Raw genomic sequence first — 115,343 nt, 5'->3', positions numbered from 1 at the left:
AGGAGCTGGTTGAGCCGGTCGAGGACGTCCGGCACCGCGTAGCCCTCGCGGGCCAGCAGCCGCAGCCAGGGCCGGGCGAGGCCGATGACGACGGCCGCCTCGGGTCCTTTGCCCTGGACGTCGCCGAGGGCGAAGCACCAGCGTCCGTCGCCGGCCGGGAAGAGGTCGTAGAAGTCGCCGCTCGGTCCGCCCTTGTCGCAGGGCTCGTAGACGAGCGCGCTGCGCATGCCGGGGATCTCGGCGACCGCTCCCGGCAGCAGTCCGCGCTGCAGCACCCGGCTGATGGTGGCCTGTCGGGCGTACTGGCGGGCCGCTCCGATGGCCAGCGCGACGCGGCGCCCGAGGTCTTCGACGAGGCCGGTGATCTCGTCGGGGAAGTGGTCCTGTCCGGCCCGTCCGATGACGAGGGTGCCGAGCGGTCTGCCCCCCGCGATCAGCCGGAACGCGAGGGCCGCTCCGTCCTCCGCCTTCGCGCCCAGGGCATCGGCGGGCCAGGGCATCGGTACGGGTCCGGAGCGTGCCGAGTCGGGCAGGTCGGGCGGGTCCTTCTCCAGCACCCGGCGCAGCTCCTCCATGCGGTTCTCGCTGCCGTGCCAGACGCGGGCGAGGCGGGGTCCGCCGACGACGCCTCCCTCGGCGCGGCCCGGTGCCTCGTCCTCCAGCCACACCGCGCACCAGTCGGCGAGCCGCGGCACGACGAGCTGGCCGGTGAGGGCGGCGACCAGATCCTCGTCGAGCTGTCCGCCGAGCAGGTCGGAGGCCTCGGCGAGGAAGGAGAGGGCTCCGCGGTTGAGCCAGTCCTGGTCCTGCACGCTGCGCCGGGGTGCGGGGGCGAGGATCTGTGCGGCCCGCTGGCCGCGCCGCAGCGCGCGTTCGCCGTCGTAGGCCTCGGCCGCCTCGGCGGTCGGGATCGTCTCGGCGGGCAGCCGGGCCCACACGGTCTTCGTGCCGGTGCGGTAGGTGATGCCCCAGGCGTCGGAGAGCGCGGAGACGAGCCGCAGACCGCGGCCGTACTCGACGGCGTCGTACGTCCGCCCGGCACCGTCGTCGCGCACGACCCGCTCGGGATGATGATCGGAGACCTCTATGACGAGAGCACTCCCCCGACCCCCCTGCGGGGCCACCACCGGCCCCTCACCGACAACACCCGCCACGCTCCCCGGCGCGGAGTCCACCGCCGCACCCGGCACAAGACCGGCCGCGACACCCGGCGCGGGCTCCGGCGCCGCACCCGGCCCACTGACCGCCACGGTTCCCGGCGCGAGGCCGGGTACGGAGGCCGACGTAAGACCCGGCTCAATGTCCGACACGGTTCCCGGCGCGAGGCCCCGCGTGGCGCCGGGGGCCGAACCCGGTTCGGGGTCGGATGTGCGGCCGGCCCCGCCGGACCCCCCGTCCGGCACCGCACCGGCCCCGCCGTCCGGGACCGCACCGGGCACGACCTCCGGTTTCAGGCCCGGCAAGGCGCCGGGCACAGCGCCCGCGGGGCTGCCCGGCACGTTGCCCGGCACGAGAGCCGGTACCGAGGCCGGGGCCGGAGCCGGGGCCGGGGCCGGAGCCGGAGCTGGTACCGGGGCCGGAGCCGGTGTGGCACCCGGAGCCGGTGTGGCACCCGGGGCAGGCGTGGCGCCCGGCGTCGGGATCCGTGCCGTCGTCGGCAAAGGATCCCCACCCCCCGCCGCACACTCCTCCCCGCAGGTGTCGAGGCGGAGCAGCAGTTCCACGTCCGTGCCGGCGTGCACCACCGCGTTCGTGACCAGTTCGCTGACGACCACCATCGCGTCCCCGACGAGCCGGTCGGTGAGCAACTCCGCTCCAGGCAGGCCCAGTTCGGTCCAGCCCGTGAGGGCCCCGCGGACGAACCGGCGGGCCACGCCCGGCGCGAGGGAGTTGCCCGGCAAGGACGTACGGGCCACGGCGTGCGGGCGTACCGTGACCCGAGGAACACGGGACGCGGACTCCCGTTGCGTCGGAATGGCCCCCACTGTGCGTCCCCCTGAGCAGTTCGGACGATACGCCCCAAGCGATGCTCACAGAGTGACAGACTGGCTACGCCCATAAGCGCCGAGTTACCGAAGTGGGCCACCATGAGTGAGAACAGTGCTATGGATGTGATCGGAGACGGACAGATTCGCGCATCGGATCTGCGCCCTCTCCTGGCCGCCATGACGTCCGCCCGGGACGGTGATTTCAGCAAGGTGCCCGAGACGACGGGGCACGACATGGTTGCCGAGCTGGGCATGGTCTTCAACCAGATCCTGGACCGCAGTACGCACTTCAACGCGGAGCTTCAGCGCGTCCGCCGTGAGATCGTGCGCCACGGCCGGCTGGACGAGCGGCTCGCCGCGAGCCCCGGCCAGGGCCACTGGACGACCCGGATCACCGACGTGAACCAGCTGCTCGACGCCCTGGTGGCGCCGGCCGCCAACGCGACCCGCGTCCTGGACGCGGTGGCGGGCGGCGATCTGACCCAGCGCGTCGACCTGCACGACGGCAACCGCCAGCTCCGGGGCGATCTGCGGCGCCTGGGGCGGGCCGTGAACAAGATGGTCGACCAGCTGTCCCTCTTCACCGGCGAGGTCACCCGGGTGGCCCGGGAGGTAGGCACCGACGGCCGCCTCGGCGGTCGCGCCAAGGTGACCGGCCTGTCGGGCAGTTGGCGGGACGTGACCGAGGCGGTCAACACGATGGCGTCCCGGCTGACCGCCCAGGTCCGTGACATCGCCCTGGTGACGACGGCGGTGGCACGCGGCGACCTGACCCGTACGGTGACGGTCGAGGCGACCGGTGAGCTGCTCGAACTGAAGCTGACCGTGAACACGATGGTCGAACAGCTGTCCGCCTTCGCCGACGAGGTCACCCGCGTCGCCCGCGAGGTCGGCACGATGGGCGAGCTGGGCGGCCGGGCCCAGGTCCGCGGTGTCTCCGGGGTCTGGAAGGACCTCACCGACAACGTCAACTTCATGGCCTCGAACCTCACCTCGCAGGTCCGCAACATCGCCCAGGTGACCACGGCCGTGGCCAACGGAGACCTGAGCCAGAAGATCACCGTCGGCGCCCAGGGCGAGATCCTGGAGCTGAAGTCGACGATCAACACCATGGTCGACCAGCTGTCCGCCTTCGCCGACGAGGTCACCCGCGTCGCCCGCGAGGTCGGCACCGAGGGCAACCTCGGCGGCCGGGCCCAGGTGCGCGGCGTCTCCGGCGTCTGGAAGGACCTCACCGACAACGTCAACTTCATGGCGGACAACCTGACGTCGCAGGTCCGCAACATCGCGCTCGTGTCCACCGCCGTGGCCCAGGGCGACCTCGGCAAGAAGATCACGGTGGAGGCGAAGGGCGAGATCCTGGAGCTGAAGTCGACGATCAACACCATGGTCGACCAGCTGTCCGCCTTCGCCGACGAGGTCACCCGCGTCGCCCGCGAGGTCGGCACCGAGGGCAACCTCGGCGGTCAGGCCCAGGTGCGCGGCGTCTCCGGCGTCTGGAAGGACCTCACCGACAACGTCAACTTCATGGCCCTGAACCTCACTTCACAGGTCCGCAACATCGCCCAGGTGACCACGGCCGTCGCCAACGGCGACCTGTCCAAGAAGATCACCGTCGACGCGCGCGGCGAGATCCTGGAGCTGAAGGACACCGTCAACACGATGGTGGAGCAGTTGCGCGCCTTCGCCGACGAGGTGACGAGGGTGGCCCGCGAGGTCGGCACCGACGGGCGGCTCGGCGGGCGCGCCCAGGTCCTCGGCGTCTCCGGGGTGTGGCGGGACCTCACCGACAACGTCAACTACATGGCGGACAACCTGACGTCGCAGGTCCGCAACATCGCGCAGGTCGCCACCGCGGTGGCCCAGGGCGACCTGTCGAAGAAGATCGACGTCGACGCGCGCGGCGAGATCCTGGAACTGAAGTCCACCATCAACACCATGGTGGACACACTGTCGTCGTTCTCCTCCGAGGTGACCCGCGTGGCCCGCGAGGTGGGTTCCGAGGGCCAGCTCGGCGGTCAGGCACGGGTCGAGGGCGTGTACGGCACCTGGAAGCGCCTGACGACGAACGTGAACGAACTGGCGTCGAACCTCACCACCCAGGTCCGCGCGATCGCCGAGGTGGCGTCCGCGGTGGCCCAGGGCGACATGTCCCGCTCCATCACGGTGGAGACCCAGGGCGAGGTCGACGAGCTCAAGGACAACATCAACCTGATGGTGGCCAACCTCCGCGAGACCACCCGCGCCAAGGACTGGCTGGAGTCGAACCTCGCCCGTCTCGCCGCCCTCATGCAGGGCCACCGGGACCTGATGGAGGTCGCGGACCTGATCCTGCGCGAGCTGACGCCGCTCGTGAACGCGCAGTTCGGCGCCTTCTTCCTGGCCGACCCCGAGGAGGACAAGGCCACCCTGCAGACTGCCGTGCCCGCCAAGGGCCTCGCCTTCATCGCCGGATACGGTTCGGCGCAGAGCGCGACGGTCGACACGGGCAGCATGCCGGTGCACGGGCTCGTGCGGCAGGCCGCGCGCGAGAAGAAGCGGATCCTGATGGAGGAGGCCCCGCCGGACTACATCAAGATCAACAGCGGGCTCGGGGAGGCGGCGCCCGCGAGCGTCGTCATCATCCCGATCCTCTTCGAGGACAAGCTGCTCGGTGTCATCGAGCTCGCCTCGTTCTCCCGCTTCTCCGACGTCCACCTGGCGTTCTTCGACCAGTTCGTGAACACCATCGGGGTCGCGATCAACACCATCATCGCCAACTCCCGTACGGAGTCGCTGCTCGGCGAGTCCCAGCGGCTGGCGATCCAGCTGCAGGACCGGTCCGACGAACTCCAGTCGCAGCAGGCCGAGTTGCGCCGCTCGAACGCCGAGCTGGAGGAGAAGGCGGCCCTGCTGGCGACCTCCTCCCAGTACAAGTCGGAGTTCCTGGCGAACATGTCGCACGAGCTGCGCACCCCGCTCAACTCGCTGCTGATCCTCGCCCGGCTGCTCTCCGACAACCCGGACGGTCATCTCTCCGACCAGGAGGTGCAGTTCGCCGCGACGATCCACCGCTCGGGCTCGGACCTCCTGCAACTCATCAACGACATCCTCGACCTGTCGAAGATCGAGGCCGGCCGGATGGACGTACGCCCCAAGAAGCTGCCGCTGATCAAGCTGCTCGACTACGTGCACGCCACGTTCCGCCCGCTCACCCTCGACCGGGGCCTCACCTTCGAGGTCGAGGTGGGCGAGGACGTGCCGCGCGAGATGTTCTCGGACGAGCAGCGGCTGCAGCAGATCCTGCGCAACCTCCTGTCGAACGCGATCAAGTTCACCGCGTCGGGCCGGGTCGAACTGCGCGTCAGCCGCGTGGAGAACCCCGAGCCCCACTTCACCCGGGAGAGCAGCGACAACGTCATCGCGTTCGCGGTCTCCGACACCGGAATCGGCATCGCGGCGGAGAAACTGCCGGTGATCTTCGAGGCGTTCCAGCAGGCCGACGGCACGACGAACCGCAAGTACGGCGGCACGGGCCTCGGTCTGTCCATCAGCCGGGAGATCGCCGGTCTGCTGGGCGGGCGCATCATCGCCGAGAGCGTGCCCGGCGAGGGTTCCACCTTCACCCTGTACGTGCCGGTCGTCAGCCCCGGCCATCTGCCGACCGGACCCGGCATCGAGGACCAGGACCTGGCCCGGGCCCTGCCGGAGCAGTTGTCCACCGAACCCTTCACCGCCCACGACCAGGACGACAGCTGGCCCGCGCCCACCAAACTGGAGGCGTGGAAGACGGGCCGTGCGGGCCAGGTCCTGCCGGGGCGGCGGGTGCTGATCGTCGACGACGACATCCGTAACGTCTTCGCGCTCACCCACGTCCTGGGCCGGGTCGGCATGCCCGTCCTGTACGCGGAGAACGGCCGCGAGGGCATCGAGACCCTGGAGCGCAATCCCGATGTGGGACTCGTACTGATGGACATCATGATGCCGGAGATGGATGGTTACGAGACCATCTCCGTCATCCGCCGCACCCCGCGCTGGGCCGGACTTCCCATCGTCGCCCTCACCGCCAAGGCGATGCCGGGCGACCGTGAGAAGTCCATCGCGCGCGGTGCGAACGACTACGTACCCAAGCCGGTGGACGTCGACCAACTGCTGACCGTCGTCTGTGCCCTCCTGGACCCGGAGGGTACGGACGGTCAGCGGCAGGAAGGCTCCGGCACCACCGTCACCGCCGGAGCCGGCACATCGGAGGAACCCGCCGTCCCACCGACGACCGAATGAGGCAGGCAATCGATCACCATGAGCATTGAGGCATCGACCGACGAGCGCGCCAGCATTCTCCTCGTGGACGACATGGAGGACAATCTGATCGCGCTGGAGGCCGTCCTGGGGTCCCTCAACGAACCGCTCGTACGCGCCCGTTCCGGCGAGGAGGCGATGAAGGCCCTGCTGCGGCAGCGGTTCGCGGTCGTCCTGCTCGACATCCGTATGCCGGGCATGGACGGGTTCGAGACCGCCGCGAACATCAAGCGGCTCGACCAGACGAAGGACGTCCCGATCATCTTCCTGACCGGTACGGACTCCGACGCCGGCTACGCGTTCCGCGGGTACGCGACCGGGGCCGCCGACTATCTCACCAAGCCGTTCGACCCGTGGGTGCTGCGCGCCAAGGTCACCGTCTTCCTCGATCTGCACCGCAAGAACCAGCAGCTGGAGCGGATGCTCGCCCGCGAGCAGGCGCAGTTCGACGAACTCACCCGGCGGCTGCACGCGATCGAGACCACAGTGACGGCCGGCGGCCTGACCGACCTGGCCGAACTGCACCAGCACGTACGCCACATGGAGGACCTGCTGCACGAGATGCAGCGGGGGCGGGGCCTGTGATCCCGCCCCGCACCCGCACCCGCACCCGCAGAAAGAGTGCGCCGGTCACGCCTCGCGCGTGCCCGCGTACATCTCGTCGATCAGGTGCTTGTACTCGCGCTCGACGACCGGGCGCTTCAGCTTGAGGCTCGGGGTCAGTTCGCCGTGCTCGATGTCGAGGTCGCGCGGGAGGAGCTTGAACTTCTTGATGGTCTGCCAGCGCTGCAGACCCTCGTTGAGCGTCCTGACGTGCTCGTCGATCAGTTCGACCGTCGCGGGCGCGGCGACGACCTCGGCGTAGGACCTGCCGCCCAGGCCGTTGTCCGCGGCCCAGGCGAGGATCGACGGCTCGTCGAGGGCGATGAGCGCGGTGCAGAAGTTCCGGTCGGCGCCGTGCACGAGGATGTTGGAGACGTACGGGCAGACCGCCTTGAACTGGCCCTCGACCTCGGCGGGCGCGATGTACTTGCCGCCGGACGTCTTGATGAGGTCCTTCTTGCGGTCGGTGATGCGCAGATAGCCGTCCGGGGACAGCTCGCCGATGTCACCGGTGTGGAACCAGCCGTCGGACTCCAGCACCTCGGCGGTCTTCTCCGGCAGCCCCTGGTAGCCGTCCATGATGCCGGGGCCGCGCAGCAGGATCTCGCCGTCGTCCGCGATGCGCACCTCGGTGCCGGGCAGCGGCTTGCCGACCGTGCCCGTGCGGTACGCCTCGCCGGGGTTCACGAAGGAGGCCGCGGACGACTCCGTGAGTCCGTACCCCTCCAGGATGTGGATGCCGGCGCCCGCGAAGAAGTAGCCGATGTCGGGCGCGAGGGCGGCGCTGCCGGAGACGCAGGCGCGGAGGTTGCCGCCGAAGGCCTCCCGGATCTTGGCGAAGACGAGCGTGTCGGCGACCTTGTGCTTGGCCGAGAGGGCGAAGGGCGCGGAGGCGACGCCGGTACGGCGGAAGTTGTCCTGCGTGGCCTTGGCGTACTCGCGGGAGACCTGGGCCGCCCACTGGAAGATCTTGTACTTGGCGCCGCCGCCGGCCCTCGCCTTGGCCGCGACCCCGTTGTAGACCTTCTCGAAGATCCGCGGCACGGCTGCCATGTACGTCGGCTGCACGACCGGCAGATTCTCGATGATCTTGTCCACGCGGCCGTCGACGGCGGTGACGTGCCCGACCTCGATCTGGCCGGAGGTGAGCACCTTGCCGAAGACATGGGCGAGCGGCAGCCACAGGTACTGGACGTCGTCCTTGCCGACGAGGCCGGTCGCGGCGATGGCCTTCGCCATGTACGACCAGTTGTCGTGCGGCAGCCGTACGCCCTTGGGTCGGCCGGTGGTGCCGGAGGTGTAGATGAGGGTCGCGAGCCGGTCCTTGGTGATCTCCGCGACCTTCTCCTTGATCAGGTCGGGGTTCTTCTCCAGGTACGCGGCACCGCGCTTCTCCAGCTCGGCGAGGCCGATCACCCAGTCGCCCTCGTCGCCGGCGGACTCGACGCCCGCGGAGTCGATCACGATGACATGGCTGAGCTCGGGCAGCTCGGCGCGCTTCTCCCGCGCCTTGGCGAGCTGCTCCGCGTCCTCCGCGACCAGCACCCTGCTCTCGGAGTCGGACAGGATGAACGCCGACTCGTCGGACTTGGTCGAGGGGTACACGGTCGTCGTCGCGGCGCCGGCGCACATGATGCCGAGGTCGACGAGGATCCACTCGACGCGGGTGGAGGAGGCGAGCGCGACGCGCTGCTCCGGCAGCACGCCCAGCTCGATCAGGCCCGCCGCGATCGCGTAGACCCGCTCGGCCGCCTGCGCCCAGCTCAGCGACCTCCACTCGTCGGGCCCCTCACCCGAGGCCGCCGGTACCGGGTAGCGGTACGCCTCGGCGTCCGGCGTGGCCGCCACGCGCTCCAGGAAGAGGGCCGCCACGGACGGCGGACGGTTCTCGATCAGGGTCTGTGTGTCGCTCACGACATCCTCCGGGGCCCGCGACAGTGCGTGACTGGCTCGTAGCGGTTAGCTCAGTAGCGGTCGTTGTTTAACTCGCGAGTAACGTCGAGTGGTGATCAGACTAAAGCCCGTCCGCCCGGCGCGTAAGAGGCGGCGGCCTGTCACTTCCTACGGAGGACGGCCGGAATGAGGCAGTCCGCGAACGCCGTGGGCCCGCCGCGCGACAGCACGACGGGCCCACGTTCTCGGGCTTCACCCGATGGTTGCTGACGGCTACTTCTTCCCCTTGCCGCCACCGCCGCTGTCGTCACTGGAGAGCACGGCGATGAAGGCCTCTTGCGGAACCTCCACAGAGCCCACCATCTTCATCCGCTTCTTGCCCTCCTTCTGCTTCTCAAGGAGCTTCCGCTTACGGGAGATGTCACCGCCGTAGCACTTGGCGAGGACGTCCTTGCGGATGGCGCGGATGGTCTCGCGGGCGATGACCCGGGAGCCGATGGCCGCCTGCACGGGGATCTCGAAGGCCTGGCGCGGGATGAGCTCGCGCAGCTTGGCGACGAGCCGCACCCCGTACGCGTACGCCGCGTCCTTGTGCGTGACGGCCGAGAAGGCGTCGACGCGGTCGCCGTGGAGCAGGATGTCGACCTTGACCAGCGAGGCGTCCTGCTCGCCGGTGGGCTCGTAGTCCAGGGAGGCGTAGCCGCGGGTCTTGGACTTCAGGTTGTCGAAGAAGTCGAAGACGATCTCGGCGAGGGGGAGCGTGTAGCGGATCTCCACGCGGTCCTCGGAGAGGTAGTCCATGCCGAGGAGGGTGCCGCGGCGGGTCTGGCACAACTCCATGATCGAGCCGATGAACTCGCTGGGGGCGAGAATCGTGGCCCGGACGACCGGCTCGAAGACCTTGTCGATCTTGCCCTCGGGGAACTCGCTCGGGTTGGTGACCGTGTGCTCCTTCCCGTCCTCCATGATCACGCGGTAGACCACGTTCGGCGCGGTGGCGATGAGTTCGAGGTTGAACTCGCGCTCCAGGCGCTCCCGGATGACGTCGAGGTGCAGCAACCCCAGAAACCCGACACGGAAGCCGAAACCCAGCGCCGCGGAGGTCTCGGGCTCGTAGACCAGGGCCGCGTCGTTGAGCTGGAGCTTGTCCAGCGCCTCGCGCAGGTCGGGGTAGTCCGAGCCGTCCAGCGGATACAGACCGGAGAAGACCATCGGCTTCGGGTCCTTGTACCCCCCGAGGGCCTCGGTGGCGCCCTTGTCCTTGCTGGTGATCGTGTCGCCGACCTTGGACTGGCGGACGTCCTTCACGCCGGTGATGATGTAGCCCACCTCGCCGACGCCGATGCCGTCGGCCGGCGTCATCTCGGGGGACGAGACGCCGATCTCCAGCAGCTCGTGCGTGGCGCCGGTCGACATCATCTTGATGCGCTCGCGCTTGTTGAGCTGGCCGTCGATGACACGGACGTACGTGACCACGCCGCGGTACGAGTCGTAGACCGAGTCGAAGATCATCGCGCGGGCGGGAGCGTCGGCGACACCGACCGGCGCCGGTACGTCCCTCACCACCCGGTCCAGGAGCGCGTCCACGCCGACGCCGGTCTTCGCCGAGACCTTGAGCACGTCCTCCGGCTGGCAGCCGATGAGATTGGCCAGCTCCTCGGAGAACTTCTCGGGCTGGGCCGCCGGCAGGTCGATCTTGTTCAGCACCGGGACGATGGTGAGGTCGTTCTCCATCGCCAGGTAGAGGTTCGCGAGGGTCTGGGCCTCGATGCCCTGGGCCGCGTCCACGAGGAGGACGGTGCCCTCACAGGCCGCGAGCGACCGCGAGACCTCGTACGTGAAGTCGACGTGCCCGGGGGTGTCGATCATGTTGAGGATGTGGGTGTCGCCCTTGGCGTCCCCGGAGGTCGGGGCCCAGGGCAGCCGCACGGCCTGGGACTTGATCGTGATGCCCCGCTCGCGCTCGATGTCCATGCGGTCGAGGTACTGAGCGCGCATCTGCCGCACGTCGACCACCCCGGTGAGCTGGAGCATCCGGTCGGCGAGCGTGGACTTGCCGTGGTCGATGTGCGCGATGATGCAGAAGTTGCGGAGCAGAGCCGGGTCGGTACGGCTCGGCTCGGGCACATTGTTAGGGATCGCGGGCACGCAGGGTCCTGTCTCTTGAGGCGCCTGTCGCCTCGGGTCGGATCGATACGTAGGCTCCATGGTCCCACGGGCGGCGAGGTGCGACCGGTTTGGGCCGTCAGCGGGGCGACTGCTACTCTGGGCAGCTGTGTCTCCTGCCTTCTCTGCAGGGGACTCGCAGGAAACGCACCACCTTGAAGAAGAGAAATCACCGGCGCCCCGGACGTCCCGTCGTGAGACGTACCGTCTTGTGCGCCTGAACCTGAGAAGGCTCATTCGTGGCGAACATCAAGTCCCAGATCAAGCGGATCAAGACCAACGAGAAGGCTCGGCTGCGCAACAAGGCCGTCAAGTCCTCGCTGAAGACCGCGATCCGCAAGGCCCGCGAGGCCGCTGCCGCGGGTGACGTCGAGAAGGCCACGGCCGCGCAGCGCGAAGCCTCGCGCAAGCTGGACAAGGCCGTCTCCAAGGGCGTCATCCACAAGAACCAGGCCGCCAACAAGAAGTCGGCGCTTGCTTCGAAGGTCGCCTCCCTCAAGGGCTGAACCTCTGCCGAGTACCGGGCCACGGCCCCGCACTCACTTGATTCGAAGTGATTCGAACGCCGGAAGGACCTGAGCGGGCCCTCTCTCATCCGCTCCCGACCGGCACCCGACTCGTACGCGACTGCGTTCGCCACGCGGGTACGAGTCCCCAGCGTGAACCGGGCCCCGGCCGCGCCCTTCCAGGGCGAGGCCGGGGTTTGTGTTTCTGCTTTTCAGCCCGTCCGGCGTTTGAGGACGAGGCCGTTCAGGCCGATGGGGGTCTGGGGGCGCAGCCCCCAAGGGACAGCAACTATCCCCGCCTCATCCGCGCCGCGCGGGCAATCGTGACGACCGCCTTCTCCAGCGCGTACTCGGGGTCATCCCCACCCCCCTTCACCCCCGCATCCGCCTCGGCGACCGCCACCAACGCCACAGCGACCCCGTCCGGCGTCCACCCCCGCATCTGCTGCCGAACCCGGTCGATCTTCCACGGCGGCATCCCCAGCTCCCGCGCCAGATCGGCCGGCCGCCCACCCCGCGCGGAGGACAGCTTCCCGATCGCCCGCACCCCCTGCGCCAGCGCACTGGTGATCAGAACGGGCGCGACCCCCGTCGACAACGACCACCGCAACGCCTCCAGCGCTTCGGCCGCCCGCCCTTCGACCGCCCGGTCCGCCACCGTGAAGCTGGAGGCCTCGGCCCGCCCGGTGTAGTACCGCCCGACGACGGCCTCGTCGATCGTTCCCTCGATGTCCGCGGCGAGCTGCGTCACCGCGGAAGCCAGCTCCCGCAGGTCGCTGCCGATCGAGTCGACGAGCGCCTGGCACGCCTCGGCCGTCGCCGACCGCCCCAGCGCCCTGAACTCGGCGCGCACGAACGACAGCCGGTCCGCCGGCTTCGTCATCTTGGGGCACGCGACCTCCCGCGCCCCCACCTTGCGGGCGGCGTCGAGCAGCCCCTTGCCCTTGGCGCCCCCCGCGTGCAGCAGCACGAGGGTGATCTCCTCGGCCGGAGCGCCCAGGTACGCCTTCACGTCCTTGACCGTGTCCGCCGACAGATCCTGCGCGCCCCGCACCACGACGACCTTGCGCTCGGCGAAGAGCGACGGGCTCGTCAGCTCGGCGAGCGTGCCCGGCTGCAGCTGGTCCGACGTGAGGTCCCGTACGTCGGTGTCCGCGTCGGCGGCGCGCGCGGCGGCCACCACCTCCTGCACGGCACGGTCGAGCAGGAGGTCCTCCTGTCCCACGGCGATCGTGACGGGAGCGAGCGGGTTGTCTTGTGCAGAGTTCCTGGCCATCGCGCCCAGCATCCCACGCACCACCGACAACGGGCCCGCGCCCACCGCGGGGCCGCGCCCCCCACGCGCCCCCTCTACGGCGTCGGCATCCCTACGGCTCCTCGCGCCAGCCGTCCCACTCCCTCACGAACTCGTCCAGTTCCCGCGCGTCCAGCCGCTCGTTCTCGTCGCGCAGCACGAGCAGCCACTGCGCGTCCTCGGCATCGTCCTCACCGGCCAGTGCGTCCCGTACGAGCTGGGGCTCCTCGTCCAGTGCGAACTGCTCACCGAGCGCCTCCGCCGCCTCGTGCGCGGCATCGCGGTCGGGCAGCACCAGTACATGTCTCACGTCGCTCACCCGGCCATTTTCCGGCACTGGGACCACGCCTCGCACCGGGGGCACCCGGCAGCCGGCGACCAGTGGCCCTCGGTCCGGCTCAGCCCTTGGGAACGATCTGTATGTCCAGATCGACCGTGATACTCGTCCCGACCATGGCGATGCCCCGTGCCAGCATCGACTGCCAGCTCATCGTGAAGTCGTCGCGCCGCAACTCGGCACTGGCCCGGCAGGCCGCCCGCACCTCGCCCTCCGTGCCGTTGCCCACCCCCAGATACTCCGTGTCGAGCGTGACCGTCCGCGTCACCCCGTGCAGCGACAGCGCCCCGGCGACCCCCCACCGGCTGCCGCCCCGGTGCGTGAACCGGTCGCTGTAGAACTCCACCGTCGGGAACCGGTCCACGTCCAGGAAGTCCGCCGACTTCAGATGCCCGTCCCGCGCCCTGACGTTGGTGTCGATCGACCCCGCGTCGATGACCACGTGCATCGCCGACTGCTGCACGTTCTCGGCCACCCGTACTATCCCGGCGAAGGTGTTGAATCTCCCCCGCACCCGAGCCATCCCGATATGCCGGGCCGTGAAGCCGATCGAGGAATGGGTCGGCTCGATCTCCCAGTCCCCCGGCGCCGGTAACGCGGGTGGTTGCGCGGGAGGCAGCCGCACGTCGCTGAGCGCGGCCACCTCGTTCGCCGGCACCGTGACGTTCGCCCGGTACGGAGCGTGCCCCTCGGCGGACACGGCGAGGCGGTACTCACCGGCCGGGACCGTCACCAGGAAGGACCCGAACGGATCCAGCTCCCCGCCGACCACTCTGCGCCCCGCGGCATCCGTGACCAGGAACTCCGCGTCCAACACCGGCTGGTTCGCCGGATCCAGCACCCGGCAGCCGAGCACACCGGCGCCCTCCGGCAACGGCACCGGGCCGAGACCGCCCGCCTGCGCCCGGTTCGTACGGTTCCCCAGCCAGCTGCCGACCATCTGCGACCCACCCTCGCGTCAACACACGCTGTGAAAGCACTTGTTGTCGGAGAGGTATTCGACCACCGATGCGACTTTCGAGGCAACAGACGACTACATCGCAGTAAACCAGCGCATGTGCTGGTACTACACACGAGTAGCCCGAATTGGCCGTTCCGTTTCTGTTCCTCCCTCAGCCGCCGCTTTTCCGGACCACCGGGACGCGCTCCAGCACGATCCCGAACCGCTTCCTGTACGCCTCCAGCACCTCCTCGTCCGAGACGAGATCCGCCGTCGTCCTTCCGCCGCCGGGGTCCGTGACCGTGAGGGTGCGCCCGCTGAGCGTGACCCGCCCGCCGTCCTCCGTGACCCGCGAGCAGACCAGTGACCGGGCGAAGTGCGACGCCGGCGAGGTGCTGTGCCACCAGGCCCCGGCCACGAAGTCCCCGAGCACCCGCGGCCGTGTCTCCAGCCGGTACCGGGACCTGCCGTCCCGCACCACCTCCAGGTCCCCGAACTCCCCGGCGCTCCCGCGCACCCCGGCCGGATCCGCCCCGGCCACGATCACCCGGAACGCGCCCGCCGGATCCGTCTGCTCCCCCCGCTCCCCGAAGGCCAGCGGGTAGTGGCTGTGCGCCCCGAACCCGACGTCGGCCAGCCAGTCGCCCCCGTCCACCGTCCGCACCCGCAAAGCCAGATGGTCGTACGGGATCCCGAGCCGCTCCTCCTCCCCGTAGACCCGCCCCGCGAGCAGCGTCACATCGAAGCCCAGCGCCTTGAGCAACGCGCCGAAGGCCCCGTTCAGTTCGTAGCAGAAGCCGCCCCTGCGGGCGCCCACCAGCTTGTCCAGGAGCGGTTTCTCCTCCAGCGCGATCTCCTCACCGAGGTGGATCGACAGGTTCTCGAACGGCACGGTCAGCAGGTGTCGCAACTGCAGTTCACGGAGGACGTCGGCGGTGGGCCAGGCGGGGTGGGTGACGCCGATCCGGCGGAGGTAGGCATCGACCTGTGCGGGTTTCATGCCTTCAGTCTCGCGTGATCAGCAGGTGCTCGTCTCCTCCTCCCACCGTTACCGCCCCGTCCACATCGGTGCGCAGCACCTGCGCGCCCCCTGCTTCCAGTGCTGCCGTCGTGCTGGGTGCCGGATGTCCGTAGGGGTTGTCGGCGCCGCACGAGATGAGCGCGAGGCGTGGCGCCGCCCGTCGTATGAGGTCGGGATCCTGGTTCGCCGAACCGTGATGAGCCACCTTCAGCACATCCACGGACCTCAGGGCCGCCCCGGCCGGTGATCTCAACAGGGCCCGCTGAGCCGGTGGTTCGAGATCCCCGAGCATCAGCATCGTCAGCCCGGCCGACCGGACGAGCAGGGTGACGCTCGCGTCGTTCGGCCCCTCCGGCACCGGTCCCGGCTCCAGCCCCGGTATCGGTATCGGCCCCGGCGCCGGCCCTGCCCCCGGGGCCCGGCTCGGCGGCGGCCACAGCACCTGCCAGTCGAGTCCGCCCGTACGACGCCGCTCCCCCGCCAGCGCCCGTGTCACCGGAATGTGCCGGACCGCGGCCTGCCGGTGGACGAATTCGGCCTGGTCCAGCGGCTCCTCCAGGCCCGTCGTCTCGATCGCGCCCACCGAACGCCCGCGCAGCACACCCGGCAGCCCCGCCACATGATCCGCGTGGAAGTGGGTCAGTACGACGAGAGCGACCCGCGTGATGCCGAGCGCCGTCAGACACCGGTCGACGAGTGCCGGGTCGGGCCCCGCGTCCACCACCACCGCACTGCCGTCGCCCGCCGCGAGCACCATCGCGTCGCCCTGGCCCACGTCGCACATCGCGAACCGCCAGTCCGGCGGCGGCCACCCCGTGATCACCCGGGTGAGAGGCGGCGGCTGCACCAGCACAAGCAGGAGCAGCACTCCGCAGGCGCAGCTCAGCCAGGGATGCCGCAGCAGCCTGCGGCCGACGAACCCGAGGGCGGTCATCGCACCGGCGAGCAGCAGTGCCCCCGTCCAGCTTCCCGGCCAGTCCATGCCTCCGCCCGGCAGAGCCGCACCCGCCCGGGCGATGTCCGCGATCCATCCGGCGGGCCAACTCGCGCACCACGCCAGCGCCTTCGCGACCGGCATCGCCCAGGGAGCCGTGGCCAGCGTCGCGAAACCCAGCACCGTGGCCGGCGCGACCGCGAACTCCACGAGCAGGTTGCACGGCACCGCCACCAGACTGACCCGCGCCGCAAGGACGGCGACGACCGGCGCGCACACCACCTGGGCGGCGCCCGCCGCCGCCAGCGCCTCGGCCGGCCGCGACGGCATCCCGCGCCCACGGAGCACCGCACTCCACCGCGGGGCCAGCGTCAGCAGGGCGCCGGTGGCGAGCACGGAGAGCAGGAAACCGTAACTCCGGGCCAGCCACGGGTCGTACAGCACCAGCACGAGCACCGCCGTGGCCAGCGCCGGGATCAGTGATCTGCGGCGGCCGGTGGCGATGGCCAGCAGTGCGATCGACCCGCAGGCCGCGGCCCGCAGCACGCTCGGGTCCGGACGACACACGATGACGAGGCCGAGCGTGAGCGCGCCGCCGCACAGGGCGGTCGCCCGCAACGGCAGACCGAGCCGGGGCGCCAGCCCCCGGCGCTCGATCCGCTGGGCCCGGCCCGGCGGCCCGATGAGCAGGGCGAGCACGATTGTGAAGTTGGCGCCGCTGACAGCGAGGATGTGTGTGAGATCGGTCGCCCTGAACGCCTCGTCCAGCTCCGGTGTGATCCGGGAGGTGTCCCCGACCACCAGGCCCGGCAGCAGCGCCCGCGCGTCCGGTTCCAGCCCGTCGGTCGCCGCCCGCAGCCTGGCCCGCAACTCCCCGGCGAACCGCTGCGTGGCGGACGGCTGGCCGACCACTTCCGGCGGCCCGCTGCCGCGTACCCGGAGCACCGCCGCGATCCGGTCCCCGCCGCCGAGCGGAGGCGCGACCCGTGCGATCACCCTGAGCCGGGTGGAGGGGAGGAGGGAGAGCCAGGTCGAGCCGGCTCGTTCCCGAGCCGCTCCCTCCGCCCCCTCCGCCCCCTCCGCCCTCGGGCCCGCTTCCGCCCACGGCCGCTTCCTCTGCCGAGCGTCCACGATCAGCAGTACCGGCGTGCGCGTGCGCGTCATCGTCCCGTCCGGCCTCTCGACCCTTCTGACCTCGGCGTCGAGCAGGATCGCCGTCGGCGCGGCGTGATTCCCCCTGATCCGGGGGCGGGTGAGCCGTGGGTCCGAGGTGACCTCCACCTCGGCGGTCACCCGGTCGAACCGTCGCGCCGACTCCGGGATCGGCCCCCTGCGCAGATCCGCGCCGTGCAACCCACCGGAGGCCGCCGAGGCCGCGACACAGAGCAGCACGGCCGCGAGGGACGACTTCGACCAGGACGCCCGCATCGACCGAGACGGCAGCGCGGCGCGCAAGGGGGCGCGGCGCGCGAGCAGGAGACGCCCCGCCGCGGCCACGCAGAGCGCGACCACGCCCGCGACCCACCCCGGCGGTGCGTCCAACGCCACCGCCGCCGTCGCCCACGCCGCCAGCGCCGGTGGGACGAGCCGCAGATCCGTCGGGCCCTCCTGCCGGGGATGCGCGGCACCGAGCGGGCTGTCGGAGTCCACGTGCACGGCCGGCCGATGCGTTACGGTCGGGCCCCTCATGGCCGTACGAGATTCCGCAGATCGGCGAAACGGCGGTCGCCGATTCCGTTCACCTCGCGGAGCTCGTCCACCGAGCGGAAGCCGCCGTGCCGACTGCGGTGGTCGATGATGTGCTGCGCCAGCACAGGGCCGACACCCGGCAGCGTGTCCAGCTGCTCCAGGGTGGCCGTGTTGAGGGCGACCGGAGTGACCGGGGCGGCGGCCCCACCAGGACCCACAACAGCCGAACCCGAACCCCCCGCAACGCCCGCGCCCGGGACTCCCGGTACCCCCGCCGCTCCCGGCCCCGCCGCCGACGGCGCCCCGACCACCACCTGCTCACCGTCCACCAGAAACCGTGCGCGGTTGAGGCCTCCGATGTCCGTGCCCGGGCGCACCCCGCCCGCGGCCTTCAGGGCGTCGGCGACCCGGGAACCGGCCGGCAGCCGATGGACACCCGGCTCCCGCACCTTGCCGCTGACGTCCACCACGAGTGCGGTGGGGGCCGCGCCCTCGGGCGCCCCGGCGGCATCGGCGGCAGCGGCTGCGGAGGTTCCGGCCGCCGTCTTCTGCCCGGCCGCGTTCGCCTCCTCCCCGTACGGAACCGCGGCCCGTACGATCTCCGGGGCCCGCACCGGCTGGGTTCCCCCCGCCCAGAAGTGCTGCGCGGCGAGGGCCGCCGCGACGACCAGCACCACAGCGAGCGCGGCCACGCTCCGGCGCTCAAGGCCGCACCTGGACTGGAGCCACAGCGGCATCCGCTCCCGGACGGCGAGCCCGGCCCGCACCCGCCACGCGGGAGCGGCCCGGACCTCGTCCACGACCTCGCCGGCACCTTCGCCGACACCTTCGTCAGCGGCCTCGTCGGCGTCCTCGAATGCTCCCGCCGCCCCGCCCTCGCCCCCGCCCCCGCCCCAGGGCCCTCCGCCCCGAACCCGACAAGGTACGTAGTCGGTCGCCGGCCGATGCGGGCTCCTCGCACAGCTGCGACTCCTCGCACCCCTGAGCGTCGCCCTCGCCCCATTCCACGGGCGGCCCGTGCCGCAACTCCCCTCGCACCCTGTCCTGTTCCGGCGCGAAGAGGGTCTCCGCGCGCAGGCGCAGCGTCTCCGCCGAGGCCTCGCGGCGTCGTCGGGGCGCGCCGAGGTGGGACCGGCGGCGGTGTCGCGTACGCACGTCGGAGGCCGGGCCGCGGCCCGGTCCGCTGGTGGCTGTCGTGGTCCGTGAAGCTGATCGAAGTGACATGTCACGAGAATCGGGCACGACACCGCATCCGCGATGATCTTGCTCAATTCCCGGGGATTACCACCCGGTTGTGGATAACTCCGCCACTCGCCGGGGTGCCTGCGTGCAGGCATGCAGGCATGCAGGCGCACAGGCCCACAGGCGCACTGGCATGCCGAAGACCACCCCTCACCGGGGCGACACGACCGCCCCCAGCAACCCCGGCCCCGTGTGCGCCCCGATCACCGCTCCGACCTCGCTCACATGCAGGTCGGCCAGCCCTGGAACCCGTACCCTCAGCCGCTCCGCGAGTGCCGAGGCGCGGTCGGGGGCGGCGAGATGGTGGACGGCGATGTCGACCTGGGCGCTCCCCGCCCGGTCGGCCACGATCTCTTCGAGGCGGGCGATCGCCTTGGTGGCGGTGCGCACCTTCTCCCGCAGCTCGATGCGCCCGCCGTCCAGTTCGAGCAGCGGTTTGACGGCCAGCGCGGAGCCGAGCAACGCCTGCGCCGCCCCGATCCGGCCGCCCCGGCGGAGATAGTCGAGGGTGTCGACGTAGAAGTAGGCGTAGGTGCCTGCGGCCCGCTTCTCCGCCGCCGTGACCGCCTCGTCGACCGTGCCGCCCGCCTCCGCGGACTCGGCGGCGGCAAGCGCGCAGAAGCCGAGGGCCATCGCGACCATGCCGGTGTCCACGACACGGACGGGCACGGGAGCCTCGCGGGCGGCGAGGACCGCCGCGTCATAGGTGCCGGAGAACTCGGAGGACAGATGGAGCGAGACGATGCCGGGGGCGCCGGACTCGGCGACGCGGCGGTAGGTCCGGGCGAAGACCTCAGGGCTGGGCCGGGAGGTCGTGACGGACCGCCGCTTCTGCAGGGCCAGGGCCAGGGAGCGGGCCGAGATCTCGGTGCCCTCTTCGAGTGCCTGGTCGCCGAGGACCACGGTCAGGGGCACCGCGGTGATGCCGTGGCGCTCCATCGTCCGGGGCGGCAGGTAGGCCGTTGAATCGGTGACGATCGCGACATGGCGGGACATGAGCTGGAGGTTACCTGTCGGTGGACGTGGAGGGCAGCCCGGCCCCTGGCGCCCCCTGCCGGACCGGCGGTATCAAGTCGTGCTCTCGGGGCGGGGCTTCTTCTCCCAAGGGTAGGCGGCCCGCTGCCTGGGCGCGTCGATCGCCGCCCTGGTGGGCTCCTCGGCCCTGCGCGCATCGGGGTTGTCCGGCCAGGTCTGCTGGTCGGCGGCGGCACTCGGCGCCTCCGGCCACGGCGGCGCCGACGAGGACGGCTCTGCGCCCGGCCGAGAAGACGAACCGGTCGCGGACCCGGTCGCGGACCCGGACCCGGTCGCGGACCCGGACCCGGTGGCGGACCCGGTCGGCGAACCGTTCGTCCCGGTGGGCGACGGCTCCGTCGTCCAGTGCCGTAGCGCGCCCGCCTCCATGTCGATCTGTGTGCTCAGCGACTCCAGGTCGTCGCCGCCGAAACGCTGGGCGCGGTCGCGCGCCGCCCAGCGCAGCGCGTCGGCGGATTTCGTGATCTGCTCGGTGCGCTCCCGCAGCGCGGGCAGCCGCTCGGCGAGGCGCGCCCTGTCCGGTTCGCGCTCCAGCCGCTTCAACTCGCCGTCCAGCTCATGGCCGTGCGCGCTGAGGCGGTCGAAGAGCGCCATCGACTCCTTCAGCGACCCGTCCTCGCCCACGCCCGCCTGCAGCGCCTCCTGGGTGGCCCGCATCGACGTGCGCAGCGAGAGACGCAGCTGGGCGAGCTGCCCCAGGGATCCCGGCTGGGCGAAGGTCTTCGCCTTGAGGGTGGAGTCCTCCACCGTGCGGCGGGCCTGTGCGACGGTGCGGTCCACGCCCCGCTTCGCGGCGCCGACCACCTTCACCGTGGCGTACACGCCCAGTGCCACGAACAGCAAGAAGATCACCGCCACGATGGCGACCACGGCTTCCATGACGGTCCTCTCGGGTGCTGCGTCCAGTGCGTGCGGGCTCTTTCACCGTAAACGGAAAAGGCAGGTTGAGGGTTCCAGCAGAACCCTCAACCTGCCCGTAGGGGAAGACCCCGAGCGGCGCACCGACCCGCGCCGACGACCGCCGCCCGGTCGTCACCTACCTCACACCGATGCTCCGTACCTACGACACCGATGCTCCGTACCTACGCCCTACGCCCTACGCCCTACGCCCTACGCCCTACGCCGGAACGATGTTCACCAGCTTCGGCGCCCGCACGATCACCTTGCGGATGCCCGCCCCGTCCAGCGCCGCGACCACCTTGTCGTCGGCCAGCGCCACCTTCTCCAGCTCCTCGTCCGAGATCGACGGGGAGACCTCCAGGCGCGCCTTGACCTTGCCCTTGATCTGGACGACGCAGGTCACGCTCTCGTCGACGGCGTACGCCGGGTCGGCGACCGGGAAGTCCCGGTGGACGACCGAGTCGGTGTGGCCCAGCTTGCGCCACAGTTCCTCGGCGATGTGCGGGGCCAGCGGCGCGACCAGCAGCACCAGCGACTCGGCCACGGTCCGCGGGAGGGGGCCGCCCGCCTTCGTCAGGTGGTTGTTCAGCTCGGTGACCTTGGCGATGGCGGTGTTGAAGCGCAGGCCCTCCAGGTCCTGGCGCACGCCGTCGATCGCCTTGTGCAGCGCGCGCAGGGTGTCCGCGTCGATGTCGGCGTCCGGGACGTCGACGACGGTGACGTCACCGGTGGTCTCGTCGATCACGTTGCGCCACAGCCGCTGCAGCAGCCGGAACTGGCCCACCACCGCGCGCGTGTCCCACGGCCTCGACACGTCCAGGGGACCCATCGCCATCTCGTACAGGCGCAGGGTGTCCGCCCCGTACTCGGCGCAGATCTCGTCCGGAGTGACCGCGTTCTTCAGGGACTTGCCCATCTTGCCCAGCAGCCGGGAGACCTTCTCGCCCTCGTAGTAGTAGGAGCCGTCGCGCTCCTCCACCTCGGCGGCCGGTACGGCGATGCCACGGCTGTCGCGGTACACGAAGGCCTGGATCATGCCCTGGTTGTACAGCTTGTGGAACGGCTCCGAGGACGAGATGTGCCCCAGGTCGAACAGCACCTTGGACCAGAAGCGCGCGTACAGCAGGTGCAGTACGGCGTGCTCGGCGCCGCCGACGTACAGGTCGACGCCGCCGTGCGGCTGCCCCTCGCGCGGTCCCATCCAGTACTGCTCGATCTCCGGGTCGACCAGCTTCTCGGAGTTGTGCGGGTCCAGGTAGCGCAGCTCGTACCAGCAGGAACCGGCCCAGTTGGGCATGGTGTTGGTCTCGCGGCGGTACGCGCGCGTGCCGCGTCCGTCGCCCAGGTCCAGCTCGACGTTCACCCAGTCCTCGTTGCGGGACAGCGGGGTCTCGGGAGACGTGTTCGCGTCGTCCGGGTCGAAGGTGCGCGGCGAGTAGTCCTCGACCTCCGGCAGTTCCAGGGGCAGCATCGACTCGGGCAGCGGGTGGGCGATGCCGTCCTCGTCGTAGACGATCGGGAAGGGCTCGCCCCAGTAGCGCTGGCGGCTGAACAGCCAGTCGCGCAGCCGGAAGTTGACGGTGCCGCGGCCGACGTCCTTGCCCTCCAGCCATTCGGTGATGCGCGCCTTGGCCTCGGTGACGCCCAGACCGTCCAGCGAGATGTCGCCGTTCGCGGAGTTGATGATCTTCGCGTCGTACGAGCCGAAGGCGTCCTCCCACGTCGACGTGTCGGTGCCGCGGCCGTCGGTGGGCTCGACCACGCAGCGGATCGGCAGCTCGAAGGCGCGCGCGAACTCGAAGTCGCGCTGGTCGCCCGCGGGGACGGCCATGATCGCGCCGGTGCCGTAGCCCATCAGTACGTAGTCGGCGATGAAGACGGGGACCTGCTCGCCGTTGACCGGGTTGGTCGCGTACGAGCCGATGAAGACGCCCGTCTTGTCCTTGGCCTCGGCCTGCCGCTCGACGTCCGACTTGGAGGCGGCCTGCGCGCGGTAGGCGGCGACGGCCTCTGAGGGGGTGGCGTGGCCGCCCGTCCAGACGTCGTGGGTGCCCTCGGGCCAGGCGGCCGGGGTGAACTTCTCGACCAGCGGGTGCTCGGGGGCCAGCACCATGTAGGTGGCGCCGAACAGGGTGTCCGGGCGGGTGGTGAAGACGGAGATGGCGTCGCCGTCGATCGGGAAGTCGACGCGGGCACCCTCGGAGCGGCCGATCCAGTTGCGCTGCTGCAGCTTGATGGCCTCGGGCCAGTCCAGCGCGTCCAGGTCGTCCAGGAGGCGGTCGGCATAAGCAGTGATCCGCATGTTCCACTGGCGCAGCTTGGCCTTGAAGACGGGGAAGTTGCCGCGCTCGGAGCGGCCGTCCGCGGTGACCTCCTCGTTCGCCAGGACGGTGCCCAGGCCGGGGCACCAGTTGACGGGCGCCTCGGAGGCGTACGCCAGGCGGTACTCACCCAGGACGTCGGCGCGCTCCGCGTGAGACAGCTCACTCCAGATACGTCCGCCGGGCAGCGCGCGTTCACCGCTCTCGAACAGCGCGACCAGTTCGGCGATCGGACGGGCCCGGCCGGCCTCGGTGTCGTACCAGGAGTCGAAGATCTGCAGGAAGATCCACTGCGTCCACTTGTGGTACTCCGGGTCGATCGTCGCGAAGGACCGGCGCTTGTCGTGGCCCAGGCCCAGGCGGCGCAGCTGGACCTTCATGTTCGCGATGTTGGCCTCGGTGGACACCCGCGGGTGCGTGCCGGTCTGCACGGCGTACTGCTCGGCGGGCAGGCCGAAAGCGTCGAAGCCCAGCGTGTGCAGGACGTTGTGGCCGGTCATCCGCTGGTACCGGGCGTAGACGTCGGTGGCGATGTAGCCCAGCGGGTGGCCGACGTGCAGCCCCGAACCGGAGGGGTACGGGAACATGTCCATGATGAACTTCTTGGGCCTGGCCACCAGCTCGGGGTCGCCGGCCAGCTCACCCTTGGGGTTGGGTGCCGCGTACGTGTTCTCGGCGTCCCATACGTCCTGCCAGCGTGCCTCGATCTGCTCGGCCATGGCGGCCGTGTAGCGGTGCGGCGCTGCCACCTCGGAGGCAGCGGTGTTCGTCTCGCTCATGATCCTCAAAGCTCCATCGATCGTCTCTGCCAGCGGCTCAGGAAATGAAAAAACCCCTCGCACAGGAGGGGGCGCCGCGCCGATGCCGGTCGCGGATTTCCGACGACCGGGTGTGATCAGCGCGGCTCACTAAGCAGAAGGCGTACGGCACGCATGGCGTCAGGGTACCGCAGCGGCCGAGCGGGGCGCGACGCGCTTTCGGCTACGCTCCGGCACTGAGTGTCGCTCCCCGCGCCGCACCGGCAACCGCCGGACAAAGGTCAGAGGTTACTTCGCGTAAGGGCCGCTAAGGGACATCACACTTCCCTCGCCACCCTTTGATAACAGCGATATAACTCAAACCTCGTACTCATCGGTATGGCTGGACCTAGAGTGCGGCAGCGGGACCGCTTTCCCGAACTTTCGGAGTTGCCCCATGAACTCTCGCCGCAACAACAGCACGCTCTCCCGGCCGAGTCGCTCGGTCCAGGGCGGAGTGATGGCTGCCGTTCTGCTGCTCATACCCGTCAGCGTCGTGGTCGGAGGTGACGCGTTCCGCGACTTCGTCAACTTCGGCGCCGGCGTGCTGTCCCTGGTGGCGCTGACCTGCTCGGTCCTGTGGGGACTCGTCGCCACCGACCGGGTCTTCCTCAACACCCGCCAGCGCCTGACAGCCCAGGCCGTGCACCGGACGACCGCGGTCGGTTCGGTCGGCTTCCTGGTGCTGCACGTCACGGTCAAGCTCGTCCTCGACCACGTCTCCGCGATCGCGGTCTTCGTCCCCTTCGGCCTGGGTGTCACCGGCACCGGCCAGCTCATCGGATTCGGTTCCCTGGCCGGCCTCCTGATGATCTTCACCGCTCTCACCGGCGCGCTGCGCAGCAGGTTCGCGTCCCCCGCGGAGGTCGCCGCCCGCTGGCGCGCGGTGCACATGCTGGCCTACCCCGCCTGGTGCGCGGCCCTGGTCCACGGCCTGTTCGCGGGCCGCGAGGCGAAGCCGGTCTTCGTGATCCTCTACAGCCTCGCCCTGGTCGCCGTCATGGGAGCGCTGGCCCTGCGTGCGGCCCCCCTGTCGTTCAAGCGGAAGTTCGCCAAGCGCGTCCTGACCCTGCTCGACAACGGCAACAACAGGGGCTTCCGCGAGGAGCCCCCGGCGCGCCGTGCCCAGGAGGCCACCCGCGAGGCTCCGCGAGGCGGCGGCCGGCCCGGCTTCCCCGACCAGCCGGTCCCCCAGCAGCGCAACGCCTCCCCCCAGCGCGCCGGCTTCCCGGACACCGGGTCCTTCACCGACACCGGGTCGCTCACCGACACCGGCGGCTTCGCGGCCGCCTACCGGGCCACGTCCAGCCCGCGCGCGCAGGACCCGCTGGCCGTCGACCCGACCCGGCCCATGCAGGTCCCGCTGGACATGCAGCCCACGCAGGCGATGCCCCGCACCGACGACATCACCGGCCCCCGCTGGCCGGCCCCCTCGCCGCCGCTCTACGAGGCCCCGCCGCGCACCGACGGCCCCAACTACGACACGGGCACCTTCACTCCCGTGTCGTACGACACTCCCCCGCCGGGCGCCTCGTACGGCGGGAGTGACTTGTACAACACCGGTGAGACGAACGACCCCCTCGGTACGTACAACCCGAATGACACGTACAACAGCGGTCCCGCCACTGAAACGCTGCCCGGTTCCTACGAGGCACCGAGCAACGGCGAACCCTGGAACGCGCCTTCCGGAGGCTTTTAGTGAACGAGGCCCTTCCCGACGTCCCCGAAGTCCGAGTGGTGGGCCTTCCCCAGCTCACCTCCGGATTCGATCTCGTCGAGAGACTCGACCTGCCCATGCACCTGAAGGTGCACGGGCCGCTTGAGCCCATGGGCGGAGAGCAGCTCGCGCAGCTCTCCGAACGGATCAACCTGAAGGGCCGCGGCGGCGCCGGCTTCCCGTTCCACAAGAAACTCCGGTCGGTCGCCGAGGCGGCGATCCGCCGGGGCGTACGGCCCGTGGTGGTCGTCAACGGCAGCGAGGACGAGCCCGCCTGCCGCAAGGACACGGTGATGATCAACCGTGCCCCGCACCTGATCCTGGACGGTGCCCTGCTGGTCGCCGAAGCCCTGGGCGCGCGCACCCTCGTCATAGGAGTGACACGTGAATCCACCCAGCGGTCGATGGAGGCGGCGCTCTCCGAGCGCGGTCTGACCAACCGGCGCAACGCGACCATCCGCGCGCGGGTGCAGCGCAACCCGGTGCGGATGGTGACCGGAGCGGCCGCCTCGCTGGTCCGCTCCATCGACGGCGGCCCCGCCATCCCGCCGGGCCGCAAGACCAGCGCCTCGCAGAACGGCGTCGGCGGCGCTCCCACACTCCTGTCGAACGCCGAGACCTTCGCCCAGCTGGCGATCGCCGCCCGCATCGGCGCCGAGCGCTACGGGAACACCGGCCTGTACGACGAGCCGGGCACCGTGATGCTCACCGTCTCCGGGGCGGTCGCCCGGCCCATGGTGATCGAGGCCCCGACCGGTGTGCCGCTGCGCTACATCCTGCAGCTGGCCGGTGCCCCGCCCGTCCCGCAGGGGGTGCTGACCGGCGGTTACCACGGCAAGTGGCTGGACTCCGCGACGGTCAACGAGGCGATCGTCTCGCGCAACTCCCTGGACGCGGTGGGCGGCGCCCTCGGCGCCGGCGCGATCCTGCCGATCAGCATGAACACCTGTCCGCTGGGCGAGTCGCTGCGCGTGGCGCAGTGGCTGGCCGAGGAGAGCGCCGGCCAGTGCGGCCCCTGCTACCTCGGACTGCCGGCCGCGGCCCGCGGCATGGAGGACATCCTCAACGGCGGCGGTCCGGCCGCCCTGGAGGCGCTCAAGCAGGTCGCCAATGCCGTGAAGCGGCGCGGCGCGTGCTCGCACCCGGACGGCTCCGCGATGTTCCTCGAGTCGACCATCAAGGCCTTCACCGACGACCTGGCCGCCCATGTCCTCGGCAACGGCTGCGGACGGCCCGTGGAGGGCGTCCTGCCGCTCTTCGAGGGCGGTCAGCAGCCCACCGGCATCCCGGGCGGGCAGCCCGAGGAGGAGCAGGGTCCCAGCCGTCAGAAGATCTACGTCGACTGGACGCTCTGCCGCGGGCACGGCCTGTGCGCGGACATCCTCCCGGAGGTCTTCCAGCTGGGCGCCGACGGCTTCCCGACGGTCGCGCAGGCGGGCGTGCCCCGGTACGCGGAGGCGAAGGCACTGCGGGCGGTACGACGCTGCCCGGCGCTCGCCCTGCGCCTGGAGGAGGACACCCGCGGAGCGGCCCCCCGACAGAACCTGCCCGCCGTGCGCGAGGGCGGCGGGGGCGGCCGTCGCGCGCTCGGCCGCGGTCGCTGACGATCCGGCCCACCGGCGGCCCGGCATCCCGGGCCGCCGCACCGCACACGTCGGTACGCCGCCGCTCAGGGACGTCATGACACGACGAAGCGGGGCCATCCTGATCGGATGGCCCGCTTCGATTGCTGTGGAGCTAAGGAGAATTGAACTCCTGACCTCCTGCATGCCATGCAGGCGCTCTACCAACTGAGCTATAGCCCCTCGCGGTGTCCCACCGGGTCTCCCCGGCGGCGACGCCAACATTACCGGTCCCCCGGCGCACCACCAAATCGTTTCCCGGCCGCGGTCCGGGCCGGGGACACCCCGGCCGGATCAGGCCGTGGCGAAGGAGTAGAAGCGCTTGAGCGTGCAGTGCTCGTCGAGGAGCCGGCCGTAGATCGGCTCACCCTCCAGCTCGCGGTACGTCTCGATGGGGTCGCCTTTTATGATCAGCGCCCGCGCGCATTCCTCGCACCAGTACTGGTAGTCGTGGTTGACCGGTTCCATGTCGCGGACGATCGGCGTACCACTGCCGCACCAATCGCACTTTCGCCTGTGCGCACCCATCGATCAGCTCCAGCTGTGGCCGCAGGCCGTGCACACGTAGGGAACTCCTCCGTTGTCGCCGGGGACTTGAGCGACGAGGGCCGTACAGCGGGAAAGGTCGTCGACCTCCCCGAGGATGCTCGCAGGCATCGCCACTCCCTCCCGTCGGGTCGCGCCCCCTTCCGGCCGTTTGATTCTGCCACGGCCGGAGCAGGACGGTCAGCGACGCCTTCGTACCAGTCCGGACACGGCACCCGCGCCGGTGGTCGCGGCCAGCGCAAACGTGCGGACGAGTAGTGCGTCCGAAGAGATATACGCCTGGGGAGGCCCAAGTGACTCAACACGCGGGGAAGACAGGTCAACGAAAGATCCCGCCCCCTGACGGGGACGGGATCATCTATCTGTGGAGCTAAGGAGAATTGAACTCCTGACCTCCTGCATGCCATGCAGGCGCTCTACCAACTGAGCTATAGCCCCTTGCGCTGTTCCGGCCGCTTTCCCGGCGGCGGAACAAGAGAAACTTTAGCCTGCGACCAGCCGGAAAGTGAAATCCGGTGCCCAGGGGCACCGGGGCCGGACCGCGGGGCGCCGACGGGATCCTCCGGCGGACGCGGGCGGACCCACGCGTGCCGGCCGGAGGTTCTAGTCGTCGTCGCCGAGCACCGGCTCCGGCAGCGTTCCCGCGTTGTGCTCCAGGAGGCGCCAGCCGCGGGCGCCCTCGCCGAGGACGGACCAGCAGCAGTTGGAGAGCCCGCCGAGGCTCTCCCAGTGCTGGGAGTCCAGGCCGAGGAGGCGGCCGATGGTGGTGCGGATGGTGCCGCCGTGGCTGACGACCACGAGCGTGCCGTCGTCGGGCAGCTTCTCGGCGTGCCGGAGCACCACGGGGGCCGCCCGGTCGGCGACCTCGGTCTCCAGTTCGCCGCCGCCCCGGCGCACGGGCTCGCCGCGCTTCCAGGCCGCGTACTCGTCGCCGTGGCGCGCGATGATCTCCTTGTGCGTCAGGCCCTGCCAGACGCCCGCGTAGGTCTCGCGCAGGCCCTCGTCGTGCGTGACGTCGAGGCCGGTGAGCGCCGACAGCTCGGCCGCGGTGTTCGCCGCCCGCCGCAGGTCGGAGGCGACGATCGCGTCGGGCTTGAGGGACGCGAGCAGCCGGGCGGCGCGGCGGGCCTGGCCCACGCCGGTCTCGGTCAGCTCGACGTCCGTGGTGCCCTGGAAGCGGCGCTCCACGTTCCACAGCGTCTGGCCGTGGCGCCACAGGATGACGCGGCGGCCCCGGCCCGCCTTCCGCCCGGCGTCGGACAGCGGCTTGCCGTCCGCCGCCGCACGCTCCGCGCCGGCCGTCATCGCAGTTCTCCGCGCAGCTCCGCGGCGTCCTCCGCGTCCTGGAGCTCGGCGTGCTCGGCGGCCTTGCCGCGGGTGGCCTTGGCGTCGGCGGGCAGGTCCAGCTCGGGGCAGTCCTTCCAGAGCCGCTCCAGGGCGTAGAACACCCGCTCCTCGCTGTGCTGGACGTGCACGACGATGTCGACGTAGTCCAGCAGGATCCAGCGGGCGTCGCGGTCGCCCTCGCGGCGCACCGGCTTCGCGCCGAGCTCCTTGTTCAGGCGCTCCTCGATCTCGTCGACGATCGACTTGACCTGGCGGTCGTTGGGCGCGGAGGCCAGCAGGAAGGCGTCCGTGATCGACAGCACGTCGCTGACGTCGTACGCGATGATGTCGTGCGCGAGCTTGTCGGCAGCCGCCTGCGCGGCGGTGGTGATGAGCTCGACTGAACGGTCGGTAGCGGTCACTACAAGGCTTTCCGTAGACGGTCAGGAACCCCGGGGGGTCATACCCCAAGGGTCTCACGGACCACCGACAGCACCCCACGCGATAAACGGATCACCCCGCGGGCCCGGGGACGCCTCGCCCCACGGGCCCGGCGGGCCGGTCCGCCCGGGGCCTATTCGCCCGTCTTGTAGTCCTGGCCGAGCACCACCGACACGTCCGCGTTCGAGGTGACCTTCCCCTTCTTCACGGAGGTCGTCGGCAGGCCGAGCGTCTTGGCGACCTCCGCCGCGTCCTCCTTCTTGGCGGCGTCGGCGTACGTGACCTCGGACACCGCCTGGGCGACATCGGCCGAACCGGCGTCGACGAAGGTGTAGCCGCCGTTGAGCAGCACGACCCGGGCCTTCTCGGTGGCGTCCGCGTCGGCTGTGGCGTTGCGGATGCCGACCTGGACGGCCGCGCCCTTCTCGGGGCTCCTGGCGGCCCCGCCGAGCACGTCCTTGACCACGCTGTCGCTCGCCTGCGCGCTGAGCCGGCCGTCCGTCTGGACGGGCAGCAGGGCGGTCTTGAAGTCGCCCTCCTTGGCGCGGTCCGCGAGCTTGGCGAGGAACGCGCCCAGGTCCTTGTCGGTGAGCGAGGGGTCGAGGATCTGCGCGAGGGTCTGCACGGTGGTCGTCGCGGCCTGCTCGTCGGACGACAGCTTGCGCAGCACGGCCTGCATGACCTGCCCGAACCGCTGCAGCTGCGCGTTCTGCGACTCCCCGGAGGCCCGGTACGTGGCGTACGCGACGGCCATCTTGCCGCTGAGCGTCTGCTGCTCGCCCTTCTTGACGAGGGGCGCCTCGCCCTTCTTCTTCGCCTCGGGGTCCGGCACGTCCGCGTCGGTGTCGACGTCGATGTTCCCGACGAGTTCGACCAGGTTGTTGAGGTAGGGGGTGTCGAGGCGCCAGGTGCCCTCGATGTCCGTCCCGAGTACGGTGTCCAGCTCGTCGCGCGTCCCCGAGGAGCCGTCGTCGTCGACCGACTTGGAGAGGGTGGTCGCGCCGCCGTCGTCGTCCGTCAGGGCCAGCGAGTTGGGCAGCAGGACCGTGGTGCCCTGCTTCGTGGTGGTGTTGTTGACGAGGAGGGCCGTCGAGGTGCCGCTGCCCTTGGTGTTGTGCAGGTGGACGACGATCACGTCACGCTTCTGGGCGCCCGCGGCGGTGGTCGTGCCGCCCTTCGTGTCCGACGAGGAGCCGGGCAGCTTCCCGGCGAACCAGAGGTAGCCCGCCCCGCCCACCACGACCGTCGCGAGGACGACGACGAGGGCGATCACCCGGCCGCGCGCGCGGCGCTTGGCCTCCTCGCGCCGCTCGGTGCGGTTCTCGGTGAACTTGAGCCAGTCGATGACGTCCTCGGACTGCTCGGGCTGCTCCTCGACGAACGCGAACTGCTCGGTGCGGTAGTCGGGTTGGCCCGCCTGCTCGCCGTCCGGGCGCTCACCGCTCTCCGGGGGCGCCGGGGCCGGGGCGGGGTCCTCGGCGGGGCCGGCCTGCTGCGGGATGTACGCGGTCTGCTCGGCGACCTGCGGCTGCTGCTGCCCGGTGTCGTACGAGACGCCGGGCGCTCCCTGCTGCTGCCCCGTCGCGTACGGGTCGTAGCCGTAGCCCTGCGCGTGCCCCTGCCCGTTCCCGTGCCCCTGGGCGTACCCCTGCTGCTGCCCGTAGCTCTGGCCGTAGTCCTGCTGCCCGTAGTCCTGCGCGGGCGCCTGCCCCGGGACCTGCCCCTGAGTCTGTCCCTGTGCCTGGCCGCCGTAGGGGTCGTACGAGCCGTACTCGCCCTGTTGCGGAGAGTACTGGGGGTGCTGCGGAGACTGCCCCGGCTGCGGCACCTGCTGGTACACGGGCTGCCCGAACTCGTCGTAGCCGACGAGTTCGTACTGGTCGCCTCCGTACCCAGCGTCGTATCGGTCGTTCACCGGTGCCCCTCTCGGCTCACTCGCCGCGGTACAGCTCACGCTTGTCGATGTAGCGCACCACACCGTCCGGCACCAGGTACCAGACCGGGTCACCCTTGGCGACGCGGACCCGGCAGTCCGTGGACGAGATGGCGAGCGCGGGGACCTCGACGAGCGAGACACCGCCCTCGGGCAGACCGGTGTCGGTCAGTATGTGGCCGGGCCGGGTGACCCCGATGAAGTGCGCGAGGGAGAACAGTTCGTCGGCGTCCCGCCAGGTGAGGATCTGGCCGAGCGCGTCGGCGCCGGTGATGAAGAAGAGATCCGTGTCGGGGTTGAGCATGCGCAGGTCGCGCAGCGTGTCCGTGGTGTAGGTGGGACCGCCGCGGTCGATGTCGATGCGGCTCACGGAGAACTGCGGGTTCTCGGCGGTCGAGATGACCGTCATCAGATAGCGGTCCTCGGCGGGCGAGACCTTGCGGTCGGTCTTCTGCCACGGCTGTCCGGTCGGCACGAACACCACCTCGTCGAGGTGGAAGCGCGCGGCGACCTCACTGGCGGCCACGAGGTGTCCGTGGTGGATCGGGTCGAACGTGCCGCCCATGACACCGAGGCGGCGCTTGCCCGGGTTCGACGGTCCGTTACCCGTGCCGGGCCGTGCGTCGTGTGCCACGACGCCCGCCGGACCGGTAGGCATGTCCTGCTCTCCCATGCGTGCAGACCCTACCGGCCCGGACGGCGGGCTCTGTCGCGCGGCCGTCAGCGGTCCCGGTTGAAGCGGGTGGTGATCCACAGCAGCAGCAGGAGGGCGAGAAAGGCTCCACCGCCGACGAACAGGGGGTTCAGGCTCTCGTGGTTGCCGCCGTGCTCCTCGCCCTCGGCGGCGAGTGTGACCAACTGGGCAGCGGCGCTGTGGAAGCTCATCTTCAGCGGGACCTATCCGATGGGGGCGATGTGGGCGGGGTAAAGACTCCGCACATCGTAAGCGGGTGCCCTCTCCTCCATCACTCCGACTCCGCCGTTGGGGAGTTCGGCTCCGCCGGGCCGGGAACCTTCCGCGGGGTCTCAGTCGTCCCGTTTGTAGCCGCGCAACAGGAACCAGGCGGCGAGTCCACATCCGACGACCATCACGATCAGCACGATGCGGAGGAGATTGCCCGCCCCTTGCTGCTGGGCGGCGCTCGCGGCCTCGACGAGCCACGATCCGGGGGAATGCTCCATTGACGTACTACTCCTTGACGTACCGCTCCTTCGCTGTACTGCCCGTCCAAGGTATCTCCGCCTAGGCTGGTCCCCGCCTTGGGGGCACAGAAGGCAACCAAACGCATGGGGGACCACATGCCAGAAGAAAGCCACGAGAACGTACCGAGCAGGCAGCGCAGGCGCTTCGAGGGGATCTCCTCCCGGGCGTACGAGCACCCGGCGGACCGCTCGGCGCTGGTCGCCCTGCGCAAGCTCACCGGCTTCGACACGGTCTTCAAGGCGCTCAGCGGCCTGCTCCCGGAGCGCAGCCTGAGGCTGTTGTTCCTGTCGGACTCGGTGCGCGTCTCGGACGCCCAGTTCGCCCACCTGAACGTGATGCTGCGCGACGCCTGCTACATCCTGGACCTCGACAAGGTCCCGCCGATGTACGTGAACCAGGACCCGCAGCCGAACGCGATGTGCATCGGCCTGGACGAGCCGATCATCGTCGTCACCACCGGGCTCGTCGAGCTGCTCGACGAGGAGGAGATGCGGGCGGTCGTCGGCCACGAGGTGGGCCACGCGCTGTCCGGCCACTCCGTCTACCGCACGATCCTGCTCTTCCTCACCAGCCTCGCCCTGCGCGTGGCGTGGATCCCCCTCGGCAACCTCGCGATCATGGCGATCGTGACCGCCCTGCGCGAGTGGTTCCGCAAGTCGGAGCTGTCCGCGGACCGGGCGGGGCTGCTGGTCGGCCAGGACCTGCGGGCCTCGATGCGCGGCCTGATGAAGATCGCGGGCGGCAACCACCTGCACGAGATGAACGTGGACGCGTTCCTCGCCCAGGCCGAGGAGTACGAGGCCGGCGGCGACCTCCGCGACTCCGTGCTCAAGATCCTGAACGTGATGCCCCGCTCCCACCCCTTCACCACGGTCCGGGCGGCGGAGCTGAAGAAGTGGGCGGAGTCCCGCGACCACCAGCGGATCATGGACGGCCACTATCCGCGGCGTGACGAGGACGGCGGGACCTCGGTCACGGACTCCTTCCGTCAGTCGGCGGCCAGCTACGCCAGCGACATGAAGAACTCCAAGGACCCGCTGATGAAGCTGGTCAGCGACATCGCGGGCGGCGCGGGCGACCTCGGCGGCCGGGTACGCCGAGGCTTCGGCGGCTTCGCCACCGGCAGCAGCACGGCCGGCTCCACGACCAAGGACACCCCGCGCACGGACAACCCGGAGGACACACCCCCACCCGCCAACGCCTGACGCCCCCCTCAACCGGCCCGCACAGACCACCCCCGCACCCCTGCCCACCCAGGGGCGCGGGGAACTGCGCACCTCGCCCCATACGGCCCGCACAGACCACCCCGGCACCCCTCCCACCCCAGGGGCGCGGGGAACTGCGCGCTCAACCCCAACCGCCCGCACAGGCGATCCCCGCACCCCGTCCCACCCCCCAGGGGCGCGGGGAACTGCGCACCTCAGCCCCAACCGCCCGCACAGGCATCCCGGGCCTCTGATCCACCCCGCAAAGCCGCGCGCAGCGCACCCCGCAGCGTCACAGCTTCGGCTGCGCCCCAGCAGCCAACGACCCGCACAGCGCGGTAGCGCTCCCCGTGGCGAACGGATCCGTCCCGGCCGGCCCACCCGCCCGCGCCGTCTCCCCCGCGAGCAGCGGACGCAACTGGTTCGCCGCATCCTCGGCGCAGGCCAGCGGCCCGGCCTGGACGTAGGAGACGAGCAGCTCGGCCTGGTGCATCCGCAGGTCGTCCCGGTCGAACCGGAAGTGCAGCTCACGCCGGACGGTGAACAGCGACGCCTCGGCCTTCTCGTCGGCGCCGCTCGGCCGCAGCGCGTACACGAAGGTGTGGTCGGCGCTGACCTCAAGCGTGTCGGAGTCCGTCTCCGCGGCGGTCAGCGTGCCCTGCACCCGGACCTTCGTGTCGGCCAGCTCCGTCCGCGCCGGATCGAAGCGCACCAGCCACCCGGTGGGCGCGTGCCGCCCGTCCGCGGCCGGGCTCCGGAAGCTCTGGTCGAACTGGTCGAGTTGCTGCGGATCGAGCAGTATCCGCACCGGCCGGCTGGCACCGCCGGTCAGCACGTCCGGGTCGAGCGCGGACTCGACGAGGTAGTCCTTCGCCGTGGTCAGCGCGGTGATGATCTGGCTGTCGGAGAAGTGCGCGGTGCGTCGCGAGGCGGGCAACGTGATGCCGTCGGCGCCTATGCGGAACTGGTCTGCGGGGCTGTGCGCGTACAGCGCCTCCACATCGGCCGAACCGGGCACGCGGCTCTGCGGCGCGAGCGGGATCACCGTCATCCGCAGGGGTTCGGGACGCTTCGCGGCGGGGGTCTGGTAGGGATGGCGCACGCCCATGTAGATCGCCGTGCCGAACGCCACGGCGATCAGGACGACGAGGACCAGCGCCTGCCGGGAGAGACCTCGGCGCATCGGGGGGCGGCGGCGGACGGCCGGGGTGTGGTCGCCGATCCGCTCCTGCGCGGAGAACTCCTGGAGGCGGGCAGCGCGGACGAACGATTCGTCGAAGACGACGGAGCGGTACTCCTCCTCGCCCCCGCCGGGTACACCCTCGGATGTCCCCTCCGGTGGGTCTCCAGGACTGCCCATACTTTCAGAGTAGGTCTCCTGGACCTCAGGTAAACGCCCTGCTACACGACAACTTCTGACAGGTTCTCACCAGTTTCACCGTCAGCTACGGGAGGAGCCGGGCAGGCTGCGGCGACCGCTTTTCAAACCTGCTCCGGCCACGGGCTCACGGCGTGCGGGGCACCGCCGAGGCGGCCGGCGGGGAGTAGTCGGCGGAGGCCGAGGGGCCCACACCGCCGCCCTGTTCGAGGCCGGTGGAGGCGGGCGGCGGGACCTGGTCCCCGCTGCTCGACGAGGCGCCCCGGTAGACCGCGGCGAACGCCAGCGCGACCATGCCGATGCCCATCACGAGGGCGAGCACCCAGGCCACGGGGCGGTGCCAGCGGACCTGCTTGCCGTAGCTGCCGGGGTGGCCGTATCGGCCGTAACGGCCGTCCAGGACGTCCCGGTCGTCGAAGTCGTCAAGATCGGGGTCGTGGCCGAAATCACCCGGCCCGTCGGGTCCGAACCCGTCCTCGTAGAGCTCGTCGTCCCCTCGCAGCCCCCGGGGGCGCGTCCGGCGGGCCTCGGCCTCGGAAGCCTCCGCCCTCGCCTGCGCGGCGGCCAGGAGGCGCTCCACGGCGGTCGGCTCGTGCACCGTCGCCGCCCGCACGAAGGCCTCGTCGAAGACCACGGAGGCGAACTCTTCGTCCGCACCCCCGCGGTCGCGGTCGTCGTCGGGCTCCCAGCCGTCAGGGAACGGCGTGCCCCCCACGTCCTCCGGCACGGATCCAGAGTAGACCGGGGTGGTCAATTTGGGCAGACGGTAAGGAAATTCTCCCGCCTGGCGAGACGGCCGGCGCCGAGGCGGCCCGAAGCGTCCGGCGCCGGACGCGGTCAGCGCCGGATGTGTCCGTCGCCCGTGACGATGTACTTGGTGCTCGTCAGCTCCGGCAGCCCCATGGGCCCCCGCGCGTGCAGCTTCTGCGTGGAGATCCCGATCTCGGCGCCGAAGCCGAACTGGCCGCCGTCCGTGAAGCGCGTGGACGCGTTCACGGCCACCGTCGTCGAGTCGACCAGTTGGGTGAAGCGGCGGGCCGCCTGCTGCGAGGTGGTGACGATCGCCTCGGTGTGCCCGGAGGTCCACAGCCTGATGTGGTCGACGGCCCGCTCCAGCGAGTCGACGACGGCCGCCGCGATGTCGTACGACAGGTACTCGGTCTCCCAGTCCTCGGTCGTCGCCTCGACGACGGTGGCCTTGGAGTCCTTGCCGTACGCGAGGACGCGCTCGTCGCCGTGCACGGTGACCCCGGCCTCCGCGAGGGCGTCGAGCGCGAGCGGCAGGAACCGGGGCGCGATGTCCTGGTGGACGAGGAGCGTCTCGGCGGCGTTGCAGACGCTGGGCCGCTGCGCCTTGGAGTTGATCAGGATGTCGATCGCCATGTCGAGGTCGGCGTGCGCGTCGACGTAGACATGGCAGTTGCCGGTGCCGGTCTCGATGACCGGGACGGTGGACTCCTGGACGACCGTGCGGATCAAGGAGGCGCCGCCGCGCGGGATGAGCACGTCGACGAGGCCCCGGGCACGCATCAGCTCCCGTACGGACTCGCGGTTGTCGCCCGGTACGAGCTGGACGGCGTCGGCGGGCAGGCCCGAGCCGCCGACGGCGTCGCGCAGGACGCGGACGAGGGCGGAGTTGGACTCGTACGCCGAGGACGAGCCGCGCAGCAGCACCGCGTTGCCGGACTTCAGGCACAGGGCTGCCGCGTCGACCGTCACGTTCGGGCGGGCCTCGTAGATGATGCCGACGACGCCGAGCGGGACGCGGACCTGGCGCAGGTCGATGCCGTTCGGGAGGGTCGAGCCGCGGACGACCTCGCCGACCGGGTCGGGCAGCGCCACCACGTCGCGTACGTCGGAGGCGATCGCGCGGATCCGTTCGGGGGTGAGCGTGAGCCGGTCGATGACGGTCTCGCTGGTGCCGGCCGCGCGGGCGCGCTCGATGTCCTTGGCGTTGGCCTCGACGACGTCGCTCGTACGGACTTCGAGGGCGTCCGCGATCGCGAGCAGCGCGTCGTCCTTCTCGGCGCGCGGCAGCGGGGCGAGGTCGGCGGCGGCGCCCTTGGCGCGGTAGGCGGCCTGGGTGACCGGGGACATCGAGTCGTACGGCGAGAGCGTGGTCATAACCCGCAGGGTAGTGCGCCCGCGAGAGCTGTTCAGCCGTTGTCCCACACCGCGAGACAGGTCCTGAAATGGCCGGAGAAAGTGTGTACCCCCGGGGCCGCGGAGGCAGCGGCCCCGGACGTCAGAACGGGTGGACGCCCACCGGCGTGGCCGGCAGCGGCCCGTAGCCCTCCGCGATCCTCTGGTGGTAGGTCTCCCGGTCGATGACCTCCAGACCGACGATCTCCCAGGGCGGCAGCTTCGCGGTCTGGCGGTGCTCGCCCCACAGCCGCAGCGCGACCGCCGCCGCGTCGTGCAGGTCGCGGGCCTCCTCCCAGTAGCGGATCTCCGCGTGGTCGTTGGCGTACCGGCTGGTCAGCAGGAAGGGGTGGTCGTGGGCGAGCTGTTCCAGGCCGCGCCTGACCTCTTTGAGCGGGGCCTCGCCGCCCGAGACGCTCAGCGTGACGTGCCACAGCCTCGGCAGGTCCTGCGGCTCCTCCGCCTCGTACATCTCACCGGCGACGACGCTGGTGAGCGCCCGTTCCTCGCCGGCCGCGCGCGAGCCGCCAAGACTGCGGGACGCCGCCGCCCCAGGGCGCACTCGTCTCACGACGGCCTCCTTCACGCAGTGGTCCGCTCGGACTGTCGACTGATCGGACTGAGGGGGTCTCCCTGAGACAAAGTTGAGCAGGTGGGAAGGCGCCGCGTGGCACTTTTACCGAAGGTCCACCTCCCGGCAGGGGCTTTGTCGGGCGTTCCCCGCTCTTTTCGGCCGGGGCCCTGCCGGGGCCATGTTGACGGACGGGGCGCCGGGCGTACGCCGGTGGACGTCCGGTGAGCACCGCTCCGGGCCGCGCCGGGCGGCTCCGGGCCGCTTCGAGGCCCGCCGAGCTCCTCCGACCCCCCTCAGGCCGCCCCGCTCACGGATTCAGCAGCACCAGGTCGTCCCGGTGCACGACCTCGCGTTCGTACGCGGGACCCAGCTCGCGGGCCAGGTCGTGCGTGGAGCGCCCGATCAGCTGCGGGATCTCCTTGGCGTCGAAGTTGACCAGCCCCCGGGCGACCGCCCGCCCCGTGCCGTCGCGCAGTTCGACCGGGTCACCGGCGGTGAAGTCGCCCTCGACGGCCGCGATGCCCGCGGGCAGCAGGGACGTGCGCCGCTCTACGACCGCGCGCACGGCCCCGTCGTCCAGGACGAGGGCGCCCCGCGGGGTCGACGCGTGCTGGAGCCACAGCAGCCGGTCGGCGGAGCGGCGGCCGGTGGCGTGGAAGTAGGTGCCGGTGTCCCGCCCCGCGAGGGCGTCCGCGGCGTGCACCGCACTTGTCAGCACCACCGGGATGCCGGCCGCGGCGGCGATCCGGGCCGCCTCGACCTTGGTGACCATGCCTCCGGTGCCGACGCCCGCCTTGCCCGTACTGCCGATGTCGACGTGGGCGAGGTCGGCCGGAGTGCGTACTTCCGCTATCCGCGACGTACCGGGTCGGCTGGGGTCGCCGTCGTACACGCCGTCCACGTCGGAGAGCAGGACGAGCAGGTCCGCGCGGACGAGATGGGCGACGAGGGCCGCGAGGCGGTCGTTGTCGCCGAAGCGGATCTCGTCCGTGGCGACGGTGTCGTTCTCGTTGACGACGGGCAGTGCGCCCATCGCGAGGAGTTTGTCGAGGGTGCGGGAGGCGTTGCGGTGGTGGGCGCGGCGGCTCATGTCGTCGGAGGTGAGCAGCACCTGGCCGACCCGGACGCCGTACCGGGCGAAGGAGGCGGTGTAGCGGGCGACCAGGAGGCCCTGGCCGACGCTGGCGGCGGCCTGCTGGCGGGCCAGGTCCTTGGGGCGGCGGCGCAGGCCCAGCGGGGCGAGCCCGGCGGCGATGGCGCCGGACGAGACGAGGACGACCTCGTGCTCGCCGCCGCCCCGGCTCTTGGCGAGCACGTCGACGAGGGCGTCCACGCGGTCGGCGTCGAGGCCTCCGGCCGCGGTGGTCAGGGACGAGGAACCCACCTTGACGACGATCCTGCGGGCGTCCAGCACGCCCTGTCTGTCCGCCGCACGCTCTGCCGCCCGCCTGGCCGATGACACGCTGCACCCCAATGTTCCCGATGTTCCGACGTTCCCGACGGCCCGACCGCGGCCTGTCCGGTCCCGCGACCTGATCCTGTCCGTGTCCGGCCCGGTCCGCTCCGCGCCCGGCCCGTGCCCGGCCCGCGCCCGGCCCGTGTCCGGTTCGTGCAATCTACGGGACGGGGCGCGGCGGACGCCCCCGTGTTTCGAGGGGCGGACGCGGAGAGGCGGGTCGGCGGGGGCGCGCGCGGAGGGCGGGAAGGGAGCGTCACAGCTTCTCGTCGTTTTAAACCCAAATCCGGTGATAGTTCTCACGCAAGATTGCTAGGCGACCCGCAGAGGTCATACGGTCAGGGATCGGCCTCTCCCGTACGAGCTTCAGGGAGGTACGGCGAGGCCCGACCTCCATGCCTCCCCCCATCCGCCGCACCCCTCGCAGGAGCCCATTCCGTGCCCTCCGCCGGACTCGCCACCCGCCGCATCGTGCAGCTCGCCGCGCTGCTCTCGATGTTCGCGCTCTTCACGGCTCAGATCGTCTCCGCTCTGCTGCCGAACGTCCCGGTGTTCGTCGCCGCGAGCGCCGCCGGCCTCGCCCTCGACGTGTTCCTTCAGTACCGGGATCCCGGGCTGCTCTCGCTGCTCGGCAAGGTCCGCTTCGACGCCACGGTCCGGCAGTTGCTGCGCGACATGATCATCCTGGTGGGGCTCCTGCGGATCGACGGCATCAGCCCGACGCACGAGCAGGCGCCGCTGATGGTCGGGCTGTGCGTGTTCTACGCCCTGCACTTCGCCTGCCAGGCCGCCGCCGTCATGGTCCGCCGCACCCGTACGCTGCCGATCGTCACCCGCAACATCGACGCGTCCGCGCTGCGCCTCACGGCCGCGCCGCCGCGCATCCTGGCCCGCCGCCCCGGTCACCGGCTGCTCACCTTCTCCGTACCGACCACGGTCGGCCTGATGGTCACCGCGGCCACCGAGGACGCCCTGTGGGGTGCCATCGGCCTCGGTGTCGCCCTCGTGCTGATCGGCGGCGGCACGGCGTACCTCGCCACCTGGCTGCTGCCGAAGAAGCGCGCCCTGAGCGAGCAGAAGGTCATGGAGTGGCTGGACGCGTGGCTGGCCGACTACCGGCCGACGGTCGCCATGTACTTCTCCGGCGGCACGACCTCCGCGTACCAGGCGAACATGTGGCTCTCCACCGTCTCCGCGGTCGACGCGAAGCCGCTGATCGTGCTGCGCGAGCGGTTCATGGTGCAGAAGATCGACGCCACCGACGTGCCGGTCATCTGCTTCCCGAAGGTCTCGACGATGTTCTCGCTGGAGAACTCGACGCTCAAGATGATGCTCCACCCGGCGAACGCCGCGAAGACCTCGCAGGTCCTGCGCATCCCCACGGTGAAGCACGCCTTCATCAACCACGGCGAGAGCGACAAGCTCTCCTCCTGCAACCCGTACGCCAAGGCGTACGACGAGGTATGGGTGGCCGGTCCCGCGGCCCGCGAGCGGTACGCGCTGGCCGAGGTCGGCGTCGAGGACAAGGACATCGTGGAGGTCGGCCGCCCGCAGCTCGCGCCGATCCGCCCGTACTCCGGGGCGCCGACGGGCGCGTTCACGACCGTGCTGTACGCCCCCACGTGGGAGGGCTGGGACGGCAACCCCGGCAACACGTCCGTGGTCCTGGCCGGCGAGAACATCGTCCGGCAGCTCCTGGCAGACGACGGGGTACGGCTCCTCTACAAGCCCCACCCGATGACCGGTTCCGTCGACCTGCGCGCGGGCGCCGCGAACGAGCGCATCAAGGCGATGATCCGCGAGGCCGCCGCGCTGCGCTCGGGCCCCCGTCCCGACGCGGGTGCCGCGGCCGAACTGGCGCGGCGCACGGCCGAGTTGGACAAGCTGACGTCCACCGACTTCCGGGCCAGCGCCGACGAGATGGAGCGCATGCTGCTCCAGGGCGCGCCCCGGGGCGACCGCGAGGCCGCCATCGCCGAGGCCGCGCTGGCCTGGGAGAAGGCGTACTGGGCGTCCTTCCCGGAGTGGGAGCACCAGATCATCACGGACGCCCGGCCGGGTATCTTCGCCTGCTTCAACCAGGCGGACCTGCTGGTCAGCGACGTCTCGTCGGTCGTCTCCGACTGGCTGTCGAGCGAGAAGCCGTACGCGGTGGCGAACACGTCGGGGATGACCGAGGCGGCGTTCCGCACGGGGTTCCCGACGGTGTCGGCGGGTGTGGTCCTCTCCCCCGGGGCGGAGGGTGTGCCCGCGCTCCTGGAGTCGGTGCGCCGTCCCGAGAAGGACCAGTTCACGGCGGCGCGTGCCGCGCTGAAGGAGCACCTGCTCGGTCCGTCCGACCCGCCGTCGATGGTCCGCTTCAACCGGGCGATCGACGACCTGTGCACGAAGGCCGACGAGCGGCGGGTGCGGATGGAGTCGCGCCTCGCGGCCGAGATCCCTTCGCCGCGGTCCGCCTCGGAGGACGCGGCGGAGGAGGCTTCGCAGGACGCGACCGAGGCGGAGGACTCGGTCAACGCGTAATCACTGCGCACGTCGGCACTGAACAAAGGCGTGGGCCCCGGAGATCACTCCTCCGGGGCCCACGCCTTTGCATTGCGCGACCACGCTTTGGACTGCGGGGCTGGGGGTGCCTTGGCTGCGGGGCAGTGGGGGTGACCCGCGCGGTTCCCCGCGCCTCTGAAAACAGGCGCCCGGGGTGCGCCCCGTCAGGGAGGCGGGGAACCGCGCAACCAGCCGGCCCGCTCTCGGCCCGCGGTGCCATCACGCGCCCGCCCCCCGGGGGCAAGCCGTCAGAACGGTTTGAAGTCGTCGTACTCCTGGTCCGACTCGTCCCGCTCCGCCTGCTTGTCGCGGCGCCGCTGCGAGGCGGGCCGCGGGGCGTCGAAGCGGTGGTCCTCGCCACGGCGCCCGAGCATCTCGGCCCCCGCCATCACCGTCGGCTCCCAGTCGAAGACGACCGCGTTCTCCTCGGGTCCGATGGCGACGCCGTCGCCCGTGCGGGCGCCCGCCTTCATCAGCGAGGCCTCGATGCCGAGGCGGGCGAGCCGGTCGGCCAGGTACCCGACGGCCTCGTCGTTGTTGAAGTCGGTCTGCCGGACCCACCGCTCCGGCTTCTCGCCGCGTACGCGGTACAGCCCGTCGTCCTCGCGCGTCACCGTGAAGCCCGCGTCGTCGACCGCCTTGGGGCGGATGACGATCCGTGTCGCCTCTTCCTTCGGCTTCGCCGCACGCGCCTGTGCGACCAGCTCGGCCAGCGCGAAGGACAGCTCCTTGAGGCCCATGTGGGCGACCGCCGAGATCGCGAAGACCTGGTAGCCGCGCGCCTCCAGGTCGGGGCGCACCATCTCGGCCAGGTCCTTGCCGTCGGGCACGTCGATCTTGTTCAGGACGACCAGGCGCGGCCGGTTGCCCAGACCGCCGTACTGGTTCAGCTCCTCCTCGATGATCTCGAGGTCGGAGACGGGGTCGCGGTCCGACTCCAGGGTCGCCGTGTCCAGGACGTGCACGAGCACCTCGCAGCGCTCCACGTGCCGCAGGAACTCGAGCCCCAGGCCCTTGCCCTGGCTGGCTCCCGGGATCAGGCCCGGCACGTCGGCAATCGTGTAGACCGTCGAGCCCGCCGTCACCACACCGAGGTTGGGGACGAGGGTCGTGAAGGGGTAGTCGGCGATCTTGGGCTTGGCCGCCGACAGGACCGAGATCAGCGAGGACTTGCCCGCGCTCGGGTAGCCGACCAGCGCCACGTCCGCGACCGTCTTCAGCTCCAGGACGATGTCCTGCGTGCCACCGGGGACGCCCAGCAGGGCGAAGCCGGGCGCCTTGCGGCGCGCCGAGGACAGGGCCGCGTTACCGAGGCCGCCCCTGCCGCCCTCCGCGGCGATGTAGGTGGTGCCCTGGCCCACCAGGTCGGCGAGGACGTTCCCGGCCTTGTCCTGGACGACGGTGCCGTCCGGCACCGGCAGGATCAGGTCCTGGCCGTCCTTGCCCGAGCGGTTGCCGCCCTCACCGGGCCGGCCGCTGGTGGCCTTGCGGTGCGGGGAGTGGTGGTAGTCGAGGAGCGTGGTGACGGACTGGTCGACGACCAGGATCACGTCACCGCCACGGCCGCCGTTGCCGCCGTCCGGGCCACCGAGGGGCTTGAACTTCTCCCGGTGGACGGAGGCACAGCCGTGACCTCCGCTACCCGCGGCGACGTGCAGCTCGACGCGGTCCACGAAGGTGGTCATGGAATGTGCCTCCAGTTACGTACGGAAATCTCTCGGAGCAGTCACTGATTCGTCGTCGCAGTCACTGCCCAGGTGAAACACGCGAAAGGCGGACCCGCTTCCCGTACGGGAAGTGAGGTCCGCCTCGCAAAAGATCCGGTCAGGCGACCGGAACGATGTTCACGACCTTGCGGCCACGGTGCGTGCCGAACTCGACCGCACCGGCGGCCAGCGCGAACAGCGTGTCGTCCTTGCCACGGCCGACGCTCACGCCGGGGTGGAAGTGGGTGCCACGCTGGCGGACCAGGATCTCACCGGCGTTGACGGTCTGACCGCCGAAGCGCTTCACGCCGAGCCGCTGAGCATTGGAGTCGCGACCGTTCCGGGTGGACGATGCGCCCTTCTTGTGTGCCATCTCTCCTCAGTCCCTTACTTCGCAGCCGCGGGGATCTCAGTGACCTTGATCGCCGTGTACTGCTGGCGGTGGCCCTGACGACGGCGGTAGCCGGTCTTGTTCTTGTAGCGAAGGATGTCGATCTTCACACCCTTGTGGTGATCCACGATCTCGGCCTGGACCTTGATGCCGGCCAGGACCCACGGGTCGCTGGTGACGGCGTCGCCGTCGACAACGAGCAGGGTCGAGAGCTCGACCGTGTCGCCGACCTTGGCAGTGGAAATCTTGTCAACCTCAACGATGTCGCCGACAGCAACCTTGTGCTGGCGACCACCGCTGCGCACGATGGCGTACACGCGGATCTCTCTCTCACTCGAAATCGGAATCCCCGCAGTCCAGCCACCGAAGAAAGCGAAGCAGGCAGCCTCTCCCGGGGCGCGAGCCACCGGGAGGAAGAGGTTTACGGGAATGCGGTGCATCAAGAAACACACCGAGGGTCAAGGTTACGGGGCCCCGACCTGGGGGTCAAACCGAGCGCTGCCCCCACCCTGACCTGGCAACCTACGTGGGTTCGCCGTCCGCAGGCAGCGGCTTCACGCCCTTGCACAGATCCGTGGAGTCCGCGGTGCCCGGGTAAGCGACCTTGGTCACCCGGTCGAAGTGGATCTTGTACATGTCGTGCACGGCGTCGTCGTCGACCTTCACGATCGACTCGTCGTTCTCGCGCAGCGCGGGGCCCGTGTAGTTGCCGGAGCCGGTGAAGCTGACCTTGTTCCTCACCCCGTCGTACACGCCGTCCACCAGGATGTACTTGGAGTGGACGATGTACGGCGTGACCAGCTTCTGGCCGGGGTTCAGCGGGTCCCGGTCGTCGTTGTAGCAGCGTACGGTCGGGCCCCCGGTGGTGTGCATCTTCTCCCAGGTGCCCTTGGTGCCGCCGCTGCTCTTGGCGCTGTCGGACTCCGCGTAGACGATGCTCACGGAGCAGCCCGCCTTCTTCAGGTCGACCAGCTTCTCCGCGATCGCCAGCCGCGTGATCTTGAAGATCGCCACCCGGACCTTGGTGGACTGCGTGACGCCCGCGGTGTCCTTGTACTTGCAGGTGACGTTGTTGAGGATCGAGTACACCGAGTCGGTGGCCCGTGTGTTGCCCGCCCGCGGGAAGAAGTACGCCTTGTAGAGGCCGTTGCTCACCGTGCGGTAGTTCCAGGACGCCCAGTCGCGCGCGACCATCGTGTCGAAGTAGTCCGCGTACGCGTCGTACATCGTCGGGTTGTTCGGCAGCAGCAGCGCGTCGTTGAAGAAGCGCGTGTGCGCGGACGGCGTGGAGTTCGAGGTGGTCTCCACGACCACGTTCGTGGCGCCCTGCACCGCCGAGAAGAGCCAGAACTTGTTGTGCATGATCGACTGCCCGAACTCCGGGTCGCCCAGACACGACTTGTTCGCCGGACACGTCGAGACGTACGAGTCCCGCGTACGGTCCGTGCCGAGGCCCGAGGCGAGCGTCCCGTAGGCGGTGTTGGTCGGGCGGTCGCTGACGCTGGACTCGTCGAGCAGCACCTGCACGCGCACACCGCGGTTCTTGGCGGCGACGAGCGCGTTGACGATGCCCGCCTCCCAGACGTGGTAGACCGCGACCTTGATCGTGGAGCCGGGCAGCGCGGAGTTCGTCAGCTCGATCAGCCGGGTGCGGATCGCGTACTGCTGGTCGGTGGTGCCGAGCGGATCGTTGAAGATCGGCCCCTCGGTCCACGTCGGGTTGTCGACGGCCTGCGCCGTACCCGCCGACGTGCCCGCCTGGACACCCGCGGCGGACAGCACCGTCGCCAGCGCGACGGCCTGACGGCTTCCCCTGACCGGCTTCACAGCACGGTGCCGCCCGGTGCTCTGCAGGCGCACGCGCACCATGAGATCCCCTCCCCTGACACGTGTGCGCGCCTCCCCGACGCACACCCGTGTATGTGTAACCGATGACCGCCCGATTTTTACAGGTACGGGATCGCGTTCCAAGGGGCGGGGGGTGAATGTGATGTCCGTGATGCTTCCCCGAACGCGTCACGGTATGTCAGACCGGGCGCCCGGGACGGCAGTTCGAACCACCACGACGACGCCCCCGACCGGCGCGGTGAGCGCCGGTCGGGGGGCGTCGTGCCGAGGCTCGCGCCTTTGCCGCCGTCAGAACCTGTGAGTCCTCGTCAGTCCTCGTCAGTCCTCGTCGGTGGAGGCGGTGACGGTGGACGGCGTCTGCTGCTCCGCCGCCGCGGTCTTCTTGGACGTCGACTTCGCGGCCGTCTTGGCGGTCTTCGTCGCCTTCTTGGCCGTGGTCTTCTTGGCGGCCGTCTTCTTGGCCGCCGTCGTCGTCTTCTTCGCGGCGGCCTTCTTCGCCGGCGCCTTCTTGGCCGCCTTGCGGGCCGTCTTCTTGGCCGGCGCCGCGGCCTCCCCGCCGTCTCCGCCGTCCTCACCGGACGACTCCGCGGGGGCCTCGACCGGCGCCTCGGCGGCCTGCGCCGGAGCTTCCGGCTGCGCCGACGGGACGACCACGACAGCGGTCTCGGCGGACGAGGTCGGCGCGGTGGCCTTACGGACCGCACGACGCCTCGGACGGGCCGGGGCGGCGCTGTCCGCGACGGGCTGCTCCCCCGCGGGGACGGCCTCGGCGGCCTGCTCCACGGGCTCGGCGGGCGCGGCAGCCGGTGTGACCGGCTCGGAGACCGTCACCACGGTCCCCTCGGCCACCGCGGGCGAACCGGCGGGCGCGGACACCTTGCGGGTCGCCCGACGGCGCGTACGGCCCTTGGGAGCCGCGTCGTCGACGGCCGGGGCCTCGGTGGCGGCCGGGGCCTCGACCGTCGGGTCCTCGGCGGCGACCGGCGCCGCCTGCGCGACCTCGGCCGGCTCCTGCTGAACCGGACGCGCGATCTCTTCCTCGGTCGTCACGGACTGTGCGGTCGGCACCTCGTCGCCGCGCTCTGCCGTCCGCTCCGCCTGCTCGTTGCGCTCCGTCCGCTCGGCACGCTCGGCCCTGCGGGACTCGGACCGCGGCGTGCCCGCCGGGGCCGACGCCCGCCGACCCGACCGGCGACGCGAACGGCCACCCCGGGTCGCCGCGGCCTCCGCCTCGGCGGCGCTGCTGTAGAGATCCTCGTCCGGTACGAACTCGGGCTCAGGGAGCGCGACGGGCTCGGCGGTCTCCGCGGCGACCTCGGCAGCGGTCTCGTCCGGCTCGACGGCGTCCGCCGACTCCGACTCGTGCGTGTGGTCGTGCGTGTGCTCGTGCTCGTGGGTCTGCTCGGCACCGCCGCGACCGCGCTTCTTGCGCTTGCCGCCGCCTCCGGCGGAGGTCGGCGGCTCCATGTGCACGATCACGCCACGGCCGTTGCAGTGGACGCAGGTCTCCGAGAAGGACTCCAGCAGGCCCTGCCCGACCCTCTTGCGGGTCATCTGGACCAGGCCCAGCGAGGTGACCTCGGCCACCTGGTGCTTCGTACGGTCGCGGCCCAGGCACTCCAGGAGGCGCCTGAGCACCAGGTCCCGGTTGGACTCGAGGACCATGTCGATGAAGTCGATGACGACGATCCCGCCGAGGTCGCGCAGCCGCAGCTGACGCACGATCTCCTCGGCCGCCTCCAGGTTGTTCCTGGTGACCGTCTCTTCGAGGTTGCCGCCCTGACCGGTGAACTTGCCGGTGTTGACGTCGACCACGATCATCGCTTCGGTCTTGTCGATGACCAGCGAACCGCCGCTCGGCAGCCAGACCTTGCGGTCCAGCGCCTTGGCGAGCTGCTCGTCGATCCGGTACGTCGCGAAGACGTCGACCTCGGAGGTCCACCGGGACAGCCGGTTCGCCAGGTCGGGCGCCACGTGGGCGACGTATCCGTGGATGGTGTCCCACGCCTCGTCGCCGCTGACGATGACCTTCGTGAAGTCCTCGTTGAAGATGTCGCGGACGACCCGGACGGTCATGTCCGGCTCGCCGTACAGCAGCGTCGGCGCGTTCGAGCCGCCGCCGCTCTTCGCCTTCTTCTCGATGTCCTCCCACTGCGCCTGCAGCCGCTCGACGTCACGGCGCAGCTCGTCCTCGCTCGCGCCCTCGGCGGCGGTGCGCACGATGACGCCCGCGTCCTCGGGGACGATCTTCTTGAGGATGGTCTTCAGACGGGCGCGCTCGGTGTCGGGCAGCTTGCGGCTGATGCCGGTCATGGAGCCCTCGGGCACGTAGACCAGGTAGCGGCCGGGCAGCGAGACCTGGCTGGTGAGGCGGGCGCCCTTGTGGCCGATCGGGTCCTTGGTGACCTGCACGAGGACCGACTGGCCCGACTTCAGGGCGCTCTCGATGCGGCGGGGGCCGTTGGCCATGCCCAGCGCCTCGAAGTTGACCTCACCGGCGTACAGGACCGCGTTGCGGCCCTTGCCGATGTCGATGAAGGCGGCCTCCATCGACGGCAGCACGTTCTGGACCTTGCCCAGGTAGACGTTGCCGACGTACGACGTCGCCTGCTCCTTGTTGACGTAGTGCTCCACGAGCACGTCGTCCTCGAGGACGCCGATCTGGGTGCGCTCGCCGTTCTGGCGGACGACCATCACGCGCTCGACGGCCTCACGGCGGGCCAGGAACTCGGCCTCGGTGATGATCGGGACGCGGCGGCGGCCCTGCTCGCGCCCTTCACGGCGGCGCTGCTTCTTGGCCTCCAGGCGGGTCGAGCCCTTGATGGACTGGACCTCGTCGCTCGGGTGCTCGTCCTTCTTGCGGGGCTCGCGGACCTTGACGACCGTGCGCTCGGGGTCGCTGTCGCCGGTCTCTACCTCGCCGGAGGAGTCACCCGCGCGACGGCGCCGGCGGCGGCGGCGACGGCTGCTGCTGGAGCCGCCCCCGTCGTCGTGGTCGTCGTCCGCGTCGGCGGAGTCCTCCTCGGACTGCTCGGCGGCGTCCTCGGTGTCGTCGGTGTCGTCGGCGGTGCGGGCGGCCTGCTCGCCGCGCCCGCCCCGCTCGTTCTGCTCGTTCTGCTCCCCCGCGAAGTCGTCGTCCGCGTCGGCGGACTCGCCCCGGCGGCGGCGACGGCCCCCGCGGCGGCGACGGCGGCGCGAACCGGTCTCCTCGCTGTCGTCACCGTCGGCGGCGTCCTCCGCGGACTCCTCCTCGACGGGCTCCTCGTCGGCCGGCTCCTCGGCCTCGGGGGCACGCTCCACCGGGGCGCGCTCGGCGGGAGCGGCGGGCTCCTCCGCCCTGCCACGGCGGCGGCGACGGCGCGAACCGCCCGTCTCCTCCTCGGCGGCGGCCACGGGAGCGGCGACGGGGGCGGCCTGCTGGACCGGCTCCACGACCTCCTCCGCCTCTTCGGCGGCCTCGGCCGCGGCGGCGGCAGCGGCACGCTCCGGCGTCTGGAACATCGGCTCGGTGAAGACCGGCGCCTGGAAGACGGCGACGGCGGGACGCGCGGGGCGCCGGGCCGAACCCTCCTCGGCGGTCTTGCGGGGCGCGGGCGCGGAGAAGCCTCCGGCCGCCTTGCGCGTGGCGCGGCGACGGGCGCGGCGCGGGGTGGCGTCCTCGGCGTCGGCGGGGCTCTCGGCCTCGGCGGACCGGTCGTTCCTGGCAGCGGCCACGGGGGCCTCCCTGCGCTCGTCGCGAGCAACGGCCTCGGTGGGCTCGGTCGCGGTGGGGGTCTCGGCGCGCTCCGCCTTCTGCCGGGCGGCGCGACGAGTGGGCTCGGCGGCGGCCTCGGCGGGCGCCGGCTCGGACGTCTCGCCCTCCGCCTCGGCCTGCGGCGCACCGGCGGGCGCGGTGGCGCGGCGGGTGGCACGACGGCGCGCACGGGGGGCGGGCGCGGCCTCTGCGTCAGCCTCGGCGGCCGGTGCCTCCCCGGCGACCGCAGCGGCTGCGGGGGCCTCAGCGACCTGCGGCGCCTCAACGGTCACGGACGCCTCAGCCGCATCGGCAGCCTGCGGCGCACCCGAAGGCGCCGTGGCACGACGAGTCGCACGACGGCGCGCACGCGGGGCGGGCGCCGCCTCGGCGTCGGCGTCGGTCTCGGCGGGCGTCACGGCAGCCGGTGCCTCCTCGGCGACCGGGGCGGCAGCCGGAGCCTCGGCAACCTGCGGCGCCTCAAAGGGCACGGACGCCTCAGCCGCATCGGCAGCCTGCGGCGCACCCGAAGGCGCAGTGGCACGACGAGTCGCACGACGGCGCGCACGCGGAGCAGGCGCCGCCTCGGCGTCGGCCTCGGCCTCTGTCCGGGCCGGGGTTTCGGGCTCGTCCACGGTCGGCGCGGTGGTCGCGGTAGCGGCGGCCTCGTCGCTCGGCGCCGCGGTGGCGTCCGCCGTCTCGGCGGCCTGCGGGGCGCCCGCGGGGGCGGATGCCCGCCGGGTGGCGCGTCGGCGCGCACGGGGGGCGGGCGCGGCCTCGTCGGCCGGCGCGGGCGCGGCGGTCGCAGCCGCCTCTTCGTTCTCCTGCGCCTCTTCCGTCGCGAGGTCCGCGGAGGTCACAGCCGGTACGGCCGGCGCCGTGGTCTGTGCCACGGCGGTGTCCTCGGCGTTCCCCGACGGCGGGCCGGCGGGGCGCGAAGCGGCACGACGGCGCCGACGTGGCGGCAGCGTGTCGCTCGGGGTGTTGTTGTCGGAGCCCGTCGAGGACTCGGTGGGGTCGGTCGGCTCAAGCATGCGGGTGGATCTCCCGTCAGGCTCCCGGGCGCCGCGGATCCGGTGACGTCCGCGGCTCGCGCGTTGCGCGGTGCCGCCGTCCGGGGCGCGGGCGCCGCACGGGAGCTCTCTGTGTCCTGTCTCGCCGGTTCCGTACGCCATGTGTGCGTACGGCCTGGCGAAAGTCTTCTGGTCGGTGCGCTGCCCGAACCAGGTGGCTCCCGGATACGAGGGCGGCGCTTCGACGTACGTCCCTGCGCGGGACCTTCCTTACGCCAGCGCCTTCGCGGCGGCAGCTGCGGTGTCCCCGGAGACTCCCGGGGAAGGTGCTGCTGCCTCGCGGTCGGGCGCGAGCGGGTCGGTCACCGTGCCGGTCTCTTCATCGAAAAGCCCCTGCGCCAGCCTGGTCACCGCTGCGGGGACCGGCGGCGCCAGGTCGGCCACGGCTCGAAGACCGGACAGGACGTCGTCAGGTCGAACGGCAGGCGTCACGTGCCGAACAACCAGCCGCAGTATCGCACAGGCCTGGTCGGTCGGCCTATCAGCCTGTGGACCGTGTGCCGTCGGCTGTGCACCGTGCGCCTCCAGACTCGCGACGGCGCCGCGGGCGTCGAAGGTGCGCATGCCGTTCTTCGCCTTGCGCCGCACCTCGACGGTCTCGGCCGCCGTGAAGGCGTCGACCGCGCGCTCGGCGTCCTCGGGCGACACGCCGTCGAGGCGCATCTCCCACACGGACGCGGTGAGCCGGTCGGCGAGACCCGACGTACGGGCCTCCACGGCGTCGATGATGTCGAGCCCGGCGGGCATCGACTCGTCGAGGAGTGCGCGCAGCGTGCCGGGATCGCGCGCTTCGGTGAGCGCGATCTCCAGGTACTCCGCCTCACTGCCCGTGCCGGTGGGTGCGGCATTGGCGTACGACACCTTCGGGTGCGGCGTGAACCCCGCCGAGTACGCCATGGGCACCTCGGCTCGGCGCAACGCGCGCTCGAAGGCACGCTGGAAGTCACGGTGGCTGGTGAACCGGAGGCGGCCGCGCTTGGTGTAGCGCAGTCGGATGCGCTGCACCGCGGGTGCGGGCGGCGGGCCTTCGGGCTGTCGCTTGCCCAGTGTCGTTCAGTCCTTCGTGAGTGCGGTCGTACTACTACCTAGAGTACGTGTGCCGGCGCCCGTGCGTTCCCTCCGGGAGGGGGCGGCGCGTTCTACCGGGGCCCGCCGGGCTTGACCAGGCGTACGGGGTCCGGCTCGGCGCGGGCTCCGGGCAGGGGTACGGGCTCGGGCTCGCGCGGCGCGCCGAACAGCGCGCGCCGGATGTCGGCCCTGGTCTGCCGGGCCGTCTCCCGGGCGCTCGCCAGGGCCTGCCGGGTGACACGGCCCACGCTCCGCGCGGCCTCCGCGGCGGGCTTCCAGAAGACGTCCCGTACGAAGTGCCCCATCGGAGTGAACACACTCCGGTACGCCCACCGGACCGGCTCCACGAAGATCCACCGGAAGAGTCGTCCGAGGAAGCGTCCGACGGCGAGAGACACGTATCCGGCGACGCGCCACGCGTGTCCCAGGGCCTCACCGACCTCGCGCGCGATGACGGCGAGGGCTCGTCCGACCGGGGCGAGGACCCAGCGCCACAGGGCGACGGCGGGGACGACGAGGATCCACCGCAGAAGGGTCCCGACGACCTTGCCGAGCCACACCGCCACGGCCCACAGCCCCCGGCCCACCCATGTCACGGCGGCCCACAGCCCCTGGCCGACCCAGGTGAGGCCCGCCCACACCCCCCGGCAGGCCCATACAACTCCCGCCCACAGTCCGCGCGAGACCCACACCACCCCGAACCACAGCCCCGCGGCGACCCACGCGACAACTCGCCCGGCCGGCGCGAGCAGGGCCCGGTACAGCCGGCCCGTCGGAGTGAGCACCGCCGTCCGCCACAGCCAGGCGCAGCCCGCCCCGAGGCCCCGCAGCGTCCACACGATGCCGTGGCCGAGGGGTGTCAGCAGCCGCGCGTACAGCCATCGGGCGGGGACGACCAGGAGCACGTGCCCGAGCCAGGCCCAGCGCCCGCCCCACGGGCACGGCGACGTACCGCCACAGGCCCACCCAGGGCCAGACGAACAGCAGCATGCACAGCCATTTGAACGCGTACCCGAGGCCGGTGAACACCCAGGCGAGTACGGTCGCGACGCCGTTCAGCAGCCGGGCGAGGGCCCGGCCGACGGGCGCGAGCACCCACATGAGCGCGCGGCCGAGCGGCCTCAGCAGCGTGTCGTCGATGAGCCGGCCGCAGACGACGAGCGCGTCCCAGGCCATCCGCACGGGCACGATCAGCACGAACACCACGATCCGCACCGGGATGCGGATGGCGACGGCGAGACATCCCTCAGGAGCGGCGTCCGGCTGCCGGGCGGGCATCACGGGCGGCGCGGGCCGCGGCGACTTCTCCAGGTCCATACCCACACGGACGCGTCAGCCGCCCGGATGGATGCACGAACGGTCCGGGAACGGCACGTTTATCCGTGCTCGCCCCGGACATGCGCGCTCGCCCCGGATCGCACCCTCCGCGCCATGAGTCCGGCCTCAGTGGCTGTGGCCGCCGGCCGAGGCGGTGGCGGCGTTCTTGACCGTCAGCGGCAGCAGCTTCTTGCCGGTCGGGCCGACTTGAATGTCGAGATCCAGCTGCGGGCACACCCCGCAGTCGAAGCAAGGCGTCCAGCGGCAGTCGTCGACCTCTGTCTCGTCGAGTGCGTCCTGCCAGTCCTGCCAGAGCCATTCCTTGTCGAGGCCCGAGTCCAGGTGGTCCCAGGGCAGGACCTCCTCGTAGGTGCGCTCGCGGGTCGTGTACCAGTCGACGTCCAGGCCGAAGGCGGGGAGCGTCTTGTCGGCGCAGCGCATCCAGCGGTCGTACGAGAAGTACTCGCGCCAGCCGTCGAACCGGCCGCCGTCCTCGTAGACGGCGCGGATGACCGAGCCGATGCGGCGGTCGCCGCGGGAGAGCAGGCCCTCGACGATGCCGGGCTTGCCGTCGTGGTAGCGGAAGCCGATGGAGCGGCCGTACTTCTTGTCGCCGCGGATCCGGTCGCGGAGCTTGCCGAGGCGCGCGTCCGTCTCCTCCGCCGACAGCTGCGGGGCCCACTGGAACGGGGTGTGGGGCTTGGGGACGAAGCCGCCGATGGACACCGTGCAGCGGATGTCGTTCTGGCCGGAGACCTTGCGGCCCTCGGCGATCACGTTCATCGCCATGTCGGCGATCTGCAGGACGTCCTCGTCGGTCTCGGTGGGCAGGCCGCACATGAAGTACAGCTTGACCTGGCGCCAGCCGTTGCCGTACGCCGTCGAGACGGTCCGGATCAGGTCTTCTTCCGAGACCATCTTGTTGATGACCTTGCGCATGCGCTCGGAGCCGCCCTCGGGGGCGAAGGTCAGACCGGAGCGGCGGCCGTTGCGGGTCAGCTCGTTCGCCAGGTCGACGTTGAACGCGTCGACGCGGGTGGAGGGCAGCGAGAGGCCGACCTTGTCCTCCTCGTACCGGTCCGCGAGGCCCTTGGCGATGTCGCCGATCTCCGAGTGGTCCGCCGAGGACAGGGAGAGCAGGCCCACCTCCTCGAAGCCCGTCGCCTTGAGGCCCTTGTCGACCATCTCGCCGATGCCCGTGATGGAGCGCTCGCGGACGGGGCGGGTGATCATGCCCGCCTGGCAGAAGCGGCAGCCGCGGGTGCAGCCGCGGAAGATCTCCACCGACATGCGCTCGTGGACGGTCTCGGCGAGCGGCACGAGGGGCTGCTTCGGGTACGGCCACTCGTCCAGGTCCATGACGGTGTGCTTGGACACGCGCCACGGGACGCCCGACTTGTTGGGGACCATGCGGCCGATACGGCCGTCGGGGAGGTACTCGACGTCGTAGAACGCCGGGATGTACACACCGCCGGTCTTCGCGAGGCGGAACAGGACCTCCTCGCGCCCGCCGGGCCGGCCCTCCGCCTTCCAGGCGCGGATGATCTCGGTCATGTCGAGCACGGCCTGCTCGCCGTCGCCGATGATCGCCGCGTCGATGAAGTCGGCGATCGGCTCGGGGTTGAAGGCCGCGTGGCCGCCGGCCAGCACGATCGGGTCGTCGAGACCGCGGTCCTTCGACTCCAGCGGGATGCCGGCGAGGTCGAGCGCCGCCAGCATGTTCGTGTAGCCCAGCTCCGTGGAGAAGGAGAGGCCGAACACGTCGAAGGCCTTCACGGGCCGGTGGGCGTCCACCGTGAACTGCGGGACGCCGTGCTCGCGCATCAGCTCCTCGAGGTCCGGCCAGACGCTGTACGTGCGCTCGGCGAGGACGCCCTCGCGCTCGTTCAGGACCTCGTAGAGGATCATGACGCCCTGGTTGGGCAGTCCGACCTCGTACGCGTCCGGGTACATGAGCGCCCAGCGGACGTCGCACTCCTCCCAGGGCTTCACCGTGGAGTTGAGCTCTCCACCGACGTACTGGATCGGCTTCTGCACATGCGGGAGCAGAGCTTCGAGCTGTGGAAAGACCGACACAGCGGTTTCGGCAGACATCTCGCGAACCTTTGTGAGCGACAGGGGATGACTTTCAAGCGTAACGTGCCCGGGGGTCCGCCCCGTACGCGTTCGCGCCCCTCCGGGGAGGGGGTGCCACCGAGGAGGGCCCACCGAGGCCCCCTAGACGCTCGTCCCGCTCCTGATCGTCTCCCATGCCTCCGGCAGCGCGGCCTCCACCGAGGCCGCGAGGCGCTCCTCCCGGCCGTACAGGACCCCGTACGTGAAGGCGCTCTCCGCCGCCGCGTGGGCCTGGGCGGCCAGGTCGCGCAGGGTGAGCCGGGCCATCACGCTGTCCTGGTGTTCGCCGAGCAGGCCCTGGAGGGACTTCATGTCGCCCGCCAGGCTCTTCGCGGGCCCGCCCAGTACCGCGGTGGCGAGCTCGGCCGCGTAACGGGTGCGCTTGGTCTTCTTGCGGGCCTCGTGGATCGCGAGGTCGCGGCCCTCCCCCGGCGGCAGGTCGACGGCCCGCCCGACCAGTGCGGACAGCTTGTCGAAGTCCTTGCGCACGGCCTTGGTGACCGCCTTCCCGGTGGTGTCCGCGGCGGCCCCGCGCAGCGGCGGGGTGGCGAGCAGCGCGTCGAGGGAGACGAGGAGGTCCAGGTAACGGCCGCCGTCGAGGACCGCGACCAGGCGGCGCCGGGAGCCGGCCCTGCGGGCGTGCGCCCAGGTGCGCAGCCGGCCGCGGACGGGGCCGGCGAGCAGGGGGCGCGGCAGTCCGGCCAGTGCCGCCGTCAGCCGCTCGGTCAGGACCTCCTGGTCGCGGTCGACCCCGAGCTCCCCCGCCAGCCATTTCAGTTCGTCGCGGAGCGGGTCGGTGACGCCCCGGTCCAGGACGTTGCCGTACGAGCGGAACGTGCTGCGGAGCCTGCGGGTGGCGACCCGCATGCTGTGCACGGCGTCGAAGACGTCCCGGCGGACGGCGGGGTCCAGTTCGACGATCGCGTCGCGCTGGGCGCGGACGTAGGCGAGGACGTGGTCGCCGGCGGTGACGGGCGGCGCCGCCACGACGGGCTCCTTGCGCGCCTTGCGGCCCGTCTCGTCCAACGCTCTGACCAGCTTGGACGCGGAGGTGGAGCGGGAGACTCCGGCCTTGCGGAGTTTCTTCTCGACCTTGTCCAGGAAGGCGGGGTCGCCGTCGTCCGCCAGCTCGACCTCGATCTCGGTCCACTCGGCGGTGCCGTCGCCGCCGCTGAGCCGCTCGGCCCGTACGCGGTCGACGCTGACCTCGGCGAGCAGGCCCCCGGATCCGTCGACGAGGTGCCGGACGTCGCGGGCGGACAGCAGCCGCACGACGGGGACGAGTTCGGCGTCGCGCACCCGGGAGCGGACGAGTCCGGCAAGGGCGCGGGGCACGGTGTCGGAGAGCGGGGCGCGGATCTCGTCGCGTACGCCGTCGGAGACGGGGAGTTTCAGGTGCCAGCCCGCGTCGTCGCCGCCGGTGCGGCGGCGCAGGGTGAGCGACGCGGCGGCGAGGCGCTGGTCGGCCGTGTCGTAGTAGACGGCGTCGAGTTCGGCGACGCCCTTGTCGATGACGGCCGAGACGCCGGGTACGCGCGTCAGGTCCGGCAGATCCGACAGTCCGGCATTCTCATCGGCTTCGTACTTACGCTCGATCTCGCGCTTGGTGTCCGCCATGACCTGAATTTAGATGCACCACCCCACCCCCCGTAAGGGGCGGGGCGGCCGAGCACCGTAAGGGGCGCGGGGAACTGCGCGGCCGGCCACGACGGACCCGCACCCGCAGAACTGCGGCCGCCCCTTCCCGGCAACGCCAAACCCAGTGGAACGACTACGCCGACATGGGCCGCTGCACCCTGATCGACTGCAGCAGCCCCACCGCTACCCACACGGCGAACATCGACGACCCTCCGTACGAGACGAAGGGCAGCGGCAGCCCGGCCACCGGCATGATGCCGAGGGTCATGCCGACGTTCTCGAAGGACTGGAAGGCGAACCAGGCGATGATCCCGGCGGCGACGATCGTGCCGTACAGCTCCGTCGTCTCGCGGGCGATGCGGCAGGCGCGCCACAGGACGACGCCGAGCAGGAGCAGGATGAGCCCCGCGCCGACGAAGCCCAGCTCCTCGCCGGCGACCGTGAAGACGAAGTCGGTCTGCTGCTCGGGCACGAACTGGCCGGTGGTCTGCGAACCCTTGCCGAGGCCCGTGCCGAACAGTCCGCCGGAGCCGATCGCGATCCGTGCCTGGTTGGTGTTGTAGCCGACGCCCGCCGGGTCCAGCGCGGGGTTGGCGAACGCGGCGAAGCGGGCGATCTGGTAGTCGTCGAGGATCTTGAGCTGCCAGACCGCGATCGCCCCGAGCGCACCGGCCCCGATGAGACCGAAGATCCAGCGGTTGGAGGCGCCGGAGGCGAGCAGCACGCCGAGCACGATGATGACCATGACCATGACCGAACCGAGGTCGGGCATGAGCAGGACGATCAGTATCGGTACGACGGCGAGGCCGAGCGCCTGCACGACCGTGCGGTGGTCGGGATGCGGTTTGTCGCCCGCGTCGACCCGGGCCGCGAGCAGCATCGCCATGCCCAGGATGATCGTGATCTTCACGAACTCGGAGGGCTGGAGCGAGAAGCCGCCGCCGATGATGATCCACGCGTGGGCGCCGTTGACGGTCGCACCGAGCGGGGTCAGCACCAGCAGGACCAGGAGGAGCGAGAGTCCGTAGAGGACCGGTACGGCCGTGCGCAGGGTGCGGTGGCCGAGCCAGACCGTGCCGATCATCAGGGCGAACCCGATGCCCGTGTTGAGCAGATGCCGGAACAGGAAGTAGTACGGGTCGCCCTGGTTGAGCTCGGTGCGGTTGCGGGTCGCCGAGTAGACGAGGGCCGCGCCGACGAAGGAGAGCGCGAGGGCCGCGAACAGTATCGGCCAGTCGAGCCTGCGGGCCAGTGAGTCACGGGCGAAGACCCGCGTCCAGCTGGCCCGTTCGGGCCCGTATCCGGAGACGGAGAAACCGTTTCCGCCGGTCATACGAGCGACCCCCGCCTCTTCTTCGGGCGGCGCGCCGAGCGCCTGCGGGTGTCACGGTTGGTGCCGGTGCCGGGGTTCCGCGTGGTGGCCGCCGGGTTGTCGTACGCCACCTGCTGCTGCCCTTCCTCGGTGGCCTGCTCCTCCGCCTTGGGCGGGTACTCCTCGGCCTTCGGGGAGTCGATCGACCCGTCCTTCTCGACCTTCGGCAGGTTCTTCTGCGGCGTGTAGAGCAGCGCCTTCTTCTTGTCGATCTTGCCTTCCTCGGAGACCCCGTACAGCGCGTTGTAGATCTTGCGCACGGCGGGGCCCGAGGCGCCGGAACCCGTACCGCCCTGGGAGATGGTCATGATGACCGTGTAGTCCTTGGTGTACGTGGCGAACCACGAGGTCGTCTGCTTGCCGTAGACCTCGGCCGTACCCGTCTTGGCGTGCATCGGGATCTCGTCCTGCGGCCAGCCGCCGAACCGCCAGGCGGCCGTACCGCGGGTCGCGACTCCCGCGAGGGCACCGTCTATCGCGTCGCGGGTCTTCTTCGTCATCGGCAGCTTGCCGTGCGACTTCGGCTCGATCTCCTGGACGGACTTGCCGTCCGCGCTGACGATCGCCTTGCCGACGGTCGGGTTGTACAGCGTGCCGCCGTTGGAGATGGCCCCGTAGATCGTCGCCATCTGTATCGGCGTGACGAGGGTGTCGCCCTGGCCGATCGAGTAGTTGACGGAGTCACCGGCGCGCATCCGGTTGCCTTCGAGGCAGTTCTCGTACGCGATCTGCTGCGCGTACGAGCCGCCCTTCTTGCCGTACTTGCACCAGGCGTCCTTGTTGGCCTTCCAGTAGTCCGACTTCCACTTGCGGTCGGGGACACGGCCGGTGACCTCGTTCGGCAGGTCGATGCCGGTCTCCTTGCCGAGGCCGAACTGGTGGGCCGTCCTGTAGAACCAGTCCTTGGCGTTCTTCTTCGGCTTGATGCCGCCGTCCTTCTTCCACTCCTCGTGGGAGAGGCTGTAGAAGACGGTGTCGCAGGAGACCTCCAGGGCGCGGCCGAGGCTGATCGGGCCGTACCCCTTGGACTCGAAGTTCTTGAAGACCTGGCCGCCGATGGAGTACGAGGCGCCGCACTGGTAGGGGCCGTCGAAGGAGTAGCCCGCGTTTATGGCGGCGGCCGTCGGGACGACCTTGAAGATCGAGCCGGGCGCCGACTGGCCCTGGATCGCGCGGTTCAGGAGCGGGTAGTTGGAGGCCTTGCCGGTGAGGTTCGTGTAGTCCTTGCCGGAGATCCCGCCGACCCAGGCGTTCGGGTCGTAGGACGGGTTGGACGCCATCGACACGACCCGGCCGGTCTTGGCCTCCATGACGACGACCGCGCCGGAGTCGGCCTTGTAGTTCTCCCCGGTGTTCTTGTCGAACTCGGTACGGGCGACCTTCATCGCCTCGTTCAGTTCGTACTCGGCGACGCGCTGGACGCGGGAGTCGATGCTGGTGACGACGTTCGCGCCGGGCTGGGCCTCGTCGCTCTCGGCCTGGCCGATGACCCGGCCGAGGTTGTCGACCTCGTAGCGGGTGACGCCGGCCTTGCCGCGCAACTGCTTGTCGTACTGGCGCTCAAGGCCCGAGCGGCCGACCTGGTCGGAGCGCAGGTAGGGCGAGTCGGTGTCCTCGGCCTTGGTGATCTCCTCGTCGGTGACGGGCGAGAGGTAACCGAGGACCTGGGCGGTGTTGGCCTTGCCGGGGGCGGCGTAGCGGCGTACGGCCTGCGGCTCCGCGGTGATGCCGGGGAAGTCCTCGGCGCGCTCGCGGATCTGCAGGGCCTGCTTGGGCGTGGCCTCGTCGGTGATGGGGATCGGCTGGTAGGGCGAGCCGTTCCAGCACGGCTGGGGCGTCTTCGCGTCGCACAGCCGGACCTTGTCCCGTACGTCCGCGGCCTTCAGGCCGAGGACGTCCGCGAGCTTGGCGAGGACGGCGTCGCCGTCGTCCTTCATCTTCAGCAGGTCGGTGCGGGAGGCGGAGACCACGAGCCGGGTCTCGTTGTCGGCGATCGGCACGCCGCGGGCGTCCAGGATCGAGCCGCGCACGGCGGGGCTGACGACCTGCTGGACGTGGTTGCCCGACGCCTCCTTGGCGTACTCGTCGCCGTTGCGGATCTGGAGGTACCAGAGCCGTCCGCCGAGGGTGCCGAGGAGGGACAGGACGAGGATCTGGATGACGATGAGCCGGATCTGGACCCGCGGGGTCCGGCCGGTCTCGGGAATGTTGGTCACAGTCGCTTGACCCCCTTGATGCGTCCCGCCCGGGCCATCCGTGCCTTGGCGGCCTTCACTCTCAGTCCGCCGCGCTGGCTGCCGATGCGCAGGCCGGTGCCTGAGCTGATCCAGCCCGCGGCGACGTCGGCCGACTTGCCGGACCCCCCGGTGTCGGCGAGCGGATCGTTCTCGGCGCGCCGGGCCAGGGCCATGATGCCGGGGACCACGAACGGCGCGAGCAGCAGGTCGTACAGGGCGGCCGTGAACAGCAGACCGCCGAGGCCCACATGGCGGGCGGCGGTGTCGCCGACGAGGGCGCCCACTCCCGCGTACAGGAGGGTGGAGCCGATCGAGGCGGCCACCACGACGGCCATCGGGCCGGTGGCGGACTTGAGCTGGCCGTTGTCGGGCTTGGCGAGTCCGGCGAGGTAGCCGATGACGCAGAGCACGAGGGCGTAGCGGCCGGCGGCGTGGTCGGCGGGCGGGGCCAGGTCGGCGAGCAGGCCCGCGCCGAAGCCGACGAGGGCGCCGCCGACGTGGCCGTAGACCAGCGCGAGGCCGAGGACGGTGAGCAGCAGCAGGTCCGGTACGGCGCCCGGCAGGTGCAGCCGGGCCAGGACGCTGACCTGGATGACCAGGGCAACGATCACCAAAGTGGCGGAGAGCAGCATTCGGTTGAAGCGCATGGGGAAGTCAGCTCCTACTGCTCTTGCTGCAGGCCGTCGGCGGGCGCGTTCGCGGAGGGCGTGACCGTGACGGTCACGGTCGGCGTGGGCGTGGGCTTGGGTTTGGCGGGCAGCACCTCGTCGCGCGGGTCCTTGCGCGGGGCCTGGACGACGACACCGACGATGTCGAGCTTGGAGAAGGACACGAACGGCGTGACGTAGATCGTGCGGGTCAGGTCGCCGCCGGAGGGGTCGACGCGGGAGACCAGGCCGACGGGCACGCCGGGCACGAACGGCTTGTCGGCCTGGGAGCCGAAGGTGACCAGCCGGTCGCCCTTCTTGATCTTGGCCTTGCCGTTGAGCAGTTCCACGCGCAGCGGGCGGTCGCCCTGGCCGGAGGCGAAGCCGAGCTCGTCGGTGGACTCCATGCGCGTGCCGACCGTGAAGTCGGGGTCGTTGGCGAGCAGGACCGTGGCGGTGCCGGGGCCGACCGTGGTGACGCGTCCGACCAGTCCGTCTCCGTTCAGGACGGTCATGTCGCGCTTGATGCCGTCGTTCGCGCCGACGTCGATGGTGACGGTCCAGGAGAAGCCCTGGGCCGCTCCTATGGCGATGACCTCGGCGCCCTTGATGCCGTACTGCCCGGCGCCCGCCGTCTTGAGCATCTTGTCGAGTTGCGCGCTGCGGCTGCGGTTGCGGTCGTCGCTGCCCAGTTTCGCCTTCAACTCGGCGTTGTCGCGCTCCAGTCGCGTGACGCGGTCGTGGCGGTCACCGGAGTCCTTCACGGCCTGGATCGCGTTGCCGACGGGGTCGACGGCGGTCGACACCCCGTCCTCGATCGGGCCGAAGACCGTGGCGGCGCCACGGCGGGCACCGTCGACCGGGGAGTCCTCACCCCCGCGGATGTCCACCGTGATCAAGGCGAACGCGATGGCGATCAGCAGCACCAGGAGCAGCCGGCTCTCTCGTGTGTCCCTCACGTGCGACGGCCGTGCCTTCCTCGTCGGAATTCATGTATGGCTCACCCAACAGGTTCCCCGGGAGTCGTGACGACCTCCGGGAACCCTGAGGAAACCCCGGAGCATCAGGTCGGGCACCGGGTCGGCGCCCGATCGGGCGGCACCCGCGGTGGTATGGGGGAGCTTATGCCTCAATATCAACGATCCGCCGTACGAGAAGGGATCATCTCGTACGGCGGAATCGAAGAGTTACGTCATCTGCGCGGCTGGGCGTCCAGCACCTGCTGGAGCGCCTCGAACTCCTCCACGCACTTGCCGGCCCCGAGGGCCACGCTGTCCAGCGGGTCCTCGGCGATGTGGATCGGCATGCCCGTCTCGCGCCGCAGCCGCTCGTCGAGGCCGCGCAGCAGGGCGCCGCCGCCGGTGAGCACGATCCCGCGGTCCATGACGTCGCCGGACAGCTCCGGCGGGCACTTGTCGAGGGTGGTCTTGACGGCGTCCACGATCGAGTTGACCGGCTCCTCGATCGCCTTGCGGACTTCGGCCGCCGAGATCACGACGGTCTTCGGAAGGCCGGAGACCAGGTCCCGGCCGCGGATTTCGGTGTGTTCGTCATTGTCGAGGTCGTACGCGGAACCGATCGTGATCTTGATCTGTTCGGCCGTCCGCTCACCGAGGAGGAGCGAGTACTCCTTCTTGATGTGCTGGATGATCGCGTTGTCCAGCTCGTCGCCGGCGACCCGGATGGACTGTGCCGTGACGATTCCGCCGAGCGAGATGACCGCGACCTCGGTGGTGCCGCCGCCGATGTCCACCACCATGTTGCCGGTGGCCTCGTGGACCGGCAGACCGGAGCCGATGGCGGCGGCCATGGGCTCCTCGATGATGTGCACCTGACGGGCGCCGGCCTGGGACGACGCCTCGATGACGGCACGGCGCTCGACGCCCGTGATGCCCGAGGGCACACAGACGACGACGCGCGGACGGGCGAGGTAGCGCCGCTTGTGGATCTTCAGGATGAAGTAGCGGAGCATGCGCTCGGTGATCTCGAAGTCGGCGATGACACCGTCCTTCAGCGGGCGCACGGCAACGATGTTGCCCGGCGTCCGCCCGATCATCTTCTTCGCTTCCGCGCCGACCGCGAGGATGCCACCGGTGTTGGTGTTGATCGCGACGACGGACGGCTCGTTGAGTACGATCCCGCGACCCCTGACGTACACCAGCGTGTTGGCGGTCCCGAGGTCGACAGCCATGTCACGGCCGATGAACGACATTGAGTTCCCCATCAGGATTCGTCTGGCCTTCCCAAGTGGAGCTTTTGATGGCTTTTCAGGATGGCGAGGGTGAGCGCTGTGACGTGAAGACTTCCATCGTAGTCTCGCCTGCACGAACACTGCGCGAGGGTCTTCGCCATTGTCAGCAGAAGACGCGCCGCCTCGCTTGTGGAGACGGGCCATCGGGGGAACGCGTTCCCCCGATCGGCACGCATATGCCCGCAGACGGCCCTCATTGTGCGTCCCATTGTGTGCGGACCGCAGGTCAGACGCTACCTGTCTGACAGAGCTTCAGGGGATTTTCGCTTCACAAGATTTTCACCGGGGCCGGGTCCGCCTCCGGGCGAGGCGGCCCCGGCCGGTCCCGCGATTACGCCAGACCGGGGAAGAAGATCTTCAGCTCGCGCTCGGCGGACTCCTCGGAGTCCGAGGCGTGGATCAGGTTCTCGCGGACGATCACACCGAAGTCACCGCGGATGGAGCCGGGGGCGGCGGCGATCGGGTCGGTCGGGCCAGCGAGCGCCCGTACGCCCTCGATGACGCGCTCGCCCTCGACGACCAGCGCCACGACCGGGCCGGACGCCATGAAGGTGACCAGCGGCTCGTAGAAGGGCTTGCCCTGGTGCTCGCCGTAGTGCTGCTCCAGCGTCTCCTGGTCCAGGGTGCGCAGCTCCAGCGCGGTGATCTGCCAGCCGGCCTTGCGCTCGATACGGCTGATGATCTCGCCGGTCAGGCCGCGACGGACCGCGTCGGGCTTGAGAAGGACGAGGGTGCGCTGGCTCACGGTGGTGGCTCCTTCAGGGTCACGAATGTGCGGATGACGAGGCTACAGGGCGCCCTCCTGGGGGCTCCGCCCCCGGCCCCGTTCAGGGCCCCACCCCGGCCCCCCTTCACGGGCTCCGCCCCGGCCCGGTTCGCGGGCTCGCCCGCCGACTCAGTTCGCGGGCTCCGCCCTCGGCCCCGTTCGCGCTGACGCGCTTGTCCTCAAACGCCGGACGGGCTGAAAGACGGGGGCACGGCCCGCCCGAAAGACAGGCGCGCGGCGCGGCTGGAAGACAAGCGCCCAGCCCGTTTCGAAGACAGGCGCGCGGCGCGGCTGGAAGACAGGGGCGCGGCGCGACTTAAAGCCAAACGCCCAGCCCGTCTCAAAGACAGGCGCGCGGCGCGGGTGGAAGACAAGCGCCCAGCCCGTTTCGAAGACAGGGGCGCGGCGCGGCTGGAAGACAGGGGCGCGGCGCGACTTAAAGCCAAACGCCCAGCCCGTCTCAAAGACAGGCGCGCGGCGCGGCTGGAAGACAAGCGCCCAGCCCGTTTCGAAGACAGGCGCGTGGCGCGACTGAAAGACAAGCACCCAGCCCGTCTCGAAGACAGGCGCGCGGCGCGGCTGGAAGACAGGGGCGCGGCGCGACTGAAAGACAAACGCCCAGCCCGTCTCAAAGACAGGCGCGCGACGCGGCTGGAAGACAGGGGCGCGGCGCGACTGAAAGACAAACGCCCAGCCCGTCTCAAAGACAGAGGCGCGGCGCGGCTGGAAGACAGGGGCGGAGCCCCGTCTTTCAGGGGCGCGGGGAACTGCGCGGCCAGCACCCGCAGAGGCCCACCATCGAAACTACGCAGCTCGTCCGGCGCCCACGGCCGAACCCACCCAGCCCGTCCGACGCCCCCCGCCGAACCCACCCAGCCCGTCCGACGCCCCCCGCCGAACCCACTCACCCCGTCCGGCGCCCCCACCCGAAACCGCTCAGCCCGTCCGGCGCCTGAGGACAAGGGGGGCCCGGGGGAACCCCGAGGAAACGACGGAACCCCGCCCTATCCCCCCACCTCCGCCTGCGCGGCGAACCGCGCCTTCGCCTCCTCCACCTTCCGCCCGTAGTGCACGGACGCCCACCACAGCGCGGCGAACACCGCGCCGAGGAAGAACATCACCGGCACCACGAACCCGCTCGCGATCAGCAGCACCTGCAGGGCCCAGCCCAGCTGCACACCCCCCGGCCGCGTGATCACCCCGCACAGGAGCAGGCACAGCACCATCGCGATCCCGCACACCGTCCAGACCGTGGCCATGGACAGATCGGGATCCTTCATCGCCACGAGCCCGGCGAACCCGATCACGAAGAACTCACCGATCAGCGTCGAAGCACAGAGCGTCCGCACGGCTCTCAGCCCCTTCCCAGCAGCAGCCGGGCCTCGCCGACCGTGATGACGGAACCGGTCACGAGGACGCCGCCGCCCGCGTACTCGGCCTCTTCCTCGGCCAGCGTGATCGCGGCCTCCAGCGCGTCGTCCAGCCGGGGCTCCACCTGCACGCGGTCGTCCCCGAACACCTCGACGGCGATACCCGCCAGCTCGTCCACGTCCATCGCGCGGTGGCTGGAGTTCTGGGTCACGACGACCTCGGTGAAGATCGGCTCGAACGCTTCGAGCAGCCCCCGTACGTTCTTGTCGCCGCTCGCGCCGACGACGCCGATCAGCCGGCTGAAGTCGAAGACCTCCTGGACCGCCTCGGCGGTGGCGCGGGCGCCCGCCGGGTTGTGCGCGGCGTCCAGGACGACGGTCGGCGACTTGCGGACGACCTCGAGACGGCCGGGCGAGGTGACCGACGCGAAGGCCTTGCGGACCGTGTCGATGTCGAGCGGCTCGGGCCGCTGGGACCCGACGCCGAAGAACGCCTCCACGGCGGCGAGCGCCACGGCCGCGTTGTGCGCCTGGTACGCCCCGTGCAGCGGGATGTACACCTCTTCGTACTCCCCGCCGAGACCGCGGAGCGTCAGCAGCTGCCCGCCGACCGCGACCCGCCGGCTCACCACACCGAACTCCAGCCCCTCGCGGGCCACGGTGGCGTCGACCTCGACGGCCTTCTTGAGCAGCACCTGCGCGGCGTCGACGGGCTGCTGGGCCAGGATGACCGTCGCGTCCTGCTTGACGATCCCGGCCTTCTCCTTGGCGATCTCCCCCGGGGTCCCGCCGAGCCGGTCCGTGTGGTCCAGGTCGATGGGGGTCACCACGGCGACATCGCCGTCGATCACGTTCGTGGCGTCCCAGCTGCCGCCCATGCCGACCTCCACGACGGCCACGTCGACGGGCGCGTCCGCGAAGGCCGCGTACGCCATGCCCGTGAGCACCTCGAAGAAGGAGAGCCGGTACTCCTGGGCCGCGTCGACCATCTCGACGTACGGCTTGATGTCCTGGTACGTCTCCACGAACCGCTCGGCCGGGATCGCCGCCCCGTCCAGGCTGATCCGCTCGGTGATCGACTGGACGTGGGGCGAGGTGTACCGGCCGGTGCGCAGGTCGAAGGCGCCGAGCAGGGCCTCGATCATGCGGGCGGTGGACGTCTTGCCGTTGGTCCCCGTGATGTGGATCGAGGGGTACGCGCGCTGCGGCTCGCCGAGCACGTCCATGAGCGCGGAGATCCGGGCCACGGACGGCTCCAGCTTGGTCTCGCCCCACCGCGTGGCCAGCTCGGTCTCGACCTGGCGCAGGGCCTTGTCGGCCTCGGGGTCGTCCGGGCGCGCGGGAATGTCGGACTGCGGCGCGGGGCCCTGCGTGCGCAGGGTGCGGCTGCCGGCCTCGATCACGGCGAGATCGGGATCGCGCTCCGTCTCGGCCTCGACGATCGCATCGAACGGATCGAACGGATCGGACCCACTGCTGTCCTGCGGAAGCTCACTCACCCCCCCAGTCTACGGAGCCCACCCACGCCCGCTGTGGGAGGGCGCAACCCTCCCGGGAGCGGCGCAGCCCTCCCAAGGGGCGCGGGGAACTGCGCGGCCCACACCGACCCACCTGCACCCGACAACCCTCCCGGGAGCGGCGCAGCCCTCCCGAGGGGCGCGGGGAACTGCGCGGCCCATACCGACCGACCCGCACCCGACATCCCGCCCCAGGTGGGCTCAGCCGTCCGCCAGGACCACCCCCACTACACCCGCGGCAACGCCTCCAACTGCGCCGAGAGCCGCGCAATGTCCTCGTCCGCCTTCGCGAGCCGCCCCCGGATCTTGTCCACGACCTGATCCGGCGCCTTGGCGAGAAACGCCTCGTTGCCGAGCTTGGCGTTCGCCGCCGCCTTCTCCTTCTCCGCGGCGCCAAGATCCTTGGCAAGCCGCTTCCGCTCGGCCGCCACATCGATCGTGCCCGAGAGGTCGAGCGCGACGGACGCCCCCGCGACCGGCAGCGTCGCCGTGGCCGAGAAGTCGTCCCCCTCCGGCTGCAGCCGCAGCAGCTGCCGGATGGCCGCCTCGTGCGGAGCGAACGCGGTCCCCTCCAGGGACAGCCGCGCCGGCACCCGCTGCCCCGGCTGCAGCCCCTGATCGGCGCGGAAGCGACGGACCTCCGTGATGACCTGCTGCAGCGCCTCGATCTCCCGCTCGGCGCCCGCGTCCCGGAAACCGCTGTCCGCGGGCCAGTCGGCGATCACGACGGACTCACCGCCCGTGAGGGTCGTCCAGAGCGTCTCCGTGACGAACGGCACGACCGGGTGCAGCAGCCGCAGCGTGACGTCCAGGACCTCGCCGAGGACCCGCTTGCTGACCTCGGCCGCGGGCCCGCCCGCCATGAACGTCGTCTTCGACAGCTCGACGTACCAGTCGAAGACCTCGTCCCACGCGAAGTGGTACAGCGCGTCGGAGAGCTTCGCGAACTGGAAGTCCTCGTAGTACGCGTCGACTTCCGCGACGGTCTCGTTGAGGCGGGACAGGATCCACCGGTCCGTCGCCGACATCGCGGACGCGTCCGGCAGCGGCCCCTCGACCGTCGCGCCGTTCATCAGCGCGAACCGCGTCGCGTTCCAGATCTTGTTGGCGAAGTTACGGGCCGCCTGGACCCAGTCCTCGCCGATCGGCACGTCCGTACCGGGGTTGGCGCCCTTGGCCAGGGTGAACCGGACGGCGTCCGAGCCGTACCTGTCCATCCAGTCGAGCGGGTCGACGACGTTGCCGAACGACTTCGACATCTTCTTGCCGCGCTCGTCACGGACCAGACCGGTCAGCGCGATGGTCTTGAAGGGGACCTCGCCGTCCATCGCGTACAGACCGAACATCATCATCCGGGCGACCCAGAAGAAGATGATGTCGTGGCCGGTGAGCAGGACGTCCGTCGGATAGAACTTCCGGAGGTCCGGGGTCTGTTCGGGCCAGCCGAGCGTGGAGAACGGCCACAGGCCGGACGAGAACCAGGTGTCGAGGACGTCGGTGTCCTGCCTCCAGCCCTCGGCCTCCGTGCCGGGCGGCTGCTCGTCGGGGCCGACGCAGACCGTCTCGCCGTTCGGGCCGTACCAGATGGGGATGCGGTGGCCCCACCACAGCTGACGCGAGATGTTCCAGTCGTTGAGGTTGTCGACCCAGTCGAAGTACCGCTTCGACATGTCCTCGGGGTGGATCTTCACCCGGCCGTCGCGGACCGCGTCACCGGCGGCCTTCGCGAGCGGGCCGACCTTGACCCACCACTGCAGGGACTGCCGCGGCTCGATGGTGGTGCTGCAGCGCGAGCAGTGTCCGACGCTGTGGACGTACGGGCGCTTCTCGGCGACGATCCGGCCCTGCGAGCGCAGTGCGCCGACGACGGCGGAACGGGCCTCGTAGCGGTCGAGTCCCTCGAAGGGGCCGTGGACGGTGATGACCGCCCGCTCGTCCATGATCGTCAGCGACTCCAGGCCGTGGCGCTGCCCGATGGCGAAGTCGTTCGGGTCGTGGGCGGGGGTGACCTTGACGGCACCCGTGCCGAACTCGGGGTCGACGTGGTGGTCCGCGACGACCGGGATGGTGCGGTCGGTCAGCGGGAGCTTGATGCGCTTGCCGACGAGGTGGCGGTAGCGCTCGTCGTCGGGGTGGACGGCGACGGCGGTGTCACCGAGCATCGTCTCGGCACGCGTGGTGGCGACGACGAGGGTCTCGTCGCCCTCCCCGTACCGGATGGAGACGAGCTCGCCGTCGTCCTCCTGGTAGTTCACCTCGATGTCCGAGATGGCCGTCAGACAGCGCGGGCACCAGTTGATGATGCGCTCGGCGCGGTAGATCAGCTCGTCGTCGTACAGCTTCTTGAAGATGGTCTGGACGGCCTTGGACAGGCCCTCGTCCATGGTGAACCGCTCGCGGTCCCAGTCGACACCGTCCCCGAGCCGGCGCATCTGGCCGAGGATCTTGCCGCCGTACTCCTCCTTCCACTGCCAGACGCGCTCGACGAACTCCTCGCGCCCGAGGTCCTGCCGCGACTTGCCCTCCTCGGCGAGCTGCTGCTCGACCTTGTTCTGGGTGGCGATACCGGCGTGGTCCATGCCGGGCAGCCACAGCGCCTCGAAGCCCTGCATGCGCTTGCGGCGGGTGAGAGCGTCCATGAGCGTGTGCTGGAAGGCATGCCCCAGGTGCAGGGACCCGGTGACGTTCGGCGGCGGAATGACGATGGTGTACGGCGGCTTGTCGCTGTTCGCGTCGGCGGTGAAGTAACCCCGCTCGACCCAGCGCTCGTACAGCTTCCCCTCTACCTCGGCCGGCGCGTACTGGGTCGGCAGTTCGGGGGCGTTGGCTGATGGCTGCTGCTGAGCGTTGTCGGTCACCCGCCCAGTTTAGAGGTGTCACAGCCTCGCTCCGAAACCCGATTACTTGGTAACGGTGCGGCCCCCGCCGCTCCGGCGCCCCTCGGCCTGGGTGAGGATGTTCGCACCACATAAGTATCTGGAGGGGAACCCAGAATGAGCTACAACCAGCCGGGCCCGTACGGCGGGCAGCCTCAGCAGCCCGGGCCGTACGGTCAGCCGGGTCCTTACGGCCAGCAGCCGCAGGCCCCCCAGCCCGGCTACGGCTACCCGCAGCAGGCTCCGCCGCCGCAGCCCGGCTACGGGTACCCCCAGCAGGCCCCTCCCGGCGTCCCGCCGCAGCAGCCCGGCTACGGCCAGCAGCCGCCCGGCGCCCCCTACGGCGCCCCGATGCCGCCGGCGCCCGGCGGGGGCAAGAAGAAGACGGGCCTGATCATCGGCGCGGTGGCGGTCGTGGCCGCGATCGCGGTGGGCGCGTACTTCGTCATCGGCGGCAGCAACGGCGGCTCCGCGGACGTCGCGAACGACGGCCCCCACAAGCTGACGACGCCGGCGACCTTGCTCACCGAGTACAAGAAGAGCGAGGGCTCCGGGGACGGCATGTCCAAGTCCGACCTGAAGGACGCCGAGTCCTGGGGTGTGAAGAACCCCAAGGACGTCAGCGCCTCCTACCAGTCCGGCGACAAGGACAACCCGCTGGCCGGCAAGCTGCTCAGCTTCGGCGGGGTGTACGGGGAGATCGACGACCCGGAGAAGGCGGTGGACGATTTCTTCGCCTTCATGGAGAAGGACGCCAAGGACGAGGACGTCACCTTCGTCGGCAGCTCGAAGGCCTACGAGCCCAGCTCGCTGGAGGGCGCCGTCCTGAAGTGCCAGCAGGCGAAGATCGACAACTCCGGCGGCAGCACGGGCGAGCCCAAGGAGATGAACGTGACGTACTGCGCCTGGGCGGACCACAGCACGCTCGGCTTCGTACTGCCCATCGAGTTCTCCGACGCCGCGGCGGGCAAGAGCTCGGACCCGGCGGAGGTGGCCGAGACCACCGCCAAGGTGCGCAAGGAGGTCCGCGTCAAGCTCTGAGTGACGCGGCACGCGCAAGGGCGAAGGGCCCCGGTCGGTGACCGGGGCCCTTCGCCGTACCTCGCGTCCGTGCGTGACGGCTACGCCGTCTTCTGCTCGCCCGGTCCCCGGCCCCGCGCGTCCCGCGGAATGAGCGTCGGGTTCACGTTCGAGCGGACCACCTCCGAGGTGATGACGACGCGGGCCACGTCCTTGCGGGACGGGACCTCGTACATCACCGCTTGGAGGACCTCCTCCATGATGGCGCGCAGGCCGCGCGCGCCGGTCTGGCGGAGGATGGCCTGGTCCGCGATGGCTTCGAGGGCCTCGCGCTCGAAGTCCAGCTCCACGCCGTCCAGTTCGAACAGGCGCTGGTACTGCTTCACCAGTGCGTTGCGCGGCTCCACCAGGATCTGCAGGAGGGCCTCGCGGTCGAGGTTGTGGACCGACGTGATGACGGGGAGGCGGCCGATGAACTCGGGGATCATCCCGAACTTCACCAGGTCCTCGGGCATGACGTCCTCGAAGCGGTCCTTCGCCTCGAGTTCCTTCTTGGAGCGGATCGTCGCGCCGAAGCCGATGCCCTTGGCACCCGCACGGGACTCGACGAGCTTCTCCAGGCCCGCGAAGGCACCGCCCACGATGAACAGGACGTTCGTCGTGTCGATCTGGATGAACTCCTGGTGCGGGTGCTTGCGTCCGCCCTGTGGAGGCACGGAGGCCGTGGTGCCCTCCAGGATCTTCAGCAGGGCCTGCTGGACGCCCTCGCCCGACACATCGCGCGTGATCGAGGGGTTCTCGCTCTTGCGAGCCACCTTGTCGATCTCGTCGATGTAGATGATGCCGGTCTCGGCCTTCTTGACGTCGTAGTCCGCCGCCTGGATGAGCTTCAGCAGGATGTTCTCGACGTCCTCGCCGACATACCCCGCCTCCGTCAGCGCCGTCGCGTCCGCGATGGCGAACGGGACGTTCAGCATGCGGGCCAGCGTCTGGGCGAGCAGCGTCTTGCCCGAGCCCGTGGGGCCCAGCAGCAGGATGTTGGACTTCGCCAACTCGATGGCGTCCTCGCGGTTCTGACCCGTGCTGTTCTCGCCGGCCTGGACCCGCTTGTAGTGGTTGTACACCGCGACCGAGAGGGCCTTTTTGGCGGACTCCTGGCCTACGACGTAACCCTCGAGGAACTCGTAGATCTCCCGGGGTTTGGGAAGTTCCTCCCAGCGCACCTCGCTCGTCTCAGCGAGCTCTTCCTCGATGATCTCGTTGCAGAGATCGATGCACTCGTCGCAGATGTACACACCAGGGCCTGCGATGAGCTTCTTGACCTGCTTCTGGCTCTTGCCACAGAACGAGCACTTGAGCAGATCGCCGCCGTCACCGATGCGTGCCACGGTGTGCTTCCCCTTCGCCTGGGAGACGCCTAGGTACAGCGGCTCCTGGTGCTGCCTTATGTCCGACGGTACCTTGCCGAGCCCCCCGTTCGGGCCCCCCTTGGCGCGGTTCACTTTGTCGTGAACCGCGTCAAGGAGCGGCAGACGATACAGCGATGCGTCACGCGACCGCGGCGTTGTTCATCTTCCGGGTCGAGATGATCTGGTCGACCAGACCGTACGCGAGGGCGTCCTCGGCCGTGAGGATCTTGTCGCGCTCGATGTCCTCGCGGATCTTCTCGATCGGCGTCGTCGAGTGCTTGGCCAGCATGTCTTCCAGCTGACCGCGCATCCGAAGGATCTCGTTCGCGGCGATCTCGAGGTCCGAGACCTGGCCGCGGCCGGTCTCGCTATAGGGCTGGTGGATCAGCACGCGGGCGTTCGGAAGTGCCATGCGCTTGCCCGGCGTTCCGGCCGCCAGGAGGATCGCGGCGGCCGAGGCGGCCTGACCCATGCAAACAGTCTGGATGTCCGGCTTCACGAACTGCATCGTGTCGTAGATCGCCGTGAGCGCCGTGAAGGAGCCGCCGGGGCTGTTGATGTAGACCGAGATGTCACGGTCGGGGTCCATCGACTCCAGGCACAGCAGCTGCGCCATGACGTCGTTGGCGGAAGCGTCGTCGATCTGCACGCCGAGGAAGATGACGCGCTCCTCGAACAGCTTCGCGTACGGGTCGTACTCACGCACGCCCTGCGAGGTGCGCTCGACGAAGCGGGGGATGACGTAGCGGGACTCCGCGCGAGGACCCGTGTACTCGGCCTGCGCGCGGTCGTGCAGTCCGCTGCCGGGGAAGTCGTTCACTGTGTCTCCTGAAGAGCCTGATAAGGGCTGGGGCGGTCGGCTGGGGTCTCGGAGCGGCGGGCGTCGGCCTGGGCCGGCACCGGGTCGGCGCTCGGGCCGCCCTAGGCCGCCCCGGTGCCGCCGCCGCCCGGCATACCGGCAGCGGTGGGCATGATGTCGTCGATGAGGCCGTACTCCTTGGCCTCGATCGGGTCGAACCAGCGGTCCCGGTCGGAGTCGCGGGTGACCTGCTCCACCGTCTGGCCGGTGTGGAACGAGGTCAGCTCCGCCATCCGCTTCTTGGTGTGCAGCAGCCGCTCGGCGTGGATCTTGATGTCCGACGCGGAACCGGCGAGACCGGCCGAGGGCTGGTGGATCAGGATCTCCGCGTTCGGCAGCGCGAAGCGCTTGCCCGGAGTGCCCGCGCTCAGCAGGAACTGGCCCATGGAGGCCGCCATGCCCATCGCGATCGTCACCACGTCGTTCTTGATGTACTGCATGGTGTCGTAGATCGCCATGCCGGCGGTGATCGAGCCGCCGGGGCTGTTGATGTAGAGGTAGATGTCCTTCTCCGGGTCGGAGGCAAGGAGCAGCAGCTGTGCGGTGATCTTGTTGGCGATGTCGTCGTCGACCGCCTGGCCGAGGAAGATGATCCGCTCGCCGAGCAGCCGGTTGTAGACCTGGTCGCCGAGGCCACCACCGATGGGGTCGCCGGCGGCTGTGGGCATCAGATTCGTCACGTATCCACCTGCTCGTCTTACGACGGCGCCGGGCCGTCTACACGTCTTCTGCTGGGGGCGTGGGACCCCGTGTGCGTGCCGTGTCGGACGGCTCCGGGGACTCCCCTGCCCTCGTACTCATGGACCCTAACGCGCGGGTCCCTCCGGGGAATCCCGCAGAAGGAACTGTTCGCTGTGAGCGCATGTGCTCCGCCGGGTCGAGCAGGGAATTCACCGCCCGCGCCCCCTCTCAGGGGCGCGCGGAGCCGCACGGGCGACCCACCACGGGCCGCACCCGCCGACACCCCTCCGGAGCCCTCTCGGGAGGCAGCCGCGACTGCGACCCGGCGGGGGGCCGGAGAGAGGGCTGCGGGCCCCCAGGACGTGTCCTGGGGGCCCGCAGCCGCGTACCGCGAGGCGATCAGGCCTCGGTCTTCTCGGTCTTCTCCGGGGCGGCCTCGGGGGCCTCCTCGGTCGTGCTCTCGGCGGCGGCCTCGGTCGAGGTCTCCGTGGAGGCCTCGTCCTCGTCCTCGTCGTCGAGGTCCACGACCTCGCCGTTCGTGTCCTTGACGGTGGCGGCCTCGACGACCACGGCAAGAGCCTTGCCGCGGGCGACCTCGCCGACCAGCATCGGAACCTGGCCGCCCTCGACGACCGCCTGGGCGAACTGGTCGGGAGACATGTTCGAGGAGGCCGCACGCCGCATGAGGTGCTCGGTGAGCTCCTCCTGGCTGACGTTCAGCTTCTCCTTGTTGACGAGCTCGTCCAGGACGAACTGCGTCTTGATGCCCTTGACCGCGGCTTCCTTGGTCTCGGCGTCGAACTCCTCGGCCGTCTTGCCCTGGATCTCCAGGTACTTCTCGAGGTCGAGGCCCATCTGGCCGAGCTGGTGGTGCTCCAGGTTGTGCTTGCGGGTGTTGATCTCGTCCTCGAGCAGCTTCTCGGGGACGGGCACCTCGACGAGCTCCAGCAGTTTCTCCAGGACTCGCTCCTGGGCCTGCGTGGCCTGGTCGTACTGCTTCATGTTCTCAAGGCGCTTGCGGCTGTCGGCACGCAGCTCTTCGAGGGTGTCGAACTCCGACGCGAGCTGCGCGAAGTCGTCGTCCAGCTCGGGCAGCTCGCGCTTGGCGACCTGGCTGACCTTGACGGTGACCTCGGACTCCTTGCCGGCCGCCGAGCCGCCCTTGAGCTCGGAGGCGAAGGTGGCCTCGCCACCGGCCTCCAGGCCCTTCACGGCGTCGTCGATGCCGTCCAGCAGCTCACCGGAGCCGATGGTGTAGGAGACGCCGCTCGCGACGCCGTCCTCCAGGACCTCGCCGTCGACCTTGGCCTCCAGGTCGAGGGTGACGACGTCGCCGTCCTCGGCGGCACGCTCGACGGGGGCGGTCGAGGCGAAGCGCTCACGCAGCTCCTCGACGGCCTTGTCGACGTCCTCCTCGCTGACCTCGACGGCGTCGACCTCGACCTCGATGCCGGAGTAGTCCGGGATCTCGATCGTCGGGCGGACGTCGACCTCGGCGGTGAAGTTCAGCGTCTCGCCGTCCTTCAGCTCCGTGATGTCGACCTCGGGCTGGCCGAGGACGTTCAGCTCGGCTTCGTTGACCGCGTCGGTGTAGAACTTCGGAAGCGCGTCGTTGACCGCTTCCTCGAGAACCGCACCGCGGCCGAACCGCTGGTCGATGACGCGAGCCGGAATCTTGCCCTTCCGGAACCCCTTCACCGTGACCTGCTGGTTGATCTTCTTGTACGCCGCGTCGAGGCTGTCCTTGAGCTCCTCGAAGGGCACCTCGATGCTGAGCCGAACCCGGGTCGGGTTCAGGGTCTCCACGGCGCTCTTCACGGTTCGGTCTCCTTGGGGGCTGACTTCTTTGGGTTCTACTGACGGTCCCTACCGGAAACGGCGGGGCCTCAGCGGACTGGCGGCCCTTGAGGGACGTAAAAATGCAGACACACGGGCGCGCAGTTTGCATACTAGCCGCAGGCGGTACACGCCCCAAAAAGGTGATCTCGCCGGTGGTCCGGCACGGTGGTCGGGGTGGCGGGATTTGAACCCACGGCCTTCCGCTCCCAAAGCGGACGCGCTACCAAGCTGCGCCACACCCCGTCTGGTGCGTCACGTAGGGTACATGCCCGCGGACCGTGCCACGCCCGCATTTCCCGGGGCGCCGCCGCCCGCCGGAACGGGGTGTGCGGCGAGGGCGTACGACCCGCTACGATGCTTCAGTGCCGCGGGTCACTGACCTGCGGTGCGTGCTGTGCGGGCGTAGCTCAATGGTAGAGCACTAGTCTTCCAAACTAGCTACGCGGGTTCGATTCCCGTCGCCCGCTCCAAATGACGTAGGGCCAGGTCAGAGGTAAATCCCTCCGCCTGGCCCTTGTCGTTTCCGGGGGCACCGTTCAGTCCGACGTGTCCCCCGCGTGCCCCTTCGACTTTCGATCTTGCTTCTTCTTGGCCTTCCGAGTCTTCTTTCGGCTCTTGTCGACAAGGCCGCTCACCGCATCGGCGATCAGCCGGTCACGGTCGACGCTCGCGTGCTGATAGATCAGTGCCGCGCGGGCGGTGCTGTGGCCCATCCGGGACATCAGCTCTCGCGTGCTCGCGCCGGTCGACGCGGCAAGGGTGTTGCCCGTGTGCCGGAGATCGTGGAAGTGCAGGCCCTTGACGTCGGCGTCCGAGCACGCCTTGTGCCACAGCCGATTGAAGTGGTTCCGCCGCGGAGTCGCCTTCTTGGCGCCGATGAAGACCCGGCCATCAGCTCCGTGTTCGGCGTACACGGCCAGGTGGACGCGGATGTCCGGGATGATCGCGGACGGAATGGCCACAGTGCGTTTGCCCGCAGCGCTCTTGGGCGCCTTGATCTCGCGCTGTCCGTTGTTCAGCTCGGCAACGGCACGGCGGACGCGTACGGCTCCGTGGTCGAGATCCACGTCACGGCGATGCAGACCGATCAGCTCTCCCCAGCGCAGGCCCAGGAAGCCGGCCATGAGCACGAGCGCCCGGTAGCGAGGCTGGATCGCGTCCGCCAGGGCGTAGACCTCCTGCACGGTGGCGGTGGGCCGCTCCGGGGTGTGCACGGTGCTCGCGCCCTTGATCGTGCACGGGTTGCGCCTGATCATCTGGTCGGCCACGGCGGTGCCCAGGATCGCGCGCAGCAGGGCGTACGCCTTGGCCACCGTGGTCGGGCCGGTGCCGGCAGCGAGTTTCTCGGCCCGCCAACGTCGCACGAACGGGGGCGAGATGTCCGCGACGTTGACCGCCCCGAAGGTCGGTTCGAGGTGGTGCCGCAGGAGGGAGCGGTAGAGCTGCCGGGTGGTCGTGGTCAGCTCCCGTTCCATGATCCAGGCAGCGGCGTACGGACCGAACTCCACCTTTCCCGCGTCCGGGTCGTGCCAGTCCCCACGGCGTAGCTCCGTCTGCTTGTCGGCCAGCCAGTCATCCGCGTCCCGCTTCGTGCGGAAGGTCTCCGGGGCCGGGCGGAGCTGTCCGTCAGGACCGGCGTAACGGGCCTGGTAGCGCCCGGACGGGAGCTTGCGGACACGGCCGAACTGTCGACGCCCGGCCATCAGGCGACCGCCCGCAGAGCCGTCGAGGAGCGGCGGGGTTGCACCGTGTTGGCCGCCATGTACGCCTCTACGACGCTCTCTCGTATGCGAACGTGCCGCCCGACCTTCACGTACTCGATACGCCGTTCCTCGATCAGCCGCCGAGGGAAGCGCACCGTCGTTCCCAACCGTTCCGCGACTTGCTCCACGTCCATCAGCCGATCCATGACGCGTCCTCCCCCTGGGCGTTGGAATCTTGCAGAGCTTCACGTGCGGTCTCGCGGTTCTGTTGGATGTCCCGGCGGATGTTGGCTGCGAACCAGGATTCGCCGGGGGTGTAGCCGTGGCCTGCGTAGGTCCAGTGGGAGAGCACGAGGGTGGTTGCCTCCGGGTGGTCGTCGGGGTCGGGCAGGCCGAGGGAGGCGCGTTGCTGGGCCGCGCGGTAGTCGGCACGGGCCTGTCGGAGGGCGCCGAGGGTGGTCGAGTAGCGGCGGGACTTCGTGGAGAAGTGGCCGCGGAAGCCGAGCATGTGAGCCCAGTCGCGGAGCTTGCGTTCCGGGTAGAGCGCGTGGAGGTCTAGGCACGCTTCAATCAGCCGGCGGGGGTGGTCGGGCACGCCGAGCAGGATCAGCGCCTCTTTGTTGCCGACCCGGCGGTCGACGGTGCCGGTCGTCTCTGCCGCCTTCGTGGCGTATTTGGCGACGTAGGAGGCAACGGCCTGTTCCGTGAGGTCTTCGCCGTTGCCGAACGCGCCGATCGGCTGGACGTCGAGCTGTGTGCCCCACCGCAGGGTGCGAGCGGGTTGGTCCCCCGCGGGTGCGACGTCGACCGCTACTCGAGCGGCAGCGGCATGGATGGCGTCCGTGAGCAGGCCGATGCCGGCCCAGTGCGGGGGCGGGGAGTCGGGCCCGTCCGGTCCGTCGAAGCGGATCACCGCGTGGAAGTGGACGGCACCGCGCTTCTGGTACTCCGCGACCTTCCCGAAGGACAGCCGGGACTGTTCGCGGGCGTCCTTCTGGGTGAGGCCGGCCCGCTTGGCGATCTCGCGGCGGAGGTAGATCGTGAAGTAGCGCCACAGGTCGGAGGCGTGGTTGTTCCACAGCACCGCGCCCGCGTAGTCGTACGTCTCAGGGGCAACAGGCGTACCCAATACTGGGTTTTCTTCCTCGTGCCGGACCCCGCAGCGGCACGGCCGGTTGCCGGGCCGGTTGTGGACGGGTCCGAACGAGGGTGCGGTGAGGGTGGCGAAGACGCGGGGGTGCTCGCGCACGGTGTGCGGGGTGCCCTTGGCCGGGTCACCGACGAGCCCGGCGCGGATGAGGTGGTAGGTGTCGCCGGCGTAGGTCCAGGCGCAGGCCGGGCAGCGCGAGGCGCGGCGGTTGCCGCAGGCGATGCGGAGCATGCCGCCCGGCTCGTGCTCGGTCGAGTAGGCGTGCAGGACGGTTTTCGTGGTCGGGTCGATGGTCTTCGTGGCGCCGGTGAGGCGGATCGGGTCGGAGCAGCCGCCCGTGCGCTTGATCTGTTCGTGCCAGCGGTCGAAATCATCGGCGCCGGCCACCCTCAGCACATCGGTGAGGGTGGCCGGGTCGAGACCCGCCAGGGTGGCGGTGTCGGTCATCGAGCACCGTCCTTGCGGCTCTTGCGCGGCGGGTCGGAGTGGTAGCGGGCGGTGCCGAGGTCGCGGCCCTCGTGCTCGAAGCGAGGTGCGGTGGGGGTGCGGTCGTTCCAGTCCTCGGCACAGACCTTGTGGACGGACTCTCCGTCGTGGGAGCGCAGCGGGGTGGGCTTGCCGCACTGGGTGCACGGGCAGTCGCCGCGGTGGTCGAAGTGCTCGCCGGAGTTCCAGTTCAGGAATCCCATGGCGGTCACCTGCGGGCGGAGAGAGCGGCAGCGGGGGTGGGGTGACCGATGCCGTTGCAGGCCCGGCAGACGGCGCGCAGGAGGACGCGGGAGCCGTCGCGGTGACGGGCGCCGGTAGTGATCGAGACGACAGGGAAGCCGCCGCAGTCACGGCAGATCGGACGGTTCGAGTTGGAGGCAGGCATGATGGACGGAGCCCTTTCGGATCGGAAGATCGGGAAGAGGTGCAGCCGTCCGGGGCGGCGGATACTTGGCGGTAGAGGCCGCCCCGGAGGGTTACTTGCGGTAGCGGTTGATCGTGTAGGTGAGTCCGCCGGTGGCCGACAGGATGGCGACGGCCGCGCCGGCGATGACCTGGACGACGAAGGCGATGACCAGCAGCACCGCGACGGACCCGGCGGCCACGACCAGGGTCAGGACGATCGGACCCGTGTAGGAGCGCGGAGCCTCTTGGACGATCACGACCCTGCGCACATCCGTGCCGGGCGGGATCTGCCGGTACAGGTCGGCGGGGATGTGACCGGCGCGCATCTGGTCCTCTGGGAGCTGCATGGCGGTCTCCTCCTCTCAGATGCAGCGGTGGGTACGGGCGGCGAGTTCGGCAGCCGAGCGGTCGCGGTGCTCGGTGGAGAACCCGCAGGCGGGGGCGGTGCAGGCGGCGGTGTGGCGGGTCTGGCCGCGTCCGTTGTTGAAGGTGCCGACCTTGACGGGACCGATGCGGATCACGTCGTAAAAGCGGTTCGGGCGCACGGGATGAGACCTCCTGTCAGGTGAGTTGGAGTTCTGCGGCGATGGCGCTGGTCATCGGTGCGGGCAGTTGGAGTCGGGCCGACAGCACCTCGGCAGGCATCGGGGAGCCGGTCGAGGCACGGTGCGTCTCTGCGAGCTTTCGTGCGTGGTCCAGCAGCGCGGCCGGTACCGCAGGCCGGTCGTCGGCCGGAGGGGGCGCGGGTGCGGGGTCGAGTTCGGGCACTGGGGCAGTGACCGGGGCCGGAACGCTCTCGGGTGTGTCGTCGCGGTGGACGTCGACCGAGGGGGCCGGGGCTGTGTCCACAGGCTGTGTGGACACCTCGGGCGGGGCCGGGGTCTTGTCGGGGGCGTGGACCAGGAGCGTGCCGCCGAGGAAGGCGAGCGCGGGCCAGCCGGCGACGAGGATGCGCAGCCAGTCGGGGACGTGTTCCAGGTCGAGGAGTCCGGCGGTGGCGATGTTCGCGCCGAGCGAGGCCACCAGGGCGATCACGAACCAGATCCAGGCCGAGCGGTCCCGGCGGGCGGTCCGGAGTCGGCGCCACGCGGCGACGAGCAGCAGGTCCACCGAGACCGGGTAGGCCCAGGCCTTCCAGCCGGTCTGTCCGGCAGCGTCGGCAAGGTCGTGCAGGTGGGCGAAGGACAGCGCGCCGGCGATGACGGCCTGTACGAGCACGGCGTCCACGCGGATCGAGCGGGGCATGTCCTCACCTCCTTCACAGGGCTTGGGCCGGGGGCGGGGCGAGGAACTGTGTCCGGTCGCCCCGTCCCCGGCGGGATTCAGTCGTCAGCGGGAAGTTCGCCGGCGCCCAGGCAGCTCAGGCACAGGCCGGTCTGCTGGCCCACGACCCGTTGCTTGCGGCCGACACGGACGGTCCGGGAGACCTCTCCGGTGCCACCGCAGGGCGAGCACGGCTTCACGGAGGGCTTGGCGGTCTTGCGGGCCATGAGTGATCTCCTTCCGGATTTCGGCATGGCGCGGGTAGGGACATGGCGCACGTGCGGTGGGTGGGGCGAGGATCAGGGGGTCTGCTGCGGGACCATCAGCGGCGGTGCGGCCGGCATCGGCGGCACGGCCCTGCTGACGGGTCGGAACGGCGCCAGGAACGGCGGCTCCGGGGTGAGGTGCGCGAAGTCGCGGCACACCGCTGCTACTTCGTCCGGGGTCGTCTCGGGGGTGCGGATACGGGACCAGCCGCCGGAGGTGTCACCGGCCACCGCGACCCCGGGGCGATCCGGAGCGATCGAGGTCACCGCGACCACCGCGTCCGGGGCGATGTCGCCCAATCCCATGTCGGCGGTCTGCTTGTCGTTGACGCGGTGCACCACACGGCCGGTGAGCTGAGCGCGCAGCGCGGTGGCGCCCCTGCCGAGGTCGGATCCGAAGCGCTGCCCGCACACCTCCAGATAGATGCCGATCGCACGGGCCATCTGCCCCAAGCGCACGAGCTGCATGACCGTGCGGTCGCGGGCCGGCTCATCCTTCTTGGAGGTGACCAGGAACAGTTCCGCCACCTCATCGATCAGCACCACCAGGGGCACCGGCCGCACGTGCTCCGGCAGCTCCCACAGGTCCGAGACCCCATACAGGGCGAGCAGGTCGAAGCGCTCTTCCATCTCCGTGACCAGCACATCGATCAACTGCCCGGCAATGTCCGCAGTGGTCGCCAGCGCCGACAGCCGGGACGCGTAGCGGCTGTGCTCGACACCGCGCTTGCAGTCGATCCCGATCAATCCGACCGGGAGCTGGGCCAGCCCCTTGATCAGGTTGCGCTGATACATCGACTTGCCGGACTGGTTCGCGCCGAGCGTCAGGGCCATGGGGACCTTTCGGTAGTCCCGCTCGAAGACCGTGCCGTCCTCGCGCAGCGCCACCGGAATCACCAGGTCACGAGGCTTGGCCTTGCGCGGCATCGTGACCCGCTTGAGGACGTCGTAGCCGGTCATCCGCAGTTCGACATAACCGGGCTTGGTCTCCGCCACGATGATCGAGCGGACTCCCCAGGCGTGGCGCAGGCGCTCGGACGATGCGGCGATGTCGGCAGGCTCCAGGCCGGCGGGCAGACGGAGAGTGACGCGCAGACCGGTCGAGGTTCCCCGGACCCGGCGGACCTTGGGCGCCACCGGCCGCACCTCACGGCGAGCCACGTTGCGGGTCATGAAGGCCCGCATGCCGGACGGCTGCACCGTCAGCCCGCACACATCCATCGTCGAGCGGTACGTCCAGGTGAACCGGCCCCAGGTGACCGGCATCCCCACCAGCGACCAGTACACGCGAGGAGCACGTACCTTCGCGTAGCCGAGACCGCCGGCACCAGCGGCAGCACCACCCAGCTCGAACCACGTCACGATGTCGGTCATGGTCAGGCCGCCGGCGTGATCGCGACCGCGCGGAACGAGATGCCGTGACGCTTCTGGCCGTTGAACTCGTTCTCCCAGTCACGCGCCTTCAGGCCCACCACGCGCACGATCGAGCCCGGCTGAAGACCCTCCGGGTAACCCGTCTCCGGAACGGTGACCTTGTAGAGGTTGCCCTCCCCCTCGTCCGAGATCACCAGACCCACCGTGGACAGACCCGCACCGGAATCCCGGTCCACGGCCCGCTCACCCGTGCGCTTGTCGACGAGCTTCGCCTCAGGGGCAGTCGCCACGATCACGACCGCAGTCGAAAGATCAATCTTGAAGGACGGCATGCGTCACTCCTCAGTCGAGGCGCACTTTCGGTGCGCCAACTGGCTTGAGCCACTTACTGGCTTAAGCCAGTTGAGCACACGCGGACCCTTGGGTCAATAGGTGGCTTGAGCCAGTTGCTATGCTGCCGACATGATGTCCGTCCGCCCCTCGACCCCACAGCCACCCAGCCGTCGCATCGCCGAAGAACTGCGACGTCAGATCGAGTCTGGGAAGTGGCGCCCCGGCGACAAGTTGCCGTCCGAGCGCGCGCTAGCCGAGACGCATGGCGCGGCACGAAACACCGCTCGTGAGGCCATTCGGATACTCGCCGAGCAGGGGCTTGTCACCGCGAAGCACGGCAGCGGTGTTTTCGTACGGGAACCGCAGAGGCTGTTCCGCTTCGGGAGTGATCGCTACTCGCTCAAGAACCGCGAGACCGGATTGACCCCGTTCCGGCTGGAAGCGAAGCGGCAAGGCAAGGTGGCGCGGATCGAGGTCCCGTCCATCGCGCGCGAGAAGCCGCCGGCGGACGTCGCGGACCGCCTGAACGTGCCCGCGGACGAGGAGAGTGTCGTTCACCGGGAAAACCACTACTTCGCAGATGACGAACCGGTGCAAGTCGTCTCAACCTACTTGCGGTGGGATGAAGCACAAGGAACGTTGCTAATGCAGCAGAAGACCAGGAAAGACGGCATCTACGGTCGCCTAGAGGATCTTGGACACGTCATGACGCGCGTCCGCGACGAAATCAGCGCCAGGATGCCCACACCCGAGGAAGCCGCGATTCTTGAGCTTCTGCCTGGCGTTCCGGTTCTTGAAGTGCTGCACACGAGCTTCGACCAGAACGGGACGCCTTTCGAGGTCTCCCGCTACGTACACCGAGCCGACCAAACCGGACTGCTCTACGAGCTGCCCGTCGAGTAACGAGGAGTTGCCCATGCCGTCTGCGGTCATCCGACCCTTCGAAGATTCTGACCTTGCCGAAGCCGCCGCAGCGTTGACCGAGGTGCACGCCACGGATGGGTATCCGGTCGAGGGAGTGGAGCAACCCGAGGTGTGGTTGCGCTCCGATGACGTGATGGCCGCATGGGTGGGAGAGCTGGACGGAGCCGTCGTCGGGCATGTGGCGGTGATGAGCCCGCGGGACGAGGACGCCGTGTCGATGTGGACGCAGCAGAGCGGCGAGCCGGAAGAGCGAATCGGCGTCTTGGCTCGACTGTTCGTCGTGAAGGCCGCCAGGAAGCACGCCCTCGGAGAAGCACTCACGCGAGCTGCGATGGGCTACGGCCGTGAGCACGGGCTGCGACTTGTCCTTGACGTGATGACCAAGGACACCTCCGCCATGCGCCTGTACGAACGTCTCGGCTGGCAAGCGATCGGCAGGACATCGCATCACTACGGAGCCGGCGAGAGCGTTGACGCCATTTGCTACGTCTCGCCCGACGCCTGAGCTGTTACAGGTTTCTCTACCTCATCAAGTCCGGCTGCGCTCCGCTCCGCCGGGCGCGCTTCCCGGCTCTGGCTGCGCCCGCGCTCCTGCCTTCGGCCCGCTCGGCGCTGCCGCCGCCGACGCGCGCCCACGCGTGGATAGGCCGGACGATGGGTTGATCACCATGCAGCACGTCACGGTCAAGGCGATGCCTCCGGCGGGGGATCGGCCGGCACCGGGGCAGAGGGGGCGCCGTTGCCGGCTGCGGCAACGTAGTGGCGTGCGCGGGGAGCTTCCATCCCGACCACCATCGACCCAGGCAGAGCCGAGCAGTCGCGGCCCAGGGCGTCAAGGTCGTTCGTACAGTGGCGCGCTCCACCTTGACGCCCTGAACCACGCCCGCTCCACGGTGTGTGGGTCGACGGCGGACGGGATGGAAGCTGGGGTAGGTGGTGGTGAAGGTGGGCGCGAAGTCCCGCTGTAGCGTGCCCGGATGGATGAACCCAAGATCAAGGTGTACGGCTCAGCCACCGAAATTACCGTCTCGGCCAATGCCGCAGGGCTGAAGGAACTGGCCGAACGCCTCACCGGTCTCGCCAGCCCCGAACTCCGGGACGGATACCACGAGCACCTTGACCCCGGCATCAACCTCGAAGACGGCTCGATCAGCCTGATCCTGGCACGCGACGACAAGCTGTAGGGCTCTCTCCGGCCCAACTGCCGCACGCTCGCGTGATCCGCAAATAAGGCCAAATCGCGACCTACTACAACCCGGTCAGATTCGCTCACACTCGGACACATGGGGGCGATAAGGGGCCACGAGCGGTACTTGTGCGATCAGTGCGGGGAGGCCAATCCCACTGTGCGCGATCGAGGCCGGATCGATCTCATGAACAGACTCTGCGAGACCTGCTGGAACGTCTTCGCCAACGAGATGGCCGAAGCCGATGGAGCCACGGCCGCCCCGAGGCCTGAGCCAGATCCTGACGACCCTTCATGGATCGAGCCGCCAGTTTGCCCCGAGTGCGGATCATTGATCCGCCTATGCCCGACCAGCTATGACCGATGGGTCAGCCTCGACACCACGGAACTGCCCGCCAAAGACGTTCCTGAGCCTCACAGGTGGCGCTTGATGCGGCTCCCGGACCCATTCCACGTCGTCACCGATATCGTGGCTGTACGGGTCCGTGGAATCGATCCACTGCCCGGCGAGCCCGTTGTGCCGGCTCACCGCATGATGTGCCCCTACTGGGGCGATTCGTAGATCACAGCGTGAGACACAGCCCGTGCCCCGAACGTGCCCGACCGAGCAGACACCGGTGGGGAACAACGGGGAACCCCGGTAAGCAGCCGACGAACGCGCAGGTCAGCACTTCACCAGGTCAGCGGGGACCCGGTTACGCGATCTTCCAAACTAGCTACGCGGGTTCGATTCCCGTCGCCCGCTCCAGATGACGTAGGGCCAGGTCAGAGGATCACTCCTCTGACCTGGCCCTACTTCGTTGCGGGGCGCGACCAGGGGGGCGGCCGTCACGTGGCGAGGAACGTCAGCAGGGGGGCGAGGAGTTGGGCCGGGGCGTCCAGGGGGACCAGGTGGCCCGCGTCCGGGATCGTACGCAGGTGGGCGCCGGGGATCAGGGTGGCCAGTTCCTCGCCCCTGGCGGGCGGGATCCAGGTGTCCTCCGTACCCCAGCAGACCGTGACGGGCAGGTCCATCGAGGGGTACAGGCCCTGGATCTCGTCGGTGTGGGCCTGGTCGGCCTGGGCGATCTGGCGGTAGAAGGCCGCCTGCCCGACCTCTCCCGCCCAGGGGGCGACCAGTCCGGTCAGGACGTCGGGGCGCAGTCCGCGATGGCTCGCGGAGCTCACGTACTCACGGACCAGGGCCTCGTGCAGCGGGGCCGGGAGCCGCTCGAAGACGTCGGCGTGGTCGGCGACCAGGCGGAAGAAGGGCGAGCCCCAGGGGGCCAGCGCGACCGGGTCGACCAGCGCGAGCCGCCCGTAGTCGGCCCCGTGGAGCAGATGCGCGCGCAGGGAGACGCAGCCTCCGAAGTCGTGCGCGATCACCGAGGGCCGCGTGAGCCCCCAGAAGTCGAGGAGCCCGGCGAACACCTCCCCCTGAGCCTTCAGGGAGACGTCCTGGCCGTGGGTCTTCGCGGAGCCGCCGTAACCCGGCATGTCCCAGACGTGGACCCGGTGTCCCTCGGCGGCCAGGGCGGGGGCGATCTCGTGCCATACGTACGAGGAGAACGGGGTGCCGTGCAGCAGCACCACCGGGGGGCCGTCCCGCGGTCCGAGGCGGTCCCACCGGAGGGTCCCGTTCGGGCTCTCCCAGCTCTCCCGCAACAGCCAGGCGGTCTTCCCGTTCACGTCGGTGCGCTCCTTCGCCGGATCGCCGGATCGCCGTGCGTCGGCCGCGAACGCGACCGCGGCGGTAGCGGTGCCTGCAGCAGTGCCAGAAGCGGTGGCAATAGCGAAGCCGAAGAGCCGATTCCGGGGTCGTCGGCAGGGGGGCCGTGCGCGGATTTCGCCGGGCGACGGGTCCGGGCAGTGCCGCCCCGTCCGCTCCCGCGCCGCGCGCCCGTGGTTCGCCGGGGCCGTGCGCCCGCTCAGAACTGGATCGAGTTGATGGTCTCCGCTATCGAGTTGAGGAAGCGCTGGATGTCGTCCGCCATGCCTGTGGAGGCCAGGAAGAAGCCGAAGAGCACGGCGACTACCGCCGGCCCCGCCTTGATCGATCCGCCCCGGATCAACACCACCAGGACGATCGCCAACAGCAGCACCACTGACAGCGAAATGGCCACAACTGATCACACCCTACGGTCGGTTCCGCTCTCCCGCCCGGAGGTGCAACCCCGCACACCCCCGCCAGAACCATCGTGCCACCAACAGGGCCCCCGTATGCGGCAGGTGAGGCATCCATCAGTCGGCGGCGTGAACGGCCGGGCCCCGCACGGCAATTCGACGCATCCCCCGCACGAGTAATTCAGAAAGATCGTTTCCATGTCCACACACCTGTGCACACAACCTGTTCGCAGGTAATTCGAATTGTTGGCACAGGCACACCGGCACACCGTCGGGCGGGGCACTAACAGGGCACTAAAGCCGACTCGATCGGACATTCCACCAGAGTCGCCCGCGGGTGGTATGCGATGTTTAGTCATGACGAATCAGGACGTAACATCCGGCCGAATGTGGCGCCCGCCATAGTCGTTGCCATGTCAACTTCACGAAATCCTGGGTACCCGAGGGACGATAAGCAGGATTCGCCTCAGGGGTTTCACGGAATCCCGCAGACAACGCTAGGGTGCTCCAGATGTCCTACGCCGCCTCGTCCCCCGCATGTGCGGCGAGGTCGCGGATCGTCTCCCCCGGCTCCTGGTGGGAGGGTCTGTGACGAACTCGCTCCGTCCGCACGGCCAACAGAGGGCTCCACTCCCACCGGCACAGTCTCCGGCTCCGGGAGTACCGAGTCCGCGACCCTCAGGAACACCGCACGCGGGCACCGCCGCCGCGCCGGACGTCAGACCCGCCAAACAGCGTGACGCGTTCTTCGACAACGCCAAGTACCTCGCGATCGTCTTCGTCGCGATGGGCCACGCCTGGGAACCGCTGACCGACCACAGCCGCGCCGCCGAGGCGCTCTACATGGTCGTCTACACCTTCCACATGCCGGCCTTCATCATCATCTCCGGCTACTTCTCCCGCAGTTTCGACATGCGCCCCGACCGGCTGCGCCGACTGATCACGGGTGTCGTCGTGCCGTACGTCCTCTTCGAGGTGGCGTACTCCTTCTTCAAGAGGTGGGCCGACGACGATCCGAGCCACCCCATCAGCCTGCTGGACCCCTGGTATCTGACGTGGTTCCTGGTCGCGCTCTTCGTGTGGCGGATGACCGTCCCGCTGTGGAAGGTCGTGCGCTGGCCCGTACCGCTCGCGCTCGCCATCGCCGTCCTCGCCTCCGTCTCCCCCGACATCGGCGACGACCTGGACCTCCAACGGGTCCTGCAATTCCTGCCGTTCTTCGTCGTGGGCCTGTTCATGAAGCCCGAGCACTTCCAGATGATGCGGCGCCGCGAGGTCCGGATCCTGTCGGTGCCGGTCCTCGCGCTCACGCTGGCCTTCGCGTACTGGGCGGGGCCGCGGATGAACTCGGCCTGGTTCTACCACCGTGACAGTGCGCAGGAGCTGGGCGCGCCCTGGTGGGCCGGTGTCGTGATGACGCTCGCGATGTTCGGCTGCTCGATGGTGCTCACGTCGTGCTTCTTCGCGTGGGTGCCTCGGCGCAAGATGTGGTTCACGGTTCTCGGCGCGGGCACGCTGTACGGCTATCTGCTGCACGGGTTCCTGGCCAAGGGGTCCCGTTTCTGGGGCTGGTACGACGAGTACACCTGGCTGAGCCATCCCGTCGGCGAGGTGTTGGTGTCCGTCTTCGCGGCGGCGGTCATCACCGCGCTGTGCACGCCCCTGGTGCAGCGGATGTTCCGCTTCGCGATGGAGCCGAAGATGGAGTGGGCGTTCCGGCGGGACGCCACGGAGGTTGCCCGCGAGCGGGCCAAGTCCTGAGGGCTTGGGCCGCTCGGCTCGTGCGCGTACCGGTGCGGCTGCTGGGGTAGCGGGTCGGCTGCGGTTCCGCTGTGGACGGGACTGCGCCGTTCCCCGCGCCCCTTGAAGGCAATCCTGCGGGTCTGTCGTCGCTGGGTGCGCCGTTCCCCGCGCCCCTGAAAGGCAACCTGCGGGTCTGTCATGGCTCGGTGCGCCGTTCCCCGCGCCCCTGAAAGGCAATCGTGCGGGTCTGTCATGGCTCGGTGCGCCGTTCCCCGCGCCCCTGAAAGGCAACCTGCGGGTTTGTCGTCGCTCGGTGCGGCGTTCCCCCGCGCCCCTTGGGGGCGCCCCTGCGAGGGGTGTCTCAGGGGCGTGGGGGGTTTTGTAGGTCCAGGAGTTCGTGCATCTTTTTGTACTTCTCTGTCAGGCGTGTGCGGGTGGGGGTGTCCAGCGCCGCCAGCCTCTCCGGGTTCGCGTTGTGGGCCAGGTCCGACTCCTTCACCAGGAGTGCGCCGGGCGTGGCGAGGATGCGGGCCGCGTACGCCTGCGGGGACTCGCCCGGCCGCTTGGTGACCGCCAGCACGATGGCCTTCGTACGAGCGGACAGCGCGGCCTCGCGCAGCCAGTCCTCCGAGAGCGCGTCGTCCTCCACGGAGTCGTGCAGCCAGGCCGCGGCGATCTGGTCCTCGTCGCCGCCGCGGACGCGCACCCCCTCGGCCACCGCCCGCAGATGCTCGACGTACGGGCGGCCCGCCTTGTCGGTCTGGGCGGCGTGCGCGTCGCGCGCCAGGGCCTCGACCTCGGTGAGGGTCAGCGGTGGGCGGGGCTCGTTGTCGGTCATGCGTCGAGTGTGCCCTGCTGTGAGGTTCCGTCCGTCCCGCCCCAGGCGGGGAGAAGCCCACACTTATCGACCCCGCGTGATCGTTTGGTAAACTAAGTACTGACGCTTTCTTGACGTTCTCTTGACTCGTCTTTATTCAGCGGACCACTCCCTCCCCCTCGACCACGAAGGAACGGGCCCATCGGACACGCAGAGCTTCTGATCGCCATGGGCGGCGCCTTTCTGGCCGCCGCCGTTCTCGCCCGCGTGGGTGCCCGGATCGGGCTCCCCACCATCCCTCTCTTCATCCTGGCCGGGATACTCCTCGGCCCCCACACGCCCGGCTTCGTGCTCGTCTCGGACCCGCACGAGATGGAGATGCTCTCCGCGCTCGGCCTGGTGCTGCTGCTCTTCTACCTCGGCCTCGAATTCCACATGGACGACCTCAAGGCGGGCGGGCGCCGGATGGCGCTCTCCGGAGGGACCTACCTCGCCCTGAACGTCGGCGCGGGCCTGGGCTTCGGCTTCGCCCTCGGCTGGGGTACGTCCGAGGCGCTGGTGCTCGCCGGTGTGCTCGGTATCTCCTCGTCGGCGATCGTCACGAAGGTGCTGGTCGACACGGGGCGGCTCGGCAATCCCGAGACCAAGCCGATCCTCGGCATCATCGTGGTGGAGGACATCTTCCTCGCCCTGTACCTGGCGGCCCTCCAGCCGATCCTGTCCGGCGCCGACTCACTCGGCTCGGCGGTCCTGGACGGGGGGAAGGCCTTCGCCTTCCTGCTGCTGCTGGCGCTCGCCGCGCGCTTCGGTACGCGGATCGTGGGGCGGCTCTTCGACACCAGGGACGACGAACTGCTCGTCATCTCCTTCCTCGGTGCGGCCGTGTTCATGGCGGGGGTCTCGGAGTGGTTCGGAGTGGCGGACGCGATCGGGGCGTTCATGGTGGGTCTGATGCTCGGCAGCACGACGTCGGGGCCGCGGATCCTCAAGCTGGTGCATCCGCTGCGGGACGCCTTCGGGGCGATGTTCTTCTTCGCGTTCGGCCTGTCCATCGATCCGGGGGATCTGCCGACCGTGTTGTGGCCGGTGCTGGCGGCGGTCGCGCTGACGCTGGTCATGAATGTGCTGGCGGGGTTGGGGGCGGCGCGGATCTACGGGTTCGGGGCGGGGCCCGCCGCGAACATCTCGACCACGTTGCTGGCTCGGGGGGAGTTCGCGTTGATCCTTGCGACGATGGCCGCGGTGGCGGGGCTCGATGAGCGGCTGTCGCCGTTCATCGCGGGGTATGTGCTGGTGCTGGCCGTGCTGGGGCCGTTGGCCGCGGGGCGGTCGGGGTGGCTGGCGCGGGTGCTCCCCGGCGGGAAGAGCGAGCGGACCCCTGAGCCGCAGGAGCCGACACCGGTCGCCTGAGAAACCCCTCTCGCCCCCGCCGCCCCTACCCGTTCCCGTCCCCATTCGGGGGCTACGCCCCCGCCCCCCCATGTCCTCAAACGCCGGACAGGCTGAAAAACCCGGCAGGGGGGCCGGGGGGCGCAACCCCGCCCTCAGGGGCGCGGGGAACTGCGCAAACGGAAGCGCAAACATGACCCCCCTCAGGAACGCAAGAACCACCTGGCCGGGCATCGGGGCGCAGCCCCGCCCTCAGGGGCGCGGGGAACTGCGCAGAGGGAAGCCCGGCGTGACGCCCCCTCAGGAACGCAAGGCACCGCCCGGCTGGGGGGCAAGGGGCCCGGAACCGCCCGGCTTCAAGGCTCGCCACGTGGCGGGGCGGTGGGGCGCAGCCCCGCCCGGGGTCAGAGGGTCGCGGGACCCGTCGTCGCGCCCTCCCGGCAGATCAGCAGCAACGCCCTGTCATCGTTCACGTCCTTCGCCACCGCCTCGATCAGATGCCAGGCCGCCCCGTGGAAACCACCGGCCACATACCGGTCCGCCTCCCCCGTAAGCCGGTCGATGCCCTCGACGATGTCCCGCTCGGACGTCTCCACCAGGCCGTCCGTGAACAGCATGAGGACGTCACCGGGACGCAGAGAGCCCTTGACCGAGTCGAACTGCGCCCCGCCGTACACCCCGAGCAGCGGCCCTTCCGCGACCTTCTCCTCCCAGCGCCCGTTGCCCGCGCTGAGCTGAAGGCCCGGCGGATGTCCGGCGGAGAAGAGTTCGTAGTCGCCCGAGTCCAGGTCGAGGACCAGGTGGATGGACGTGGCGAAGCCCTCGTCCCAGTCCTGGCGGAGCAGATAGCCGTTCGCCGCGGGCAGGAAGGCGTGCGGCGGCAGGGACCCCAGCAGCCCCCCGAACGCGCCGGACAGGAGCAGCGCACGCGACCCCGCGTCCATGCCCTTGCCGGAGACGTCGGTCAGGACGACCTCCAGTGTGCGCCCGCCGTTCGTACGCGCCGCGACGACGAAGTCGCCGGAGAACGACTGACCGCCGGCCGGCCGCAGCGCCATCTCCCGGTGCCAGCCCGCCGGCAGCTTCGGCAGCTTGCTCTGCACCCGGATCCGTTCACGCAGGTCGAACAGCATCGTCCCGCCGCGCCGCCACGGCACCCCGACCCGGCTGCGGAACTGGGCGATCAGCAGGCCGAAGAATCCGCACGCGGCGACGACCAGCACGATGCCCGGTGTCACCCGGGAGGGGCCTTCGGTGTACGGGCCGAGCCTCACGGACTCGACGATCAGCGCGGTGGCGGCAGCGGCGTACAGGCTGAGCAGGCTGGAGGGGCGCAGCAGGAGGCCGCCCGCGACGATCGGCAGGACGAGCAACGCCGGCGAGCACCAGACGGAGTTCATGAGTGTGACGCCGGCGAGCACGGGAATGGTCATCAGGAGCAGGGCCAGCGCGACCCAGTCGGAGCCGTCGCCGCGGAAGTAGTCGACGGCGGATCTGCGCAGCCCTGTGCGGACCCGGTGTACTTGCTTCTTCAACCGGGCCGTGAACGTATCGGCTTCTGCGCGCCGCTCTCGTCCTGCTGCCATTAGTTCGGGACCCTATCCATCGGACCAGGTGCTTGGCACGGGAGGTCCCACTTGTCCCCCGTCCGGGGACGGAAGTCACAGGGAAGCCCGGTCATCGCAGAGCGTACGGCCGGAAGGGGACCCGGCACCGCCCGCCCGGGAGAAATCCGGTCGCTCATCCCGGATTGCCCTGGTAGGCATGGGGACATGACGACAGACTTGCGCGCGCTGACCCCCGCCGACTGGGACGCGTGGTACGGGAAACTGGAGCTCGCGTTCGGCGGCGTCCCGGAATCGGCCGAGGAGCGCGCCCTGTGGAGCGATCTCACGGAGTACGACCGCTCCCTCGGGGTCTGGGACGGTGACGAGTGCGTGGGCACGGCCGGCGCCTTCTCCTTCCGGCTCACGGTGCCGGGCGGCGCGTCCGTACCGACCGCCGGCGTCACGATGGTGAGCGTCGCCTCGACGCACCGCAGGCGCGGGGTGCTCACCTCGATGATGCGTCGCCAACTGGACGACGTACGGTCCTGGGGTGAACCGCTCGCCGCCCTGACGGCGTCCGAACCGGCCATCTACGGGCGTTTCGGCTACGGCATCGCGACCCAGCAACTGCGCGCCGAGATCGACACGGCCCGGGTGCGCCTGTCGGTGCCGGACGGCACGGACGACGTACGCCTGCGGCTCGTGAAGCCGGCCGCGCCGGGGGTTCCCGAGGCCTGCGAGGCGGTGTACGCGCGTCATGTGGCGGAGCGGCCCGGGATGCTGGCGCGGCGGCCCGGCTGGGAGCGGCTGCCGCTGCTCGACCCGGAGAGCGACCGCAAGGGCACCTCGCCCCTGCAGTGCGTGCTCGCGCGGCGGGGGGACGAAGTCGTGGGCTACGCGCGCTACTTCATCAAGCCGGACTGGGAGCCGGCCGGGCCGAAGGGCACGGTCGAGGTGCGCGATCTGGAGGCGCTGGACCCGGCCGCGTACGCGGCGCTGTGGCGGCACCTCTTCGGTATCGACCTGACGTCGAGGATCAAGCTGTGGAACAGGCCCCTGGACGACGCCTGGCAGCACCTCGTCTCCGACACCCGGCGGTGCGACCTGGCGCCGCGCGACTCGCTCCATGTGCGGCTCGTCGAGGTCGGCGCGGCGCTGGAGGCGCGGACGTACCAGGCGCCGGTGGATGTGGTGTTCGAGGTCGAGGACGCCTTCTGTCCCTGGAACGAGGGGCGTTGGCGGCTGTCCGGCGACGCGAAGAGCGCGTCCTGCGCGCGGACCACCGACCCGGCCGACATCGCCCTGTCCGTAAGGGACTTGGGGGCGGCCTACCTCGGCGGCGTCTCCCTCGTCTCGCTGGCCGCGGCGGGCCGGGTGCGGGAACTGCGCCGGGGCGCCCTCGGGGAGGCCGCGCCCGGCTTCGCCTCCGTCGTCGCGCCCTGGCTGCCGCACGGCTTCTGAGTCCGTCCCGTGAACCGGCCCTCCGACGAACCGGCCCCGCGCATCCGTCGTCCGCATACGTCCTCTGTGCCGTCGTGAACCTCCGGGCGGGCAGGTCCGGTTGGGCCGTGGAGGGCCCGATGACGTCGCGCGTACCCCGGTCGGCCGATCGTATGCGCGGCGAGTCGATCCCATCGGCGGGCCCAGAAATTTTCAGCTGCCCGTGCGGTGCGGTGGTCCGTTCCGGGCGGAGGGGCCCGCCCGGCCCCGCGTCCGCCGTCCCGTCGCCTCCGTCACCTGCGGAAACCTTCGCCCCCCGCACGTACCGCACCCCCGCGTGACACCGCCGCGGGGGTGGGCCCGTGTCGGGGCACGGACCGCCGGACATCCCCAGGCGGTGCCTTCTCCCGCCCTTGACACATCGCGACGAGCCACTTGTATGGTCTAGGCCAACAGAACGCGCCGTTCCGTTCGGGGAGTTGGCCCTTCGCTGGAGCAACCTACCCTGCGTGAACGGCCGCAGCGGTTCCCCTTCGAGCCTCTTGGCCCCCCACCCACGAGAGGCCGGTCCCGTCACGTACGGTCCCCCACACAGCCGTGCGTGCCCGGGAAGGCCTGATGTGAAGGAGTCCCCATGCACGCCAGCAGGAAGACGGCTGCCCTCATAGGTGCCGTACTCGCCCCCGTCATCGCCGTGAGCCTGCCCGCCGGGTCGGCGAGCGCCCACGGCTACATCTCCGATCCGCCCAGCCGCCAGGCGCAGTGCGCCGCGGGCACGGTGTCCTGCGGGGACATCACCTACGAGCCGCAGAGCGTCGAGGGCCCCAAGGGCCTGACCAGCTGCAGTGGCGGCAACAGCCGCTTCTCCGACCTGGACGACGACAGCAGGGGCTGGACCGTCACGCCGGTGCCGAAGAACGCGACGTTCTCGTGGAAGCTGACCGCCCGGCACTCCACCAGCACCTGGGACTACTACGTCGGCGGCTCGCGGATCGCGCGGTTCGACGACGGCGGGGCCCAGCCGGACGCGGTGGTGAACCACCAGGTCGACTTCGGCGGCCTCACCGGCAAGCAGAAGGTCCTGGCCGTCTGGAACGTGGCCGACACCGACAACGCCTTCTACGCCTGCATCGACGTCAACGTCGGCGGCTGACGGGCCGCGCGTCCCCCCACACCTCACTCCCACCCCACAGGAGTCGTACCGTGCACCGACGCATACTCGGACTGCTGACCGCCACCGGCGCTGCCGCCGCCCTCTGCACGCTCACCCTCGCCCCGACGGCCTCGGCGCAGAAGGCCGGCGACAACACCTCGGCCGCCGCGTTCGTGGTCAGCGAGGCCCAGTTCGACGCCATGTTCCCGGGCCGCAACTCGTTCTACACGTACAGCGGTCTCACCGCCGCGCTCGACGCCTACCCGGGCTTCGGCACCACGGGCAGCGACACGGTGAAGAAGCAGGAGGCCGCCGCCTTCCTCGCCAACGTCGGCCACGAGACCGGCGGCCTGCAGTACGTGGTGGAGCAGAACACCGCCAACTACCCGCACTACTGCGACACCGGGCAGCCGTACGGCTGCCCGGCCGGCAACGACAAGTACTACGGCCGGGGCCCGGTCCAGCTCAGCTGGAACTTCAACTACAAGGCCGCGGGCGACGCCCTCGGCATCGACCTGCTCAACAACCCCGACCTCGTGCAGAACGACGCGGCCGTCGCCTGGAAGACGGGCCTGTGGTACTGGAACACCCAGACCGGGCCCGGCACCATGACGCCGCACGACGCCATGGTCGACGGCGCCGGATTCGGCGAGACCATCCGCTCGATCAACGGCAGCCTGGAGTGCGACGGCGGCAACCCGGGCCAGGTCCAGAGCCGGATCGACAACTACCAGCGCTTCACGCAACTGCTCGGCGTCGAGCCCGGCGGCAACCTCAGCTGCTGACCCCGGGGCCGAGCCCCTGGCCGCTCGGCTCCGGCCCCACCCGGACCGAGCGGCACCCGCCCGCCCTCCATCCCCCCTCACCCCACTGACGAGGACCGCATGAATCTGCTCTCCCCCCGCAAGCTGACGGCGTCCCTGGCCGTCGCGGCGGCGCTCGGCGCCGTCGCCATCGTCGCAGGACCGGCCGACCGGGCCTCCGCCGTCGCGGACACCATCCCGCTCACCCTGAAGAACACCTCGGGCAGCGGCGAGCAGGTGTACGTGTACGTGATCGGCACCGAACTCGCCTCCGGCAAGCAGGGATACGCCGACGAGACCGGCACCTTCCACGCCTGGCCGGCTGGTGGCGCCCCGCCCGTCCCGGCCCCCGACGCCTCGTTCGCCGGGCCCGCCGACGGCGCGTCCAAGACCGTCCGGCTCCCGAAGTTCTCCGGCCGCGTCTACTTCTCGTACGGCCAGAAGCTGGACTTCAGGCTCGCCGACGGTGGACTCGTGCAGCCCGCCGTGCAGAACGCCTCGGACCCCAACCACGACACCCTGTTCAACTGGACCGAGTACACGCTCAACGACTCCGGTCTGTGGCTGAACTCCACCCAGGTCGACATGTTCTCCGCCCCCTACTCCGTGGGGCTCACCGCCGGCGACGGCTCCACCAAGGAGACCGGCAAGCTCAAGCCGGGCGGCTACCGGGCCGTCGTCGACGGGCTGAAGGCACAGGGCGGCGGCTGGGAGGGACTGGTCGAGTCCCGCGGCGACGGCACACCGCTGCGGGTGCTCGCCCCGGGCCACGCCATCGGCTCGGGTGCCATCCCGGCGGATGTGATGAACGACTACATCGACCGGGTCTGGACGAAGTACGCCACCGACACGCTCACGGTGACCCCGTTCAAGGACCAGCCCGACAAGAAGTTCCAGGGCAAGGTCAACGGCGACAAGATGGACTTCACCGACGGTACGGGTGCCGTCGTGACGTCCTTCGACAAGCCCGACTCGGACTCCGTGTTCGGCTGCTACAACAAGCTGGACGCCCCCAACGACCAGGTCCGCGGCCCCATTTCACGCACCCTGTGCGCCGCGTACAACCGGTCGACCCTGCTCAGCAACTCCGAGCAGCCCGACGCCGACGCGTCCGGCTTCTACCAGGACGGCGTCACCAACCACTACGCCCGGCTGGTCCACGAGCAGATGCAGAACGGGCAGGCGTACGCCTTCGCGTTCGACGACGTCGGCAACCACGAGTCGCTGGTGCACGACGGCGACCCGAAGGACGCGACCATCTCCCTCGACTCCTTCGAATGAGGGCCGGTGCTCACGCCTTCTGACAGGTAGGGCACCAGAAGAGGTTGCGGGCGGCGAGACCGGCGGTGCGGATCTCGCCGCCACAGACGTGGCAGGGCAGGGTGGCCCTGCGGTACACGTAGACCTCGCCGCCGTGGTCGTCCTTGCGCGGCGGGCGGCCCATCGCCTCCGGCTCGTGCTCCGGCCGGACCGTGTCGATCCGGTTGTTGCGGACCCCCTCGCGCATGAGCGCCACCAGGTCCGCCCACATCGCGTCCCACTCGGCGCGCGTGACGCCCCGGCCCGGCCGGTACGGGTCGATGCCGTGCCGGAAGAGGACCTCGGCGCGGTAGACGTTGCCGACGCCCGCGATGACCTTCTGGTCCATGAGCAGGGCGGCGATCGTCGTACGGCTGCGGGAGACGCGCTCGTACGCCCGCTCCGGCTCGGCGTCCTCGCGCAGCGGGTCGGGGCCCAGGCGGGCGTGTATCGCCTGCTTCTCCGCGTCCGTGATCAGGGTGCAGGTCGTGGGGCCGCGGAGGTCCACGTACGCGGTGTCGTTCCTGAGCCTCAGGCGGACCGTGTCGGTGGGCGGGAGCGCGGGGGATCCGCCGAAGGCGACCTTGCCGAAGAGGCCGAGGTGGATGTGGATCCAGTCCTCCGTCTCGAAGCGGAGGAAGAGGTGCTTTCCGTGGGCCTCGGCGGTGGTGAGGGTCGTGCCGTCCAGGAGGGCGGCGGCGGCCGTGAACTTGCCCTGGGGGCTGGTCACGTGGGCCTTGCGGTCGCCGAACGCGCGGAGGTAGTCCTCGGCCAGGCGGTGGATGGTGTGCCCCTCCGGCACGGGTCCTCCTAGGGTCTGTCTGACAATTCCCGTCGTCGCCCGTAGGGCGGCTGCGCGGCGTCAGGTGCGTGCTCTCGGTGTGCCGGGCGTAGAGCCTCGTACTGGACGTACTTGGCTCTGCGCCCGGTGCGGCGAGAGTGCGTGCATGGCGTCGCGCGGCAGACGGGAATTGTCAGACAGACCCTAGGGGGGTTCTCCTCCCCAGCCCCGCCCCTTCCCGAAACCGGGGGCTGCGCCCCCGGACCCCCTGTCGCGCTGACGCGCTCGTCCTCAAACGCCGGACGGGCTGAAATGCTTCAGCCCGTCCGGCGTTTGCGGACCGGGGGTTCGGGGGTAGCGCCCCCGAGGTAGGGGCGGCGGGGGCGAATAAAGTTCTAGCCCTGCGGGTGGTGCGCCGGGATCGCGGGGAGGTCCCCGGTCGACTCGTACGCCGACAGCATGTCGATCCGCCGAACGTGCCGCTCATCACCCGAGAACGGCGTGTTCAGGAAGGTCTCGACGAACTTCGTCGCCTCCTCCTCGGAGTGCATCCGCGCCCCCACGGCCACGACATTGGCGTCATTGTGCTGCCGCCCGAGCGCCGCGGTCTCCACGCTCCACGCGAGAGCCGCCCGCACCCCCGCCACCTTGTTCGCGGCGATCTGCTCGCCGTTCCCGGACCCGCCGATCACGATGCCCAGCCCCTCGGGGTCGGCCGCGGCACGCTCGGCGGCACGCAGGCAGAACGGCGGGTAGTCGTCCTGGGCGTCGTAAATGAGGGGCCCGCAGTCGACGGGCTCGTGCCCGGCGGACTTGAGCCACTCGACGAGGTGGTTCTTGAGTTCGAAACCGGCATGGTCGGAACCGAGGTACACGCGCATGGTCCGAGTGTGACACGGCCGTTTCGGATCGGCCCCGTCGGGGCAGGCGCGGGAAACTCTCCGGGGTGGTTCCCGGAAAAGCACCAGCAACACTACAGAACCTCAGAGAAACCTCAAATAACGATCTGGATTCAAAGGTTCACGAATCCATTCACCTGGGATTCACTGGACCGGCTCGCCGAGCCCCCCCACTCGCCACTGTCCCAACGTCCCCACAGTCCCCGGCGTAAAGGAATCCCCCCATGACCTCGCAGCCGACTCTGTCGAAGGCCGGTAACGGCCCCGAGGGCCCAGGAGGGCCCGGAACCCCCGGAGAACCCGACGGCGGACTCCAGGCCGGGCTCAAGAACCGGCATCTGTCGATGATCGCGATCGGCGGGGTCATCGGCGCCGGCCTCTTCGTCGGCTCCAGCACCGGTATCGCCACCGCGGGCCCCGGCATCCTGCTGTCGTACTTCCTCGTCGGCACCATGGTCGTCCTCGTGATGCGGATGCTCGGCGAGATGTCCGCCGCGAATCCGACCTCGGGCTCGTTCTCCGCGCACGCCGACCGGGCGCTCGGCCGCTGGGCGGGCTTCTCCATCGGCTGGCTCTACTGGTTCTTCTGGGTCGTCGTGCTCGCGATCGAGGCCACCGCGGGCGCGGTGATCCTGGAGAGCTGGGTCCCGGCCGTACCGCAGTGGGGCTGGGCGCTCATCGTCATGCTGGTGCTGACCGCGACGAACCTCGGCTCCGTCGGCTCGTACGGCGAGTTCGAGTTCTGGTTCGCCGGGATCAAGGTCGTCGCCATCGGCGCCTTCATCGTCATCGGCGGGCTCGCCGTCTTCGGTCTGCTGCCGGGCGCCGACACCGACAGCGCCGGGCTCGGGAACCTCACGGAGCACGGCGGCTTCCTGCCGCACGGACCCGGCTCGATCCTCACCGGCATCCTGCTCGTCGTCTTCTCCTTCATGGGCAGCGAGATCGCCACCCTCGCGGCCGGCGAGTCCGAGAACCCGCAGCGCGCCGTCACCAAGTCCACCAACAGCGTCATCTGGCGGATCGGCGTCTTCTACCTCGGCTCGATCTTCGTCGTCGTCACGCTGCTGCCGTGGGACTCCGAGTCCATCCAGAAGGACGGTTCGTACGTCGCCGCCCTGAACTCGCTCGGTATCGCCAACGCCGGCGAGATCATGAAGTTCATCGTGCTGACGTCCGTCCTGTCGTGTCTCAACTCCGGCCTCTACACGGCCTCCCGCATGGCCTTCTCGCTCGGCCGGCGCGGTGACGCGCCCAAGGCCTTCGCCCGCACCACGGGCCGTGGCGTCCCGATGACCGCGATCCTCGCGTCGGTCGCCTTCGGCTTCGTCGCCGTGTTCTTCAACTACGAGTTCCCCGACTCGGTCTTCCTCTTCCTCGTCAACTCCTCCGGCGCGGTCGCCCTGTTCGTCTGGCTCGTCATCTGTCTCTCGCAGCTGCGCATGCGGAAGATCATCGAGCGCGAGACGCCGGAGAAACTGGTCGTACGGATGTGGCTGTACCCGTATCTGACGTGGGCGACGATCGCACTGATCGTCTTCGTCCTCGGCTACATGCTCACCGACACCGAGCACGACGGCCGGCAGACCGTGCTGCTGTCACTGCTGGTGGCCGGCGTGGTCGTGGGCATCTCGCTGGTACTGGAGAAGGTGCGGCGCGGCGGGGACGCACGACCGCGGGAGACGTCGGACACCGAGCAGGTCTGACCGCTGTTCCGCACACGACGGCGCCTCCGCGGTTCCCTTCCGCGGAGGCGCCGTCGTGTGTGATGTGTGATGTGTGATGCGCGGTGTGCGGTGTGCGGTGTGCGGTCACAGGGGAGTGAAGGTCTTCTTGAGGTTCTCGTAGACCCGCAGTGCCCGATCCTCCACGTCCGGTTGGTACCAGGTGGTGACCTCGTACGTCTTGCCGTCGACGTCGAAGCCGAGCAGCCGGGCGTGCCAGGGCAGTCCCTTGGCCGTGACCGTGTACTCCCAGACGACGGCGGGCGCCCCCCGGAACGTGGTCTCCTCCAGCCGTATCCGCTGGTAGTCGAGGCCCTCGCTGGTGGTCACCTCCGTCTTCTTCCACTGTTCCAGCAGGTCACCGCGGGCCGGGGAGGCGTTGGCCAGGATCTCCTGCTTGCGGTCGGGTGACGTGTAGTGGACCTCGGCGCCGCTCTGCGCGACCCGGTCCCAGCCGTCGGGCGGCACCCAGGCGTACATACCGGCCTCCGTGCGGGAGCCCGCCGGGAGGCTCGGCGGGCGGGCGGTACCCGCGACGGTGGGGGACGACGCCGCGGAGGGGCCCGCGTGGTCCTTGTCGCCGGATGAGCCGCCGAGCATCGGGATGAGCAGGGCGGCGAGTGCCCCGGCGACGACCACGCCCCCGGCGGTGATCAGGCCCTTGCGGAGTACGGACGGGGCCGGGGTGCTCCCGGGCCTCGTGGGCGGCTCGGCATTCCCTTCCGGCTCCGACTCCGGCTTCAGCTCCGGCACCGGCTGCGGCTGCGGCTCCGACTTCGGCTGTGGTGGCCGTGGTGCTGGGGGCGGGGGCTTGTGCCGCTCCAGCCGGACGCCCGGTGCGCGGAACGCCTGTCCGGGTGCCGCGCCCTCGGAGGGGAGTTCGGGCGTGCCCTCGCGAGGGGCTTCCGAGGACGTGTTCTCCACGTTCGGGAGTGGTTCGGAGGGGGGTGCCTCCCGGGTCGGGGCGTGCCCGGCCGGTACCGCGTCCTCCACCGGCTCCGGGGGCGGGATGCGTACGTACAGGGGGGTCGTGCGCTCGACCCGTGGGGGCGCGGGGGTGGTCGCCGCCCGCGCGGCCGGTTCGTCGGGCTCCGGGAGGGGGGCGGGGCCCGATCCCGGTGTCGCTTCCGGGGTCGCTTCCGGTGACGTGTCCGGGGTCGCCTCCGGAGCGGCTTCCGGTACGGCTTCCTCGGCGCCGGGGGCCGTGACCGGGACCGTCAGCGCCGCCGTCCCCGCGGTGCCGTCCGCGGCCGGGCCGAGGATCGCGGCCAGGTCCTCCAGCGCGGGGCGGTCCGCGGGGTCCTTCAGGAGCAGGGCCGTGAGCGCGTCCCGCAACTCCCCCTCCCCCGCCGCGGCCGGGATCTCGGGCTCCTCGTACAGCACGGCGTGCAGGGTCGCGAGGGTCGTCGCGCGGGAGAACGGGGACCGGCCGCCCAGTGCCGCGCAGAGGGTCGCGCCCAGGGACCAGAGGTCGGACGGCGGGCCCTGCGGGCGGCCGGAGACGCGCTCGGGCGCCATGTAGTCGGGGGAGCCGACCAGCATGCCGGCCATCGTGAGGGCTTCCGCGTTCTGGATGGCGGCGATGCCGAAGTCGGTGAGGACGACCCGGCCGGCCCGCCGTTCGATCAGGACGTTGGCCGGTTTGATGTCCCGGTGCAGGACACCGCCCGCGTGCACCTGGTCGAGCGCCGCCACCAGTTCGAGCCCGATCCGGGCCGCGGCGCGCGGGCTCAGCGGCCCGTCCTCCGCCACGACCCGTTCGAGGGAGCGGCCGTCGACCAGCTCCATCACGATCCACAGACGCTCGCCCTCGTCCACGACGTCGTACACGCGCACCACATTGGGGTGGTCGATCCGGGCGGTGGCCCTGGCCTCGCGCAGGGTCCGTTCGCGGCGCGTTCTGGCGTCCTCCTGGTCCATGCCGTCTATGCGCATCTCCTTGACGGCCACCTGCCGGTCCAGCGTTTCGTCGGCGGCCCGCCACACCCGCCCCATTCCGCCTTGTCCAATACTTTCGACCAAGCGGTACCGACCTGTAACCAGCAATCCCGGAATACCGCCCCTTGTCATTTCCGGCACCCCCATGCCCCCCTTCAACACCTGCCACAGAAGAACCGAAAAGAAGCACTACGGCCACAACTTCGTGCCGCCCAGCATAGTGCGGAGAAATCTTGTGGTACCTCTTCAAGTACTGCGAATTCAGGCGCAGTCACGGGGTTACAAGGGGGACGGACATGAGTTCTCGTCGTAGGACGATCGCCACAGGATCACTGCTCACCGCATCTTTTTCCGCGGTGATGATCCTTTCCTTCTCCGCCACGGCGGACGAGCCGGGACCGATGAGCGACAAGGGGGGAAAGGCCGTTGACGGAGCACCGGCGGGTGTCAAGCTGACGACCTCGCTGCCCGAGAAGATCAGCGTCGACAACGGTTCGCAGAAGACGGCGATCACCGCCACGGTGAAGAACGGGGGAACAAAGGAGAGCGGTGCGATTCAACTGCTCGTGGTCGGTTTTGACGGCCTCTCGGTCAAAAGCGTCAAAGGTTGTTCGGAAATCGCCAAGAAAGATCTCCCCGAGGGGTCGAACAGCGGCTTCGCCTGCGCCATCGACACGCTGGGCGCCGGCAAGTCGAAGTCGTACGCCGTGGACGCGACGTTCGATCTGAAGAAGGAGGGAAAGATCTGTCTGCCCGTCCAGGCCGCCGACGGCAAGAAGACGTTCTGGCAGCAGGGCCCGGTCCCGTTCGGGGCCAACAACCCCTCGCCGAACGCTCCGGCGACGCCTCTCCTGCTCGGCACCGACAACAGCCCCGTCACCCCGGGCGGCGACAAGGCCGGTGACTCCTCGGGGGACAAGTCAGGTGGCCAGGAGCTGCCCAGGACCGGTCCCGCCGACCAGGTGCTGCCGCTCGGCGCGGCGGGCGCCGCGCTCATCTCCGCGGGGGTGGCGGGGCTGTGGTGGACGCAGCGGCGCGACGGGCGAAGGAGCGAGTCCTGATCCTGCCGGCGTCGTTCACGGCCCGCTGAGGCGGACGCGGACGCGGAAGAGGCTCGCCGGACTGCGGCCGGAGTACGACCCGGCGAACCTCTTCCAGGGGAACTACGGTGTGGCGGCCGTCAGCTCTCGCGCTTGACGAGCTTCCAGGCGGCCGGGAGCACGCCCATGGCCAGGGCGGCCTTGAGGGCGTCGCCGATGAGGAACGGGGTCAGGCCCGCCGCCACGGCCTGGGCCGGCGTCAGGTCGGCGACGACGGCCAGGTACGGGACGCCGATCGCGTAGATGACCGCCTCGCCCAGCAGCATCGCGCCCGCCATGCGGACCACCGAGCGGTCGGCTCCGCGGCGGGCGAGGGCGCCCACGACGGTCGCGGCGAGCAGCATGCCGAGGATGTAGCCGAAGGAGGCGGTGGCGCCGGAGGAGCCCTCGGCGAACCACGGCAGACCGGCCAGGCCGAGCAGCGCGTACAGGGCGAGGGAGGCGAGGCCCCGGCCCGCGCCGAGCGCGGTGCCCACGAGGAGGGCGGCGAAGGTCTGGCCGGTGACCGGGACCGGAGAGCCCGGGACGGGCACCGCGATCTGGGCGGCGAGGCCGGTGAGCGCGGCGCCGCCCGCCACGAGTGCGATGTCCCTGACGCGGGAGGCGGGAAGGAGGTCGGCGAGGACCTGGCGCGGGGTTGTCTGGGCGACGGCGGTGGTCATCGGGGCTCCGGCGAAGGGTGAGGGTGAGGGCGGGGGTCGTTGTGACGCTATCCCAGGGGGGTTGTGCGTCTCTCCGTCAGTGGTCGACAAAGGGGATCGGCGGGGGTTGGTGCACCTTCGACAAAGGATGCGCCGTACACCTGTCGGGGCGTGATGCTGGTCACGGAGGGGAGGTGATCCGGCCGCGGCTCGTCGTGACCCGCCGCACACCCTCCTCGCTCCCGTCGCTCACGCCTGCGGTTGCGCTGGAGGAACACACCGCTCCGCACTCTTGCTGTCAGGCTGCATTTGCAAGAGACTTGCAACAAGGGCTCGGCCTCGTGATCGTCTTCTCACCTTTCACGCGGGGCGGGCGGATGGACGGAAGGCCCCCGCGAGGACGTGACTCGCGGGGGCCTTCCTGTTCGGGGCCTTCCGGTACGGGCGGCTCCGGGTGATGGTGAGGGATGCCGATGAGGAGTTGCGTCACCTGCAAGAGCCCCGAGGAGGAGCACCGCTTCCTGAAGCCCAAGGAAGCGGCCTGGCTCAAGAAGCACCTGGACGTGAAGAACGTCGACGAGTACCTGGTGTGCTTGGCCCCGCTGGACGACGGGGCCGAGCAGTGCCGCAACGTGCGTAGGTTCTACGTCGAGAGGCCCTTCAGGGAGCCCCTGCGGCTGCCCGAGCCGGAGTGACGCCCACCGGCCCGTGCCGGACTACAGGTTGCTGAAGTCCGGGCCCTTCGTGCGGGTGCGCTTCAGTTCGTAGAAGCCCTGTACCGAGGCGACGAGCAGCGTGCCGTCCCACAGCCTGGCGGCGTCCTCGCCCTTGGGGGCCGGGGTGACGACGGGGCCGAAGAAGGCGATCTGCTCGCCGTCGGCGCCGGGAACCGCGATGACGGGCGTGCCGACGTCCTGGCCGACCTTGTCGATGCCCTCCTTGTGGGAGGCACGCAGCTGGGCGTCGAACTCGAAGTCCTCCTGGTCCGCGTAGTCGATCAGGTCCGCGGGGAGGCCGACCTCGTCGAGCGCGCCGACGATCGCCTCCCGTGTGGGGCCGAGGCCGCCGTTGTGGATGCGGTTGCCGAGCGCGGTGTAGAGCGGGCCGAGGATGTCGTCGCCGTGCTTCTGCCAGGCCGCGGTCACCACGCGGATCGGCTGCCAGGCCTTGGTGGACAGCAGCTCGCGGTACTCGTCGGGCAGCTCGTCCAGCTTCGGCTCGTTCAGTACGGCGAGGCTCATGATGTGCCAGCGGACCTCGATGTCCCGGACCTTCTCCACCTCCAGGACCCAGCGCGAGGTCATCCACGCCCACGGGCACAGCGGGTCGAACCAGAAGTCGACGGGCGTCTTGGCGGAACTCTGCTCAGACATGCTTCTCCTCGTTGGGGGACGCCGGCGCCCGGCACCTCGAAGCCACCGGGCTCATGTTCAACGCGATCGGTCACTCGTGCCATTCCCGGGTGCCCCGTGTCAGGGGCACATGGCAGGATCGGTCCTGTTCACACGTACCCATGACGCCACGAGGGAGTGCCGCCCGTGCCCGGTGAGAATCTGTCCCGCGACGAGGCCCGCGAGCGGGCGGCGCTGCTGTCCGTCGAGGAGTACGAGGTGTCCCTGGACCTGCGCTCCGCGGTGGGCGGGACCGACAGCGGGCCGCGTACGTTCCGGTCGGTGACGACCATCCGGTTCCGCAGCGCGGAGCCGGGCGCCACGAGCTTCGCGGACCTGATCGCGCCGAGCGTCACGGCCGTCTCGCTGAACGGCAGGGACCTCGATCCGGGCGCGGTCTTCGACGGCTCCCGCATCCTCCTGGAGGACCTGGCCGAGGACAACGAACTGGTGGTGGACGCCCAGTGCGCGTACAGCCGCACGGGTGAGGGGATGCACCGCTTCGTCGATCCCGAGGACGGCGAGGTCTATCTCTACACGCAGTACGAGCCGGCCGACTCCCGCCGCGTCTTCGCCAACTTCGAGCAGCCCGACCTCAAGGCGCCGTTCCGCTTCGAGGTGCGCGCCCCCGAGGGCTGGGTGGTGTGGAGCAACGGCGTCGGTGAACTGACCGAAGGGGTGTGGAAGTTCGCCGGCACCAAGCCCATCTCGACGTACATCACGGCCGTCGTCGCCGGTCCGTACCACTACGTGACCGACTCGTACGAGCGGGTCCTCGCCGACGGCACGCGGCTGGAGATCCCGCTCGGCGCGCTCTGCCGCAAGGGCCTGGCCAGGCACTTCGACGCCGACGACGTCTTCCGCGTCACCAAGCAGGGCCTCGACTTCTTCCACGACCACTTCGACTACCCGTACCCGTTCGGGAAGTACGACCAGGCGTTCGTGCCCGAGTACAACCTCGGCGCGATGGAGAACCCGGGCTGTGTGACCTTCCGCGAGGAGTTCATCTTCCGCGGCAACGTGACGCAGGCGTCGTACGAGCGCCGGGCGAACGTGATCCTGCACGAGATGGCCCACATGTGGTTCGGCGACCTGGTGACCATGGTGTGGTGGGACGACCTGTGGCTCAAGGAGTCCTTCGCGGACTTCATGGGCACGTTCTCCATGGTCGAGGCGACCCGCTTCACCAACGGCTGGGTCACCTTCGCCAACAACCGCAAGGCGTGGGCGTACCGCGCCGACCAGCTGCCCTCCACGCACCCGGTCACGGCCGACATCCGCGACCTGGAGGACGCCAAGCTCAACTTCGACGGGATCACGTACGCCAAGGGCGCGGCCGTCCTCAAGCAGCTGGTCGCCTACGCCGGACGGGACGCGTTCCTGGAGGGCGCCCGCCGCTACTTCAAGCGGCACGCGTACGGGAACACGCGCCTCGGTGACCTGCTGGCGGTCCTGGAGGAGACGAGCGGGCGGGACATGGCGGCCTGGTCGCGGTCCTGGCTGCAGACCGCCGGCGTCAACTCCCTCACCCCGCAGGTGCTCCTCGACGCGGAGGGCCGGGTCGATGAGCTGACGGTCCTCCAGGAGGCCGCCGAGTCGCATCCCGAGCTCCGGCCGCACCGGGTCGCGGTCGGGCTGTACCGGCGGGAGGGCGCGGACGGTTCACTCGTGCGGTACGCGCGGGCCGAGGTGGACGTCGACGGGCCGCGCACGGTCGTCGGTGAGCTGGCCGGGGCCGACGCCCCCGAGCTGGTCCTCGTCAACGACGACGACCTCACGTACTGCAAGATCCGCTTCGACGAGGGGTCGCTGGACACGCTGCGGGCCCGTCTCGGCGACCTCACCGACCCGCTGGCCCGTGCGCTGTGCTGGTCGGCGCTGTGGAACCTGACCCGCGACGCGCTCATGCCCGCGCGGGACTTCGTCGACCTCGTGCTGCGCTTCGCGGGCCGCGAGTCCGACATCGGCGTGCTGCAGACGCTCCACGCGTGGGCGAACTCCGCGCTCACCTTCTACGCGGCACCCGAGTGGCGGGCCACCGGCGGGCGGCTGCTCGCCGAGGGCGCGCTGCGGGAGCTGCGGTCCGCCGGGCCCGGCAGCCAGCACCAGCTGACCTGGGCGCGGTTCTTCGCGGCGGTCGCCTCCGGCGAGGACGAGCTGCGGCTGCTGCGGGAGCTGCTGGAGGGGACGGAGAAGGTCGACGGGCTCGATGTGGACCAGGAGCTGCGGTGGGCGTTCCTGGAGCCGCTCGCCGCGCACGGGGTGGTGGACGAGGCCGTGCTGGCGGCGGAGCTGGCCCGCGACGACACCGCGTCCGGGAAGCGGCATCAGGTGCGGTGTCTGGCCGCCCGGCCGTCCGCGGCGGTCAAGGCGCAGGCGTGGGCCGCCGTGGTGGAGTCGGACTCGCTGTCCAACGCGCTGGTGGAGGCGACGATCGGGGGCTTCGCGCAGGCGTCCCACCGGGAGCTGGCCGCTCCCTACGCGTCGAAGTACTTCGACGTGATCGAGCGGGTGTGGGAGGAGCGGTCGATCCAGATCGGGATGGACGTGGTGCGGGGGCTGTTCCCCTCGCTGCAGGACTCCGCCGGGACCCTCGCGGCTGCCGACGCGTGGCTCGCCTCGCACGGGCAGGCCGCGCCCGCGCTGCGGCGGCTGGTGTCGGAGGCGAGGGACGACCTCGGGCGGGCGCTGCGGGGACAGGCGTGTGACGGGGCCGCACCACGCCCCTGACCCGTGCCCCTATAGGGGGACGGGGCTTGGCGTGTTGACTTTGCGGGCGTCCATAACAGTTACGGAATGTGGGTAATCGGAGCCGTGACCCCCTGACGGACCAGGGGGTTTCGGCAGTTCGAGGGGCGGACTTTAGAGCGGGGTTGTCCGGTTTTGACGACGGACTTGTAACAGCGGTTAGGCAGCGGATCAGGCGCGGCAGATTCGACGTCATGAACCACAACACCCCGCTCTCCCCCCGGCCCCTCCGCCACCTGTCCGACGTCCAGCAGCGCGTCATGACCACCGCGCAGCTGCGGTCGAGGGGCGTGAGCACCGCCGACATCAACGCGCAGTGCCGGCCGGGCGGTTCCTGGCAGCAGCTCCTGCCGGGGGTCTACCTGCTCCGCCCGGGGCCCGCCACCGGCGAGGAGCGGCTGCACGCGGTCCTCATGTACGCGGCCCGCTGCCCCGTCACGGAACCGGCCGTGCCCGCCCAGCCGGGCGCCGCGGAACCGCACGCCCCGCAGGGGTACACCGACGCGATGATCACCGGCCTCGCGGCACTCGCCCTGCACCGCTTCGCGGCCGCTCCCCCGCTGCTCTCCCTGGACCGCGTCGACGTCCTCGTCCCGCGGCTGCGACGACTGCGCTCGACGGGCTGCGTCCGTATCGTCCGTACGCCGGGGATGCCGGAGCCCGTGCGGCTGGGCGGGATCCCCGTGGCGCCCGTGCCGCGTGCGCTGGCCGACGCGGTCGCCGACATCACGGACGCGGGAGTCGTACGCCGGCTCCTCACCGAGGCGGTGCGCGGCGGGCACTGCGAACCCGCCGCGGTCGTACGGGAGCTGACCCAGGCCCGGCTGCTGAGCCGGCCGCACGTGGTGGACGCCGTCGACTCCCTCCTCGCGGAGGGCCGGGCCATCGCCGAGGACCGGCTCTACCGGCTGGTCAGGGAACACGGTCTGCCCGACCCGGTCTGGAACGTGGAGCTGCGGCTGCCCGGCGGTCCCCTCCTCGGCGGCCTCGACGCGTACTGGCCCGAACACGCCGTCGCCCTCGAACTCGACACCCGGGCCCCGCGCCACGACGACGACGCGATGTGGTCCGAGTACGCCCGCAAGCGCGAGCACCTGGAGCGCCTCGGCATCACGGTCGTCCATGTGACACCGAAGAAGCTGCGGGACTCGATGGAACAGCAGGCGACCGTCGTCCGTACGGCTCTGATGGCGTCGGGGGACCGCGATCCGGCGGCGTATGTGGTGGTGCTGCCCAGGTAGGGCCTGCTACTTCGGGTTCGGGCAGTACTCGGCCTCGATCACCGCGTTGGGCTTCCCCGACCAGTCGCCGTTGAAGTTGAAGGCGAGCGAGTGGCGGCCGTCCACCGTGGTGACCGCCTCCGAGGTGGAGCCGTGGATGCCTCCGCCGTGGCCCCAGACGACGACACCGCAGCTCAGCTTCCGTTCGATGAGGCCGAGGCCGTAACGGGCGTTCGGGATCGCGGCGACCTCGACCGTGGTCTTCATCTCGGCGAGCTGCTTCTTCGGCAGGACCTTGCCGCGCAGCAGCGCCGAGTAGAAGCGGTTGAGGTCACCCGGGTCGGAGATCATCTCGCCCGCCGCGGAAGCGAGGGCGGGGTTGAGTTCCGTGACGTCGTAGGTCGGGCCGGTGGCCGTCTCGGCGAGCTTTCCGTACGCCCGGCTGCTGGGCTTCGGCACCTTCGGGTACGTGCCCGGGACGAGGGTGGCGTTCAGGCCGAGCGGCTGGATGATCCGCTGCCGGATCTCGTCGCCGTACGTGTGGCCCGTGGCCTTCTCGATCACCATGCCGGCCAGGACGTAGTTGGTGTTGGAGTAGTTCCACGAGGTGCCCGGCGCGAAGTCCGGCGCGTGGGACGTCGCGATCTTCACGAGGTCGCGGGGCGACAGCTCGTCGAAGCGGTGCTCGAAGAAGCCGTCCTTCAGGAGGTAGGTGCGGGCGAAGGTGTCGTCCGTCGTGTAGTCGTAGATGCCGCTCGTGTGGTTGAGGAGTTGGCGGAGCGTGATGTGGCGGCCGTCGTGGCCGTTGCCGTGGACGACGCCGGGCAGCCACTTGTCGACGGTGTCGTCCAGTGAGAGCACGCGTTCTGCTTCCAGCTGGAGTACGACCGTCGCCGTGAAGGTCTTCGTGATGCTGCCTACCCGAAAGTGGTCCTCTGCCGAGCGGGGCTTCTTCGTCTTGAGGCTGCCCACGCCCGCGGTGGCCTTCCAGGTGGTGTGGTTCTTGTCGGCCTGGGCTGCGACTCCGGGGACTCCGTCCTTGACCGCCGCGTCCATCGCCCGCTGGGTCGCGGTGTGTTCTCTCGCCCGGGGCGGGGCGTCCGCCAGGGCCGCCGGGGTCGCCAGCGCGGCTGCCGCGAGTGTTGCCGCGGTGGTGAGGGCCAGGCGGAGGGTGCGGGGTGCGGTCATGTCGGGTCACGCCTTCCGTCGCGGGTGTGTCGACGGGAGTGACCTGGGGGTGGGGTGTGGGGGTTGCCTTGGGCCGGGGTGGTTGGGCCTGATCCGGCCGCCTTTTGCTCGCGCGGCTCCCCGCGCTCCTGGAAGCCCGTCAGCCCTTCTTCAGGATCAGTTCCGTGTTGCGGTCCGCCGGGGTGCCGCTCAGGTCCGTTCGGGCGCCCGGGGCGTTGAGGCTCAGTTCTCGGTACAGGGCCGCCAGGCCCGTCTGGGAGAGGTCCGTGAAGTCCGCCTCGTGGGGGGCCGCGGACTCGATGAGGGTGGTGAAGAGGGAGATCGTGCCGTCGTGGTTGTCGGCGATCTCGATCACTCGGGCGAGCTGCGGGAAGTCGACGTGGGAGGCCGTGGAGATCTCCCAGAAGGAGCGGCCGTCCGAGCCGGCGTGCGGGGTGACGGCGTTCTTGTGGCTGTGGCCGTTGACCCAGGCCAGCACCGGGCGGTGGGCGCCGAGCACGGAGAGCACCTCGTCGCCGCCGTGCCGCCGCTCCCCCGGGTGCGCGGGGTCCTCGCGGAGGTTGCGCATCGTTTTGCTGGTGTGGTGGCTGAAGACGACGACATGTTCGTTGTCCCTGTCCGCCGCCTTCAGCGTGCGCTCCAGCCACCGCAGTTGGGCCGTGCCGAGCGAGCCCTCGTAGTGGCCGCCCGGGTCGGTGGTGTCGAGGCTGACGCCGAGCACGTCGTCCGCGATGCGGAACGTGTAGTACTGGGTCTTCGCGGCGAGGTTGGCCTGCGAGTAGCCGTGTCCGACGGGGCCCGTGCCGGTGTGCGCCGGATCGAGGTGGGCCTGGAGGTACTCGGTGGGGGTGAAGGGGGCGCGGGCCTCGTCCGGGGTGACCGAACGCATCCGGCGCGCCTGGGACGTGAGCATCTCCTTGAAGCCGGCGCCCTTGGGGTCACCGCCCTTCTTCACGTTCTTCCAGATGGCGGTGCCGACGGACTCGTCGAGCGTCATCAGCTTCTTGCCGCCGACGGCGAACTCGGCGAAGAAGGAGTCGCCGGGCGCGTAGCAGCCGCCGGGCAGCGAGTCGTGGTTGCCGACCGTGGAGTACCAGGGCAGGTTGAGGCCGGGGCTGCGCACCTCGCGGATCGCGGCGGCGAGGAAGCCCTCGATACGCGGGAAGCCGAGCTGTTTGTCGGCGTCGCGCAGGGCCGCGTCGGGCTGCCAGTACAGCTTGAGGTCGCTGTTCTGGACGCCTTCGTAGCGGGCGGGGTCACCGGAGTTCGGGGTGATGCGACCGCCGCTCATCACCTTCAGGAACCAGTCCAGTTCCGTCTTGGCGTTGTTGTCGGTGTTGTCGCCCGTGGTCATCACGAAGTGCAGCGGGGAGCCGGTGACCGGGGCGCCGCGCAGCGCGTTGACCCGCTCGACGAGCGAGACCGCGCCCGCCACCGACAGGGACTCCTGCGGACGCCAGGCGCTGGCGGTCTGGGCGCGCAGGTACTCGTACCGCAGCGGGTGCTGTACGTCGACCAGGTGCAGGTCGGTGAACTGTACGAACGCGGCGAGCGCGGTGCGCCGCCCGGCCCGGCCGGACGCGGGAGCGGCCAGGTCGCCGCGGACGACGCGGGACCAGGCGGGCCCGTCGCCGAGCCGCCGGTACCCGGAGCCGGGGCGCGCGGTGGCGACGGAGGAGAGGGTGGTGCCCCGGGTGTAGGGGGCCAGGGGTGCGGCCGGCGCCCTGCGGGAGACGGCGATCGGCTGCCCCTGTGCGGCGGCGGGGTGGGTGGCGGCCTCGCTCGTTCCCGGGCGCAGCGCGAAGCCGATGCCCGCGGAGAGGGACACCGCCCCGGTGGCGGCCAGGAAGGCTCGGCGGTCACGGGCGGCGGTGGCGACAGAGCGTATGCGCGACATGGCGCGGTCTCCCCTGGTGCGGACGCGTCAGCAGTGGTCGCGGGCGGTTCGCTGTCACGAACTTCCCGCTCTTACTGGATGGTTGGCACCGGGGATGACCTGCGCGTTAACTGGACGGCAACGGGCAGCGCCGATCACCGTACGTCGATCTTGGACTACCCTCCGCGTCCACCGAGCCCTCGTCGGACGGAGGCGGGCCGGTCACTCCATGTTCATCTGACGGGGTAGGACCCGCCCGACCGCGGGCCGCTCCCGCCACAGCGCGAGCCCCACGTCGACGAGTCCCACCCGTTCCAGGGCGGGCACCTCTTCGAGGGGGTACCAGGCCGCCATGTCGGTCGAGCCGTCGGTCTCGTGGCGCAGTTCACCGTCGGTGACGCGGGCCTCGTAGACGATCCCCAGGCCGTAGAAGTCCACGTCGGCGCCCAGGCGGCGCGGGTGGGTCCGCCGTATCGAGTCGACGCCGAGGAGGGAGAGGGGTTCGACCGTGTAGCCGGTCTCCTCCTCGGCCTCCCTGATCACGGTGTCGTACGGGTCCTCGCCGTGGTCCATGCCGCCGCCCGGCAGGGTCCAGCGCCTGCCGCCGTCCCTCGCCACCCAGCGCGCGAGAAGTATCCGTCCGTCCCGCACGCACACGGCGTAGGCCGCCACCCTCAACTCCTTCTGCATGGGCAGACGTTACGTCAGGGGCACCCGCACGTCCCGGTTTGGCCGGAGATCGGCCGCATGACGTATGGCGGAATTACGCCATGAACAGTTCACGTCTCGGTCAGCTCTCCCCAAACTTCCGTTTCTTACGTAAAGCTGAGCGGTCATCCGGGTTCACATTCCGGACTGACGCGATCGGTCCGATGTCGATCCGATCGTGAACGGACTTTTCCTTTACTCACAAGGATGCTGATGACCCTCAACTCTCAGCGCGCTCCGATCAGCGGGGCGAGACGCGCGGCACGCATAGCCGTCGCCGCCGGACTCGTGGCCGCCCTCTCCGCGGCCGGGCCGATACCCATGGCCTTCTCCGCGGACGACCCGGGCACCCCCGCCGGCACACCGGTCAAGTCGGCCGGCGGCAAGCTCGGTTCGGCCGACGCCGATCTCCTCGCCCAGGCCCAGGCGGCCGGCGACAAGAACGTCACGATGATGATCGCCACCGCGCCGGGGCAGACCGAACAGGTCGCGGGGCAGCTCGACGCGGTGAAGGGCGGCTCGGTCGGCCGCACCTACGACAAGCTCGGTTACGTCCGCGCGACCGTTCCGACCGCCAGGGCCGAAGCGGCCATCGCGGCGGCCTCCAAGCTCTCCTCCGTGCACGGCATCGACCTGCGCCAGGAGATCGTGCTGGACGACCCGACCCCGTCCGCCGACACCGCCAAGAATGCCGGGAAGACCCCGACGGCGGGCACGTATCCGGCGCCCGGCAGGAACACCCCCGCCGAGAACCCGTACAACCCGTCCTTCGAGACGGGTGCCGTCGACTTCGTGAAGAAGAACCCGAAGGCGGACGGCCGGGGCATCACCATCGGCATCCTCGACTCCGGTGTCGACGTGGCGCACCCCGCGCTGCAGAAGACGACGACCGGCGAGCGCAAGATCGTCGACTGGGTGACGGCGACCGACCCGCTGGTCGACGGCGACGCGACCTGGCGCGCGATGGTCAACGCCCGCTCGGGCCCCGTCTTCACCTACGACGGCGAGAGCTGGAAGGCCCCGGCCGGCGACTACGCGGTCAGCCGCTTCCGCGAGTCCGCGTCCACCGGCGGCGACGCGAACGGCGACCTGAACCGCGACGGCGACACGACCGACAGCTGGGGCGTGCTCTACGACGCCGCCGCGGGGACGGTCCGCGTCGACCTGAACGACAACAACGACTTCACGGACGACGCGGCGATGAAGCCGTACAAGGACGGCTACCAGATCGGTTACTTCGGTACCGACGACCCGGCCACCGAGATCGCCGAGCGTGTGCCGTTCGTCGTGGAGATCCGCAAGGACGTCCCGATGGACCCGCTGGGCGGCGACTGGGTCGGCAAGAAGTCCGACTTCGTCAACATCGGCATCATCGAGTCCGAGCACGGCACGCACGTCGCCGGCATCACCGCCGCCAACAAGCTGTTCGGCGGCAAGATGAACGGCGCGGCGCCCGGCGCCAAGCTCGTCTCCTCGCGCGCCTGCACCTGGAGCGGCGGCTGCACCAACGTCGCGCTCACCGAGGGCATGATCGACCTGGTCGCGAACCGCGGGGTCGACATCGTGAACATGTCGATCGGCGGTCTGCCCGCGCTGAACGACGGCAACAACGCGCGCGCCGAGCTCTACACGCGTCTCATCGACACCTACGGCGTCCAGCTGGTCATCTCGGCCGGCAACTCGGGCCCCGGCGCCAACACGATCGGCGACCCCGGCCTGGCCGACAAGGTCATCTCGGTCGGCGCGTCCATCTCCAAGGAGACCTGGGCCGCCAACTACGGCTCGGCCGTGGAGAAGAAGTACGCGATGCTGCCCTTCTCCTCGCGGGGCCCGCGTGAGGACGGCGGCTTCACGCCGACGCTGACCGCGCCCGGCGCCTCCATCAACACCACGCAGACCTGGTTCCCCGGCGGCCCGGTCGCCGAGGCGGGCTACTCCCTGCCGCCCGGCTACTCGATGCTGCAGGGCACCTCGATG

Annotated in this window: 93 protein-coding genes, 4 tRNA genes and 1 pseudogene (2 of these 98 cut by a window edge); 25 read left to right on the top strand and 73 right to left on the bottom strand. The window is 70.4% G+C overall.

Going from position 1 to position 115,343, the window contains the following annotated elements:
* Positions 1-1,301, bottom strand: partial view of a SpoIIE family protein phosphatase gene (locus K3769_RS28950; protein ID WP_435369373.1) — the 5' portion only. 499 nt of this gene lie to the left of the window's left edge; 1,301 of the gene's 1,800 nt are visible here — the first part of the coding sequence; its start codon is at positions 1,299-1,301; its stop codon lies off the left edge, out of view.
* An 864-nt stretch (positions 1,302-2,165) separates the two neighbouring features.
* Here K3769_RS28950 and K3769_RS28945 point away from each other — a divergent pair.
* A complete protein-coding gene (locus K3769_RS28945; RefSeq protein ID WP_372515060.1) occupies positions 2,166-6,248 on the top strand; it encodes a HAMP domain-containing protein in 4,083 nt (1,360 codons plus the stop codon).
* 18 nt (positions 6,249-6,266) lie between these two features.
* Positions 6,267-6,851, top strand: a complete 585-nt coding sequence (locus tag K3769_RS28940) for a response regulator (protein WP_267029203.1) — start codon at positions 6,267-6,269, stop codon at positions 6,849-6,851.
* 45 nt (positions 6,852-6,896) lie between these two features.
* Here the strand turns inward: K3769_RS28940 and K3769_RS28935 are convergent, their stop codons facing one another.
* Together K3769_RS28935 and lepA are read right to left on the bottom strand one after the other, a co-directional pair.
* A complete protein-coding gene (locus K3769_RS28935) occupies positions 6,897-8,783 on the bottom strand; it encodes an AMP-dependent synthetase/ligase (RefSeq protein ID WP_267029202.1) in 1,887 nt (628 codons plus the stop codon).
* 252 nt (positions 8,784-9,035) lie between these two features.
* Positions 9,036-10,910: a translation elongation factor 4 gene (gene lepA, locus K3769_RS28930; protein ID WP_267029201.1), complete on the bottom strand. Its 1,875-nt coding sequence runs from the start codon at positions 10,908-10,910 to the stop codon at positions 9,036-9,038.
* Positions 10,911-11,167: 257 nt separating this feature from the next.
* Here lepA and rpsT point away from each other — a divergent pair, with 257 nt between their 5' ends.
* Positions 11,168-11,434 (top strand): 30S ribosomal protein S20, encoded by a 267-nt coding sequence (rpsT, locus tag K3769_RS28925; protein ID WP_107016309.1) that lies wholly within the window; start codon positions 11,168-11,170, stop codon positions 11,432-11,434.
* A gap of 289 nt (positions 11,435-11,723) precedes the next feature.
* On the opposite strand, the gene holA is transcribed toward rpsT, so the two are convergent.
* From holA to leuS, 9 genes are all read right to left on the bottom strand, one after another.
* Complete coding sequence (gene holA, locus K3769_RS28920) at positions 11,724-12,710, bottom strand: DNA polymerase III subunit delta (protein ID WP_267029200.1); 987 nt, start codon at positions 12,708-12,710, stop codon at positions 11,724-11,726.
* A gap of 91 nt (positions 12,711-12,801) precedes the next feature.
* On the bottom strand, positions 12,802-13,047 hold the full coding sequence (locus K3769_RS28915; RefSeq protein WP_267029199.1) for a hypothetical protein: 246 nt from the start codon (positions 13,045-13,047) through the stop codon (positions 12,802-12,804).
* A gap of 79 nt (positions 13,048-13,126) precedes the next feature.
* The gene (locus K3769_RS28910; RefSeq protein WP_267029198.1) at positions 13,127-14,005 is read right to left on the bottom strand and encodes a YceI family protein; all 879 of its coding nucleotides are present in this window, start codon (positions 14,003-14,005) and stop codon (positions 13,127-13,129) included.
* A gap of 172 nt (positions 14,006-14,177) precedes the next feature.
* A complete protein-coding gene (locus tag K3769_RS28905) occupies positions 14,178-15,005 on the bottom strand; it encodes an arylamine N-acetyltransferase family protein (protein WP_267029197.1) in 828 nt (275 codons plus the stop codon).
* Between the two features lie 4 nt (positions 15,006-15,009).
* Positions 15,010-17,649, bottom strand: a complete 2,640-nt coding sequence (locus K3769_RS28900) for a ComEC/Rec2 family competence protein (protein WP_267029196.1) — start codon at positions 17,647-17,649, stop codon at positions 15,010-15,012.
* Positions 17,646-18,449: a ComEA family DNA-binding protein gene (locus tag K3769_RS28895; RefSeq protein ID WP_267029195.1), complete on the bottom strand. Its 804-nt coding sequence runs from the start codon at positions 18,447-18,449 to the stop codon at positions 17,646-17,648. The genes K3769_RS28900 and K3769_RS28895 overlap by 4 nt, the downstream gene beginning before the upstream one ends.
* Before the next feature lie 592 nt (positions 18,450-19,041).
* Positions 19,042-19,887 (bottom strand): DegV family protein, encoded by an 846-nt coding sequence (locus K3769_RS28890; RefSeq protein WP_267029194.1) that lies wholly within the window; start codon positions 19,885-19,887, stop codon positions 19,042-19,044.
* A 72-nt stretch (positions 19,888-19,959) separates the two neighbouring features.
* Positions 19,960-20,805: a hypothetical protein gene (locus tag K3769_RS28885; protein WP_267029193.1), complete on the bottom strand. Its 846-nt coding sequence runs from the start codon at positions 20,803-20,805 to the stop codon at positions 19,960-19,962.
* A 238-nt stretch (positions 20,806-21,043) separates the two neighbouring features.
* Positions 21,044-23,926 carry a leucine--tRNA ligase gene (leuS, locus tag K3769_RS28880; RefSeq protein ID WP_267029192.1) on the bottom strand — a complete coding sequence of 961 codons (2,883 nt, stop codon included), beginning with the start codon at positions 23,924-23,926 and terminating at the stop codon, positions 21,044-21,046.
* A gap of 415 nt (positions 23,927-24,341) precedes the next feature.
* Between leuS and K3769_RS28875 the strand changes: the two genes are divergently transcribed.
* Entirely contained in the window at positions 24,342-25,643 is a 1,302-nt protein-coding gene (locus K3769_RS28875; protein WP_267029191.1) for a cytochrome b/b6 domain-containing protein, read from the top strand.
* On the top strand, positions 25,643-27,265 hold the full coding sequence (locus K3769_RS28870) for an NADH-ubiquinone oxidoreductase-F iron-sulfur binding region domain-containing protein (RefSeq protein WP_267029190.1): 1,623 nt from the start codon (positions 25,643-25,645) through the stop codon (positions 27,263-27,265). The genes K3769_RS28875 and K3769_RS28870 overlap by 1 nt, the downstream gene beginning before the upstream one ends.
* Positions 27,266-27,393: 128 nt before the next feature.
* Here the strand turns inward: K3769_RS28870 and K3769_RS28865 are convergent.
* The 10 genes from K3769_RS28865 to K3769_RS28820 all read right to left on the bottom strand — a co-directional run bounded on the left by K3769_RS28865 (position 27,394) and on the right by K3769_RS28820 (position 32,711).
* Positions 27,394-27,466, bottom strand: a tRNA-Ala gene (locus K3769_RS28865).
* Between the two features lie 111 nt (positions 27,467-27,577).
* A complete protein-coding gene (locus K3769_RS28860; RefSeq protein ID WP_010986886.1) occupies positions 27,578-27,811 on the bottom strand; it encodes a hypothetical protein in 234 nt (77 codons plus the stop codon).
* A gap of 3 nt (positions 27,812-27,814) precedes the next feature.
* Complete coding sequence (locus K3769_RS28855; RefSeq protein WP_267029189.1) at positions 27,815-27,940, bottom strand: hypothetical protein; 126 nt, start codon at positions 27,938-27,940, stop codon at positions 27,815-27,817.
* Between the two features lie 254 nt (positions 27,941-28,194).
* Positions 28,195-28,267, bottom strand: a tRNA-Ala gene (locus K3769_RS28850).
* A gap of 165 nt (positions 28,268-28,432) precedes the next feature.
* Positions 28,433-29,134: a histidine phosphatase family protein gene (locus tag K3769_RS28845; RefSeq protein ID WP_267029188.1), complete on the bottom strand. Its 702-nt coding sequence runs from the start codon at positions 29,132-29,134 to the stop codon at positions 28,433-28,435.
* Entirely contained in the window at positions 29,131-29,577 is a 447-nt protein-coding gene (gene rsfS / locus K3769_RS28840) for a ribosome silencing factor (RefSeq protein ID WP_210882680.1), read from the bottom strand. The genes K3769_RS28845 and rsfS overlap by 4 nt, the downstream gene beginning before the upstream one ends.
* Positions 29,578-29,729: 152 nt before the next feature.
* Positions 29,730-31,511 (bottom strand): LCP family protein, encoded by a 1,782-nt coding sequence (locus tag K3769_RS28835; RefSeq protein ID WP_267029187.1) that lies wholly within the window; start codon positions 31,509-31,511, stop codon positions 29,730-29,732.
* 16 nt (positions 31,512-31,527) lie between these two features.
* A complete protein-coding gene (gene nadD / locus K3769_RS28830) occupies positions 31,528-32,202 on the bottom strand; it encodes a nicotinate-nucleotide adenylyltransferase (RefSeq protein ID WP_267029186.1) in 675 nt (224 codons plus the stop codon).
* A 47-nt stretch (positions 32,203-32,249) separates the two neighbouring features.
* Complete coding sequence (locus K3769_RS28825) at positions 32,250-32,414, bottom strand: hypothetical protein (protein WP_267029185.1); 165 nt, start codon at positions 32,412-32,414, stop codon at positions 32,250-32,252.
* Positions 32,415-32,555: 141 nt separating this feature from the next.
* Entirely contained in the window at positions 32,556-32,711 is a 156-nt protein-coding gene (locus K3769_RS28820; protein WP_267029184.1) for a hypothetical protein, read from the bottom strand.
* A gap of 117 nt (positions 32,712-32,828) precedes the next feature.
* Here K3769_RS28820 and K3769_RS28815 point away from each other — a divergent pair, with 117 nt between their 5' ends.
* Positions 32,829-33,938 carry a M48 family metallopeptidase gene (locus K3769_RS28815; RefSeq protein ID WP_372515059.1) on the top strand — a complete coding sequence of 370 codons (1,110 nt, stop codon included), beginning with the start codon at positions 32,829-32,831 and terminating at the stop codon, positions 33,936-33,938.
* Positions 33,939-34,230: 292 nt separating this feature from the next.
* Here the strand turns inward: K3769_RS28815 and K3769_RS28810 are convergent, their stop codons facing one another.
* The 5 genes from K3769_RS28810 to proB form a co-directional block, all read right to left on the bottom strand.
* Positions 34,231-35,298 (bottom strand): SCO2583 family membrane protein, encoded by a 1,068-nt coding sequence (locus K3769_RS28810; protein ID WP_267029182.1) that lies wholly within the window; start codon positions 35,296-35,298, stop codon positions 34,231-34,233.
* 145 nt (positions 35,299-35,443) lie between these two features.
* The gene (locus K3769_RS28805) at positions 35,444-36,043 is read right to left on the bottom strand and encodes an SCO2584 family spore wall biosynthesis protein (RefSeq protein ID WP_267029181.1); all 600 of its coding nucleotides are present in this window, start codon (positions 36,041-36,043) and stop codon (positions 35,444-35,446) included.
* Between the two features lie 110 nt (positions 36,044-36,153).
* The gene (locus K3769_RS28800; protein ID WP_267029180.1) at positions 36,154-37,440 is read right to left on the bottom strand and encodes a glutamate-5-semialdehyde dehydrogenase; all 1,287 of its coding nucleotides are present in this window, start codon (positions 37,438-37,440) and stop codon (positions 36,154-36,156) included.
* A 121-nt stretch (positions 37,441-37,561) separates the two neighbouring features.
* Positions 37,562-38,020 carry a DUF8830 family protein gene (locus tag K3769_RS28795; RefSeq protein WP_267031590.1) on the bottom strand — a complete coding sequence of 153 codons (459 nt, stop codon included), beginning with the start codon at positions 38,018-38,020 and terminating at the stop codon, positions 37,562-37,564.
* A 319-nt stretch (positions 38,021-38,339) separates the two neighbouring features.
* Positions 38,340-39,446, bottom strand: coding sequence for a glutamate 5-kinase (gene proB, locus K3769_RS28790; RefSeq protein ID WP_267029179.1), 1,107 nt, complete (start codon positions 39,444-39,446; stop codon positions 38,340-38,342).
* Positions 39,447-39,926: 480 nt separating this feature from the next.
* Here proB and K3769_RS28785 point away from each other — a divergent pair, with 480 nt between their 5' ends.
* On the top strand, positions 39,927-42,011 hold the full coding sequence (locus K3769_RS28785) for a CDP-glycerol glycerophosphotransferase family protein (RefSeq protein WP_267029178.1): 2,085 nt from the start codon (positions 39,927-39,929) through the stop codon (positions 42,009-42,011).
* A gap of 269 nt (positions 42,012-42,280) precedes the next feature.
* Here K3769_RS28785 and obgE read toward each other — a convergent pair whose 3' ends face one another.
* From obgE to K3769_RS28695, 18 genes and pseudogenes are all read right to left on the bottom strand, one after another.
* Entirely contained in the window at positions 42,281-43,717 is a 1,437-nt protein-coding gene (gene obgE, locus K3769_RS28780) for a GTPase ObgE (protein ID WP_267029177.1), read from the bottom strand.
* A 139-nt stretch (positions 43,718-43,856) separates the two neighbouring features.
* On the bottom strand, positions 43,857-44,111 hold the full coding sequence (gene rpmA, locus K3769_RS28775; RefSeq protein ID WP_037618784.1) for a 50S ribosomal protein L27: 255 nt from the start codon (positions 44,109-44,111) through the stop codon (positions 43,857-43,859).
* A 14-nt stretch (positions 44,112-44,125) separates the two neighbouring features.
* A complete protein-coding gene (rplU, locus tag K3769_RS28770) occupies positions 44,126-44,446 on the bottom strand; it encodes a 50S ribosomal protein L21 (protein ID WP_006374708.1) in 321 nt (106 codons plus the stop codon).
* 205 nt (positions 44,447-44,651) lie between these two features.
* Complete coding sequence (locus K3769_RS28765; protein ID WP_267029176.1) at positions 44,652-45,998, bottom strand: phospholipase D-like domain-containing protein; 1,347 nt, start codon at positions 45,996-45,998, stop codon at positions 44,652-44,654.
* Between the two features lie 297 nt (positions 45,999-46,295).
* Positions 46,296-50,744, bottom strand: coding sequence for an Rne/Rng family ribonuclease (locus tag K3769_RS28760; protein WP_267029175.1), 4,449 nt, complete (start codon positions 50,742-50,744; stop codon positions 46,296-46,298).
* A gap of 249 nt (positions 50,745-50,993) precedes the next feature.
* On the bottom strand, positions 50,994-51,788 hold the full coding sequence (locus K3769_RS28755; RefSeq protein ID WP_267029174.1) for a TIGR03936 family radical SAM-associated protein: 795 nt from the start codon (positions 51,786-51,788) through the stop codon (positions 50,994-50,996).
* Positions 51,789-51,836: 48 nt separating this feature from the next.
* Positions 51,837-53,168: pseudogene (locus K3769_RS28750) on the bottom strand (hypothetical protein).
* Positions 53,169-53,294: 126 nt separating this feature from the next.
* Positions 53,295-55,262, bottom strand: a complete 1,968-nt coding sequence (locus K3769_RS28745) for a TIGR03960 family B12-binding radical SAM protein (protein WP_267029173.1) — start codon at positions 55,260-55,262, stop codon at positions 53,295-53,297.
* 123 nt (positions 55,263-55,385) lie between these two features.
* The gene (locus K3769_RS28740) at positions 55,386-56,900 is read right to left on the bottom strand and encodes a CYTH and CHAD domain-containing protein (RefSeq protein WP_267029172.1); all 1,515 of its coding nucleotides are present in this window, start codon (positions 56,898-56,900) and stop codon (positions 55,386-55,388) included.
* Between the two features lie 154 nt (positions 56,901-57,054).
* Complete coding sequence (rodA, locus tag K3769_RS28735; protein ID WP_267029171.1) at positions 57,055-58,254, bottom strand: rod shape-determining protein RodA; 1,200 nt, start codon at positions 58,252-58,254, stop codon at positions 57,055-57,057.
* The gene (gene mrdA / locus K3769_RS28730; RefSeq protein ID WP_267029170.1) at positions 58,251-60,509 is read right to left on the bottom strand and encodes a penicillin-binding protein 2; all 2,259 of its coding nucleotides are present in this window, start codon (positions 60,507-60,509) and stop codon (positions 58,251-58,253) included. The genes rodA and mrdA overlap by 4 nt, the downstream gene beginning before the upstream one ends.
* Positions 60,506-61,177 carry a rod shape-determining protein MreD gene (gene mreD / locus K3769_RS28725; protein WP_267029169.1) on the bottom strand — a complete coding sequence of 224 codons (672 nt, stop codon included), beginning with the start codon at positions 61,175-61,177 and terminating at the stop codon, positions 60,506-60,508. The genes mrdA and mreD overlap by 4 nt, the downstream gene beginning before the upstream one ends.
* A 14-nt stretch (positions 61,178-61,191) precedes the next feature.
* Positions 61,192-62,136: a rod shape-determining protein MreC gene (gene mreC, locus K3769_RS28720; protein ID WP_267029168.1), complete on the bottom strand. Its 945-nt coding sequence runs from the start codon at positions 62,134-62,136 to the stop codon at positions 61,192-61,194.
* 233 nt (positions 62,137-62,369) lie between these two features.
* Positions 62,370-63,389, bottom strand: coding sequence for a rod shape-determining protein (locus tag K3769_RS28715; protein ID WP_107016277.1), 1,020 nt, complete (start codon positions 63,387-63,389; stop codon positions 62,370-62,372).
* A gap of 370 nt (positions 63,390-63,759) precedes the next feature.
* Positions 63,760-64,173 (bottom strand): nucleoside-diphosphate kinase, encoded by a 414-nt coding sequence (gene ndk, locus K3769_RS28710; RefSeq protein WP_267029167.1) that lies wholly within the window; start codon positions 64,171-64,173, stop codon positions 63,760-63,762.
* Positions 64,174-65,198: 1,025 nt separating this feature from the next.
* The gene (locus K3769_RS28705) at positions 65,199-65,543 is read right to left on the bottom strand and encodes a DUF4233 domain-containing protein (protein WP_267029166.1); all 345 of its coding nucleotides are present in this window, start codon (positions 65,541-65,543) and stop codon (positions 65,199-65,201) included.
* Between the two features lie 5 nt (positions 65,544-65,548).
* Positions 65,549-67,063, bottom strand: a complete 1,515-nt coding sequence (folC, locus tag K3769_RS28700) for a bifunctional tetrahydrofolate synthase/dihydrofolate synthase (protein WP_267029165.1) — start codon at positions 67,061-67,063, stop codon at positions 65,549-65,551.
* A 245-nt stretch (positions 67,064-67,308) separates the two neighbouring features.
* Positions 67,309-69,939, bottom strand: coding sequence for a valine--tRNA ligase (locus K3769_RS28695; RefSeq protein WP_267029164.1), 2,631 nt, complete (start codon positions 69,937-69,939; stop codon positions 67,309-67,311).
* A gap of 135 nt (positions 69,940-70,074) precedes the next feature.
* Here K3769_RS28695 and K3769_RS28690 point away from each other — a divergent pair, with 135 nt between their 5' ends.
* Positions 70,075-70,998, top strand: a complete 924-nt coding sequence (locus tag K3769_RS28690) for a hypothetical protein (RefSeq protein WP_267029163.1) — start codon at positions 70,075-70,077, stop codon at positions 70,996-70,998.
* 80 nt (positions 70,999-71,078) lie between these two features.
* On the opposite strand, the gene clpX is transcribed toward K3769_RS28690, so the two are convergent.
* From clpX to K3769_RS28665, 5 genes are all read right to left on the bottom strand, one after another.
* Entirely contained in the window at positions 71,079-72,365 is a 1,287-nt protein-coding gene (clpX, locus tag K3769_RS28685) for an ATP-dependent Clp protease ATP-binding subunit ClpX (protein WP_107016457.1), read from the bottom strand.
* A gap of 160 nt (positions 72,366-72,525) precedes the next feature.
* Positions 72,526-73,206, bottom strand: a complete 681-nt coding sequence (locus K3769_RS28680) for an ATP-dependent Clp protease proteolytic subunit (protein WP_149513660.1) — start codon at positions 73,204-73,206, stop codon at positions 72,526-72,528.
* A gap of 101 nt (positions 73,207-73,307) precedes the next feature.
* Positions 73,308-73,913 carry an ATP-dependent Clp protease proteolytic subunit gene (locus tag K3769_RS28675; protein ID WP_107016456.1) on the bottom strand — a complete coding sequence of 202 codons (606 nt, stop codon included), beginning with the start codon at positions 73,911-73,913 and terminating at the stop codon, positions 73,308-73,310.
* Between the two features lie 412 nt (positions 73,914-74,325).
* Positions 74,326-75,744, bottom strand: a complete 1,419-nt coding sequence (tig, locus tag K3769_RS28670; RefSeq protein WP_267029162.1) for a trigger factor — start codon at positions 75,742-75,744, stop codon at positions 74,326-74,328.
* A gap of 187 nt (positions 75,745-75,931) precedes the next feature.
* A tRNA-Pro gene (locus tag K3769_RS28665) sits at positions 75,932-76,008 on the bottom strand.
* A 153-nt stretch (positions 76,009-76,161) separates the two neighbouring features.
* On the opposite strand from K3769_RS28665, the gene K3769_RS28660 reads away from it, so the two are divergent.
* A tRNA-Gly gene (locus K3769_RS28660) sits at positions 76,162-76,235 on the top strand.
* Between the two features lie 66 nt (positions 76,236-76,301).
* Here K3769_RS28660 and K3769_RS28655 read toward each other — a convergent pair.
* From K3769_RS28655 to K3769_RS28605, 11 genes are all read right to left on the bottom strand, one after another.
* Complete coding sequence (locus K3769_RS28655; protein ID WP_267029161.1) at positions 76,302-77,468, bottom strand: tyrosine-type recombinase/integrase; 1,167 nt, start codon at positions 77,466-77,468, stop codon at positions 76,302-76,304.
* Positions 77,468-77,662: an excisionase family DNA-binding protein gene (locus tag K3769_RS28650; protein ID WP_267029160.1), complete on the bottom strand. Its 195-nt coding sequence runs from the start codon at positions 77,660-77,662 to the stop codon at positions 77,468-77,470. Before K3769_RS28650 ends, K3769_RS28655 begins: the two co-directional genes overlap by 1 nt.
* Positions 77,662-79,065: a replication initiator protein RepSA gene (gene repSA, locus K3769_RS28645; protein ID WP_267029159.1), complete on the bottom strand. Its 1,404-nt coding sequence runs from the start codon at positions 79,063-79,065 to the stop codon at positions 77,662-77,664. Before repSA ends, K3769_RS28650 begins: the two co-directional genes overlap by 1 nt.
* Positions 79,062-79,307 (bottom strand): hypothetical protein, encoded by a 246-nt coding sequence (locus K3769_RS28640; RefSeq protein WP_267029158.1) that lies wholly within the window; start codon positions 79,305-79,307, stop codon positions 79,062-79,064. Before K3769_RS28640 ends, repSA begins: the two co-directional genes overlap by 4 nt.
* 5 nt (positions 79,308-79,312) lie before the next feature.
* On the bottom strand, positions 79,313-79,492 hold the full coding sequence (locus K3769_RS28635; RefSeq protein ID WP_267029157.1) for a hypothetical protein: 180 nt from the start codon (positions 79,490-79,492) through the stop codon (positions 79,313-79,315).
* A 91-nt stretch (positions 79,493-79,583) separates the two neighbouring features.
* Positions 79,584-79,859: a hypothetical protein gene (locus tag K3769_RS28630; RefSeq protein ID WP_267029156.1), complete on the bottom strand. Its 276-nt coding sequence runs from the start codon at positions 79,857-79,859 to the stop codon at positions 79,584-79,586.
* A gap of 15 nt (positions 79,860-79,874) precedes the next feature.
* Positions 79,875-80,057, bottom strand: a complete 183-nt coding sequence (locus K3769_RS28625) for a mobile element transfer protein (RefSeq protein ID WP_267029155.1) — start codon at positions 80,055-80,057, stop codon at positions 79,875-79,877.
* A 16-nt stretch (positions 80,058-80,073) separates the two neighbouring features.
* Complete coding sequence (locus tag K3769_RS28620; RefSeq protein WP_267029154.1) at positions 80,074-80,757, bottom strand: DUF2637 domain-containing protein; 684 nt, start codon at positions 80,755-80,757, stop codon at positions 80,074-80,076.
* A gap of 77 nt (positions 80,758-80,834) precedes the next feature.
* Positions 80,835-81,002, bottom strand: coding sequence for a hypothetical protein (locus K3769_RS28615; protein WP_267029153.1), 168 nt, complete (start codon positions 81,000-81,002; stop codon positions 80,835-80,837).
* A gap of 72 nt (positions 81,003-81,074) precedes the next feature.
* A complete protein-coding gene (locus K3769_RS28610; protein ID WP_267029152.1) occupies positions 81,075-82,415 on the bottom strand; it encodes an FtsK/SpoIIIE domain-containing protein in 1,341 nt (446 codons plus the stop codon).
* Between the two features lie 2 nt (positions 82,416-82,417).
* Positions 82,418-82,747 (bottom strand): SCO3933 family regulatory protein, encoded by a 330-nt coding sequence (locus tag K3769_RS28605; protein WP_267029151.1) that lies wholly within the window; start codon positions 82,745-82,747, stop codon positions 82,418-82,420.
* A 130-nt stretch (positions 82,748-82,877) separates the two neighbouring features.
* On the opposite strand from K3769_RS28605, the gene K3769_RS28600 reads away from it, so the two are divergent.
* The 4 genes from K3769_RS28600 to K3769_RS28585 all read left to right on the top strand — a co-directional run bounded on the left by K3769_RS28600 (position 82,878) and on the right by K3769_RS28585 (position 85,420).
* Positions 82,878-83,651 carry a GntR family transcriptional regulator gene (locus K3769_RS28600; protein WP_267029150.1) on the top strand — a complete coding sequence of 258 codons (774 nt, stop codon included), beginning with the start codon at positions 82,878-82,880 and terminating at the stop codon, positions 83,649-83,651.
* 13 nt (positions 83,652-83,664) lie between these two features.
* Positions 83,665-84,177, top strand: coding sequence for a GNAT family N-acetyltransferase (locus tag K3769_RS28595; protein ID WP_267029149.1), 513 nt, complete (start codon positions 83,665-83,667; stop codon positions 84,175-84,177).
* A gap of 472 nt (positions 84,178-84,649) precedes the next feature.
* Positions 84,650-84,856, top strand: coding sequence for an Imm32 family immunity protein (locus tag K3769_RS28590; protein ID WP_267029148.1), 207 nt, complete (start codon positions 84,650-84,652; stop codon positions 84,854-84,856).
* 99 nt (positions 84,857-84,955) lie between these two features.
* The gene (locus tag K3769_RS28585) at positions 84,956-85,420 is read left to right on the top strand and encodes a DUF6083 domain-containing protein (RefSeq protein ID WP_308216409.1); all 465 of its coding nucleotides are present in this window, start codon (positions 84,956-84,958) and stop codon (positions 85,418-85,420) included.
* Positions 85,421-85,686: 266 nt separating this feature from the next.
* Here K3769_RS28585 and K3769_RS28580 read toward each other — a convergent pair whose 3' ends face one another.
* Both K3769_RS28580 and K3769_RS28575 read right to left on the bottom strand, forming a co-directional pair.
* Positions 85,687-86,526: an alpha/beta fold hydrolase gene (locus tag K3769_RS28580; protein ID WP_267029147.1), complete on the bottom strand. Its 840-nt coding sequence runs from the start codon at positions 86,524-86,526 to the stop codon at positions 85,687-85,689.
* A 239-nt stretch (positions 86,527-86,765) separates the two neighbouring features.
* Complete coding sequence (locus tag K3769_RS28575; protein ID WP_107016269.1) at positions 86,766-86,960, bottom strand: hypothetical protein; 195 nt, start codon at positions 86,958-86,960, stop codon at positions 86,766-86,768.
* A gap of 589 nt (positions 86,961-87,549) precedes the next feature.
* On the opposite strand from K3769_RS28575, the gene K3769_RS28570 reads away from it, so the two are divergent.
* Positions 87,550-88,722 carry an acyltransferase family protein gene (locus tag K3769_RS28570; protein WP_267029146.1) on the top strand — a complete coding sequence of 391 codons (1,173 nt, stop codon included), beginning with the start codon at positions 87,550-87,552 and terminating at the stop codon, positions 88,720-88,722.
* A 343-nt stretch (positions 88,723-89,065) separates the two neighbouring features.
* Here K3769_RS28570 and K3769_RS28565 read toward each other — a convergent pair whose 3' ends face one another.
* Positions 89,066-89,542, bottom strand: coding sequence for an HD domain-containing protein (locus K3769_RS28565; protein ID WP_267029145.1), 477 nt, complete (start codon positions 89,540-89,542; stop codon positions 89,066-89,068).
* A gap of 207 nt (positions 89,543-89,749) precedes the next feature.
* Here K3769_RS28565 and K3769_RS28560 point away from each other — a divergent pair, with 207 nt between their 5' ends.
* Positions 89,750-90,931, top strand: a complete 1,182-nt coding sequence (locus K3769_RS28560; RefSeq protein ID WP_267029144.1) for a cation:proton antiporter — start codon at positions 89,750-89,752, stop codon at positions 90,929-90,931.
* A gap of 383 nt (positions 90,932-91,314) precedes the next feature.
* Here the strand turns inward: K3769_RS28560 and K3769_RS28555 are convergent, their stop codons facing one another.
* Complete coding sequence (locus K3769_RS28555) at positions 91,315-92,496, bottom strand: PP2C family protein-serine/threonine phosphatase (protein ID WP_267029143.1); 1,182 nt, start codon at positions 92,494-92,496, stop codon at positions 91,315-91,317.
* A gap of 186 nt (positions 92,497-92,682) precedes the next feature.
* Here K3769_RS28555 and K3769_RS28550 point away from each other — a divergent pair, with 186 nt between their 5' ends.
* The 4 genes from K3769_RS28550 (at position 92,683) to K3769_RS28535 (ending at position 97,134) form a co-directional block, all read left to right on the top strand.
* Positions 92,683-93,918 carry a GNAT family N-acetyltransferase gene (locus K3769_RS28550; RefSeq protein ID WP_267029142.1) on the top strand — a complete coding sequence of 412 codons (1,236 nt, stop codon included), beginning with the start codon at positions 92,683-92,685 and terminating at the stop codon, positions 93,916-93,918.
* 613 nt (positions 93,919-94,531) lie between these two features.
* Complete coding sequence (locus tag K3769_RS28545; RefSeq protein WP_267029141.1) at positions 94,532-95,050, top strand: lytic polysaccharide monooxygenase auxiliary activity family 9 protein; 519 nt, start codon at positions 94,532-94,534, stop codon at positions 95,048-95,050.
* Between the two features lie 50 nt (positions 95,051-95,100).
* On the top strand, positions 95,101-95,835 hold the full coding sequence (locus K3769_RS28540) for a chitinase (protein ID WP_267029140.1): 735 nt from the start codon (positions 95,101-95,103) through the stop codon (positions 95,833-95,835).
* A 99-nt stretch (positions 95,836-95,934) separates the two neighbouring features.
* Complete coding sequence (locus K3769_RS28535) at positions 95,935-97,134, top strand: glycoside hydrolase family 64 protein (protein WP_372515057.1); 1,200 nt, start codon at positions 95,935-95,937, stop codon at positions 97,132-97,134.
* Positions 97,135-97,144: 10 nt separating this feature from the next.
* Here K3769_RS28535 and K3769_RS28530 read toward each other — a convergent pair whose 3' ends face one another.
* Positions 97,145-97,954 carry an Fpg/Nei family DNA glycosylase gene (locus K3769_RS28530; protein WP_267029139.1) on the bottom strand — a complete coding sequence of 270 codons (810 nt, stop codon included), beginning with the start codon at positions 97,952-97,954 and terminating at the stop codon, positions 97,145-97,147.
* 374 nt (positions 97,955-98,328) lie between these two features.
* Complete coding sequence (locus K3769_RS28525; protein WP_267029138.1) at positions 98,329-98,814, bottom strand: ribose-5-phosphate isomerase; 486 nt, start codon at positions 98,812-98,814, stop codon at positions 98,329-98,331.
* Between the two features lie 242 nt (positions 98,815-99,056).
* Between K3769_RS28525 and K3769_RS28520 the strand changes: the two genes are divergently transcribed.
* Positions 99,057-100,538 (top strand): amino acid permease, encoded by a 1,482-nt coding sequence (locus tag K3769_RS28520; RefSeq protein WP_267029137.1) that lies wholly within the window; start codon positions 99,057-99,059, stop codon positions 100,536-100,538.
* A gap of 105 nt (positions 100,539-100,643) precedes the next feature.
* On the opposite strand, the gene K3769_RS28515 is transcribed toward K3769_RS28520, so the two are convergent.
* Positions 100,644-102,626, bottom strand: a complete 1,983-nt coding sequence (locus tag K3769_RS28515) for a serine/threonine-protein kinase (protein WP_267031587.1) — start codon at positions 102,624-102,626, stop codon at positions 100,644-100,646.
* Between the two features lie 164 nt (positions 102,627-102,790).
* Here K3769_RS28515 and K3769_RS28510 point away from each other — a divergent pair, with 164 nt between their 5' ends.
* Complete coding sequence (locus tag K3769_RS28510) at positions 102,791-103,555, top strand: hypothetical protein (RefSeq protein WP_267029136.1); 765 nt, start codon at positions 102,791-102,793, stop codon at positions 103,553-103,555.
* A 119-nt stretch (positions 103,556-103,674) separates the two neighbouring features.
* On the opposite strand, the gene K3769_RS28505 is transcribed toward K3769_RS28510, so the two are convergent.
* A complete protein-coding gene (locus K3769_RS28505) occupies positions 103,675-104,256 on the bottom strand; it encodes a biotin transporter BioY (RefSeq protein ID WP_267029135.1) in 582 nt (193 codons plus the stop codon).
* A 452-nt stretch (positions 104,257-104,708) separates the two neighbouring features.
* On the opposite strand from K3769_RS28505, the gene K3769_RS28500 reads away from it, so the two are divergent.
* Entirely contained in the window at positions 104,709-104,930 is a 222-nt protein-coding gene (locus tag K3769_RS28500) for a hypothetical protein (RefSeq protein ID WP_267029134.1), read from the top strand.
* A gap of 21 nt (positions 104,931-104,951) precedes the next feature.
* Here the strand turns inward: K3769_RS28500 and K3769_RS28495 are convergent, their stop codons facing one another.
* Entirely contained in the window at positions 104,952-105,608 is a 657-nt protein-coding gene (locus K3769_RS28495) for a mycothiol-dependent nitroreductase Rv2466c family protein (RefSeq protein ID WP_267029133.1), read from the bottom strand.
* Positions 105,609-105,773: 165 nt separating this feature from the next.
* On the opposite strand from K3769_RS28495, the gene pepN reads away from it, so the two are divergent.
* The gene (gene pepN / locus K3769_RS28490) at positions 105,774-108,356 is read left to right on the top strand and encodes an aminopeptidase N (protein WP_267029132.1); all 2,583 of its coding nucleotides are present in this window, start codon (positions 105,774-105,776) and stop codon (positions 108,354-108,356) included.
* Positions 108,357-108,568: 212 nt separating this feature from the next.
* Positions 108,569-109,615: a hypothetical protein gene (locus K3769_RS28485; protein WP_267029131.1), complete on the top strand. Its 1,047-nt coding sequence runs from the start codon at positions 108,569-108,571 to the stop codon at positions 109,613-109,615.
* 6 nt (positions 109,616-109,621) lie between these two features.
* On the opposite strand, the gene K3769_RS28480 is transcribed toward K3769_RS28485, so the two are convergent.
* The 3 genes from K3769_RS28480 to K3769_RS28470 all read right to left on the bottom strand — a co-directional run bounded on the left by K3769_RS28480 (position 109,622) and on the right by K3769_RS28470 (position 113,348).
* Positions 109,622-110,782, bottom strand: a complete 1,161-nt coding sequence (locus K3769_RS28480; RefSeq protein WP_267029130.1) for a serine hydrolase domain-containing protein — start codon at positions 110,780-110,782, stop codon at positions 109,622-109,624.
* Between the two features lie 139 nt (positions 110,783-110,921).
* Positions 110,922-112,679: a TIGR03767 family metallophosphoesterase gene (locus K3769_RS28475; protein WP_267029129.1), complete on the bottom strand. Its 1,758-nt coding sequence runs from the start codon at positions 112,677-112,679 to the stop codon at positions 110,922-110,924.
* 201 nt (positions 112,680-112,880) lie between these two features.
* Entirely contained in the window at positions 112,881-113,348 is a 468-nt protein-coding gene (locus tag K3769_RS28470) for an NUDIX hydrolase (RefSeq protein WP_267029128.1), read from the bottom strand.
* Positions 113,349-113,579: 231 nt separating this feature from the next.
* Between K3769_RS28470 and K3769_RS28465 the strand changes: the two genes are divergently transcribed.
* Positions 113,580-115,343: the 5' portion of a S8 family serine peptidase gene (locus K3769_RS28465; RefSeq protein ID WP_267029127.1), read on the top strand. 1,569 nt of this gene lie beyond the right edge of the window; 1,764 of the gene's 3,333 nt are visible here — the first part of the coding sequence; its start codon is at positions 113,580-113,582; the stop codon falls past the right edge of the window.

The sequence above is a fragment of the Streptomyces ortus genome, assembly GCF_026341275.1.
GTDB lineage: Bacteria > Actinomycetota > Actinomycetes > Streptomycetales > Streptomycetaceae > Streptomyces > Streptomyces ortus.
This window is presented reverse-complemented; position numbering and strand designations above follow the sequence as displayed.

Excerpts from the sequence above, each read along its gene's own strand:
- K3769_RS28945 (WP_372515060.1), top strand. The coding sequence starts at position 2,166 with ATGACGTCCGCCCGGGACGGTGATTTCAGCAAGGTGCCCGAGACGACG.
- K3769_RS28940 (WP_267029203.1), top strand. The coding sequence starts at position 6,267 with ATGAGCATTGAGGCATCGACCGACGAGCGCGCCAGCATTCTCCTCGTG.
- holA (WP_267029200.1), bottom strand. The coding sequence starts at position 12,710 with ATGGCCAGGAACTCTGCACAAGACAACCCGCTCGCTCCCGTCACGATC.
- K3769_RS28910 (WP_267029198.1), bottom strand. The coding sequence starts at position 14,005 with ATGGTCGGCAGCTGGCTGGGGAACCGTACGAACCGGGCGCAGGCGGGC.
- K3769_RS28905 (WP_267029197.1), bottom strand. The coding sequence starts at position 15,005 with ATGAAACCCGCACAGGTCGATGCCTACCTCCGCCGGATCGGCGTCACC.
- K3769_RS28900 (WP_267029196.1), bottom strand. The coding sequence starts at position 17,649 with ATGAGGGGCCCGACCGTAACGCATCGGCCGGCCGTGCACGTGGACTCC.
- K3769_RS28890 (WP_267029194.1), bottom strand. The coding sequence starts at position 19,887 with ATGTCCCGCCATGTCGCGATCGTCACCGATTCAACGGCCTACCTGCCG.
- K3769_RS28885 (WP_267029193.1), bottom strand. The coding sequence starts at position 20,805 with ATGGAAGCCGTGGTCGCCATCGTGGCGGTGATCTTCTTGCTGTTCGTG.
- leuS (WP_267029192.1), bottom strand. The coding sequence starts at position 23,926 with ATGAGCGAGACGAACACCGCTGCCTCCGAGGTGGCAGCGCCGCACCGC.
- K3769_RS28875 (WP_267029191.1), top strand. The coding sequence starts at position 24,342 with ATGAACTCTCGCCGCAACAACAGCACGCTCTCCCGGCCGAGTCGCTCG.
- K3769_RS28860 (WP_010986886.1), bottom strand. The coding sequence starts at position 27,811 with ATGGGTGCGCACAGGCGAAAGTGCGATTGGTGCGGCAGTGGTACGCCG.
- K3769_RS28855 (WP_267029189.1), bottom strand. The coding sequence starts at position 27,940 with ATGCCTGCGAGCATCCTCGGGGAGGTCGACGACCTTTCCCGCTGTACG.
- K3769_RS28845 (WP_267029188.1), bottom strand. The coding sequence starts at position 29,134 with ATGACGGCCGGCGCGGAGCGTGCGGCGGCGGACGGCAAGCCGCTGTCC.
- nadD (WP_267029186.1), bottom strand. The coding sequence starts at position 32,202 with ATGGGAGAGCAGGACATGCCTACCGGTCCGGCGGGCGTCGTGGCACAC.
- K3769_RS28825 (WP_267029185.1), bottom strand. The coding sequence starts at position 32,414 with ATGAGCTTCCACAGCGCCGCTGCCCAGTTGGTCACACTCGCCGCCGAG.
- K3769_RS28820 (WP_267029184.1), bottom strand. The coding sequence starts at position 32,711 with ATGGAGCATTCCCCCGGATCGTGGCTCGTCGAGGCCGCGAGCGCCGCC.
- K3769_RS28815 (WP_372515059.1), top strand. The coding sequence starts at position 32,829 with ATGCCAGAAGAAAGCCACGAGAACGTACCGAGCAGGCAGCGCAGGCGC.
- K3769_RS28810 (WP_267029182.1), bottom strand. The coding sequence starts at position 35,298 with ATGGGCAGTCCTGGAGACCCACCGGAGGGGACATCCGAGGGTGTACCC.
- K3769_RS28800 (WP_267029180.1), bottom strand. The coding sequence starts at position 37,440 with ATGACCACGCTCTCGCCGTACGACTCGATGTCCCCGGTCACCCAGGCC.
- obgE (WP_267029177.1), bottom strand. The coding sequence starts at position 43,717 with ATGACCACCTTCGTGGACCGCGTCGAGCTGCACGTCGCCGCGGGTAGC.
- rpmA (WP_037618784.1), bottom strand. The coding sequence starts at position 44,111 with ATGGCACACAAGAAGGGCGCATCGTCCACCCGGAACGGTCGCGACTCC.
- K3769_RS28765 (WP_267029176.1), bottom strand. The coding sequence starts at position 45,998 with ATGGTGCGCGTGCGCCTGCAGAGCACCGGGCGGCACCGTGCTGTGAAG.
- K3769_RS28760 (WP_267029175.1), bottom strand. The coding sequence starts at position 50,744 with ATGCTTGAGCCGACCGACCCCACCGAGTCCTCGACGGGCTCCGACAAC.
- K3769_RS28745 (WP_267029173.1), bottom strand. The coding sequence starts at position 55,262 with ATGTCTGCCGAAACCGCTGTGTCGGTCTTTCCACAGCTCGAAGCTCTG.
- K3769_RS28740 (WP_267029172.1), bottom strand. The coding sequence starts at position 56,900 with ATGGCGGACACCAAGCGCGAGATCGAGCGTAAGTACGAAGCCGATGAG.
- rodA (WP_267029171.1), bottom strand. The coding sequence starts at position 58,254 with ATGACCGGCGGAAACGGTTTCTCCGTCTCCGGATACGGGCCCGAACGG.
- mreD (WP_267029169.1), bottom strand. The coding sequence starts at position 61,177 with ATGCGCTTCAACCGAATGCTGCTCTCCGCCACTTTGGTGATCGTTGCC.
- K3769_RS28715 (WP_107016277.1), bottom strand. The coding sequence starts at position 63,389 with ATGTCGTTCATCGGCCGTGACATGGCTGTCGACCTCGGGACCGCCAAC.
- K3769_RS28690 (WP_267029163.1), top strand. The coding sequence starts at position 70,075 with ATGAGCTACAACCAGCCGGGCCCGTACGGCGGGCAGCCTCAGCAGCCC.
- K3769_RS28675 (WP_107016456.1), bottom strand. The coding sequence starts at position 73,913 with ATGCCCACAGCCGCCGGCGACCCCATCGGTGGTGGCCTCGGCGACCAG.
- K3769_RS28655 (WP_267029161.1), bottom strand. The coding sequence starts at position 77,468 with ATGGCCGGGCGTCGACAGTTCGGCCGTGTCCGCAAGCTCCCGTCCGGG.
- K3769_RS28650 (WP_267029160.1), bottom strand. The coding sequence starts at position 77,662 with ATGGACGTGGAGCAAGTCGCGGAACGGTTGGGAACGACGGTGCGCTTC.
- repSA (WP_267029159.1), bottom strand. The coding sequence starts at position 79,065 with ATGACCGACACCGCCACCCTGGCGGGTCTCGACCCGGCCACCCTCACC.
- K3769_RS28640 (WP_267029158.1), bottom strand. The coding sequence starts at position 79,307 with ATGGGATTCCTGAACTGGAACTCCGGCGAGCACTTCGACCACCGCGGC.
- K3769_RS28635 (WP_267029157.1), bottom strand. The coding sequence starts at position 79,492 with ATGCCTGCCTCCAACTCGAACCGTCCGATCTGCCGTGACTGCGGCGGC.
- K3769_RS28630 (WP_267029156.1), bottom strand. The coding sequence starts at position 79,859 with ATGCAGCTCCCAGAGGACCAGATGCGCGCCGGTCACATCCCCGCCGAC.
- K3769_RS28620 (WP_267029154.1), bottom strand. The coding sequence starts at position 80,757 with ATGCCCCGCTCGATCCGCGTGGACGCCGTGCTCGTACAGGCCGTCATC.
- K3769_RS28615 (WP_267029153.1), bottom strand. The coding sequence starts at position 81,002 with ATGGCCCGCAAGACCGCCAAGCCCTCCGTGAAGCCGTGCTCGCCCTGC.
- K3769_RS28610 (WP_267029152.1), bottom strand. The coding sequence starts at position 82,415 with ATGACCGACATCGTGACGTGGTTCGAGCTGGGTGGTGCTGCCGCTGGT.
- K3769_RS28605 (WP_267029151.1), bottom strand. The coding sequence starts at position 82,747 with ATGCCGTCCTTCAAGATTGATCTTTCGACTGCGGTCGTGATCGTGGCG.
- K3769_RS28600 (WP_267029150.1), top strand. The coding sequence starts at position 82,878 with ATGATGTCCGTCCGCCCCTCGACCCCACAGCCACCCAGCCGTCGCATC.
- K3769_RS28595 (WP_267029149.1), top strand. The coding sequence starts at position 83,665 with ATGCCGTCTGCGGTCATCCGACCCTTCGAAGATTCTGACCTTGCCGAA.
- K3769_RS28590 (WP_267029148.1), top strand. The coding sequence starts at position 84,650 with ATGGATGAACCCAAGATCAAGGTGTACGGCTCAGCCACCGAAATTACC.
- K3769_RS28585 (WP_308216409.1), top strand. The coding sequence starts at position 84,956 with ATGGGGGCGATAAGGGGCCACGAGCGGTACTTGTGCGATCAGTGCGGG.
- K3769_RS28565 (WP_267029145.1), bottom strand. The coding sequence starts at position 89,542 with ATGACCGACAACGAGCCCCGCCCACCGCTGACCCTCACCGAGGTCGAG.
- K3769_RS28560 (WP_267029144.1), top strand. The coding sequence starts at position 89,750 with ATGGGCGGCGCCTTTCTGGCCGCCGCCGTTCTCGCCCGCGTGGGTGCC.
- K3769_RS28555 (WP_267029143.1), bottom strand. The coding sequence starts at position 92,496 with ATGGCAGCAGGACGAGAGCGGCGCGCAGAAGCCGATACGTTCACGGCC.
- K3769_RS28550 (WP_267029142.1), top strand. The coding sequence starts at position 92,683 with ATGACGACAGACTTGCGCGCGCTGACCCCCGCCGACTGGGACGCGTGG.
- K3769_RS28545 (WP_267029141.1), top strand. The coding sequence starts at position 94,532 with ATGCACGCCAGCAGGAAGACGGCTGCCCTCATAGGTGCCGTACTCGCC.
- K3769_RS28535 (WP_372515057.1), top strand. The coding sequence starts at position 95,935 with ATGAATCTGCTCTCCCCCCGCAAGCTGACGGCGTCCCTGGCCGTCGCG.
- K3769_RS28525 (WP_267029138.1), bottom strand. The coding sequence starts at position 98,814 with ATGCGCGTGTACCTCGGTTCCGACCATGCCGGTTTCGAACTCAAGAAC.
- K3769_RS28520 (WP_267029137.1), top strand. The coding sequence starts at position 99,057 with ATGACCTCGCAGCCGACTCTGTCGAAGGCCGGTAACGGCCCCGAGGGC.
- K3769_RS28515 (WP_267031587.1), bottom strand. The coding sequence starts at position 102,626 with ATGACAAGGGGCGGTATTCCGGGATTGCTGGTTACAGGTCGGTACCGC.
- K3769_RS28510 (WP_267029136.1), top strand. The coding sequence starts at position 102,791 with ATGAGTTCTCGTCGTAGGACGATCGCCACAGGATCACTGCTCACCGCA.
- K3769_RS28505 (WP_267029135.1), bottom strand. The coding sequence starts at position 104,256 with ATGACCACCGCCGTCGCCCAGACAACCCCGCGCCAGGTCCTCGCCGAC.
- K3769_RS28500 (WP_267029134.1), top strand. The coding sequence starts at position 104,709 with ATGAGGAGTTGCGTCACCTGCAAGAGCCCCGAGGAGGAGCACCGCTTC.
- K3769_RS28495 (WP_267029133.1), bottom strand. The coding sequence starts at position 105,608 with ATGTCTGAGCAGAGTTCCGCCAAGACGCCCGTCGACTTCTGGTTCGAC.
- K3769_RS28485 (WP_267029131.1), top strand. The coding sequence starts at position 108,569 with ATGAACCACAACACCCCGCTCTCCCCCCGGCCCCTCCGCCACCTGTCC.
- K3769_RS28480 (WP_267029130.1), bottom strand. The coding sequence starts at position 110,782 with ATGACCGCACCCCGCACCCTCCGCCTGGCCCTCACCACCGCGGCAACA.
- K3769_RS28475 (WP_267029129.1), bottom strand. The coding sequence starts at position 112,679 with ATGTCGCGCATACGCTCTGTCGCCACCGCCGCCCGTGACCGCCGAGCC.
- K3769_RS28470 (WP_267029128.1), bottom strand. The coding sequence starts at position 113,348 with ATGCAGAAGGAGTTGAGGGTGGCGGCCTACGCCGTGTGCGTGCGGGAC.